The following is a 115,343-nucleotide window of genomic DNA, read 5'->3' on the forward strand; positions in this document are numbered from 1 at the left end:
AAACCCGACAGGTTTTTAAAACCTGTCGGGTTTGTTAAACGTTATAATTATGATTTTAGAAGCCGCTTTTCTTTATGTAAAACCAAATTTAGCAACTCAATTCGAGGCTGATTTTGCAAATGCAAGTCAATACATCGCATCGATTGATGGATATTTAGGTCATCGTTTAGAGAAATGTCTCGAAGTCGAAAACAAATATCTTTTGTTGGTTGATTGGAATACGCTCGAAGATCATACTGTGGGTTTTAGAACTTCTGAAGCTTACTTAGAATGGAAAAAGATGTTGCATCATTATTACGAACCGTTTCCTATTGTAGAACATTTTGAAACTGTTTTTGAGAATAAAAAATAGGGATTATTTTGCCAAAGATTAAAGAATTAAAAAGGATTATTTCTTTAATTCGCTTTAAATTAATCTGTGAAAATCATTTTAATCTGTGGCAAAAAATAAAAATAAAAAATGAATATCAAACTTATCGCCATTGGCAAAACCGACAATAAAGCACTTCAAACTTTGATTGATGACTATACCAAACGTTTGTCGTTTTACATCAAATTTGATTTGGAGATTATTCCCGATATCAAAAACGTAAAGAATTTATCCGAAAGTCAGCAAAAGGAGAAAGAAGGCGAATTGATTTTGTCGAAACTTTCACCAACAGATCAATTGATTTTATTGGATGAAAACGGGAAAAACTTTTCAAGCGTAGGTTTCTCTGAAGAATTACAAAAGAAAATGAATTCCGGAATCAAAACTCTTGTTTTTGTAATTGGTGGTCCTTATGGATTCTCTGATACGGTTTACAGCAAAGCACAAGGTAAAATTTCGCTTTCGTTAATGACATTTTCACACCAAATGGTACGTTTGTTTTTTATCGAACAATTGTATAGAGGATTTACTATTTTAAGAAATGAACCTTATCATCATCAATAAAATTAGTATTCAGTTGCAGTTTTTAGTGTTCAGTTTTAGAAAACAAACTCTTCTTCTTCATTTATAAAAACATACGGAATCTTTTTATCTATTATAGTTTGTACCAGAATTTTGCATTGAATATAATCTTCAAAATGCATGTTTTTATCATACGAAAATGTAATTTGAGCTTTCGGATTTATAACCAAACTATCTAAAAATGGCTTTAAATTACTTTTAGGAAAATCATATGTTTTTCTTCCACTATATTTGATCATTCCATTCTTTTTAAAATAAAGCTGGCTTCTATTATTGGCAATTTCCATCTTATAATACACTTTCGTGAAAGGTAAAAAAGCCATATTCTTTCCAATAGAATCTGCATACGAATAATAATTTTCGGCATTTTCGTTTTTATGAGCACTGTCATCCCTCTTTTTTTTCTGTAATTTCATCACTTCCGGAATTACAAGTTTAAGAGGTAAACGTTTATCGACATTCAAAATCCAATTGGTCGAGATAATACTGTTTTTTCTATTAACATCTGCAATTGTATCTTTTCCTACCGTTTTAAAAAAGATATAGATTGGCGAATGATCTTGAACATCTTTTACAATTGTAACGTTTGATTTTGGAAGTAGAACATCTTTTTTTTCTTCGCATGAAAAAAGAAGGAAAGCTAAAATTAGAGTAAAGTATTTCATAAATTTTAAAGTTTTAAACACATAGAAACATAGATTTGTAAACTTAAAAAAAGCGTTTCACTTGTTTAAACAAACATAGCTGTGCGACTAAGCTTATTTCATTTTTTTTCAAAACAGTTTGTCATTCCGAGGAACGAGGAATCTCCGCAAGAAACTCCGTAAAGAAAATCGTAAATCTTTGTCGAGCAACTCATGGAGATTCCTCGTTCCTCGGAATGACAATATTGCGGTTACGTTGTGAATGATGGATTAAAATCCATCATAACAATATATTTATTCCTACGGAGCTCCTCAAAAAAATTCCCGAGGAATGATTTATATTGTAGCAACGTCCCGAAGCTTCGGGATTAATCCGTTGAAACGAATAAAAATTACTTTTTATCATAGAAATCGGAATGACAAATCTGTCGTTTATATAGTATTCAAATTCATTTTACCAAACAAAGTGACACATTCCACCGCTTCTTTCACATCATGAACACGCAAAATTTTTGCGCCTTTTGTCAAAGCAATCGTATTCAAAAAAGTTGTTCCGTTTAAAGCTTCTTGTGGTGTAATATCAAGCGTTTTATAAATCATCGATTTTCTTGAAATCCCAGCTAAAACAGGTAATTCTAAAAGATTAAAAAGCTCCATTTTTTGCATCACTTCATAATTTTGATCTGTTGTTTTGGCAAAACCAAAACCCGGATCAAGAATCAAATCGTTAATCCCTAAAGCTCTCGCTTTTTTTACTTTTTCAGAAAAATAAAACATCATTTCTTTTACGATGTCGTCATATTGCGTTAAACTCTGCATGGTTTGCGGATTTCCACGCATGTGCATCATAATGTATGGAACATTGTATTGTGCAATAACCTCAAACATTTTATCGTCAAGTTCTCCTGCTGCAATGTCATTTATAATCGCCGCACCACTTTCTATACTAGCTTTTGCAACTTCGGCTCTAAAAGTATCAATCGATAAAAGAGCGTTTGGAAAATGCTTTAAAATCAATTCTATTGCAGGAACAATTCGGTCGATTTCTTCTTGTTCCGTAACAAACTCGGCACTTGGTTTGCTTGAATACGCACCAATGTCAATAAATGTTGCGCCCTGAGATAACATTTTATCTACTTGATCGATAATTTCTTCTTCATTTTTATATTTCCCTCCATCAAAAAAAGAATTGGGAGTAACATTTAGAATTCCCATTACTTTAGGAATCGACAAATCTATAAGTTCACCTTTGCAGTTAATCAGCATTTTTATTATTTTTTGTTTCAGATTTCAAGTTTCAAGATCTTGTCATTAACACTTTGTTTAGAAAAAACTTGAAACAAAGAAAACCTTAAACTTGAAACTCTTTAATTTAATCCTTATTTTTGAAAAAATTTAAGCAAATATACAGCAATAAATGAAGAATACTTCCCTTGAATTTGATAATGTAATTACGGTTTGCAGAACCTTATTTATCAATAAAATGAAAGATTACGGCAGCGCATGGAGAATTTTAAGACTTCCATCACTAACTGACCAAATTTTCATAAAAGCACAAAGAATTAGAAGTTTACAGGAAAATGAGATCCGTAAAGTTGATGAAGATGAAAAAGGAGAATTCATAGGAATCATCAATTATTCGATTATGGCCTTAATTCAATTAGAATTGGGAGTTGCAGACCAACCTGATTTAGATGTTGAAAAAGCAACTGAATTGTATGACGCTAAAATTAAACTAACAAAAGAGTTAATGGAAGCCAAAAATCATGATTATGGCGAGGCTTGGCGTGATATGCGTGTAAGTTCATTGACAGATTTGATTTTACAAAAAATACTTCGCGTAAAACAAATCGAAGACAATAAAGGAAAAACTTTAGTTTCTGAAGGTATCGACGCCAATTATCAAGATATGATTAATTATTCAGTTTTTGCTTTGATTTTAGATCCTCTTACACCTAAACAATAGATTTCAACTTAAAACCCAAATTTTAAAAATGAAAAACATCATTACTCAATTCTCCCGACTATTTGTTGGCGTATTATTTATCATATCGGGATTAATAAAACTAAACGATCCAGTTGGTTTCTCTTATAAATTAGCCGAATATTTTAGCGAACCCGTTTTCAATATGCCTTTTCTAGAACCACTAGCTCTAGGATTAGCAATCTTTCTAGTAATTCTGGAAGTAGTTTTGGGCGTAATGCTATTAGTTGGCTACAAATCAAAACTTACCATTTGGGCTTTATTATTGTTAATCGTTTTCTTTACTTTCCTTACCTTCTACTCTGCTTATTTTGACGTAGTTAAAGACTGTGGATGTTTTGGAGATGCATTACACTTAACACCTTGGCAATCATTTACAAAAGATATTGTTTTACTTTTCTTTATCCTGATTTTATTCATCAATAAAAAATTAGTAAAACCTTTGTTTTCAACACCCGTTACCAATATCATTACTTATGCAAGTGTTATTTTATGCATTTTTATGGCAGTTTGGGTATTGAACCACAATCCTTTAAAAGATTTCCGTCCGTTTAAAGTAGGAACAAACATCGAGAAAGGAATGGAAATTCCAGAAGGCGCTCCAAAATCGGTGGTTGAAATGATTTTTATCTACAAAGTAAATGGTGTTGACAAAGAATTTACCGAAAAAGATTTAGCGAATATTCCTGAAGGAGCTACTTTTGTTGACCGAAAAGACAAAGTAATTACAGAAGGTTATGTACCGCCAATTCATGATTTTACTATGATGAAAGATGATTCTGATTATAAAGAAGAATTATTGAAAGAACCAAAGTTACTGCTTTATGTTACTTACGATCTTGCTTTATCTAATCCTGACGGAATGAAAAAACTTGAAACTATAACTAAAGATGCAAAAGCAAAAGGATACAAAGTAATTGCAATGACAGCTTCTGGAGCTGACGAAATTGCAAAAGCTAAGAAACAATACGGTTTAGATATTGACTTCTATTTTTGTGACGCAATTCCATTAAAAACTATCGAAAGATCAAATCCAAGCATTGTAGTTTTACACAACGGAACTGTGATTCAAAAAGTACATTACAACGATGTTGAGGATTTGAAACTGTAAAAATCTCTCATCGATATAATTATAAAGACGCCAATTTTACTATTAATTTAGTGAAATTGGCGTTTTTTTTTAAGCCAATATTACTTCGTAAGAAAAATATTAAATTAGAGCATTTGTTTTTATATATTTGTTTCAACTATACCCAAAAAACAACTTTATTCATGAAACAATCTCCTAAATTCTTATTTACTTTTTTGCTTACATTATTCTTCTCCATAATAGGTTTTAGTCAATCAAAAACGCCAAATAAAGAACAACGTTACATCTTTTTCCTGCACAATGCATTTGTAGAGCAAAATGACCTCAGCGTTGCGCATCCTGAATATGGAAAAGCCGAATACAACGAAATTTTAGCCTCATTTAGAAAAGATAACTTTATTGTTTTTAGCGAAAAAAGAAGCAAAAACACTAACGCAGCAAAATATGCCGAAAAGATTGTTAAGCAAATTAAAAAATTGATTAAAGAAGGTATTTCTGCAAATAGAATAACCGTAATTGGCACATCAAAAGGGGGTTATATTGCACAATATGTATCGACTTATTTAGCAAATCCTGATGTAAATTTTGTTTTTATTGGATGTTTTAGAGATAGCGATATTCAGGAAATACCAGATATTAATTTCTGCGGAAACATTTTAACGATTTACGAAAAATCAGATGTTTATGGTGTTGATGCTATCAAACGAAAAGAAACTTCAAAGCTTAAAATAAATCATTTCAAACAAATAGAATTAAACACCAATCTAAAACATGGCTTTTTATACAAAGCCTCTGATGATTGGATTGCTCCAAGCAAAAAATGGGCAAATGGTAATTATGATTTGAAATAATATTTCTAAAAAAAATAATCAAAAGGTCTTCAATAAATCCTAATTCAGAATATTTATTGAAGACCTTTTTTCATCTCAATCTGACGTTTTTTTGCTTTGAAAATTACTTCTTCAACTTCAAAAACAGATCTTTTTTTTCTGCATTAAAAAATCCACATTAAAAATACCCGTTTTTTGAGTCAACTATTACGATTTCATTCCGCTTTTTCTAACCTAAAATTCAACTTTTGTGATAAAATAAAGCGCTCTTCAAATTTTGTTAATGATGATTTCTCATTCAATTTGTTTGTTTAACTTTGTTCGGAATCATAATTATATGAAATCGCTATTATTCTAAATCAGATACAGGAATGAAGAAAAGCGATACCATAATTCATTTTAAAAGCAAATATTATCTACTTATGAAACAGTTAGTCCTAGTCGTTATTGCATTTATTACTTTTTCATGTTCACAAGCACAAAAAACCGCTTTTTCGAAAGAGGCCTTGTCTGAAAAATTATTAGCAACAGATGGAAGTCAAGTTGAATTTAAAAACATTTTAAAAAAATACAAAGGTAAAACTTTGGTTATTGAGGTTTGGGCTTCTTGGTGCGGTGATTGTGTAAAAGCAATGCCAAAAGTAAAAGATCTACAAGCTAACAATCCTGATGTTTCTTACTTATTTATTTCGGCAGATAAAACAGCTGATAAATGGAAAGCAGGAATCGAAAAACACGAGTTAAAAGGCGATCACTTTATGATGAACGACGGAATGAAAGGTGTTTTTGGAAAAACAATCGATCTAGATTGGATTCCAAGATATATTATAGTTGACAAAAAAGGAAAAATCGTATTGTATCGTGCTATCGAAACAGATTTTGATAAAATCAATGAAACGCTAAAAAGCTTGAAGTAAAATCTAGGATCGATGATCATTTTATTGTCGAAATAAACTTCAAATTAATAAAAGAATAAAAAACAAAAAAAAAGAATATTAAAAACTACCAAAATGAGAAAAAAAATTGTTGCAGGAAACTGGAAAATGCATAAAAACGCTGAACAAACTGAAGAATTATTAAGCGAATTAATTGCTAAAATACCAGCTCAAACTACTGCTCAAGTAATTGTTGCTCCAACATTTGTAAATTTACAAGCAGCGGTTGCAAAACTTAAAAATACAACTATTGGAGTTTCTGCTCAAAACGTTCACCAAGCTGAAGGTGGTGCTTTTACAGGAGAAATTTCTGCTGATATGTTAACAAGCATTGGTGTAAACACTGTTATTCTTGGACACTCTGAGCGTAGAGCGATTTTTCATGAATCAGATGCTTTAATCGCTAGTAAAGTTGATACTGCATTGAAACATGACATGACAGTTATTTTCTGTTTTGGAGAAGAATTAAAAGATCGTCAATCAGGAAATCATTTCAATATTGTTGAAAACCAATTACGTGATGGTTTATTCCATATTTCAAAAGAATCTTGGGCTAATGTTGTTTTAGCTTACGAGCCAGTTTGGGCTATTGGAACTGGAGAAACTGCTTCGCCAGAACAAGCGCAAGAAATGCACGAATTTATTAGAGAAGTTGTACGTAAAGCTTTTGGAGCTGACATCGCTGACGAAGTTTCAATTTTATATGGTGGTTCTGTAAAACCAGACAACGCTAAAGAAATTTTTGGTAAACCAGACGTAGATGGTGGTTTAATTGGAGGTGCTGCTTTAAAAGCAGATGATTTCTTAGCTATTGTAACTGCAATCTAAATTATATTTTAGTACAGATTTGCACAACATTTATTGTCTGTGTTACCGTCACGAATTCGCGAATTGTGATTAAAAAAAATCGTGAATTCGTGCCAAAAAAAACTTTTAAATCTGTAGTAAAAAACAAACATGAAGCGATACTTAACGGTGTCGCTTTTTTTATGTTTTAAATAATTCTTAAAATAGCAATGTTCTTTTATATTTATAATCGACTTCTGCTTTCTATTCTTACCTTTGCAAAAAAAATTATTTATGTCAAATATATATTTAGGATATCATTTTACGATTGAGCCAAAAGAACCAGGATCTGAAATTTTAATTGCCGAATTGGGCGAAAAAGCGTTTGAGACTTTTACTGAAACAGAAAACGGAATTTCGGCTTATGTAAAGAAAGATTTGTGGGATGAGAATATTCTGGATGACATTTATATTTTGCAGTCTGAAGAATTTAAAATTGAATATACTGTTGAAGAAATCGATCAGGTAAACTGGAATGAAGAGTGGGAAAAGAATTTTGAGGCAATTGACGTAGATGGCAAATGCCACGTTCGCGCTCCTTTTCATCCAAAAACTGATGCCGAATTTGATATTGTAATTGAACCAAAAATGAGTTTTGGAACTGGTCACCATGAAACGACTCACATGATGATTCAGCATTTACTTGAAATGGATGTTAAAGGTCTTAAAACTTTAGACATGGGTTGTGGAACTGCAATTTTAGCTATTCTTGCCGAAATGAAAGGTGCTGAACCTATTGATGCCATTGATATTGACAACTGGTGCTATTTAAACTCTATCGAAAATGCTGAACGCAATAATTGTAAACACATTACCGTTTATGAAGGCGATGCTGCATTATTAGCTGGTAAAAGCTATGATTTAATTATTGCTAATATCAACAGAAATATTTTGTTGAATGATATGCAAGCTTATGTAGATTGTTTAAATAAAGGTGGAATTATATTATTTAGCGGTTTTTATGAAGAAGACATTCCTTTTATTGATGCTTCTTGCACAGAAAAAGGCTTAACATATGTTAAAAAATTTCAAAGAAACAACTGGGTTTCATTAAAATACGTAAATTAGATAATAGTAATTACAACAGTACAAAAACCTAAAAGAAAATGAGTACTAAAGAAAAAGTAAGAGAAAGAGTTCGCGAAAAAGAAGCGACAAGTTTCAATAACGAAATCATAGTTTACAACGACGATGTAAATACTTTTGATCACGTAATTGATACTTTAATGCGTGTTTGTAGTCACACGCCTGAGCAAGCAGAACAATGTTCCTTAATTGTACATTACAACGGAAAATGCACTGTAAAAACAGGGCCAATGGATAAGTTAAAACCACAATGTACACAACTTTTGGAAGCTGGACTAAGCGCCGAAATTGTTTAATTGCAAATAATTCAAAAACGCATTCTATTTTGTTTATAGCAAAATAGAATGCGTTTTCATTTTAACAAACTTCAAATTATGAGAATTATTGCATTTTTTTCATTGGTTTTATTCCCTTTTATTTCGAAAGGACAGTCAGAATTTGAACCTCTTCGAAAACAATTAATCGAAAATAAAATATACGAATATGTATATCAGTTCGAAAATAATTATGCCGTATTTCGAACTTTCAACAATAAAATGGGATTGATTGATAGTTTGGGAAACGTAATTATCAAACCCAATTATCAATATATTGACAATAAAAAAGATCTTAAAAATTTATTTGAAGCGGCAATCATCGTAAATAAAAAGTATAAAAGAGGATTTATCGACCTGCAAAACAAAATTAAAATTCCTTTTGATTATGATGATATATTTTATCTTGGAAATGGTCTAATAAGAGTTTCAAAAAATAACAAAACCGGTGTTGTAGATACAGAAAACAAGATTGTTATTCCTGTAAAATACGATTACATACAAAACCAAAATGGTATTCTATTTGTTCAAACTAATAATGCAATCGATTTGTTTGATGCCAAAGGAAAGCAGCTTACTAATTTTAAAGCCGCGGATATTGACTATTTTAAAAGCAGAAAATCTATTGTAACACTTTCAAACAAGAACACTTTTATCATTGACGATCAAGGAAATATTATTTTAAATTCAATTAAAAATCATCAATTCGAAACCGTTTTTGACTCAGATGCTTATCTTATTAAAAATACAATTACAAAGAAAAAAGGCATCCTAAATTCATCAGGCCAGTATAAAATTGAATGCAAATACGATGAAATCTCTCCATCAAATTCAATTTACATTGTTAGAAACAATGAAAAAAGCGGTATCGTCGACAAAAAAGATTCTGTTTTAAAACCTTTAATCTACGATCACATTTTTTCTGCTTTCTATAAAGATAGTATCCAGTTTCAAAATCAATATTTTGCTGACAAAGGCAATTTAAAAGGCATAATAAATCCATTTTTAGAAAAAGAGATAATTCCCATTTCTTATAAAAACGTAGAGCAGCTTTCTAAATATTACATTACGGTTAATTTTGATAATAAAAATGGAGTGTTTTCATCAAACAGTGCGATTTTAATTCCCGAAGATTATGAGTTTTATAATGTATCTCAAAATAAAATTTTTGCTGTAAAAAACTCCAAAAAATACCTTCTTACAATTGCCGACAACGGTTATAATGAAATAGAAATATTCGCTGGTGAATTTGTTAAGGATAAATTTAACTTTGGAGAGTTTTCAAAAAGTAACTATCAAATTTTCAAAAATGAAAACAAGCTTGGCGTGATTAGTAATGAAAATAAAATCGTGATTCCATCTGAATTTGATTCTATCAATGAAATTTATTCTACAGGAGAATTTATTGTTCAAAAAAATAAAAAATACGGAATTGTAAATGCCAGCAATCAAGTTCTTTTAGAACTAAAGTATGATTCTTTTAAAATAATTAAAGAAGTTGTTAAATTCGAAATTAAGAATCAAAAAACAGCAAAATTCTATCCGGTCGACTTTTCAAAAGAAATTAAATAATTACTTTTTTTTCCTCACTTAAATTATACCCTTCTCACCAAACATAAAGCTTAACTTTTATTTAATTGTTTAATTGCAAATAATTTAAAAAACATTCTATTTTATTCTATATTTGAATAAAATAGAATGTTTTTTTTATGGAAGAATATGGAAAAATACTAATCATCGCCACTCCTATTTTTTTAGTATTAATTATAATCGAAAAAATATACGGCATCTATACCAAAAACGACACTGCGCCTTTGATTGATAGCGTATCGAGTATTAGCTCAGGAATAACCAATTCTGTAAAGGATGTTTTAGGACTGAGTTTAACTTTCATTTCATATGAATGGTTGGTTTCTAAAATTGCTATTTTTCATCAAGAAGCTAACGTTCTCTCCTACTTCATTGCTTTTTTTGTAATTGATTTTTATGGTTATTGGAGTCATCGCTGGGCACATCAAATTAATTTTCTTTGGAACAAACATGCTATTCATCACAGTAGTGAAGAGTTTAATCTCGCCTGTGCGCTAAGACAGCCAATTGCAAGTTTAGTTAACCTATTTACTTTTTTATTAATTCCTGCGGCATTATTGGGCGTTCCGGCTACCGTAATCGCTATTACTTTACCATTACACCTATTTTTACAATTTTGGTATCATACTAAACACATAAAAAAAATGGGAGTTCTGGAACATATTTTAGTTACTCCATCACATCATCGTGTTCATCATGCGATAAATCCTGAGTATTTAGACAAAAATCATTCACAAATTTTTATTTTCTGGGATAAACTATTTGGTACTTTTCAAGCAGAATTAGATGATGTCCCACCAGTTTTTGGCATAACCAGACCTGCAAATACCTGGAATCCTATCCGGATTAATTTTCAGCATTTAGGTTTATTGATCAAAGATGCATGGAGAACTGACAACTGGAAAGATAAACTCACCATTTGGTTTAAACCAACTGGATGGCGACCGGAAAACTTTGACGAAAAATATCCTGTCAACAAAATCGATAATGTTTTTGATTTTGATAAATACGGAACTCAAAATTCTCAAAAACTAATTTATTGGTCTGTTGCACAAGTTCTAATTACCCTCTTGTTTGTAACTTATTTATTTGATAATATTGCTAAAATTGGCCTACCCAATATATTTATTTACGGTTTCTTTGTTCTGATAACCATTTATAGTTATTCCGAATTAATGGACAAAAGTAAATATGCCATTTTTTGGGAAGGTTTACGCCTTTTAATTGCAATAGGAATTATAATGTACTACGGAGATTGGTTTGGTCTAAATCATGCTTTTTCTATGAGTAATTACATCATTTTGGGTTATTTATGTTTATCGTTTTTAATAACTATTTACTTTGTAACTGTCGATTTTAAAACCAACCAAAACCAATTCATAAATTCATAAACCGCTTATGAGAAACGCTACTTATTTTAAAATATTTGTTGCCTTTAGCATCATATATCTTATTGCATTATTTATAGGATATCAAAATTTAGATCTATTTTTAAAACCGGTTCTAATACCTTTATTAGGCTTTGGCGTTTATTTTTATAGACCGTTTCCTTCTAAAAGAGTCCTTTTGACAGCTTTACTGTTTTCCTGGATTGGAGACGTTGTTTTGCTTTTTGCAGATATAGGCGAAATTTATTTTATTTTAGGATTAGTTGCATTCCTCATTGCACACATTGCCTATTGTGTACTTTTTAACAAACAAAATACAGGAGAAATCCAAATCAATAAAGTCTTTTTTGGAATAGGAAGCCTTCTTATTGCATTCTACTTAATTGGAATGGTACTTTTTTTAATGCCCAATTTAGGCGATTTAAAAATACCTGTAATTGTTTATGCTGCAGTAATTTCGACAATGCTTCTATTTGCTTTTAATGGATATCTAATCTGGAAAAAACCTGAAAGTATATATGTTTTTTTAGGTGCAATTGTATTTGTTATTTCAGATAGTATATTGGCTTTCAATAAATTTCATACTCAAATCGAAAAAAGTTCTTTTTTTATTATGCTAACTTATCTTGTGGCACAATATCTGATTGTTGTTGGTATACTAAAATTGAACCCGAGAAAGGTGGAGTAAAAGAGACTGGAATCGTTGTTTTTTCATAGATTAACTAGATTAATTTTGATCTTTTTAAAACTGAAATTTACAGCGAAAACCATTTTTACTTTTACATTTGTATGACCAATATTTTAAACCATGAAAAAAATAACGCTATTTATTATTTTACTTATCACTGCTACTTCTTGCGTGAGCACAAAATCGACGCTAAAAAATGTAGATGATAATGCTCCGGATTTGGTTTTAAACAAAAACAATACCTTCACAATAACTTTATTTAGCAGTGATAAAAAATATGGTTACGATCCAGACTATCCTGTTAATATTTTTTATCAAAATACGAGAAATGAAGCTTTAAACGAATCTCGTTTTTTAAATGCTTTAGCTGGACCAAATGGCGAAAAAATTACTTTTACTCGCTTAGAAACTTGTTGCCCTTTTCCAACTAAAAGAAGCGACATGGGTGCCGGATTCCTAAATGTTTATGAATTAAAATGGGAAGGGCAAAAAAAACCTATAAAACTATATTTGAACGTTTACGAAAAAGGAATTTTGATGGTTCCGATGGGATTGAGTTTAAAGAAGGAGTAATTTTTTAGATAATTTTCATAATCGATTATGTACGGTATAACTCCTTTAATTCTTATCATTTTACCCTTTCTTTTTCAATTAATTTACGGACAAAAAGCAATTGGCGAAACAATTCAGTTGAAATTTAGAACTGTAGTTTTGATTAGCATACTAATGCAAATCGTTTTATCTATCATTTCCTTTAATCTAGCCATTTACAATTTTACAGAAAGTCTTCAAGGAGAACTTCCTGGATGTGGAATGTGGATGATAGGAATTTACTTTGTTAATTTACTATCTATTATAATCCTTTTGGTAATTATAATTGTACAGTATTTTATAAAAAGATCCTACGAAAAAAATAAGTAGAATAAATTCTTATGATTAAAACCAGATCTGCATATATAATTTTTATCATTCTATTGATATTTATATTTCCCTACTATACACTTGTTCTTTCTATTAATTCTGATTTTTTATATTCGATAATTCCAGGTTGGAATACTACTATAATTCCAGCAAGATTAATTTTGAATCTAATTAAGTTAGTTATTCTTGTTGTGGTTGGCTTTTATTATTCGAAACTATCTAAAACTAATACTGAAATAAACTTAAAGTATTTTACAATTCATCTGGCATTGACAATTCCAGCAGTTGTAATTACAAAGCTAAATTTATACCATTTTATTCCTCTTAATTTATCCGACCCTGATTTTTTTCTGTCTCAAATTCGAACAGTCGTTTACATTAATATGTTTAGTAACATTTTATTTCTTACTGGAAAGGTTTTGTTTTGGATTTTTTATATAAAACTTCAAAAAACTAAAATTACTATAAAACAATAATAACGAGATTATTGCACAGGTTTTGAAAAGAAAAAATACTTTAAAATCTTCAAACACGGCACAAAACCTGATAAATATCATGGCTGAGCTTTTTGTAATATCTTAATATTGTACTTTCTTAAAAGATATGGAACCTACAAAATTGCCCAACAAATCCCATAATTCCACTACAGTGCTAGCCCCGATCGTAGCGGAAATCTTTTTTTGAGAAAGCCTATTTTTTCTGGCTTTTGCAGAGCGACCAAAGGAGACTCCTGCAAAGGCTAAGAAAAAAAGGTTTAGAGAAAAATATTGTAGCGAATAGCCTTGCCTTGATAGCGATCGGGATTCTTAAAAAAAACTTAAATCTTAATCCGCTATTCATAAATCATAACTACCTTTGCACAGTCAAAAAATCATATTATGAACATACAACATATTCCACAAATTAAGCATACTGAAAGCGGAAACTTCTTTTTATTGGCGGGACCTTGCGCTATTGAAGGAGAAGAAATGGCTCTAAGAATTGCTGAAAAATTAGTTGGTATTACCGACAAACTTCAAATTCCTTATGTTTTTAAGGGATCATTTAAAAAAGCCAACCGTTCTAGAATCGATAGTTTCTCTGGAATTGGTGACGAAAAAGCACTAAAAATTTTAAGAAAAGTTTCAGAAACTTTTCACGTTCCAACTGTTACAGATATTCATACGAATGAAGATGCTGAAATGGCTGCGCAATACGTAGACGTTTTGCAAATTCCAGCATTCTTAGTTCGTCAAACTGATTTGGTTGTTGCTGCGGCTAACACTGGAAAAGTGGTGAACTTGAAAAAAGGACAATTTATGAGTCCTGAAAGTATGAAACATGCTGTACAAAAGGTATTAGATTGCCAAAACGAAAATGTTATGGTTACAGATCGTGGTACTATGTTTGGCTACCAGGACATGATTGTTGATTTTAGAGGAATTCCTACTATGCAACAATATGCGTCTACGGTTTTGGATGTTACGCACTCATTGCAACAGCCTAACCAAACTGCAGGTGTTACAGGCGGAAGACCTGATATGATCGAAACTGTTGCTAAAGCAGGTATTGCTGTAGGTGTTGACGGTATTTTTATCGAAACGCATTTTGACCCTGCTAATGCAAAAAGCGATGGTGCTAACATGTTGCATTTAGACTATTTTGAAGGTTTAATGACTAAGTTGGTTGCTATTAGAAAAACAGTTAACTCATTTTAAATTTTATAATACAATTTCATTGAAAACAAATATTTTATTTTTCTTCCTTTTGTGTTTTTCACTAAACACTTTTGCGCAGGAAGAAATCACAGTACAAAGATATACAGCTCACAATAAAGGAAAATTCTTCGTTTCATGGGGTGGTAACAGAGATAGTTATACTAAATCTGATGTAAACTTTAGAGGTAAAGATTACAATTTTACGGTTGCTGATATGAAAGCGCATGATAAACCAAAAGGATGGCATATTGATTATGTTAATCCGGCAAACATGACGATTCCTCAAACTAACTTTAGAATGGGGTATTTCATAAACGATCACTATAGTGTTTCGATTGGTTGGGATCATATGAAATATGTGATGACACAAAATCAAACAGCTAATGTTACCGGTTATATTAATTTACCTGCTGATGAGGCTGGATCTTACTACAACGGAGTTTATAATAATACACCTGTAGATATGTCGCAAAATGGCGCTATAGAAGGTGGTTATGATAAAGGTGTTGCTCAAGGAAATCCTCCTGCTTTTTTAATGTACGAACATACAGACGGTTTGAACTATATTAATACTGAGGTTTCAAGACATGATGATATTTCAAAATGGTTTGGTTTACCAAATACTGATAAAGTTCAGATTAACTTAACTGAAGGTTTAGGTATGGGAGTTTTATATCCTAAAACAAATACATCACTTTTAGGAAAAGAACGTCACGATGATTTTCACGTTTCTGGTTACGGTTTATCTGCAAAAGCTGGAATTAACTTTACATTCTTCAAATATTTCTATATTCAAGGTGAGTTAAAAGGTGGTTACATCAACATGCAGGATATTAGAACTACAACAAGTAGCGAAGATAAAGCTTCGCAAGACTTCTTCTTTTTTCAAAGAATTATCGCTGTGGGTGGAATTTTCAGAATCTAATATTTCTTAAAAAATATTTAAAAATAGCTATCATTTTGGTAGCTATTTTTTTTTGCCCTTATATTTGCCTAGATTAAACAAAAAAAATATTGCAAAGCCACAGATTAGCAAAGCGATGCTCTACAAGAGATTGTTCAAAATCTTTAAATCACTGCCAGAATAACCTAAACTAAGATATGAAAAAACCAAAATATCTCTTTCCCTTACTTACATTTCTACTCAGCTTTTGTTGTGCATTGTTTGTTGCAATGAAAGTTTTTCCGAATAATCCATTTTCAGGAAAAAAAACAGCACAAAATAGTTTGACTGATAAAATTCAGGATGCTGATATTATTTTCCAAACTTCAGAATCAAGCCAATGCGAGGCAGTACGAATTGCTACTAACTCAAAATTTTCGCATTGTGGAATTATCTATAAAATTAACGGAGATTTATTTGTTTTTGAAGCTGTTCAGCCTGTAAAACTTACTCCATTAAGCGACTGGATTAATCACGGAAAAGATCACAAATTTGTGATTAAGAGATTAAAAAATGCTGATAAAGTGTTAAGCGAAGCTACACTGCAAAAAATGAAAGATTATAGTCAAAAATTTATGGGAAAGGAATATGATGCTTACTTTGACTGGACTGATACCAGAATTTATTGCTCAGAGTTGGTTTGGAAAATTTATAAAAACGGTGCCAATATCGAATTATCAAAACTAAAGGAATTGAAAGATTTTAACCTAACAGATAAAAGAGTGCAAAAGATTCTAAAAGAGAGATATGGAAATAACATTCCTCTTGAAGAGAAAGTTGTTGCGCCATCAGATTTAGTCGATTCGGATTTATTAAAAACTATAATCGATACGTATTAACGTTAGGCTTTTAAATTATTTCTAAAATTGTATCAAATCAAGAAAAAGAGCATAACTTCAAATAGTGCAGAGGTTATGCTCTTTTTTTTGTTATTCAACGAATTTAAAAGCATTTGGACGAAGAACTATTAAAAACGCTAAAACTTTTATTAATTTCAGTAAAGAAATGATGGTATTTTACTGATGTTAAACTAAACGCCCCCTGGGTTTCATCTATGAATAACACAACTACAGACTTATCAGAACATCCTGTTGATTTTTTTACCAATTTTGAGGACTTTTTTAATACTTCTCCTGACTTATTATGTGTCGCGGGTTTTGATGGTTATTTTAAAAGAATAAATCCATCAGTATCAAAATTATTAGGGTATAGTAATGAAGAATTATTCTCTAAACCTATTAATGATTTTGTATTTGATGATGACAAGAAAAATACCAAAAATGCGCGAAAAGATCTGACTCAAAAAATTGGTTTGTACAATTTTGAAAACCGATATGTTACCAAAAGCGGCAATATTGTTTGGCTTTTATGGACTTCTTTTCCTGTTGCTAAAGACAAATTAGTATATGCTATCGCAAAAAACATTACTTTTAAAAAAGAACTTGAGCAAGAAAGAAATGCTCATTTAACTGAACTTACCAAGGTAAATAAAGAGCTCAAACAACTTACTTACACTACTGCACACGATTTAAGATCGCCTGTAAATAATTTATTAGCTGTTTTTGATCTGCTGGATAAATCGACGATTACAAATCCTGAAACGCTAGAATTAATCTCAATAATCGAAGCTTCTACTCAAACTTTGAAGAAAACACTGATTGATCATGTCGCAATTTTGGATAAAAAAAATGAAGAAGATAATCAGCTTGAAATCTTAGATTTTAATATCATTTTACAAGAAGTTTTATCTTCTATAAATTCTTTAATTCAGAACTCAAAAGCTAAAATTACCATTGATTTTTCGGAGGCAGACACTATCATTTTTAATAGAAATTCTTTAAAAAGTATATTCTTGAATCTCATTACAAATTCAATCAAGTATTCTAAGCCCGGCGCTTTGCCAATCATTAACTTCAATTCGCTTCGTTTTAATGGAAGTACACAACTCATTATTACGGATAACGGAATTGGTTTTGATATGGAAAAGGTTAAAGACAGAATTTTTGGATTACATCAGAAATTTAATTCGCATAAGGATAGTAATGGTATTGGCCTTTACTTAGTATACAATCATGTTACTAATCTTGGCGGACATATTTCTCTGGAAAGTAATTTGAATGAAGGCGCTAAATTTACAATTACTTTTTAAGACCAATTCCTTCTAATAAAAAAAGCTACAAGTAAAACTTATAGCTTTTTAGAAATTTTTATGTATAGATTATTAATTTGATGCCGCCGGAAGAACGATTCCGTTTTGGTCCATTAAATACATTAATGTTGTCATTGTTGCAGCACCAAGTTCTAGTTCTCTTTTGTTTATTGCGTCAAATTTATCGTTTGCTGCATGGTGATAATCAAAGTAACGCTGAGAGTCTGGCTTTAAACCTGCTTTAACGATCGCCTTAGACGTTAAATGACCAATATCTGAACCTGCATGACCAATTGTAAAACTATGCACTAAATAAGGCTCAAAAAGATCTTTGTACTCTTTTATCTTTTTATAATTAGCATCATCAGCTTCTATAGAGAATCCTCTTGGAGAAAATCCTCCTGAATCACTTTCTAAAGCAAAAATGTGGTTTTCGTTCTTTTGTTTTGAAACTTCTTCATATTTGGCTCCGCCTTTTCCGCCGTTTTCCTCATTCATAAACAAAACTACACGAATAGTATTTTTAGGTTTGTAGTTTAAGTTTTTCAAAATACGAAGTACTTCCATACTTTGTACTACTCCTGCCCCATCATCATGAGAACCATCGGCCAAATCCCAAGAATCTAAATGTCCTCCAACAATCATTATGTTTGATGGATTTACTGTTCCTGTCAATTCGCCAATTACGTTATAAGACAATACATCTGGTAATGTTTCGCAAGATTGTTTGAAATAAAATTTTAAAGTTGGATTTGCTTTTAATGATTTACTCAACAATTCAGCCCCATTTGTACTAATTGCCGCAGTTGGAATATATTCTTCTTTTGGAAGGCTACCATAACTTTGAACTCCTGTATGTGGAAAATCGTCTAAACGCAAATTCATAGAACGAACAATTGTTCCTACAGCTCCAAATTTTGCTGCTTCTTGTGCACCGGCATATCTTTGATCTACGCATGCTCCATACGAAGTAAATGTTTCGATGTTTTCAGGATTCATTGGTCTGTTATAAAACACAATTTTACCTTTTACTTTATCGCCTAATTGTTTAAGTTCATCAATTCCTTGCACTTCTACAATTTCGGCAGTAAGTCCTGCTTTTGGAGTTGCTACTGATCCTCCTAGAGCACAAATTGGCACAGCTGTTTTTAATTTTCCGTCTAAGATAAAAGCGGTTTCTTTTTGACCACGAACCCAATGTGGCACCATAACTTCTTGCAAATAGACTTTATCAAGTCCTAAAGATTCTAATTGTGTCTTGGTATATTTAACTGCTTTTTCTGCATTTTCAGATCCAGACAAACGACTTCCAATGTCGTTAGACAAATATTCTAACCAAGTATAACATTTTGCTTCGGTTAAAGCTTTTTTATAGAATAATTTAATATTTTTTTCATCATTTGATTGTGCAAAAGATGTCAATCCGTTTAAAACTAAAACAGTTAAAAGAATCGTTTTTTTCATAGGTTAATGGCATTTTTGGATTAATTAATCTTTTGAATCCGTTAATTTCTCAATAAATTCAAAGTTAAACAAAGAAACAAAATTATTTATAGCTACTTGATTTTTTAGCACTGGTTTTCAAAAAAAATAAAAACCCACTAACACCAAATTTTTCATTTGAATATTAGTGGGTTTTCAGGTTTTAAACATAAGTGTCACACTGACTTTACATTTTTATTCTTGAAAAAAACTAAGGATGGATTAAAATCCGTTGAAAAGAATCGTAATGTTGAGTAGCCAAAGAGTTTTTCTTTATTTCACTTCGATCAATTTGTTTTTAACTCCAATTCCGTTTTCATTAAAAGCTTCAATCGTAAAATAATACTTTGTGCCTTTGTCCAAACCTCTAAAGTCGTATGAGTTTTCGCCATAAACCATAATGCTATTGTATAATTTATCCGGAGTAATTCCGTAATAAATATTATATCCAATTGCATCGGCTTGTTTTTTCCAAGAAATCATAGCATTACGCGAATCTTTAGCGTTTCTGTTTACTTTAAATTCTGAAACTCCTTTTGGTTTTTCTAGTAATCCGTTTCCAAAAACTCTGAAATCTGAAATGGCAAATAAACCAGATGCATTATGAATGTTTTCCATTTTTACATAACGCGCATTAATTGGCTTCGTTAACTCCACATAATCATGAGGAACGTCTTTATCATTATTCGATTTATCAATAACTAAAGTCCAGTTTACCGCATCATCAGACATATAGATTTTGTACTGATAATAAATATCCATTGCTTTGTTGTATTGTGTCGCTTTATGATCTGCATAATTGATTTGTAACGCATTTATTTGCATTTTTCGACCTAAATCTAGTTGCAACCACTCGCCCGGATTAGCTGTTTTTGCAGACCAATAGGTTTGAATGTCTTCATCGGTTAAATTATTCGCTCCATAACAAAACTTTTCGAATACTTTTTTTCCTCCAGTATCTACTCTGTGTGTCTGAACTTCCATGCAATCTTCAAAAGAAGAAACGGTTACCGGTTTTTTATACGAAAGCAACATCCAACCGGAAGAAGCACCTTTTGTTTGATCGCGTTCGCCTGTTGGAAGCACTATTGGAAAATCTCCATAAGAGGTAATAGAATACATTACATCGTCTTTATCAAATCCTGCAGGAAACATATCTATACGACGCTCAAAACGGTCTTTTATAGAAATTTTGCATGTTCCGGTATTCCAGTAATTACCAAAATTATCTGCAAAAGTATTTCCGTGTCCCGCTCCAATTACAAAACCTCCCGGTTTATATGACATTGGATTGTGTTTTTGATATGTAAATGGTCCTAAAGGACTATTTCCTACATGAACACCATTTGCGTAACCTTTAAACTCGGTTGCTGGTGCTCCGTATTGCATATAATATTTTCCGTTGTGTTTGGTCATCCAAGCGCCTTCGATAAAATCTCCCCAAGGAGCAGGTTCCATGTCATTATTAGGCCCAAAGCGTTCCCATCCGTGATTTTTAGGATCTAGGCCTACCACTTCTTTTATTTGCCCGTACGGACGCTGAATATCTTCTACTTCGGTTGCTGCATAAAGTTTTGCATAATCTGCCTGATTTCCTACTGGCAACCACGTTTTATAATCTACTTCGGTTCCTACTAGAGGTAATTTTCCGCTTGAACCGTAATACATATATACTTTTTTATCATCATCCTGAAAAATAGCAGGATCCCACGTTGGCAACATTGCTTTATCTACATGTCGTAACCAACGTCCTGATTTTGGATCAGCAGTTTTCCAAACCGGATGATCTTTTTTCCAAGTAGACCCCACATAAAACAATGTATCATTTACAACCCAAGCCGCTGGTGCACATTGATCGTCATCGCCCGGTTGTCGTTGAAAACTTCCGTAAACGAATTTCCAGTCTGACATGTCTTTACTCCAAAAGAAACCTGCCTGATTGGTAGCAAATAAATAATATTCTCCTTTGTAGGTAATAATTACCGGATCTGCGCTTGAACGACGCGACTCAGGAATTCCGTTGTGATTGTGTGTTGTGTAATTGTATCCTATATTTATTGGATTACAATATGTTGATTGTGGTTTGTTTGGATCGAACCACTCCGTTTTTCCGGGAATGGTATTTTTTTGCGCAAATGTATTGGAACTGAATCCTGTAAAAAGCAACAAAAACGAAATTAGATAGGGATTTCTCATTTTTATTTTGTGTTTTTAATTCTTTGATTTAATAATTCTGGTTCATTGGTCGTTATGTAATCAAATTTGTTTTTGATTATCCAATCCATAACTTCAGCATCATTTACAGTCCATACATTTAAAGTAATATGATTGTCTTTTGCTTCTTTGATCCATTCAGGATGTTTTTGAAAAACGGAATAATGAAAATCAACTCCAGTAATTTTATCTGATTTTACTGCTGCGGGAGATTTATTTCCTTCCAGATATTGTAAAGTAGTTATGGGATCAACTTCTCGAATTTGTTTCAAAATTTCATAATCAAAACTGATGTATGAAGTTATTTTATCAGCTTTAAGTTTTTTGATTGTTTCAACTGCTTTCAATGCAGTTTCTCTTCCTCTTTCTTTACTAATTTCAGATGGTTTAATTTCACAAACTAAAATGGTGTGTTTATTATTCTTTTTGCCTTCGGTAATATACTCGTGTAAAGTGGGGAGCTTCTCGCCGTTTGAAAGTTTAAACTTTATTAGATCTTCGTAATTTGTTTTTTCGATTAGCAATTTATTATAATGTGCATCATGATTAATTACAAGCGAATCATCTGCAGTTCGCCAAACGTCAAATTCTGAACCTGCCAATTTTAAATCGATCGCATGTCGAAGTGAAGCTATTGAGTTTTCGGGAAGGTTGTTCTTTTTCCAGGCTCCACGATGCGCTACTATAGCATTCTTTTTTGAGCTACAAGAAGAGAAAACAGTTATAGCAATCACAAAAACAGATGCATAAAATATTTTAATTGTATTCATTTTATAGAAATTAAGATTTATATTTCTTTAATTTTAAAGATTGAATTTACTTACAAAACAGAAGTTTTAAAGCTAAAAAAAGCCCTCCGAACTAACTACGAAGGGCCAATCAATAATAAATAAACCAACTATTTAGTTAACTCAAAACTAACTTTCTTATCTGCATTTGAATTTCCTCCAACGAAAACATCAAACTGCCCAGGTTCTGCTACAAATTGTAAATCAGAATTATAAAATTTTAGATCTTCAACTGTGATATCAAAAGTCACGGTTTGTTTCTCTCCTTTTTTAAGTGTAATTTTTTGAAAATTTTTCAATTCTCTAACTGGTCTTGTTACTGAACCAACTAAATCTCTAATGTACAATTGAACAGTTTCTTTTCCGTCATAGTTTCCTGTATTTGCAACGTCTACTGTTACTTTTAGTTTTCCTGCAGGATTCATTTTATCAGATGAAATTTTCACGTTTGAATACTCAAATGATGCATAACTTAATCCGTAACCAAATGGGAATAATGGTTCGTTTCTTTCGTCGATATAATTAGATCTGAATTTTTCGAATTTACCTTCTGTGTTAGAAAGTGGTCTTCCTGTATTTTTGTGTGCGTAATAAATTGGCAATTGTCCAACGCTTCTTGGGAATGTTGATGTTAGTTTTCCTGAAGGGTTAACATCTCCAAATAATACATCAGCAATAGCGTAACCTGCTTCTGAACCTGCGAACCATACATTTAAAATTGCCGGAACTGTTTCGTTTTCTTCTTTTATTACTAACGGACGACCATCAAATAAAACTAAAACTACTGGTTTTCCTGTTTTTAATAATGCATTTAATAAATCTTTTTGTGCTTGTGGAATTTCTAAATTAGTACGGCTACTAGATTCTCCACTCATTTCTGCAGATTCTCCAAGTGCAGCAACAATTACATCAGATTGATTAGCAACTTTTAAAGCTTCTGCTAATAATTCTTCTTTAGAACGACCGTCACGGTTTAATGTTTTTCCAAACATTGTAGCATTAGTTTCAAAAGTTTCGTCGTAATCTAAATTACTTCCTTTTGCATATAAAACTTTTGTAGATTTTCCTGCTACTTCTTTGATTCCTGCTAATAATGAAATAGCATTTTCCATTTTTGTAGCTACACTCCAAGTTCCTGGCATGTTTTCTTTAGCATCTGCCAATGGCCCGATTAAAGCAATTGTTCCAGATTTTTTAAGAGGTAATACTTGGTTTTGATTTTTTAATAAAACCAAAGATTGTGCAGATATTGATCGTGCTTCTTTTCTGCTGCTTGCTGTAAAGATTTCTGTTTTTGCTCTGTTAACATCGCAATATTTGTACGGATCCTGGAACAATCCTAAATCGTATTTTGCTTCAAGAATAAGTTTAACAGCGTTGTCGATTGTTGCCATTGTAACTTTTTTCTCGTCTAAAGATTTTTTCAAAGTTGTTAAGAAACCTTCTCCAACCATATCCATTTCTACACCTGCATTTAAAGACTGAGCAGATACTGCTTGTAAGTCTCCCATACCGTGCTCGATCATTTCAGGAATTCCAGTAAAATCTGTTACTACAAAACCTTTAAAACCCCATTGTTTTCTTAAAACATCAGTCATTAACCATTTGTTTCCTGTTGCAGGAATTCCGTCAACTTCGTTAAAAGAAGCCATAACTGAACCTACACCGGCATCAACTGCTGCTTTGTAAGGAGGGAAATAATCGTTGAACATTCTGATATGACTCATGTCAACTGTATTGTAATCACGACCACCTTCTGGCGCACCATATAAAGCGAAGTGTTTTACACATGCCATGATCGAATTATTTTTTGAAAGATCGTGTTGTTGGTAACCGTTTACCATTGCAGTTGCAATACGGCTTCCTAAGTAAGGATCTTCTCCTGAACCTTCAGAAACTCTTCCCCAACGTGGGTCACGAGAAACATCTACCATTGGCGAGAATGTCCAGTTGATACCATCTGCACTCGCTTCTTGTGCTGCAATTTGCGCACTTCTTTCGATTAAGCCCATATCCCAAGTACAAGATAATCCTAGCGGAATTGGGAATGTTGTTTCGTAACCGTGAATTACATCCATACCAAAAATCAACGGAATTTTCAATCGACTTTCTTCGACTGCAATTCTTTGTACTTCTTTAATTTTTTGAACAGATTTTATATTGAATAATCCTCCAACTTTACCTTCAGCAATTTTTTTAGCCACGTCAGAACTGTTTGCTTGTCCTGTTGTAATATCTCCAGAAGTTGGTAAATTAAGCTGACCTAATTTTTCGTCTAATGTCATTTTTGACAATAGTTCAGCTACAAACTCTGACCTTGGTTTAATTTTTACTGTATTTTTAGTGTTCTTTTTTTGAGCGTAACCCAAAACAGCACAGCCTAAAAATAGTAAGACTAATTTGTTTTTCATTCTAATATATTTATTTGTTTGTATTCGTTTTAATCTGTTTAAACATCCAGTCATAAATTTCAGGATTGTCATAAACTCTTGTCCAGCTGTCGTGACCTGCATCATCAAAAATGGTCAGTTGCACGTCTGGAGCATTGCACTTTTTTAACTCTTTGTAAATGCTTATAGCATAATCTACTTTTACTACATCATCTAATAATCCGTGAAAGATTCGAGTTGGAATATTTGCAATTTTACAGGCACTTTCTAACTCAATTAGATCGACAAAACCTGAAATTGGCACTATTGCAGCGAATTTATCTGGATATGATAGCGCTAAATTCCATGCTGCCCAACCGCCAGAACTTAGACCTGTAACATATATTCTGTTGACATCTATTTTGTTCTCTTTCTGAATTTTTAAAATCAACTCGTTAATGGACTCAATATTCCAATTTTCATCTTCTTTACATTGAGGTGCCAAAACGTAAGCGTCTAATTCATGCGTTTTTAAATATTTTAAAGGGCCGTGAATTTTTACTTTTTCAAGGTCGGTTCCCTTTTCTCCGTCACCGGAAATAAAAACTATTAATGGCTTTTTCTCTTTTAGATTGGCCGGGCGATGTAATACGTAACCCAATTCGTTTTTTACAACTACTACTGTTTTTATTGTTCCTGTAATTTCGGTTTGTGCAAAACCTAATACTGAAAACAATACCATTATAGATGCTAGTTTCAGCTTCATTTTAGATTCCGTATTTTCCAGATTTGAAACCCAGTTTTCCTAAACCTTGTTTTACTTCTGGAGCATTCATAAACAATTTCCATAATAAACCTGTACGATAGTTTTCGATCATAACTACTTCTGGCCCTTGATCAATCGCTAAATAGCGTTTTGCAACCCAGTTATTTGGTAAGCTTAAAGCATCATAAAAACCTGCTTCGCCCCATGTTTCTTTATTATGGTTGTCATATAAATTTCTAATTAAAGCCATTGATTCTTTTGGAGTATACACGATAGAACTAATTGCCGCTGTTGGAGAAACTACACCTTGATCGTTACTTGGCATGTGCGCATTGTATCCTATTGATCCATCAGGATTTCTAGAATAAGAGGCTGTTAATCCCCAATAATCTGCGCTATATCCTTTTTTAGGATTTTGTACACAATACTCATAATTGATTTTGGTCTGATTTACATTTAAATCCCAATAATTGGCGTATTTATCTGTTAATTGATTTGGATCAAGTCCTACATAAGAATAGTGTGCCCAGAATAATGGTCCACCAAATTCTTCTGCTCCGTTGTGTTTTAAAATAAGTGGAATATTGTATTTTGTTTTAGCCGAAACTATTCCGCCACTTCTCGCCCATCCTTCATGATAAACTTTTGGGTCTATTGTATGTGTTGGTGACGATGCTGCCAAAACGTATGTAATTAAACATTCATTATACCCTTCTAACGGGAAATTCATTTGCCACGCATATGAAGGTGACCAATGCCAATACAATACATTTTTATTGTTGGTATACCATTGCCAGTCTACTCCTTTCCAAAGTGCGTCATATTTTTGAGCTACAGCTTTTTCATTTTCAGAACCATCTTTAAGATATTCACGAACTGTAATCATTCCCGCAACCAAAAATGAAGTTTCGACTAAGTCTCCACCATTATCCTTGGTTCCAAAAGGCTTTACTTTTCCTGTATTTCCATCGATCCAGTGCGACCATGCTCCGTGAAAACGATCTGCTTTGCCTAAAAAATCGGCGATTTTGTTTAGTCTTTCAACTCCTTCTTTTTTGGTAATATATCCTTGAGAAATTCCAGAAACTATTGCCATTAATCCAAAACCTGAACCTCCTGTTGTAACAATGTTAGCATCATTTTCTGGGTAATTTCCATCTGGATGATAACGTTCTCTGGCTAATCCTGAATTTGGTTCAGCATAATCCCAGAAGTATTTAAAGGTTTGTTTTTGAACTGTAGCTAAAAGTTGTTCATCTGTTAATTTTACAGCAACTGCATTTTCTACTTCATTTTTTTTTGATTTATCTGCATTTGATCCGCAACCAAAAAATGTAAAAACTAATAATAAAACTGAAATTCTAACCATTATAAAAAATTTTAAGCAATTATTAAAAATCACTCCTTTCATGCGAAAGGAGTGATTTTAGTATTATAAATTAATATCCAGGGTTTTGTTGAGACATACCGTTGGCTTGTATTATGAATGTTGCCGGAATTGGGAACAATTCATTTTTACCTTCTGTAAAGGTTCTTCCGTTAGGGAAAAATTCACTTTTATCAGCTGCAAAAGCGGCTTTGGCTTGACCTGTTCTAACTAAATCAAAGAATCTGTCAAATTCGAAAGCTAATTCTACTCTTCTTTCTTTCCAGATTGCAGTTCTTACAGCAGCCTGAGAAGTTGCAGGAGTATCTCCTAAACCAGCTCTGTGTCTGATTTCATTTAATAATGGAATAGCATTTGAAGTTTGTCCTAATTCGTTAAGAGCTTCTGCTTTCATTAATTTTACTTCTCCGTATCTTAAATATTTGATGTTTGCATCAGTTTCCCATGCATCAGTAAATGATGAAGAATAAGCTTTGAAGTTATACATTGGGTTTTCTACTGTTGCAGGAACTACTCTACCATCGTATAAAGTTGTGTTTCTGAAAATAATAGTAGCATCTTTTCTAACATCACCAGCTTCATAAGCGTTAAGTAAACTTAGTGATGGAGTATTGAATCCCCATCCCCATCCACCAGCACCACGAGCACCTTGAACGTTAGAGTATCCTTGAATTCCTTTAGTTGGTACGGCACCATGTCCGTTAATTTCGAACATAGATTCAATATCATTTTCACCTTCTAATCTAAACATTTTAGCATAGCTTGGGTTTAATGAATATCCTGTAATCAAATTACAGTTGTCAACTACTTGTTGCCATTTCTTTTGGTACAAACTTACTTTAGCTAATAAAGCATAAGCAGCACCTTTTGAAGCTCTCTCTTTTTCATCAGCTGAATAAGCTGATTTTAATGGTAAAACAGCAATTGCATCTGCTAAATCTTTCTCGATAAAAGCATATACTTCAGCAACTGGTTTACGAGTAAGCAACATTTTTTTATCTTCCTCAGAAGTTGGATTTTGCAAACGATCTACAATTGGAACTCCTCCGTAACATTTTACTAAAGTAAAATACATGAAAGCTCTTAAAAATTTAGCTTCTCCCATTAATCTTTCTCTTAAAGCTGGATCAGCTTTATCTAATTTTGGGATAATGGCTAAAGCCTGATTACATCTGTTGATACCATCGTATTGTGCAATAAAAGTACTTTCTGCAGATGGGTTTGATGAGTTATAGCTTAATGCATCTAAAACGTCTTTATCTGTACCTCCATCTCCAGGTGATGAACCTTTATCAGCATCATCAGAAGTAATACTTGCTAAACCAATCCAACCAAATGAACTCATGTCCCAATCAAGAAACTTAGCATAAATTGAAGTTACAAATGTTTTTGCTCCATTGTCAGTATTATACAATTCAACATCTGTAGTTGGTATTGCTTGTGTTGGATTAACATCTAAAAAGTCTTCCTGACAAGCGGTAAAAAACAATGCCGACAAAGCAAACATTGATATATATATCTTTTTCATAATATTAAAATTTTAAATTAGCACCAACAACGAAAGATCTTAAAGTAGGATAAGCATCAAGCTCAATTCCTTGAGTTCCGTAAGGATTACCATCACCATTTAACTCAGGAGAAAATCCAGAGAATTTTTGAGTAATAAATGGGTTAATTGCATTTACATAGATTCTACAGTAGTTAATAAAACTTGTTTCGTTTAAAGGAAGTTTGTATCCTACAGTAATGTTATTGATTCTAAAGAAATCTCCCGATTCTAAATAGTATGTAGATGCGTAAGGCACTTCATTAAATGGTTTAGGATTTGCAGCATTAGCATTACCAGGAGTCCAGAAATTGTTTGTTAAAGATGCCTCAACATTCTCACCAGAGAAACGTTGTGCTTTTTTACCGTTATAAACTTTAGCTCCACCTGTTCCATATCCGTCTACAGAGAAATCAATGTTTTTGTAGTTTAATCCTAAGGTTACACCATAATTAGTTTTTGGTAAAATTGAACCAACATACTTTTTATCTTTAGTAGCATCTAAAGCAGTTTGAACTACTTTTTCTCCAGCAGCATTGTAATACAACATTTTACCACTTGCAGCGTCTATTCCAGCATACTCGTATAAATAAAAACTACCTAATGGTTGCCCTACAGAAGTTTTGTTAAGCATTTTAGTATCTTGACCATTTCCTAAGTTACCTCCAATTACTGGCGAAATATCAAAATCTTTTAAAGCAGATAATTTATTTGTGTTTTGAGAAAAGTTTCCACCAACCCAGTAACTTAAATTATCAGAAATTTTATCATCCCAACGTAAAGAAAGCTCGTAACCTTTGTTTGATACTTCACCAACGTGTGCAGGAGTTGCAATTGTCAATCCTGAAGACATATAAGGTTTTGTATTTAAAATTACGTTACTTGTATTTTTGTCATAATAATCAACCGATCCTTTTAATCTGCTGTTTAATAACTCGAAATCAAGACCAACAGAAGTTTGTTCTGTAGTTTCCCATGATAAACTTGGGTCAATTTGTGAGTTAATTGTTGTACCAGGATATAAAATTGAACCTCCTAAGTATCCATCTAATCCTGAAGCATATGCTTGACTGTTTAAAGGCACGTTTTGGTTACCTAATTTACCCCAGCTACCTCTTAATTTGATTAAATCAACACCTTTAATATCAGATAAGAAACTTTCTTTTGTCATAATCCATCCAAGACCTACAGATGGGAAAGTTCCCCAACGGTAATCTTTAGCAAAATTTGAAGATCCATCACGTCTAAGAGTTCCAGTTACTAAATATCTGTCCATTAATTTGTATTGGAAACGACCAAAATAAGATGCTAATCTGCTTTCGTTATATGTTACATCATATACACTTGTAATATCACCTACATATTCTACTCCATGTGAGTCTTTTGCATTATATAAAGACCAGTAGTTAGAATTTGTACTAACATTTTTTCTTGCAATAGTTAACGTTTCTCTTGGTCCTTTTACAGAAGCCTCCATACCGGCAGTTAATTCAAGATCATGAATACCACCAAAAACTTTATTGTAAGTAAAATAGTTCGATAAGTTCCAGTTAAAATACTGCTCTCTACCTCTAGTCAATAAATTTACAGGATCTGCTTTATGAGAATCTACATAATCAGCAGCTGTTGTGTTTGGATTTGCAGCCATCCAGATACCTTGTTTATCCTCATAATTGTATTGTTTCCAAGAATAGTATTCTCCATTAAATTGAGAAGTAAACTTTAATCCTTTAATGATTTCGTAGTCTAATTTTAAACCACCTTGTAATGTTATACTTCTTTGTTGCTCATTATAAAAATCTAATTGAGCTACCGGGTTACCAACATTATTAAATGCTGATCCAATTTGATTTGCAACACCAGCTGCATTAACACGTGGTACACCATATTGTCCGTCAGAAAAACGTACCGGAACTAAAGGAGATTGTTTGTAAGCATTTGTAAAAGCTGATAATGGCTTTGGAGCTGAATTAGCCGATGTAAAACTTAAATTTTGAGTTAAAGTAACTTTTTTAGAAATTTTAAATTCGTTGTTGTTTCTAAAAGTTGTACGACCATAATTTAAGCCATTTAGGATAGCTTGCTCTTCGTAGTTTCCAACACTGAAAAAATATTTAATATTTTCTGAAGCTCCAGAAATAGAAATATTGTTTTGAGTGTATGAACCTGTTCTTGTAATTTCGTCAAGCCAATTTGTATTAATTGGTTGATTTGCAGCAAATGTATTTGTACCCAAAGCTGCATTTGTATATGCTGCATATTGGTTTGAATCTGCCATTTTAACCTTTTTTAGAGGAGTTCTAAAACCGGCAAAACTTTCGATTTCTACAGATACTTTATCACCTTTACCTTTTTTAGTAGTAATAATGATAACTCCGTTAGCAGCTCTTGTACCGTAAATTGCTAAAGATGAAGCATCTTTAAGAATCTCATACGAAGTAATATCATTTGTATTGATATTATTGATATTCTCCGTTGGCATTCCGTCAACAATATACAGAGGAGATCTTCCTCCTAATGCTGTACCTAAACCTCTAATAACAACAGAAGGTGTGCTTCCTGGTAAATCAGATGAAATCACTTGAACACCAGCCGCTTTACCCTGAATTGCCTGTGATGCGTTCAGTACTTTTGTTTTTGTAATTTCTTCAGCTTTAATAGAAGTAATTGCTGAAGTATTATCAATTTTCTTTCTTGTTCCGTATCCAATTACTACAACATCTTTTAAAACAGTATCACCTGCTTCTTTTAATGTAATTGTCATTGGTGCGGTTGTCGCTGTTACAGAAACAGCTTCAAAACCCAACATTGAGACTTTTAAAGTCTCACCCTCTTTGGCGTTAATAGTAAAATTTCCGTCAAAATCAGCATCAGCAGAAGCTTTAGAATTTGCAGCAGAAATAATTGCTCCAGGAATTCCCATTCCACTACTGTCTACTATTTTTCCTTTAATTGCTTGTCCAGACATGTAAGCCGGCAATAGCAAAAGCGCTAAAAAGCTAAAAATAAAATTTTTCATACAGTTTGTAATCGTTTAAGTTAGTAGAGCCAAATTAAACAATTACAACGTTGTAGTACATCAAATAGCACTACAACATAGCTACATCATTATGTTAAAATACTATCGCAAACTATTGGTTTACAACAACCTAAATGTTAATTTTATTTCATTAACATAACGTTATGATGTAGTAATGATGTATTAGAATTATATAAAAAAAGAAGTGTAAAAATATAATATCTTTAAAAATCTAATACCAATCTTACAGACTTAATAAAAATTTTGAGAGATTTTCTTCTTGAGAGAGGTTAAGTTTCTTTCTTAAGCGATATCTATGTAATTCTACACCCCTAAATGAGATGTTCATCATAGGAGCAATTTCCTTCGATGAAAGATTCATTTTAAGATAAACACACAGTTTTACATCTTTTGGAGTTAGATGTGGGAACTTTTTAGAAAGATTAATAATAAACTCGTTGTGAATTTGATTTAGATTCGTTTCAAAAATCTCCCATTCATGTTTATTCACTTCGTTTATTTTAATTGCTTTTCTAATTTCGCTTTTTAGCTTATTAAAATCTTTTTCAGAATCTAAAATACTTTGAATATTATCGATCATCTCGCTTTGCTTTGCAATCGAAAGAGATTTACCCGCAACTTCAGATGATTTTGTTTGTAATTCTAATTCTAGAATATGTTTTTCATATTCTTGCGAGTTTAGTTCGTTTTCTGCTTTTAATTCCATTTCAAGAATCTCACGCTGATGTTTTAATTCTTCGGCTTGTAGTTTTAATTTTTGTGTATAGCGAAACTTATTCCATTTATAATAGAAAAATAACACTGCTCCTATTATCAATAGATATAGTAAAATCATCCAAAACGAGAAATACCAAGGTTCTGAAACTTTAAATTCAAAATCTGAAACTTTCTCATAACTAGCACCATCATGCTTGTAGACTACTACAGAATGATAACCGCTACTTAAGTTGTTTAATATTATTTGACCATTTGAAATCTGCGTATACTCTTTACTTTTATCAAGCTTATAAAACAAATTCGGTCTACTAGCTCCATAAATTCCAGATATTACATTTACTTTTAACTCAGTATTATATTTAATTTTAGTATCGTTAAGAACCAAATTTCCTTCATTAAAAGCCTCTATTCTAGCATTCGAATTTTGTTTGTTCTCATACTTTCGTTGAAGCGAAATAAATCCATCGTCTAGATTTAATAAATAGTGATTATCAGTTTTAAAAATTCTTAAATTATCATTGATTAATGTTCCTTTATAATATTTCTCCTGAATGATGTTCCATATAAACTTATTTCCCTTGGCATAAATATGATATAAAATTCCGTCTTGAAGCACCACAAAATGATCTTCATCTATAGAAACAACATCGGTTATGTTTTTAAAATTTGAATTAAACAATTCATTTTCAACAAGCGTATTTGTGATCGAATTGTAGGTATACCACAAATTATTGATTAGAAAGAGGATTTCATTTCTGAATTCGAAAATCTTAACTCCAAAATCGTTTTTAATTTTACTTTGCTGCGTAATATTCTCGACTTTTTTGGTTTTATAATTATCATCGTATACTACACGATATAATCCGCGATAATTATCTGCTGCCCAAATTTCATTCTTTTTATTCTGAGCAACATATTTAATTGGTTTAGAAAGATCACCAATAATTTTGTTTTGAGTTAATTTCGTAATATCATCATAAACTAATACTCCACTATAAGTCGATTGAAAATAGGTGTTATTGATGATACTCTTAGACAGATTCCATCCTCCGCTTATATTATTGATTTTAGTTAGTGCTCCATTTTCATAACAAAATGTTCCATCATTATGACCAATAATATATTTAGTACCAATTTTACTAATATTCCACGCTTGTCCCTGAGTATTTGGCAACATATTAAACTTACCCGAAACGAACTCAAAAATACCGTGATTTGAAGCTATTAAATACCCTTTATCAATAGCTGCAACAGAATAAACGGAACCTAGAATACCGGAATTATCGTAAAAAAAAGATATTGGAGAATTTATCTCTACATGCGTAATACCGTTGTCTAATCCTAACCACAAATCATTTTCTTTGTCAAAACCAATACTTAGAACCGAGTTATTCATTAACACATTGTTCCTGTCAATGTTTTTATAAGTATCAGTTGTAAAATCATAAATAAAAACGCCTTTATTTCCTGTACCAATTACCAGTTTATGATCCTTAGTAAATTTAGCAACGTTAATAGTAGCAGCTTTAAGGATTTCATTTAATGGATTATTCCAAGCCCTTAAACCCTCTTTTTCGACAATAAAAATCCCTCTCTTCTGACTGAAAATGTAATTCTTGCCTTCGTATTTTTCAATGGCATGAACAACAGTCTTTTTTAGAACATTCCAGCCTTTTGGGTTTGCAATTCTTGAACCTGACATTTTAAAAAGCCCTTTCTCAACCGAAGCAACATAAACATTATTGTCGACAACGAAACAATAGGAGATTAAAAACGGAAATTTAATTTTTTGAATGTGTTTTCCATTATAAATAAAAACATCATTAAAGGATTGAAAATATATAGATCCGTTAAACTTGAATATTTTCCAAATTTCTTCATTGTCTTTTTCATCAAACAAACGTAGATTTTTGGTTATCGACACATAATGCATCTTTCCCTCTTTTCTGTACCAATATCCAAATTCTTTATAAGAGCCGCTATAAATCTTATCGCCTTCGATCATAATCGATCGAATAATAGTTTTATTTGGCAATGCATATTTTTCCCACATGACACCATCATATCTCAACAAATAGTGATTATTGGCAAAATACATGGCATCATCTTTTCCCTGAACGACATTCCAAATTTGATTGTCGCCCTGGTAATCTGATTTATTATAATTTTCTACGAAAGGAAGTAATTCTTGTGCTTGTATTTGAGAAGCAATGAAAAAGAAGAAAAGTGCTTTTAAAAGTATCGATTTCAAAATATTCGGATTTATAGTCAAAGATACAGACAAATATTTAAAAACATAAAAAAGCTCCTCGATTGAGGAGCTTTTTTATAGATCTATAGAACTTAATTTTTAATTACAAAACACAACCAATAATGTCAATACTCCAATTAGCAAACATAAAGGAGAATAATATTTGGTATCCTTTAAAGCAAATTCCGAGTTTCTGTGTTTTTTAAAAAACCCAACATAGTTAAAATCTCCAATAGCTCTTAGGATAAATATAAAAATTATGATCCAAAATCCGTATTTATCAAACCATTCAGGCAAACTTATCCCTATAAATCCATATTTTATTAAATAAGAAAGACCAAAACACATTAAACCAATAGCAACAATAAGGGTCGAAATTACTCTTGGAATAAAAAGCGGTTCTCCATAACTATTTGTTGGCACAACTGCTCGACTTGCCCATTTACCTCCAAAAGCCCAATAAAAATGAATTACTGAAAGTGCTGCAAAAACCAAAAATAATACTAATGCTATAATGATCATTTGAAGTAATTTAAGGGATAAAAAATCAATTAATTCTCCAGCAATTGATATACTTGATTGGCAATTTCATACTCTTCATCTGTTGGTACAACCAAAACTTTTGCTCTTGAATTTGAGGCATTAATTTCTCTAATTTCTTTTGATCGAATTTGATTTTTTTCCTGATCTAACTCAATTCCAAAAAAGTCCATATCCGTACAAACCAGGTTGCGTATATATGATGAATTTTCGCCAATTCCTGCTGTAAAAACAATCGCATCCAAACCATTTAAGGCAGCAGAATATGAACCAATATATTTTTTAATTCTGTAAGCATTCATTATTAGAGCCAATTGACAATCTTTGTTTCCTTTTTCGGCTTCTGATTCAATGTCGCGTAAATCACTATAACCTGTAAGTCCTAACATTCCGCTTTGTTTCAATAAAATTGAATTTACTTCATCTGCCGAATATCCAAGATTCTTAATCATATAAAAAATCACCGATTGATCGATATCTCCCGCACGCGTTCCCATTATTAAGCCATTTGCCGGCGAAAAACCCATTGTGGTATCAATACATTTTCCGTCCTTAATAGCTGCCATACTGCAACCATTTCCTAAGTGAATTGTAATTATTTTAGAACTTTTTTCTAAATAATCAATCGCTTTTTCAGATACATATTTGTGGCTTGTTCCATGAAAACCATAAACACGAACTTTATTTTCTGTTAATAGATAATTTGGAATTGCATATTTATAAGCTTCAACAGGAATTGTTTGATGAAAAGCGGTATCAAAAACAGCAACTTGCTTTGCGCCTGAGAAAATTTCCTCAGCAACATTTATTCCAACTAAATGCGCAGGATTGTGTAATGGAGCTAACTCTGCAAGCTCTTTTATTTTTTCTTTAACTTCAGTTGTAATAACTGTAGTATTCGAAAAATAACTTCCGCCATGCACCACACGATGACCAACTGCGGTAATTTCTGAAGTCGATTTAATTACTCCTTTTTCAGGATCTAAAAGTAATTCGGCAACTTTTTGTAAACCTACTTTATGGGTTGGAATTGGTAATGCTTCTTCGATTGAATTTGAAGAAGTTTTAAACGTTACATTTGAAGTTTCAAGACCAATTCTATCAATCATACCAGTACAAATTACTTCGTTTGTTGGCATAACCATTAATTGATATTTAATTGATGAACTTCCTGAATTTATAATTAATATTTTCATGTTATTTTGTTTTTGCCACGAAGGCGCTAAGTCGCTAATTTTTTAAGTTTCTTTTGCTGTAATTTTTGACGCTGATAAAACGGATTCACTATCGCGAAGACACGGATAAAAACGGATTTTTTAAAGTATAAATCATAACGCAAAACTCATAATTTATAATTCACAATTTATAATTATCTAAAGTCCCTGCGCTTGTATCGCTGTAATTACTACGGTATTGATAATATCATCGACTGTACAACCACGGCTTAAATCGTTTACAGGCTTGTTTAAACCTTGCAACATTGGGCCAATGGCTAATGCTCCTGTTTCTCTTTGTACGGCTTTGTACGTATTATTTCCGGTATTTAGATCCGGAAAAATAAGTACGCTCGCTTGTCCTGCCACTTCAGAATCTGGCATTTTACTTTTCCCTACAGCACGGTCAACTGCGGCATCATACTGAATTGGACCTTCTATTTTTAATTCAGGTCGTTTTTTCTTTACAATTTCGGTTGCAGCTCTTACTTTATCAACTTCATCTCCTTTTCCTGAAGCTCCCGAAGAATAAGAAAGCATTGCAATTTTTGGTTCGATTCCGAAAGCTGAACTTGATTCTGCCGATGAAATGGCGATTTCTGCCAATTGTTCTGCTGTTGGATTTGGATTAATAGCACAATCGCCAAAAACAGAAACTCTATCCTCTAAACACATAAAAAATACCGATGAAACTACAGATGAGTTTGGTTTTGTTTTAATGAATTGTAATGCAGGCAAAATAGTATGTTGTGTGGTATGTGCAGCACCAGAAACCATTCCGTCAGCGTGGCCTTTGTATACCATCATGGTTCCAAAATACGAAACATCTTCCATTAAATCTCGCGCCATTGTAATGGTTACATTTTTGGCCTTTCGAAGTTCGTAATACGTATTTGCGTAATCCTCATAGTTTTTAGATTCTTTAGGATTAATGATATCTACTTTCGAAAAATCGAATGTAATTCCTAATTCCGTAATCTTACTTTCGATTTGTTTTTTATCTCCAATTATCGAAATATCAACTACATCCATAGCTAACAGTCTTGATGCGGCAATAATAATTCTCTCATCATTTCCTTCTGGCAAAACTATGTGTTTACGATGTTGTTTGGCTCTTTTCACCATATTGTATTGAAACATTTTTGGTGTCATTCCTTCGGCCTCAAAAGTGATTAATCGCTCTGATAAATCATCTACAACAACATATTTTTCAAAAGTACTAATCGAGGTTTCAATTTTGTGTGTATTGTTGGCGTAAATTTCTGACTTGATGGAACCTATTTTATTTGTAATCGTATAAGTTCCGCCATCTACAGCAATTATAGGCACAACAGGAGAAAGTCCTTCTATGAGCTTTAAAATGCTTTCCTCAGGAACAATATTTCCAGTTAAAATTATTCCAGAAATCGTTGGATAATTTGCAGATTCATTGGCTTGTAAAGCTCCTAAAATAATATCTGATCGATCACCTGGTGTAATTACCAATGCATTGTCGTGTAAGTGAACTAAGTAATTATGAAGTTGCATTGCACCTACACTAAAATGCCCTATTTCGTTGTTTAAATGAGCATTTCCAAACAACACTTTTGCATCCAGTTGGTTGACAATTTCCTGCATGGTTGGATTATTCAAACTTGAAATTAACGGTATTGTATTAACCAGAACGTTGGCTGGTAAACTTTTTTGTAATCCTTGTGTAACTAAGTCTATGTTCTCCAGCTGAACTTTATTGGCAACAACAGATAAAACTTCAACTTCTTTAACTTTAAACGAATCGTAAACCAAATAAAGACTATCAACCAATTCTTCTAAAGTTTTCCCAACTCCAGAACCTATAATAATCGTTGGAATTCCAAGATTTTTGGCAATTAAAACATTCAAATCTAATTCGATAGAAGTTCCTTCGCCTGTAAAGCTTGTTCCCTCGACCAAAACAAAATCAAAACGTTCTTCGAGTTTTTTATATTTCTCGATAATTAAGTCCAGAACCTCTCCTATTTTTCCTTTATTCTTTTTCTTGATTAATTTGCTTTTTGTAATGGCAAATGCATCTTCAAACTTAATATCAAGATTGAAATAGGAAAGAACTGTTTCAATATGATTATCTAATTCTCCATCAACAAAATCCTCCACTATAGGTCTAAAATAACCAACTTTAGCCGTTTTACCAATCAAAATACTCATCAAACCGAGCGTAATTATCGATTTTCCACTATTGTGATCGCTTGTAGCTATATATACTGCTTTACTCATAATTTCTGTTTTGAATCTAAACAAATGTACTGTAACTCGTAATTTTTAATATCGAAAGAAACGTTAAAACCAACGTCGTTTTTTAAAATAAATAATCAATGCAATAACCAAGAAAAACATGGCAATCATGACGCTATGATACCCATATTTATATCGAAGTTCCGGCATGTTTTCAAAATTCATTCCGTAAACCCCAACAATGAAAGTAAGTGGTATAAATATGGCCGATATAATGGTCAAAGTTTTCATAATTTCATTCATTTTTCGGCTTTGTTCCGAAAAATAAAAGTTAGATGCGCTTTCTAATGAACTCATATCTGAATCAATTTGTTCTAAAAGTTCCAAACTTTTTTGATGTAATCTTATAAAAAAACTAAAAGTCTCTTTTTGAATTCCATTATAAGTATCATCGTCTTTAATGGTTTTTAAATAATATAAGGAATCACGCAATGGAATTATTGAACGTTTTAAAAAATTAAAATTATCGCGGTGATTTTCAATCTTTTCTAAAATAACAGGATCTGCTCCTTTTTTAGTCAAATTAATCAATTCTTCTATTTTATCTTCTTCATCTTCTATCGTTATATAAAAGTTTTCCATTACGGCATCTAATAACAAATAGAGTAAATAATCTACTTTTTTAGTTCTTACGATTCCCGCGTGTGTACGCAGACGTTCGCGAATGTGGGTAAAAAAATCGCTTCTCTTTTCTTGAAACGAAATCAATATCCCATCTTTTAAAATAAAACTAATTTGCTCTACACTAATATTATCTGAGTATTCAGAAGGTAAAAGCGATTTTATATTAAAAAATAAAACATCTCGCTGTTCTTCCAGCTTTGTTCTTTTGGTTGTATTTAAAATATCGGCCAACAAAAAATCATCCAACTTAAAATGCGCTCCAATCGTTTTAAGCAAATTAATATCATTTAAGCCATGAATATTCAGCCAGTTATTTTTAGTATAATCAATGCAAGTATTTAGAGCCAAAACATTAAACTTATCATATTCAATAACATCTGCGTCATCATATACAAAAAGCTGCATCTCTGTTTCGTGCTCTTTATGCGAACCTGTATACTCTAAAGTTATATGTTGAAGCTTTCGCCCTTTCTTGTATTTTATCTTTCTCATTCAAAAATATTTACAATAGTAATATTACGAAAAAGAATCTGAATGGGAAATGACAATTATCATTTTGGCAGGAATCTATTGTCGCGGAATTTAAAATAATCATTACTTTTATATGCAGCAATTTGTTTTAGAATACATTTAGACCACATAAAATAAAATGACGAACAAAATAAAAATCTCAATTCCAGAACCTTGTCACGAAAACTGGCATGAAATGTCTCCAACAGAAAAAGGTAAGTTTTGTAGCAGCTGTCAAAAAAATGTAATTGATTTTACAAAATCTTCAGATAGGGAAATTATTTTAGCCTTTAAAAAAGAGGAAAAACTGTGTGGCCGATTTAGAATATCGCAATTAGATCGTGAAATGATTATTCCTAAAGAAAAAAAATCAATATGGATAGTTGCAGCGGCTTCACTGATTGCGTTTCTTGGTTTAGGAAATCAAACCGCAAAAGCACAAGGTAAAATAAAAATAGAGCAAACAGAAAATAAGCAAATTAACGATTCTAAATCAAGTAATAAAAAATTAAAAATATATACAGGAATTGTTTACGATGAGCAAAATTTTCCTTTACCTAGCGTAAATGTGAACAATAAAAGAAAGAATAGCACAACATATACTAATTTTGATGGGACTTTTTCTATAATGGCTAAAAAAGGAGATGTACTTACATTCACATTTTTAGATTACGATCAAGTTAAATTTAAAGTTATGGATGAAACCAATATTCAAATTATTCTCAAATCTAACGACAATTCTAATATTACAGATGTAGTCGTGGGCTATCCTAGTATTATAAAGCCTGCCAAGAAATAAAATTAGCCAGTAATAAGCATAAAAAAACCGAGTCATTTCTGACTCGGTTTTTCATTATTGTGAAAGAAGAATTATTTTACTTCTTCGAATTCAACGTCTTCAACATTGTCACCTTGCGATTGCTCTTGTTGTGGAGCTGCTTGTTGACCTTGTTCACCTTGAGCATACATAGCTTCTGTAGCTGTTTTCCAAGCTGCATTGATGTTGTCAAGAGCAGTTTGAATAGCTGGAATGTCTTGAGATTGGTGAGCCATTCTCAATTCAGTTAAAGCGTACTCAACAGCAACTTTGTGATCGTCAGCTAATTTGCTTCCTAGCTCTTTCAATTGACTTTCTGTTTGGAAAATCATGCTGTCAGCTTCGTTTAATTTCTCAGCTCTTTCTTTTGCTATTTTGTCAGCGTCAGCGTTAGCTTCAGCATCTTTTTTCATTTTTTCGATTTCTTCAGCTGTTAAACCAGAAGAAGCTTCGATACGGATATCGTGAGATTTTCCAGTTCCTTTGTCAGTTGCAGAAACTTTGATGATACCATTAGCATCGATATCAAAAGTAACCTCGATTTGAGGAACTCCTCTTGGTGCTGGTGGAATACCATCTAAGTGGAAACGACCGATAGTTTTGTTATCAGCAGCCATCGCTCTTTCTCCTTGCAATACGTGAATTTCAACAGATGGTTGAGAATCAGCAGCAGTAGAGAATACTTGCGATTTTTTAGTTGGGATAGTTGTGTTAGACTCAATTAATTTAGTCAATACACCACCCATAGTTTCGATACCTAAAGATAAAGGTGTAACGTCAAGTAACAATACATCTTTTACATCTCCAGATAAAACTCCACCTTGAATAGCTGCTCCAATTGCAACAACTTCATCAGGGTTAACACCTTTAGATGCTTTTTTACCAAAGAATTTTTCAACTTCGTCAGCGATTCTTGGCATACGAGTAGAACCTCCAACAAGAATAACTTCGTCAATATCAGATGTAGATAAACCTGCATCTTTTAATGCTTTAGCAACTGGCTCCATAGAACGTTTAACTAATGAATCAGTTAATTGCTCAAATTTAGCTCTAGATAATTTTTTAACTAAGTGTTTAGGTCCTGAAGCCGTAGCTGTAACGTATGGCAAGTTGATTTCAGTTTCTGAAGAAGAAGACAATTCAATTTTTGCTTTCTCTGCAGCTTCTTTCAAACGTTGCAATGACATTGGATCTAAACGTAAATCAATACCTTCTTCAGCTAAAAATTCATTAGCTAACCAGTCAATAATTTCGTGGTCAAAATCATCTCCACCTAAGTGAGTATCACCGTTTGTAGACAATACTTCAAATACACCGTCTCCTAATTCAAGAACAGAGATATCAAAAGTACCTCCACCTAAATCGTAAACAGCAATTTTTTGATCTGTTCCTTTTTTATCTAATCCATAAGCTAAAGCTGCTGCTGTAGGCTCATTGATGATACGCATAACTTTAAGACCTGCAATTTCTCCAGCTTCTTTAGTAGCTTGACGTTGTGCATCGTTAAAGTAAGCAGGAACAGTAATAACTGCTTCAGTTACAGTTTGACCTAAATAGTCTTCAGCAGTTTTTTTCATTTTTTGAAGAGTCATTGCTGACAATTCTTGAGCAGTATATAAACGTCCATCAATATCCACACGTGGAGTATTGTTGTCACCTTTTACTACTTTGTATGAAACTCTTTTTGCTTCGTTAGTAGTCTCAGCAAAAGTGTGTCCCATAAAACGTTTAATAGAAGCAATCGTTTTTGTAGGATTCGTTACTGCTTGTCTTTTTGCAGGATCACCTACTTTAATTTCGCCACCTTCAACAAAAGCGATGATAGATGGAGTTGTTCTTTTTCCTTCTGCGTTAGGAATAACAACTGCTTCGTTACCTTCCATTACAGAAACACAAGAGTTCGTCGTACCTAAGTCAATTCCGATTATTTTACCCATTTTTTATATATTTAATTTTGATATACTAATTTAATAACTCAGGTGGCATAAGTCAATCTTTATGCCAATATAAAAAACCAAATAAAATTGTCAGTTTTACTGTCGAGACATTTAAAACTATCTGACAACATGACATTTTTAAAACCTGACATTCGTGGCATATCAACACTTTAGCTGTCACTTTTAAGGACTATGTCTTATTATCTGACTCAAAAATGAATCGCCTAAACTTTTACTTAAATACTAAATTACTTACATTAGCTTTTTTTTAAATTATAAAAATGGAGAATTACAGCATCATTATATTTATACTCGCCATTGTCATAGGATTATCTGCCTTTGCTGACAAAGCAAAACTCCCATACCCTATTCTACTTGTCATTGCCGGAATTGCTATTGGATTTATTCCAACAATGACCGAAATCGAAATTAATCCCGAAATAATTTTTCTGTTATTTCTGCCTCCATTATTATATGACGCTTCCTTTAATATTTCGCCAAAAGAGTTCAAAACCAATATCAATACAATTGGTACACTAGCCGTAACTTTAGTTTTCCTTACTACTTTTTGGATTGCCGTTGTGGCTCATTATATGATACCTAATATATCATGGCCACTTGCCTTTGTGCTTGGTGCAATTCTTTCTGCTACAGATGCTGTTGCTGCCGTAAGTATCACCAAAGGACTGGGCATTTCTAAAAAAACCATTACCATTCTCGAAGGAGAAAGTTTAATAAACGATGCCTCAGCACTAGTTGCTTATCGATTTGCTGTTGCCGCCGTAATGGGATCTGCATTTATAATTTGGCAAGCAACACTACAATTTATTCTATTATTAGGAGGAGGTTTTCTAGTAGGTTTTGTAATGTCCAAAATTCTTGCTTTTATCTTAAAAAGAGTGCAGAAAAACCCAAATGTTACTATTAGCTTTATGCTCTTAATGCCTTTTGTAACTTATTTAATTGCCGAACATTTACATGTTTCAGGCGTAATTGCGGTCGTTGTTTCCGGATTGGCTATTGCTCGTTTTAGTAAAAAATTATTTCCCGAAAGCTTAAAAAACAATTCCAGAGGCCTATGGGATATCATTACCTTTTTACTAAACGGATTAATCTTTATCCTGATTGGACTCAATTTTAGATATGTATTAAAAGATATCGATGATAACATGTTATTACCATACATTGGATATGCTTTTATCATTACCATTGTAGCTTTATTAATTAGAATGGTGAGAATATTTCTTCAGAAAATCAACCTTCAAAAATCATTTAAAAACAATAAAAGAAAAAGAAAAATTAGCGAAGATGCACTTTTAGATTTCAATAACAGTATAATCTTGAGTTGGTCAGGAATGCGTGGTATTGTCTCTCTTGCCATTGCCATGGGATTACCAAGATTTCTGGAAGATGGCAGTCCGTTTCCGGAAAGAAACGCTATTATATTCATTTCTGTCGCCGTTGTACTTTTTACCCTTATTGGTCAAGGACTTACATTGCCATGGATTGTTAAAAAATTAAACACTAGAAAAGAAGAAAATACATCTACAGTCTAAATAAACAATTACTTACGAGAAATTTAAAATCAAATTGAATCTCCTTTTTTTCTATATTCGTTAAAAAAACATATGGAAGAAAAATACCCGTTTATGATCGAAAGAATTCAGTCGATATTAATTGACTCCATCCTGGTAATTGCCTGCATGATTCTTTTTTCTGATGTTCTATCCAATTTCAAAGACGTGCCAAACTGGTTAAGAGCACTTTTGCTTATCGCTTTATTTTTGTACGAACCAATTGCGACAACTTTTGGCGGAACTATAGGCAATAATATAAAAGGAATCAGAGTCAGAAAAAATGACGATGAAGTCCAATCTATTAATTTCTTTCAAGCTTTAATTCGGTATTTTTTCAAACTTCTATTAGGTTGGTTATCTTTTATTACCATTTTCTCAAGCGATAAAAAAAGAGCCATTCACGATATTGTCAGTGGAACAGTAATGGTAAAAGTTTAATAAAATTAGCAAACAATGAAACATAAATTTTACTTCTTTTTATTTCTAATAGCAACAAATTTTTTGAACGCACACACATGTTCAAATGAAACCGTAAATTGTCCAATTGATAATACCAAAGTTGATTTTTGCGTAACAATGAGTATGTCAACATTTGGCTCTTTGAAAGATTTTCAGAAAAAAGGAGCTATTGGAAGTTTTTATGAAGAATCCATAAATTCTTGCCCTAAATGTCATTTTTCAGGATATATAGATGACTTCAAAAAAACCTTAAATGATGACGACAAAATAAAGCTGAAGCAATTTTTACTTCAATACAAAAATGCAAAAATGTTTGATTCAATGGAATGCAAAATTGCCGGAGATATAAAGGAATTTCAAGCAAGACCAAATAAAGAAATTTCTAATTGCTATTTAATTGGCAGTTATTTAGCTAAAGATAAAGACAAGTTTATTGATCTAAGAAAAGAACTTCAAATTAAAACGAAATCTTTTTTGATTTTAGCATTAGAAAAAAATGAATATGAAGACAAATCCTCTATTCCAAACATTCAATATTTAATAGCAGAAATGGACAGAAGAACAGGAAATTTCGACGAAGCAATAAAATATTATGATCTAGCTATAAATGATCCGAATAAACAGGATTGGATTCTGGAAGTTGGAAAAGCCCAAAAAGATCTTGCTCTAAAAAAAGATGACAATAATAAAATTTAAGACAAATATTAAGCAATTTCCTTTATAATAATAGCCTGAAAATTTATGTTTTCATTTTTTTAGAGTAAACCGTTTCGGTTTTTATTTGTAATTTCGATTTCTAATAAAATTACACATAAAAATGGCTTCATTTATTAAAGAAATATCTTTTCGTTGGTCAGATCTTGACCCAAATTTTCACGTTCGTCATAGCGCTTATTACGATTTTGGCGCACAACATCGTATCGAAATCCTTGAAGAATTAGGCTTGACTTTAAGAGTAATGCAAACACAAGGTTTTGGACCCGTTTTGTTTAGAGAAGAATGCGTTTTTAGAAAAGAATTAAAACTTTCCGATAAAATATTCCTTCACACCAAAACATCTAAAATGAAAGCCGATGCTTCGCGTTGGTCAATCATTCACGAATTTAGAAGAGAAGATGATACACTTTGTGCTGTTATTACTGTTGATGGCGCATGGATGGATACAAAACTACGTAAACTAGCCTCTCCAACACCCGAAATTGCAATCGAAGCATTAAGCATATTCCCAAAAAGCGACGACTTTATTGGACTTTAAACAAAATATGATTTGACATCTATTTATAAAATCCAAAAAACACATTTTACAAGAATTGTTTTTTGGATTTTTTAAAACTCAAACTTATGGTAGATTTTTTAAAAGACTTTAGAATAGGGATTATTATCGCTATTATAGGAATTGTAACCGTTATTCTTGGTGCTATTACAGACAAAGTGCTTCGTACACTTCTTTATCACAAACAAATCGATAAAGATTATGACGCAACAGGATTTAAGTTTTTAAAACATCTAATAATAACGGTAATTTATATTTTAGGAATAGCCTTTGCGCTAATACAAATTCCAGAATTCAAAATCATTGGACATTCCTTTTTAGCTGGCGCCGGAGTAATTTCTATAGTTGCAGGTTTAGCTTCGCAACAAGCTTTGAGTAATATTATAAGTGGACTTTTTCTGATTATTTTTAAACCTTTCAAGATCAATGACAAAATTACAATAAACAACTTTGTAGGTACAGTTGAAGATATTAATTTAAGACAAGTAGTTTTAAAAGATGCCGAAAACAACCGAATCATTATTCCAAATTCAGTTATTAGTGCTCAGATCATTGTCAACACCAATATGAACGATACAAAATGCTGTAAAATAATCGAAATTGGAATTGGTTACGAATCTAATATCGAGCAAGCATTAGAAATAATGCAAGAAGAAATTGCCAAACATCCGTTTTTTATTGACACACGTACTGACCAAAATACACCTTTGGTTATTGCTCGTGTTGTTGCATTGGCAGATTCAAGTGTAAACTTAAAAGCTTGGGCTTGGGCAAAAAATTCGACCGAAGGATTTGTAATGTATTGCGATTTACTACAAAGTATCAAAAAGCGTTTTGACGAGGCTAAAATTGACATTCCATATCCACAACAAGTTATAACAATAAAAAATCAAATTACTGAAACTTCAATCCAAAGTTTACCTTCTCAAAAGTAGTACTGCAAGAAACGGCAAAACGTCCTACATTAACAGTTCCAAAAATACCGCCCACTCCATGTCCGGAAAAAAATCCACCGGCCGAAAAACGCTCGATTTGATATTTCAGTGCAATGTCATTAACCCTGCTGCTTAATTGTCCGAAAACAATAATTTTTGGAATAATTTCGTAACTCGCAAAAATCTTTGGAACCAGTTTTTTATAATAATCAAAACTTTCATCTGTTTCATAATCAATACTTGTCGAATGTAAATTCTCTAGACTTCCACCAACAAAAGTATTTTCGCCAAAATGATACGAAACACTAAATCCCGTAAAAGTTCCTTGATAATCACTTCGCGAGTCAACATAACCAACTGCAATTGTTGCTCTGAATTTTTCGCATATTTTACCAATGTAACCAATATAAGTACGATCAATTTCGGACTTGTCAATTCCGGCACCAAAAATAATATCCTCGTCACACATATCTAAAGCATACTGAAAATAAGTCGAATATTGATCCTTATTTGCAGCAACAACACTTCGTCCTTTATCAAGGTCAATATTTGGAGAAATTAAAGTAGAATTTATAACTGCAAAATCAAAAGTATTGATTTCTTGGGCAAATACAGGAAAGGCGAATAAGAGTAAAAGTATAGTTTTTTTCATAATAACGGTTTTAAAGAATAACTTTATATCTCGAATTTACAGACAAATTTCTTGTTAATAAGAGAAGTTCTTTGAAGTACCGCATTACTCGTTAAAATGCAATATTTTCATAATCAAAGACTTAAAAACAACAATATTTCAGGGAAACCATAAAAGACCATTTCTAAAATCAATAAAACCTAATAGAAGATTTCATATCTTAGACATCGGTTTTATTTTCTGATAACTTTAGGCCCTTAATTTTTGTATTTCAGAAACCTTAACGGTAATTTTATACCTCTTATTTTTAAAAAACTTAAAACAAAATATATGTTTACAATCGATCAAATAAAAGAGGCTCATGCCAAAGTACAAACAGGTTCTGATTTTCCTAATTATATACAGGACTTAATTATTTTGGGAGTAAAGGGTTACGACACCTTTGTAAGCAATGGAAATGTCGAATACTTTGGCGTAAATAATTACAAAGTTTCATCTGACGAAAAATATCCTGAAATTCAAATAGCTCCAGTTGCCAACAAAGAGCGTTTTATCGAGTTTCTAGTTATGCATCAAGATGGTCAAACCGATTATTTGACCTTTTGCAACCATGCAGCACAATGTGGAATCGCAAAATGGAGAGTTGATATTATCGAAATGACTTGCACTTATTTTGACAAAGACGACAACGAAATATTGATCGAGAAAATTCCGAGCTAATTTTTTTTTTGTAAAATAATTTCAAAAAAAACAAACAAAATTACTTGATTCAAAAAATATCAATTGTGAAGAAAATATTCATTTTATTCGTTTGTACCTTATTATTTGCCTGTAACCAAAAACAAAAAGAGAATCAAATAAACCAATCAGAACCCGAACAAAAAGAACTATCGCCTGTAATTACAAATCAAAATAGTGAAACTGATACCACAAATTATCAGATCTCTACATTTTATAATACCGAAGAAGCTGATCGTATAAAAAGACAAAAAGAAAGCCTAAAACAACTTTCAGAGAAAAAGGTGTTCTTAGACATTCATAATAAATTGATTCAAAAAATAAACGCAAAACAACAATCTTTTTTCAAAAAAAATCCTAATTACAAATTACTTTCGGTTGCCCAAGGAAATCTATTTCAGGAAAACAGCAATGACTTTGCTTTTATAGTTTATGATACAAAAAATATCAAAACTTCGATTTTGCTTTATAACGGAAAAACTTCAACTTACGCTGAATTATTTAAAGACATAAAAGTTATAAACGGTCTAAAAAATGCAAATTGTAGTTTCTACTCTTTTGGAACATTAGATTATCAATTTGCAAATGAATTTTTAGTTAGTAATGAAGATTATCTCTTAAAAAGCATAGAATCTTTTTTAGAATATCCGAGTATTAAAATTACTGATATTTCAAAAGATGAGAACTTTATATTAAAAGACGGATGCTTTGCTAAAAATGTGTCAAAAACAAATTTAGCAAATACACTTTGCATTCCTACCAGTTCCATTTACAATAATTGGGAATGCTTGCGATATAATAAAACAAGCAATAGTTTTTTAATTTTTTATGGTCAGGCTTTTGCCGATTAACGATCTTTAAAACTAAATTCAATATGTCAAATAAACTTTCACCACTTATAAATCTAAATGAATTATTAACGCTAAAAAAAGCAGAAGAAATCATTTTGATAGATGCAAGAGCAGGAATCAATGCCGAAGAAAACTACAATAAAGAACATCTCAAAAATGCTCGTTATGTCGATTTGAATCGCGATTTAGCCACAGTTGAAACCAATCCTGCAAATGGCGGAAGACATCCTTTACCTTCGCTTGAAAAATTTTCTGAAGTACTTTCAAAACTTGGAATTTCACCATCAAGTCACGTTATTATTTACGATGATAAAAACGGATCAAACGCAGCCGCCAGATTCTGGTGGATGCTAAAAGCTATCGAACATGAAAAAGTTCAGGTTTTAAACGGAGGTTTGCAAGAAGCAATAAAACTTGGTTTTCCAACAAGTTCAGAAGTCGAAAAAATTGAAACAGTAGAAAAATATCTAATATCAGAATGGAAATTAGCTACCGCAAATATCGACGAAGTCGAACAAGCCAGAAATAACGACCAAAATATTGTGATTGATGTACGAGATAAAAACCGTTTTGATGGATTAACTGAACCGCTGGATTTAATTGCGGGACATATTCCCGGAGCCATAAATGTTCCGTTTTCTGAAAATTTAAATGAAGATGGATTTTACAAATCGGCAGAAGATTTAAAACAAAAATATTCAGAAATTATAGGAGATAAAAAACCTGAAAATGTAATCGTGCATTGTGGCTCGGGTGTTACAGCTTGTCATACTTTATTAGCAATGGATTATGCCGGAATTAAAATTCCAAAACTATACGTCGGATCTTGGAGCGAATGGTCGCGCAACGACTGCGAAATGGCAACAAAATTAAATAGTTAAGTAAAACAACAGCAAAGTCTTTCATTTTGCCACAGATTAAAGAATTAAAAAGATTAATCATTCTAATCTGTGAAATCTGTGGCAGAAAAAAATCTAAATATATTTAAAATGCAGCATTGGGATATACTTTTATCAAATCAGGTAAATAAAAAAGCTTTTATAGACACATTACTTTCGGGAGAAGCAAAAGGAGAATTAGTCGTTTTTAACAACCAAAAAGGAATTCTGTTTTCAGACATTGCCATCGAGAAATTCATCGAAAAAGAATACCAATATGACATTGTAGAAGCTTCTCCGGAATCTCACAGACAGTTGCGAACTTTTTCATCAGGCGAACGCAAAAAAGAATTTTTAAAATATTGCATCAATCAAAATCCCGATTTTATCATTTTTGATAATCCGTTCGATCATTTAGATCAAGCTTCTAGAGTTGTTTTAGCAAATTCATTAGAAAAATTGACAGACAATATTGCAATCATTCAATTAGTAAACCGCGTTGTTGATGTTTTAGATTTTGTACCAAATAAAGCCCAAATCAAAGATAATTCGTTCGAACTACATCCAATTTCAAAAACCGAAAATCACTTTAAAACTTTAAACACATCCAATATTCCAAAAGCAATTGAACCGCATTCCTTCCACGAAAGTGTATTAATCAAAATGGATAACGTATCTGTAAGTTACGACGAAAGAAAAATTATAGACAATATTTCATGGACGATAAAACAAGGGGAATTTTGGCAGCTTATTGGACCAAACGGTTCCGGAAAAAGCACCATTTTATCTTTAATTACAGGAGATAATCCAAAAGGATTTGGTCAGGATTTATATTTATTTGGAAGAAAAAAAGGCAGTGGCGAAAGCGTTTGGGACATCAAAAAACAAATTGGAATCTTCACTACTTCTATGACAGATTTATTCCAGAAAGGACACACCTTAGAAGAAATGATTCTTTCCGGATTTTTTGATTCCATTGGGTTATATATCGAACCAACTACTTTGCAAAAACAAACCGTAACCCAATGGCTTGAAGTTATTGAAATGACTCATTTGCGCAAAAAGCGTTTTATCGATCTATCTATTGGTCAACAAAGAGTGGCGCTAATTGTTCGTGCCGTTTTAAAACATCCGCCATTATTAATTTTAGATGAACCTGTAGAGGGGTTAGACGACGAAAATGTCGATTTGGTAATTCAGCTAATCAATACCATAAAGCAAGAAACCAATGTCTCTATTTTATACGTTTCACACCGCATAGAATCTGGCCTCGCTCCTACTTCGGTATTTGAGCTTTTACCAAATCCAACAGGCTCAATTGGTAATATTAAATACCACTCCGAGTTAAATTAAAACACAAAATGAGAATTAAATTTATCCCATTAATACTTATAACAATTGTACTGTTTTCGTGTTCAAACACCATTTCAACCACCAAAAAAACGTATAAAGTATCGCAAACAACACCATTAAAAAAAGAATGGCATTTTACCGCTAACGAATGGCATTTGCAACAAGACACCTTAACAGGAAATGGAGGTCCAATGCATTGGGGTGTAATCGAATCTAAAAAGCAATTACCCAAAAACTACGAAATCAATTTTAAAGTAAATATGACCAAAGAGTCTTTGTTTGAGGTAATGCTAAACATTGACAAAAAAAACTACATTAGAACATACCTCTATCAAATAGATCAAAATATTGTAATTGGCAGAGGTGTTTACAATAAAAACAGTGACGAATACGGAAAACGTGGAGGATTAACCGTATTCAGAAAGCCAATGAAATTAGAAAACAACAAATGGTATTCTGTTAAAATTAAAGTTTCAAACAATCAATTATACTTTTCTGTAGACGACAAAACAACATTAGAATGTTCTCTCGAAAAAAGCGATTTAAGTCAAAAAGGAAAACTAGGATTCATAACCAACGGCGAAGCAAAAATAACCGACTTATCGATTCAATCGATTCAATAATAAATAAGTACAACACAATAGACTATAAACAAAAAAAGCTCCATCAGGAGCTTTTATTATATTTCAAAAATTATCTAATTGTCTCATTGACAAATTATCTAATTATTTTTCATCTTCTTCAAGAGTATGTGTCTTTCCATAATTACGCCATTTCTCGATACAGTCCTTAAAATCTTGAGGAAGTTCTGTATCAAAACGCATCATTTCACCAGTTGTTGGATGCACAAAACCAAGTGTTTTAGCATGCAAAGCCTGACGTGGCAATGCTTTAAAACAATTCTCGATAAACTGCTTGTATTTTGTAAACGTAGTACCTTTCAAAATCAAATGTCCACCATAACGTTCATCGTTAAACAACGGATGACCAATATGTTTCATATGTGCACGAATTTGGTGTGTTCTTCCCGTTTCTAATCTACAAGAAATCAAAGTAACATATCCAAAACGTTCTAATACCTTATAATGAGTAATTGCAGGTTTCCCAATTTCAGGATCAGCAAAAACCGCCATTTGCATGCGATCTTTTAAATGTCTCGCAAGATTTCCTTCAATTGTACCTTCCTCTTCAGTAACATTTCCCCAAACAAGAGCAATATACTCACGTTCAGAAGTTTTAGCTTCAAATTGTTTAGCCAAATGCGTCATTGCCGCTTCGGTTTTAGCCACTACCAAAAGTCCTGAGGTATCCTTATCAATTCTATGAACCAAACCTGGGCGCTCGCTGCTGTTCATTGGCAAATTATCAAAATGATGCGCCAAAGCATTTACAAGAGTTCCAGTATAATTTCCGTGACCTGGGTGCACAACCATTCCTGGCTCTTTGTTAATTAATAACAAAGCATCATCTTCGTAAACAATATTAAGCGGAAGATCTTCCGGCAGAATATGATTTTCAAACGGCGGATGCGTTAACATAACCGTTACAACATCAAACGGTTTTACTTTATAATTTGATTTTACAGGAATATCATTTACAAAAATATTTCCTTCAGTAGCTGCGTTCTGAATTTTATTTCGGGTCGCATTCTGAATCAAATTCATTAAATACTTGTCAATACGTAAAAACGCTTGACCTTTAGGGACTTCAAATCTAAAATGTTCGAATAATTCGTCTTCCAGATCTAAATTTTCAATATTATTGTTCATCTTTTGGGGTTTCAGTAGTTGGCGCAGCTGTACTATCTGTAGCTTGCCCTTCATCTTCATAAGTTGCTTTTCCGTCTCCTAAAACCAAATCGATTTTAGAACCTTTCAGCACGCGATCTCCTGCTTTTAAGTTTCTACCTTTAAAACGTATTTCCAAAACCATATCTTTTCCAAGATTCGGAATATAAGTAATAGTTCCTGCCTCAAGTCCTAAAGCTTTTAAAGTAGGAACCGCCTCGCGATAAGTTTTCTCAATTAAATCAGGAATTTTAACCGACGAAAATCCTGAAGCATTAATTTTAATATATATTTTTCGCCCTACTTTAACCATCGTTCCCGGCAACGGATCTTGCTCAACAACGCTGTATTTTGGGAATTCACTTCTATAATCAACACTATCCAAGAGCACGTAATCAAGATCTAATTCATCCAACTTTGCCTCAACTTGTTCCTCTGTTAATTTAGATAAATTTGGAACAGCAATTTCATGACCGTGATCAGTTGTAAAAGTCAACCAATGCATAAACAAATAACCTAAAACGGCAATGATAGCAGCCGCACTTAATACTTGCAGAAAAAATACTCGGCTCGTTAAATACTTACGTAAACTCATAAATTTATTTTTATTAGTGGCAAAGATAAAGCTATTTCGTTTCAAAAAAAATGATAATTTTGTTTTAAAGAAGAAAGTCGCATGATTGTCATCCTGAGCGAAGTCGAAGGATAATTTTCAGGAGCTATTTCCCGCTTTCGCCTATATCTTTTTGCCCGCAGAAAAAGCGGTCAAAAAGGATACCGGCTCTATCGGGGCTAGGGCTTTAGGATTTAAAAGAACATTATAGGTATTATAGGTCAGACTGAGCGGAGTCGAAGTCACATCTGCTGAATCACTTTGCGGGACTTCGACTCCGCTCAGTCTGACAAAAACAAGAAAAATTCGAGGAAATTAGCACAATTCGTGGCAAAAACTCAAAAAACAAAGAAAACCTAAAACAATTAAACAATAAACGGTTAAACAAATAAACATTATAAAATGAAAAACATAGCCATTATCATGGGCGGATATTCAAGCGAATACAAAATTTCGCTTATCTCAGGAAACGTCGTTCATCAATATCTTGACAAAACAAAATACAACGGATTCCGTATTCATATTTTTAAAGAAAAATGGGTCTATGTAGACGAAAACAACGCCGAATATACAATTGACAAAAATGATTTCTCGGTAACCGTTAACGATCAAAAAATCACTTTCGACTGTGTTTTCAATGCCATTCATGGAACACCGGGAGAAGATGGATTAATGCAGGCTTATTTTGAATTACTTGGAATTCCACAATCGTCTTGCGATTATTATCAAGCAGCTCTTACCTTTAATAAACGTGATTTATTATCGGTTTTAAAACCATACGGAATCAAAACGGCAATTTCGTATTACCTAAATAAAGGTGATAAAATCAACACTGCCGAAATCGTAAAAAAAGTAGGTTTACCTTGTTTCGTAAAACCAAACAAAGCCGGTTCAAGTTTTGGAATCTCAAAAGTAAAATCTGAAGCCGAACTTCCTATTGCAATTGAAGTAGCGTATAAAGAAGACAACGAAATTATCATCGAAAGTTTCCTTGATGGAACCGAAGTTTCTGTTGGAGTTATCAATTACCAAGGAGAAATTAAAGTGCTGCCCATTACAGAAATTGTATCTGACAATGATTTCTTTGACTATGAAGCCAAATACGAAGGAAAATCGCAAGAAATTACACCAGCCAGAATCTCAGACGAATTAACACAAAAAGTGAGCGAAGTAGCAAAACGTGCCTACGAAGTCTTAAAAATGAAAGGTTTCTCTAGAAGCGAATTTATCATTGTAGACAACGAACCATATATGCTCGAAATGAATACAATTCCAGGTTTAACAACCGAAAGTCTGATTCCGCAACAAGCACACGCAGCAGGAATTTCTCTTGAAGATTTATTCACAAATGCAATTGAGTTAGCGCTTTCATAAAAGACTCTAAGGTTCTGAGATTCTAAGTCACTAAGATCTCAGAACTTTATTTTTTGAACCCAATATTGTCAGACTGAGCGAAGTCGAAGTCCGCAAAAAAAATTTGCTCCTTTGCCTCTCTGAATCTTTGAACCTCAAATAAAAAAATATGTTATTTCTTGTTGGAACTCGGGATTCAAATATAAAAAACGGAACAATTCTAAATGAAAGCTGTCCTAAATGTGAAGAAAAAAACACATTACATTTTAGCATTTATAGAAAATATGTTTACATCACTTTAATTCCTTTGTTTCCAGTTGGAAAATCAGTTTATATAAAATGCAACCATTGCCAAGAAAGCTTTGACTACGAAGATTTATCTGAAAATGCTCAATTGCAATTAAGAAACGAAAAACTAGATCGTAAAATTTGGATGTTTTCTGGTTCTATTTTAATACTTTTAGCAATCATTTATAATATAAACAGTTGTGCTAACAATCAAAATGAGACCGATATCTTTATAAAAACACCAACCGTTGGCGATATATATAATTTAAAATTTTCAAACGGCTATTATTCAAACATGAAGATTGACAGAGTTACCAAAGATAGTATTTACACAACTCACAATGATTTTAATGCATATTTACCTCATGAAGTTGATGATCTTGATAAAGCTGAAAATTACTCCAATCGAAAAGTTTCATATTCAAAAAAAGGATTAATTGAACTTTATAAAAACGATGAAATTATAAAAATCAGACGAAGTAAATATCCAATAGAAACAAAAGAATCAGAATATAAAATTCCGCTCACAAAATAAAAAAACTTAGAAACTCAGTTCCTCCAAAAAAAACTTAGAACCTCCAAGAAAATGAAAAAAGCAATATTTCCCGGATCATTTGACCCAATTACATTAGGTCACGAAGATATCATCAAAAGAGGAATTCCTTTATTTGATGAAATTGTAATTGCCATAGGTGTTAATGCCGAAAAAAAATACATGTTTTCACTCGAAGAAAGAAAGCGTTTTATTGAAGAGACTTTCAAAAACGAGCCTAAAATTTCGGTTATCACTTACGAGGGATTAACTATAGATCTGGCAAAAAAACAAAAAGCTCATTTCATTTTAAGAGGTTTGCGTAACCCTGCCGATTTCGAATTTGAAAAAGCCATTGCACACACCAACAGAAAACTTTCTAAAATTGAAACTGTATTTCTGCTAACAGCAGCAAGTACCTCATTTATTAGTTCAAGCATTGTTCGTGATGTATTGCGTCATGGCGGCGAATACGAAATGCTGGTTCCGGATGCCGTTAGAGTAAAGAAATAATTTATTTTAAAGCATCTGAAAAACTACCAAATTAGACTTAAATGATAAAACAATACCTTTCACTTTTTTTTACTCTTTTATTTATAAATAGCTCACATTCTCAAGATGTTAGAGCAGAAACTTCAATAAGTACATCGCAAAGTAAAGTTTCCATAAGTAAAAAAGGAAAAACATTTCAATTAACAGATGAAGATGGAAAAATAGTAATTTCAGATATTGACACTCTTTATCAGCAAAAAAGATCTGATTTTATTTTTGTCCAAAAAAAAGGACTTTGGGGAGTTGTTTCCAGTTATGGCAATATATTAATTCCAATTAATTTTAATAAAACAGAAAGATTATACAATGAATTCTGGACGGTTACCAAAAATCAAAAAAAAGGTATTTATAGTATAACCAAAGGAGAAATTCTTCCTGTTGAATTTGACGATATCGAATTCTCTCAATCCTATAACGAAGAATTTATTGTAATAAAAGACCACAAAAAAGGAGTCTTTAATTATTTGGGAAAGGAAATAATTCCAATTAATTATGATCAAATAAAAAAGAAAAAAGATTTACTAATTCTTTCTAAAAACAGCAAAACAAATTATTTTTTAAATAATAAAATAATTTCAGATTCATTAGACTTAGATAAAAGTTTTGAAATCTACGGAGACTATATTTCAGACACAAAAACTTTTTATGTTTTCTATAAGGACAAAAAATTTGGCATAATTGACAACAAAAGCACTGTTATTATCCAACCAAAATATGATAATATTGAATATAGACGTGTGATTGAAAATTCTAAAAATGAAAACTTTTTAGTCGTTAAAAAAGAAAATCTTTGCGGCATGATTGATTTAAATGAAAAAGAAATCATACCATTTAAATATCAAAATATCGAGATCATAACTCCAAATTTTGCAGTTTTAACAATCAATAATTTAAAACATTTTTATAATTTCAGAACGAAAAAATTAAATAACAATTTCGATTTTGAAAAATTCGACATGTATAGCGGGCAATTCACAAGACTAAAAAAAGGCGATAAAGAAACATTAGTTTCAAATAATGATTTCTCTACTCTATTGTTTCCATTTATGTACGAAGACATTTCTGAAAATAATAATCTATTTGTGGTCAAATTAAATTCTAAATATGGGCTTGTCGATAAAAATAATAAAGTACTAATTCCTATTATTTATGAACAATTGTACATTTCGTGTAACACAGTGATTGCACAAATAAATAATAAATATGGCATCTTATCATTAGAAAATAAAATATTAATGCCATTCGAATATCCAAGCATCGTTGGCTATTCTGAAAAAACAGAAGTAACCCAGAAAGATTATAAAACAAAAACATACGATTGCAACTTAATATGTATTGAAAATTGCAATTAGTTTGCGATCAAAACCTAACTCAATATAAACTTGCAAGCCAATACAATTATAAGTAATTTCGCATTTTTAAATAAAATATCAAACAATGAGCATCGAAAGAGAATTAAACAAACGTAGCGGATCTAAATGCGAACTTTGTGGAGCTGAGGAAAACCTAAAAGTATATCAAGTATTACCAACTCAAAAAGGCGGACTGGACGAAAGTATCATGGCATGCACTACTTGTATTGACCAAATTGAAAATCCAGACAACGTCGATTTAAACCATTGGAGATGCCTAAATGATAGTATGTGGAATGAAAACGTTGCTGTACAAGTTGTAGCTTGGAGAATGTTAAGCCGTATGCGCGCCGCAGGTTGGCCACAAGAATTGCTTGACATGATGTATTTAGACGAAGATACTCTGGCATGGGCACAAGCAACTGGCGAAAGCGAAGACGATGAAAACAAAATCGTACACCGCGATAGTAACGGAGTAATCTTAGAACACGGAGATTCTGTAGTTTTAATTAAAGACTTAAAGGTAAAAGGATCTAGTATGGTTGCCAAACAAGGAACTGCTGTACGTAACATTCGCCTAGACCACGAAAACGCTGAATATATTGAAGGAAAAGTAGACGGTCAACAAATTGTAATTATCACGCAATACGTTAAGAAAATATAATTCTTATAAAGTTCAAAGGCTCAAAGAGGCAAAGGGACAAAGTTAGTTTTAGCTAAAAGAAACCTTTGAGCCTTTGAGCCTTTGAGCCATAAAAAAAAAGAGGCTGTTCAGTTATTGAACAGCCTCTCTTTTTTATAATGAATTAAATTACTTTTGAAATAATTTATTGATCTGATCTTTTACAAATGGCTCAGAAACGCTACTTGTTGCAGAAGAAGCATCTTTTGATGAAACCATAAACTGAACTGTAGCTTTATCCGGAACAGCACTTCCTGTATAGTGCAACCAAATATAATTGTTTGGTAATTCTAATTTAATATCATACAAAGGACTTGCAGTAAATCCGTTTACAATAATATTGTAAAGGCTTGTATAATCGTCATTAACGTTTTTAAATGTGAACTTTCTTAAAGAAGAAGATTCATCATCATTCTGAATACTTGTGTAATAAACGGTATATTCATCGCCAACTTTTTGAATATAATTGTTATTTACTTTTCCTAGTTTTTCAACTGGTACAGTTTCAAGAACCTTAATTTGTGCAAAAGACACAAAACTAAACAACAAAATAGCAATCGTAAAAATTCTTTTCATAATTAATTTGGGGTTTATTATTTACTAGCACAAGAAACGCAGAAAATATGATAAATTAAAACCTTATTCGTTAATTTATTAACAATAAATTAAGATTGCAGTTCAAAATCCATCCAAACCCAAAACAATTATCAATTAAAATATTGCAATTCAATAAATTAACATTCGTTTTAACTACAAAAACCACATTAAAATCTAATCTGATTTTATAAATTTAAAAACCTTTAAACAGATTAAAACGCTACTTCTCTTCTTCTTTCTTAACGACCTTGCGGGCAACTTCGATTTTAAATTTTTTGCCTTTCATTTTCTCGTCTTTAATATTATGAAGTAAATCTTTTACTTTATTATATTTTACAGCCGCAAACGAAATAAAATCTTTAACCTCAATTAATCCTAAGTCGCCTTTTTCTAGTTTACCTTTTTGAGAAAAGAAACCAACAATATCAATTTTATTCAATTTTGTTTTCTTTCCACCACTAATATAAATCGTTTGATATTCTGGTGGTTTTGGTAAAGTCGTTGCGTTATCTACTTTTAGAACTTCCATTCCGTAGTCGATATAATCAAGTTTCTTTTCGCTTTCGTGAACAATAATATATGCCGTTCCAGTTGCTTGCATACGTGCCGTACGACCATTACGATGTGTAAACTCGTCTTCTTTTAAAGGTAAATGATAATGAATTACGTGTTTCATTTCAGGAATATCCAAGCCACGAGCCGCCAAATCGGTTGTGATTAAATAACTCATACTTCCATTTCTAAACTGAATTAAAGCACGTTCACGTTCTTCCTGATCCATTCCGCCATGATAATATGTAGCGTAGATTCCTTTTTCATTTAAAGTATCACTAATTCTTTCGGCAGCATCACGATGATTACAGAATATAATAGCCGATTGTGATTTTAAAGAACAAATTAAATTGAATAAACTTACTAATTTGTCTTTAGATGGCGAAACCACCATTTTCATCGAAAGATTTGCTTTTTCCTCTTCTTCAGGAATAAAATCCAAAACAGTAGGATTTACAACTCTTGTATATCTAGGAATCTCAATATCTGATGTTGCCGAAACCAAAACACGTTTGTTTAATTTCGTTAATTTTCCAATGATATAAGACATTTGCTCATGGAATCCCAATTGCAACGATTTGTCAAATTCATCCAGAATCAAAGTCTGAATTTTATCTGTGCGAAATGTATCTCTGTCAATATGATCGGCGATTCGTCCGGGAGTTCCAATTAAAACTGCTGGCGGATTACTTAAATTCTTGATTTCAGTATCAATCGAGTGACCTCCGTAACAAATATTTACTTTGTATTGCGTTCCCATTTTTTTCCAAACCTGCTCGATCTGCAAACCTAATTCGCGCGAAGGCACTAAAATTAAACATTGAACCGAAAGAATTTCAGGCTGCAATAACTCTAAAACCGGCAATAAGAAAGCCAATGTTTTTCCTGATCCAGTTGGAGAAAGTAACAAAACATTGTTATCGTTTAAAATCGCGTCTTGCGCTACTTCTTGCATTTCGTTTAGGCTCTCTATACCTAAGTTCGAAAGTATATTGTTGGAATGGTGTTTTTTATTCATTTTGCAAAAGTAGTCAAAAAAAGTTGTTTCAAGTTTTATGTTTCAAGTTGAAATGAGAATAAAGCAACTTTGACATTTTACCGCAAAGAACGCTAAGTATTTTTATTTGTAAGGTTTTATAGAAAATACAAAGTTCGCAAAGCTTTATGTATTACTTTGCGAACTTTGCGTCTTTGCGGTTAAAAAAACTTATTCTAATTCTTCTAAAATCAACTTAAAATCATGTATTTCAGACTCTTTTAGCGGTTTTAACGGGCTTCTTAAAAAACCACCTTCGATTCCCTGAATTTCTAAACCTGCTTTTATCGCTCTTGGCAATCCTTTGTTTACAATAAATTTTAAAAGATTCAATTGTTTATAAAACACTTTTTGCGCTTCCTGTAAATCATTTTTCTGAATGGCATTGTACAAAGCAATATTCAACTCTGGAATTAAATTGGGTGCTGCTGTACACCAACCTGTCGCTCCGGCAGAAAATGCAGCCAACGCCAACGGGTTTGAACCATTAAAAAAAGCAACATCGTCGCCCAATTCCCGCTTTAAATAATGCATTCTTTGTACATCTCCACTGCTTTCTTTTATCATCGTTACATTTGGAATTTCAAGAAGCCTTTTTAATAAAGCAGGCGACATATCTACACCTCCTGTTGCAGGATTATTGTATGCCATAATTGGAACCGAGATTTGTTTGGCAACAGCATCATAATGCCCTACAATTTCGTCATCGGTCAATTTCCAGTAACTCATCGGGATAATCATTACAGCGTCTGCTCCTGCTTTTTCGGCAAACTTAGCATGATAAATTGTTTTATCGGTTGTTAAGTTCGAAACTCCAACCAAAACAGGAACTCTGCCATTAACTTGTTGCAAAGTAGCCTCCGTAATAGCTTCCTTTTCTTCATCTGTCAAATACGGCATAACACCAGTACTTCCAAGCGGAGCCACAGCATGAGAACCAGAAACAATCAACCTTTCTAATAAAGTTTTGTATAACCGAATATCGACTTTTTCCTCTTTGTCAAACGGTGTAATAGGATAAGCAATAATCCCCTTAAACGATGTGTTTTTCATATTACTCTGTTTTTTGATTAAAGATCTCTACCCTCTTCTTCTCGCAATGCAACTCCTAAATTTTGTAGTTGTGGCGCATTCTCACAAGCGATATATTTAGCCGATACTTCACTGCTTAAATTTTTGTGTCTATGCCAAGCCCAACTCGGGATATAAACAGCATCGCCCGCTTTCCATTCTATTTTTTGATCCTCAACTTCAGTATAACCATGTCCCTCGATTACGTACAAAACCGTTTCATAAGTATGTCTGTGTCTGTTTGTCAATTGGTCTGGTAATAAACCACCAATCGTCATGCTTACATTTTTACTTGGAAGATCAATAAAGAAAACAGGGTGTTTACGTTCTGTCGAAAATTGATTATGAACTCCAGCTTGCTCTACATTTCTGTGAATTAATTTTTCGGGCATCACAAAAGTTGGTCGGGCGAATGTTTCGTGAAAATCTTTTGATGAAAATTGTTTCTTAGTTTCCATATTCTTAATTAATTATAATCTTTTGCATTATTGCGTCACAAAATTATTTTAACTTTGGACTACCCAACTAACACAGTTTTAATTTAAATAACTAGACCAGATGTTAAGACCTTGGCAATTAGAGATTCAATTGAATACCAGTTCTGACAAAGCGATTTATTTACAAATTGCCGATGCCGTTATCGAAGCTATAAAAACTGGAAACTTAAACAGCGGGAATGCTTTGCCCGGAAGTAGGCAACTTGCAGCACTTTTAAAAGTGAACAGAAACACCGTTATCGAAGCCCTTGATGTACTTATTGCCGAAGGCTGGCTGATTACCATAGAAAGAAAAGGAACTTTTGTTGCCGATGTTTTGCCTCTTGAAGCCAAAATGGCAACACAAAATCCAACTCAAAAACTAGAAACCGAAGAAATACAACCGCTCATTATTTTTGACGATGGTATTCCGGATAGCAGAATTGCCCCAATGAATGAGCTCGCCCGAACCTATCGACAGATTTTTAACCGAAAATCGCGCTGGCAAATTATGGGATATAGTACCGAATTTGGAAATTTAGATTTTAGAAAAGCTATTGTCCAAATGCTCAATTTTAAAAGAGGAATGAACATTACGCCAAATGAAATTTGCATAACACGAGGAAGTCAAATGGCGATGTACTTGACCTCGAAGTGTCTTTTTGAAAAAGATGATTATGTAATGGTCGAAAATCCTGGTTACAAACCTGCATGGGAAACATTTGAAAATGCAGGCGCAAAATTACTTCCTGTAAATGTTGACAAAGATGGTTTGATTGTCGATGATGTTGAGGCTTATTTAAAAAAATATAACAACATAAAAGCTATTTATGTAACACCGCACCATCAATTTCCTACTACAGTTACGTTGAGCCTTAAACGACGATTAAAACTTATTGAATTATCCAATCAATATGGTTTTACGATTATCGAAGACGATTACGATCACGAATTTCATTTTGGACAAAGACCTATTTTACCTATTTCGAGTTATAGCAATGCCCGAAATACAGTTTACATTGGTACTTTAAGTAAAATTGTCGCACCCGCATTGCGAATTGGTTATTTGGTAAGTAAGCACGAAACTATTTTAAAAGTTGGAAAACATCGAAAAATGATTGATGTACAAGGCGATAATATTATGGAAGAAGCCGTTTTGCAACTCATTAATGAAGGCGAAATAAAACGACATCTTAAACGAACAACACTTATTTACAAAGCCAAACGCGATTATTTTGAAGCGATTTGCAACCAATATCTCAAAGACAAAACCACATTTATAAAACCCGAAGGCGGTTTGGCATTCTGGATTGTTCCAAACTCGGACGTTGATATATTTGAAATTGCAGAAAAATTACTGCAAAAAGGAATAAAAATCATGACTCCCGAGAAATTCAGTTTTGATAAACCTATATCTGGATTCAGACTTGGTTATGCATCTTTAACCGAAAAACAACTAGAAGAAGGCATAATTGAACTTGCAAAATATCTATAGAATTACAAATAAACTGGGCGTCGATTTAACCGCAAAGAGCGCGAAGGTTTACGCAAAGTTCGCAAAGTTTATTCGCAAAGCTTTGCGAACTTTGCATTTTTATAAAACCTTAGAATAAAAAAAACTTTGCGCACTTTGCGGTTAAATCTCAATACAATCTCATATCAACTTGAAACTAAATTTAATTATATTTGATTCTTGCTTTAAACCCAAAACCATGAAACTTTTTACATTTCCCTTTTTACTTTTCACAATCGCAATCTTCGCTCAAAACACTAAAAAATACGATACATTTTTCGAAAAAGGAAATGGAAATCAATCGGCAACTTATCAAGAAACTATTGCGTATTATAAGCTTTTGGCAAATGACTTTGCTACGATTCAAGTTAAGGAAATGGGTTTAACAGATTCTGGTGAACCTTTGCATATGGTGGTTTATAATCCTGACAAAGAATTTGATTTTGATAAAATCAATAAAAACAAAGCCGTTCTTTTTATCAATAATGGCATTCATGCCGGCGAACCTGATGGAATCGACGCCACTATGCAATTTTACAGAGATCTGGCAATTGGAAAACTAAAAGCACCAAAAAACACCGTTTTGGTTACCATTCCCGTTTATAATATTGGCGGTGCTTTAAATAGAAATTCGACTACAAGAGCCAATCAGGATGGGCCGGAGATTTATGGTTTTAGAGGAAATGCAAGAAACTACGATTTAAACCGAGATTTAATGAAATCTGACACTCGAAATACAAAGAGTTTTGTTGAGATTTTCCAGAAAATAAATCCTGATGTTTTTATAGACAATCATGTAAGCAACGGATCTGATTATCAATACAAACTAACTTATATTATGACACAACATAATAAGTTAGGAACCGTTTTGGGCGATTTTATGAATACCGAAATGATGCCCGCTTTGGTTAAAGATCTTCAAAAAAAGAAAATAGAAACAACACCTTATGTAGATTCTTTTAAAGATACTCCAGACAAAGGTTTCGGGCAGTTTGTAGATAGTCCAAGATATACAACGGGTTATACTTCGTTGTTTAATACAATTGGTTTTGTGGTTGAAACGCACATGCTGAAAAAATATGCCGAACGCGTAAAAATGACGTACGAATATACCAAATCGACTTTGGATTTTACCGATGCCAATTACCAAAAGATAAAAGATTTACGAGTAAAAAATCTGGAACAATATCAGCCTAAAAAATCATACACTTTAAAATGGGAATTAGACAGCACAAAAGCAACCACATTTTCGTTTTTAGGATATGAAGCAGGTTACAAAAAAAGCGAAGCCACAACAGGAAATCGTTTGTATTACGATAGAAACAAACCGTATAAAAAAGATGTTCCGTATATAAAAGAATTTAAATCGGTGAAAGAAGTCGTAATTCCTACGGCTTATATAATTCCGCGTGGATATTGGAATATTATTGATCTCTTGAAGAATAACAATATCTCGTATTCTCAGCTTAAAAACGATACCATTATAGAAGTTGAAAGTTACAGAATTGCCGATTTTAAAACGGTTCCAAATGCTTACGAAGGTCATTATTTGCATTATAACACAACCATAAATGCTAAAGTTGTAAAACAGGCTTTCGCCAAAGGAGATTACGTAGTTTCAACAAACCAAAAAGGTGTAAAATATCTCGTAGAAGCTTTTGAACCCGAAGGTGTTGATTCGTTCTTTAACTGGAATTTCTTCGACCCTATTTTGCAACAAAAAGAACATTACTCTGAATATATTTTTGAAGATACAGCCGCAAAACTCCTAAAAGAAAACCCAACTCTAAAAACTGAATTAGAAGGTAAAAAACAAACCGATGCCGAATTTGCTAAAAATCCTGATGCACAATTAAACTGGATTTACAAACATTCTGTTTACTATGAAAAGGCACATTTGCAATATCCTGTTTATAGATTACTTTGAATTTTTTAACCTCAAAGTTCGCAAGGTTTTTTTGATTTTGATTGAGTTGAAAAATGCAGAGATAGCAAAGCTTTATGTTTAAAATATCTTCTTCGACTTATTTATTTGTAAGATTCGCTGAATATCTTATGAAGCCTTGTGAGTTTGTAATTTTTCCAATGATCAAAAAAGAGAAAAACAGAAAATGAAAAAATTTTTAATAATAATATTTATAGTAATTTTTAACTCATGTAACTTATATTTAGACAGAGGAAAAAGTGTACGTACAAATTTTTTAGATTTCAATTATTTAGATAATTTCAATGAATTTATATACAAATCCAAAGTAAATGCTTCAGCAGATAATGAAATATATCAAAGTACAAATTTTAGTGTGAATCTCCCAAAAAAAATAATAAATTGGAAGATTGCCAGCAATGAGTTTTATTTTGAATTTGATAAGAAGGAAATCATTTATATAAAAAATGAGTTTAATGATGAGTCTAAAACTAATAATTGGCATCTCCAAGAAATTAATAATCACGAAATACGTAATAAACTAATCTCTTACTGGAACATTAGAGGTTACAATGAAGTCTTATTTGATGTATCTAAAAAAGATAGGGTTTCAAAAATTTACACTAATGGAAAAACTTATATTTTGCTGTATAACATTAGACAAAAAAATTACGAACATTATTTAGATTTAATCAAGAGTTTTAAGTACTTAAAAAATTAATATAGTATACGATTTTATACTTTTATCTCCTGTTAGCGCGAGTGTATTGCTCGTGAACACTCAGATCACTTCGTGTGCCGATCAGTAAATTTTGCAAATGAAAACTTCATCGAGTTTCATCTTTTCTATCTTTGTCGAGTTTCGTGTGTGATTCCTCGTTCCTCGGAATGACAAATGAGACGCAAAAAAACATTAGATTTGTCATTTCGACTGAAAGGAGAAATCACACTAGAAACTATGCCTTTCGTAAACGCAATCAAAATAGAATTAAACAAAAAAAACTCACGAGCGGAACGATCGTAATAGCTAAGACATTTTTCTCCAGAAATTTAATATTCCGTCGCAGGCAGAATATTCTAAATCAAAACTTTCGGGTATTTCTTCCCACGTACTCCAAAAGGTAACGAGTCTCGTATATTTGGGCGTTTTGGCGAGTTGATCTCTAACGTAATTAGAATAAGACAGAAATAATTCACTTTTTGGAACTATAATTTTATCTATTGGGCAGGATGTGTCGATGTTCTCGAAAAAAGAATTGTAAAAATAAAACGCATCATAATCTGAAAAAGAAATATCGGTGATATTAGAATGTATAAATTCGACATTTTCGACATGGTGCTTTTCGGCAATTTTTTTGGACAGTTTAGTAAGCGATGCTCTTTGTTCGACTCCATAAAAAATGCCTTTTGTAGAGGCCGCACCTACGAAACAAAATTTACCTACACCCGCACCAATATCTAATACTTTTTTATTGGGTTTATTGACCAAATAATCTGCTGCTATTTTTGCAATGGCAACTGGTGTCCAATGTCGTTCTGATAGTCTTCTGATGCGCGTAGAGTACAACATATTAAAAGTACTGTCGTCTATATCTTCGTCGTTCCTTAAAGCTTTAAAAATCATTTGCGAGGTATTTGTATTCCAGATTACAAAAAAAATAATTTTGCTTTTTATGCTGTTATTTTAAAATTTACAGTATTTTCCTGCAATATAATATTATTTGCTATAAGTTCGCAATCTTAAAGTGTAAATTAAGATTGATTTTTTGTTATGCTTGGAATGTCAACAACTTAAGCCTTGATTTGAAGTATTGGTAGGCTTTGGTTTTAGAGTAATTTTTATCCTTATACTGTAACTTTATTTTCTTCTTCGAATAATAATTTAATGTTTTCGTAGGAATTTTTTAGTGCTTCTTTAATTTGTTCCGGGTTTAACCATGCTACTTTTTCGATTCCTTCTTCGATTTGTCCGTGTGGAGTTCCTTCAAAATCTGAATACATTTCGAACCAATGTGTGATTTTGAGTTTGTATTTTCCGTTGCGTTTAAAGATATGGTAAGTTTTTTGTAACTTTTTTGTAATGCGTAGTTGGTTTACACCGGTTTCTTCTTCGACTTCGCGCATGGCTGTGGCTTCAATTTCTTCGCCTTTCTCGATTCCGCCTTTTGGTAAGTCCCATTTTCCGTTTCTGAAAATAAATAATACTTCGCCTTTTTTATTGTAAACAAAGCCTCCTCCAGCCTTATTAACAGGAATTTTGGCTTTAAGCGTTTTCATAATTTCCTTTTCGTCAGGATGATATAAATAAGCTTTTTGAATTTTATTTTGAAAAATTTTCACTATAAGTTGCTCTATATCAATACTCTCTAACAAGAATAATTGAAAATTAGTCTCCTTTGAGATTTCATTTGTCAAAAAAAGTGGTTTGTCGTTCACAAAAACTTTATACATTTGTACTATGATTTTTAATAAAGATACTGCCGAAAAAACAGCCGAATTGCTTTTGCAAATAAATGCAATTAAATTGAATCCCGAAAATCCTTTTACATGGGCTTCTGGATGGAAATCGCCTATTTATTGTGATAATAGGTTAATTCTTTCATTTCCTAGCATCCGAAATTATGTTCGTGATGAATTTGCGAAAAATATTGAAAAACAATTTGGGAAACCAGATGTCATTGCCGGTGTTGCCACTGGAGCCATTGGAATTGGAATTCTTGTTGCTGAAAGCCTTGGATTGCCATTTGTATATGTGCGCCCGGAAGCAAAAAAACATGGAAGACAAAACCAAGTAGAAGGTTTTTTACAAAAAGGCCAAAATGTGGTTGTTGTTGAAGATTTAATTAGTACCGGAAACAGTAGTTTACTTGCTGTAGAAGCGTTACGCAACGAAGGCGCAAATATTAAAGGTATGGCGGCGATTTTTACTTACGGGTTTAATGTTGCCGAAGAAAACTTTAAAAATGCCAATATCGATTTGTATACGCTAAGTAATTATGAAAACTTATTGGATCTTGCGGTTCAAAAACAATATATTACCGAAGAGCAACAATCGACTTTGCTAGAATGGAACGAAAGTCCATCGACTTGGGGAAAAGAGGAGGAGTAATTTTAGATTTCTGAATTTAGATTTCAGATTTTAAAAAAATCGCTTTGCTCTTTTTTGGAATTTGGTCCCGAGACTTCGGGATAAAAATTGAAATTTATTTTTATACAGCTTTGCGTCCCGAGGCTTCGGGATTACGTTTATAAAGCTAAACTTTAGAAAAAAACTTTGCGCACTTTGCGGTTAAAAACTTACGATATTTAAATAAAAACAAAATATGAACTTAGAAAGTCCAAAAGTTACTGTTCAGAAATCAGCTCAAGATTTATTTGATTTATTGACTGATGTTAAGAATTTTGAAAAATTAATGCCTGATAATATCGCTAAATTTGAAGTGATTGGTGAAGATGCTTTTATTTTTGGACTGAAAGGTATGCCGGAAATAAAATTAAAAATGAAGGAAAAAGTAGCGCCAAACAAAATTGTTTTGGGAGCTGCAAGCGATAAACTTCCTTTTACTTTGGTTTCGAATATTGATAGTGTTTCGGCTTCAGAAAGTGCTGTTCAACTTCAATTTGAAGGCGAATTTAATGCTATGATGGCAATGATGATTAAAGGCCCAATTAGTAAATTTATTGAGACTTTGGCAACTAATATGACGAAGCTTTAATTAATAATGGTGAATTATAAATTGTAAATTATAAATTAAAAGTCCGATTTTATCGGGCTTTTTTTTGTCACAGATTTTACAGATTTATTTCTCGCAAAGTCGCTAAGACGCTAATAAAACTGAACTTTACGACTCTGCGACTTTGCGAGATTATTTTAAAAAACCTTAAAACCTTAGGACCTTTGCCCCTCTGAACCTTAAAAAAAAACATTTCATCCCTAAAAAACAACAGTTCAGAACTATAAATTATCGTAAAATAAATGATTAATCTAAGTTTGATCCATAAACTAACAAACATCAAAATGGAACCAGCTATTAAGATTTTAATTTACATTCATGCTTTTTTTGGAGGAATTGGATTAATGACCGGAATTGGAAGTATTCTTGTCAAAAAAGGAAATGCATTGCACAAACGATTAGGGAAACTTTTTTCTATTGGCATGCTAACGAGCTGCATTATTTCGCTCTTTATTTGCTGGATGCCAAACCACCAAAATATATTTTTGTTTCTAATTGGTTTATTTACAATTTATCTTGTGATTTCGGGCAACAGAGCCACAGCATTTAAACATAAAACAAAAGCTAATTTTACAGACAAATTAATATCCGGAAGTACTTTGTTTTTCTCTGCAATAATGATTGCTATTGGATTCTACTGCCAATTAAAAAACATTCAAAACGGTATTTTATTTCTGTTTTTTGGCGGATTTGGACTTTATATGTCGATTAAAGACTTTATGTTCTTTAAAAATGTTTCGGAAATGAAGAAAAAATGGCTTTTTAAACACATCGGAAAAATGACTGGAGCATTAATCGCTTCTGTAACTGCCTTTATCGTTGCCGGAATTGGACTTGGAAATTTAATTGCCTGGATAACGCCTTCTATTTTTGGAACTTTATATATTGTTTACTGGAACAGAAAAACAACGCCCAAAGCGGATAAAATGGTAAAAGCATAAAAAAATTGTTTCTTGCAGATTTTGCAGATTGAGCAGAAAAATTTAATTCACTAAATATGTCGCAAAAGACGGTGATAGATTACTTTAAAAAAATATTATAAACCAAAATCCTAAATATCTTTGAACCTCTGAACCTTTGAAAATTTGCACCTCGTTAGTAAAGCATCTGAATCTCCTTTATATCAAATTCCGACACAGAATCGTCTTCTAATAAAACCTGCAATTTTCCAATTGTAGAAACGCCTTGAATGATTCCCATAAAATTTTGTCTTGCATTGTTTGTATTCAGGCTTTTAAACGGCATTGGTATTCCTTTACGAAACAATGAATTAAAATATTCGTTCCAGAAAACTGTAGAATTTGTTTCCCATAATTTGATTTTTTCTTTCATCTTTTCGACGATTAAAACAGGTAGAGCGTCTTTATCAAAACTGCGTCCCGCAATAACTGCCAGCGAAGATGCATTAGGTAATTCGTCATAATTTGTTTGGTTAACATTTAAGCCTAATCCAACAACTGACACGATCCTGCCATCACTTTTTAGGGTATTTTCGATTAGTATGCCACCAATCTTTTTATTATATGACATAATGTCGTTTGGCCATTTTATACTTAAATCAGAAATATCCAACGATTTTAAGACATCAATTACACTTAACGAAACAATAATACTAAGGTTAAAAACCTGTTCGTTACTAAATACAAAATCCTTAACCAAAGCACTCATAATTAAGTTTTTACCCGACTCAGACAACCACTTTGCCCCCATCTGCCCCTTCCCTTTTGTTTGGGTTTCGGCTGTAATAACCGTAAAATTATCCAGTTCATCTTGGCTCGCCAATGATTTAAGGAAATCATTTGTTGAATCTATGGCATCGAGTTTGATTAGTTTCATTCAAGTAATTTAAATAACTTAATTTAATATTTTGTTTAAGGTTCAAAATTAAACACAAAATTTGGTAACTTTACAAATTCATATAAAATAATTCATGGCGAAAAAGACTATTAATAATGATGTTCTATTGGCGAACATAATCAAAGGAATTGAAGAAGTAAAAGGTAATGATATCAGTATCCTTGACTTAAGAGAAATAGACACGGCTGTTTGTGACTATTTTGTTGTTTGCAACGGAAATTCTAACACTCAAGTTAACGCCATTGTAGGTTCAATTCAAAAAACAGTTTCTAAAGATTTAAAAGACAAACCTTGGCACGTAGAGGGAACCGATAACGCGGAATGGGTTCTTATGGATTATGTGCATATTGTTGTACACGTTTTTCAAAAACACATTCGTGAATACTATAATATCGAAAGCCTTTGGGGTGACGCCAAAATAACTACAATCGAAAACAAATACTAAAGAAAATTTTTTCTAATGGCTAAAGATAATAATCCAAACCCGAGTAAATTTAAAATAAGTCCTTGGTTAATATATACCGCAATACTTCTAGTTTTTTTATTTATAAGTTTTGCAACCGGTGGATCTAACTTAAGCGAACCTGCTCAATTAACTTCTTCTAAATTCAATGTATTATTAGAAAAAGGACAAATTGAAAAAGTAATCGTTTATAATAAAGCTGAAGCTGAAGTATACTTAACGCAAGCTGCTCTTAAAGATGCAGCGAATAAAAAGGTGGCTAAAGATATTTTTGAAAGACCAAACAAAGGTCCTCACTATACTTTAGAAATTGGTAACGACCAAATTTTTCAAACTAAATTAGAAAAAGCAGTTGGCGAAGGCAAACTGAAAGATTTTAATTTCTTGCAAAAAAACAACTGGAGCGATATCTTAATTAGTCTACTTCCAATTATCATTATTATTGGTGTATGGATTTTCATTATGCGTAAAATGTCAGGTGGCGCAGGTGGTGGTGGCGGACAAATCTTTAACATTGGAAAATCTAAAGCTAAATTGTTTGACGAAAAAACAGACATTAAAACTACTTTTAAAGATGTAGCAGGTTTAGAAGGTGCTAAAGAAGAAATACAAGAAATTGTAGAATTCTTGAAAAACCCAGAAAAATATACCAATCTAGGAGGTAAAATTCCAAAAGGAGCATTACTTGTAGGCCCTCCGGGAACTGGTAAAACTTTACTTGCAAAAGCTGTTGCCGGCGAAGCTCAAGTACCTTTCTTCTCTTTATCAGGTTCTGATTTCGTAGAGATGTTTGTAGGTGTTGGAGCATCACGTGTACGTGATTTGTTTAAACAAGCTAAAGAAAAATCTCCCGCTATTATTTTCATCGACGAGATTGATGCTGTTGGTAGAGCTAGAGGAAAAAGTAATATGTCTGGCGGAAACGACGAGAGAGAAAATACTCTAAACCAATTATTGACAGAAATGGATGGTTTTGGTACAAACTCTAACGTAATCGTTTTGGCTGCAACTAATAGAGCTGACGTTCTTGACAAAGCTTTAATGCGTGCAGGACGTTTTGACAGACAAATTTTTGTTGACTTACCAGACATTCGCGAAAGAGCTGAAATATTTGCAGTTCACTTAGCACCTATCAAAAAAGTTGAAGGTCTTGACCTTGATTTCTTAGCAAAACAAACTCCGGGATTCTCTGGTGCCGATATTGCAAATGTTTGTAACGAAGCGGCTCTAATTGCTGCTCGTAACAACAAAACTGCTGTAGACAGACAAGATTTCTTGGATGCTGTTGATAGAATTATTGGTGGTCTTGAAAAGAAAAATAAAATCATTACTCCAGACGAGAAAAGAGCAATTGCTATTCACGAAGCTGGTCACGCAACTGTAAGCTGGATGCTTGAGCATGCTGCACCACTTATTAAAGTAACTATTGTACCTCGTGGACAAAGTTTAGGAGCTGCTTGGTATTTACCAGAAGAAAGACAAATCGTAAGAACAGATCAAATGTTAGACGAAATGTGTGCTACTATGGGAGGAAGAGCTGCTGAAAAAGTAACTTTCGACAGAATTTCGACTGGTGCACTAAGCGATTTAGAAAAAGTTACACGTCAGGCTCGCGCAATGGTAACAATTTATGGTTTGAATGAAAAAATTGGAAATGTTACTTATTACGACTCAACTGGTCAAAGTGAATACAATTTCTCTAAACCATATTCTGACGAAACAGCAAAAATCATTGATAAAGAAATCTCTGAATTAATTGAGGGTCAATACAAAAGAGCCATCGAAATTCTAGAAGAAAACAAAGACAAACTAAATCAACTTGCTGATATATTAATAGAAAAAGAAGTTATTTTTAAAGATGACTTAGAAAATATTTTCGGAAAACGCTCTTTTGATAAAAATTTAGAAGAAGTGGTTTCGTAAAGTATTCAATAAATATGCAATATTTTTTAAAATCTTAATTCAAAATAGCCTTTTGAATTAAGATTTTTTTATCTTTGAACGTTTTCAATTAACATGTAAAGTATTTCATATAAAATGAATTTTTTCAAAAAAATATTTGGTTCGAGCGATGCCTCTTCTGATGAAGAAAATGAAAGCGAATATGGAGGAAGTCCAATTCAGGATAGCCATCTTTCTATCGATGAAAGATTCATTTTCAATTTCAAGAAAAATGGCGGTAAATTTTTGTATTGCGAAAACAAACAAGAAGTTGCAGAACAATTTGAAAACATTTTAGAAGAAAACGACTGGTTCGAAAAAGAAGTTCTTTGTTACGAACCTGCCCTATTTAATTTATTAGAAGAAAATAAATTACTTTATATTTCTCCTAGAAGTCCTAAGTTTTTACTTGCTACTTGCGAAAACTTAATTGCCGATGAAGGCTCTATTCTATTTTCATCAAAACAGATTAGACAAGACAAACCAAACGAATTACCGGCAAACATTGTAATTATTGCAACGACAAGCCAAATTCTTTCTATTAAAAGCGATGGCTTAAGTGCGATCAAGCGTAAATACGAAAGAGACTATCCAACCAATATCACCACAATAAAATATTTCGAAAAAGCAAAAGAAGAAGATTTTACACAATACGGTAGTGTTGCCAAGAATTTATATTTATTGCTTTTAGAAGACCTTTAAGATGAACGAAACACTCAAGAGAACCATTTCTGGTGCTGTTTATATCGCTTTACTACTAACATCTATTCTGTTTTCAACCGAAAGCTTTATTGTTCTTTTTGGAGTCTTCCTAATTATTACAATTTATGAATTTTCTAATTTAGTAAGTTTAAATAAAGTATTCTCAATTTTATTTGGGGCTTTATTTTATTCTACAATTATATTAATTAGTCATTACAATAAACAAACTACTGCCTTTTTAAATAATTTATTTAAATCAAATTTTGATTTAGAGATAAATATCCAGCAATTAGATCTAATACTTCTTGCGGTTACGATTGTAATATCGATTAAATGCATTTTATTCTTATTTTACGACTCTATTCAAAGCATAAGCATCTCTTCTAAGTATTTGTATTTATTAGGTTACATCACGCTTCCTTTTATCTTTATTGTAAAAATTTCATTTGGAACTAATAATTACAATCCAAAAATCATTCTTGGATTATTTATCTTAATCTGGACAAACGATACTTTTGCTTATTTAGTTGGAAAATCTATGGGAAAGCACAAATTATTTGAACGTGTCTCTCCTAAAAAAACAATAGAAGGATTTCTTGGCGGAGCTGTTTTTGCTGCTTTCGCAGGTTTCTTGATTTCAAAATTATACATTCAGCCCAATCCGGACTTTAGTAGTAAATCAATTTTAATATGGACCATCATTGCTGTAATTGTCAGTATTTTTGGAACTATTGGAGATTTGATTGAATCAAAATTCAAGAGAATTGCCGGAGTAAAAGACAGTGGCTCTATAATGCCTGGTCATGGAGGTATACTAGATCGATTAGATAGTGTTATATTTGTAGCACCAATTATATTTTTATTTTATCAAATTTTATATTATGTTTCATAAAGAGGGAGGCCCATCCATTTTATTAGGTACTGTTTTTACAGTTGCCGTACTTTTAATTGCTGAGAAATTCATTGATATTAATTGGCTAAGAATACTTGTACAGCTTGCGGGCGTATTGGTATTAATCATTATTTTGCAATTTTTTAGAAACCCAAAAAGAATTGCGATTAGAAACAGTGATCAAATCCTAGCTCCAGTTGATGGAAAAGTTGTGGTTATTGAAGAAGTTTATGAAGGTGAGTTTTTTAAAGACAAACGTTTACAAGTTTCAATCTTTATGTCTCCAATAAACGTACATGTTACGCGTTACGCAATGGACGGAATCATAAAATTCAGTAAATATCACCCTGGTAAATTTTTGGTTGCATGGCACCCAAAAGCTAGTGAAGAAAATGAAAGAACTACTGTTGTAATCGAAAATGATACTTTCGGACAAATTTTATACAGACAAATTGCAGGTGCTCTAGCACGCAGAATTGTAAACTATGCTCAAGAAGGAATGCAAGTTATTCAAGGAACTGATGCTGGTTTTATAAAATTTGGATCAAGAGTAGATTTATTTTTACCTTTAGGTACTCCTATCAATGTTGTATTGAACCAAAAAGCTATTGGTGGTAAAACCATCATTGCTACAAAAGCTTAATGACTGAAAAAGATTTAGATACTCGTTTTTCTGAGGCTGTTGAAAAAGCTCTAAAAATGACACAAGCCTCACTGCCGCAAGATGTGCAGCTAAGACTTTATGCTTATTACAAACAAGCCACTTTTGGTACAGCAATTTACAATCAATCTGAAAATTTTGATTTAAGAAATGCTTTTAAAACAAATGCCTGGATGCAGATTAGTCATATATCGATTGACGAGGCTAAAGAAAATTATATTGAGATCATTAATTCACTAACATTAAAATAAATACATTATGAAGAAGAACATTACTCGTTTTGGCATTTTTGCTTCATTTTTACTATTATTTTCTTGTAATGACAAAAACAAGCTAACTGAAGTTGTAGAGGTTCCATTGCCTTCAAAAGAAGAAAAAATAACAATAGGTTCTCCGAACGATGTAAAAGCAGATCCGGGACCTTTTGAGTTAACAAAACTTGCTTTTTCTTATGACGCATTAGCGCCGGCAATAAGAACTCTTACTTTAGAAACGCATTACTCTAAACATTATTTAACGTATACCAACAATTTAAATAAAGAAATTGTAAATACTGAATTGGAGAATTTACCAATTGAAGATATTCTAAAAAAACTAGATCTTAGTAACGCAAAACTTCGTCAGAATGCAGGTGGTTATTACAATCATACCCTATATTTTAATGTTTTAACACCTAAAGAACAAACTCCAAAAGATACCTTGTCTGGTTCTATTAATAAAGAATTTGGGTCTTTCTCTAATCTTACAACTCAATTTAAAGGACAATCAGAAAAGCAATTTGGTTCAGGATGGGTTTGGTTAGTGGTTGACAGATATGGTAAACTACAAATTACAACTACCGAAAATCAAGATAATCCGTTGATGAAAAATGCATTGATTCCGGGAACTCCTATTCTAGGAATTGATTTATGGGAACATGCTTACTATCTTGATTATCAAAATAAAAAAGGAAGTTATATCGACGCCTTTTACGAACATATTAATTGGGAAAAAGTAAACGAAAATTATATCGCGGCTTTAAAGAAAGTCAAAAGAGTTTAAAATCAAAAAGCTGATACAAATAAGTATCAGCTTTTTTTTTGCTCTTTACTAAACATTATTAGCAAATAACAGCGCAATTTTAATCTTTCAAAAGAAATTTATGTTATCTTTTATATTCTAATCACTTAGAAATAAAAGACATGAAAGATATAGCAAATCGTTTTAAAGAAAACCCGTTATTATCACCAAATGACTTAGTTGCAAGTACTGACGGATTAGAAATCACTTGTTTACTGAATCCTGGAGTATTTTGGTACCAAAACAAAACTTGGTTAATTGTTAGAGTAGCCGAAAGGCCTGAACAAAAAGAAAACTCAATCTCATTTCCAATATTAACCAAAACAGGAACTATAAAAATTATCGAAATACCCAAAAATGATCCAGATTTAATTGCAAATGATGCACGAGTAATCAATTATAAAGGAAATGATTATTTAACAACATTATCGCATTTGCGCTTATTATGCAGCGAAAATGGACGTGATTTTTACGAACCTGAAAACTATCCTTTTTTAGTGGGCGAAGGACCTTTAGAAACATTTGGAATAGAAGACTGTCGTGTTGCATTGATTGATAAAACTTACTACCTAACCTTTACTTCAGTTTCAGATAATGGTGTTGGTGTTAGCTTACGCACCACAACCGACTGGAAAAACTTTACCAAACATGGTATGATATTACCTGCACATAATAAAGATTGTGCCATTTTTGAAATGAAGATAAATGGTTTATTCTATGCCTTACATCGTCCAAGCAGTGTAGATATTGGTGGCAATTATATTTGGATTACTTCATCTCCTGATGGTATTCATTGGGGAAATCATCATTGTATTATAAAAACAAGAAAAGGATTCTGGGACAGTAAAAGGGTTGGTGCGGGTGCATCGCCTATTAAAACTAAAAATGGCTGGCTGGAAATTTATCATGGAGCCAATGAGAATCATCAATATTGTTTGGGTGCATTTTTAATGGACTTAAAAGACCCAACAATAGTAATTTCACGAACGGACGAACCAATTATGATTCCGACAACAAATTATGAATTGAGCGGCTTTTTTGGAAATGTAGTATTTACAAATGGACATATTGTCGAACCAGACGGAGACACACTCACGATATACTACGGTGCTTCTGATGAATTTGTTTGCGGTGCACAATTGTCGATAAAAAATATTCTTCAACTACTAAAATAGACAAACTCATAAAAATTAAAAAACCTTGTGTTGAAAATTTCAACTTCCAAAACAAGGCTTTCTTATTATGTATTCCCTCGCTATTTTAACTCATAAATAAATGATTCTGAAGGCGCAATTTTCACTCTTGCAGTTCCTGCTCCATTTATAACTTTTAACAAAACTGAGCTCTTTTTATACAATTGATCTATGAGAGTATACTCTCCATCCTTCAAATTCCACTTTTCAATAATACCAGAAGGAATCTTCAAATCAAACTCACTTGTTTTATCTGAAGAAAAATTAGCAACAATAACCAATTTTTGATTTTCTGACCAACGTACAAACGAATAAATCAATTCATCGTAACCAGCATTATTCTGACGATTTACCGTTTGAATTTCCTCAAAACTTCCCATTAAAGCAGGACTTTTTATAGAGAAATTTAATAATCGTTTATAAAAGTCACGCAGGCTTTTCTCTGATTCTGAAAGTTGTCCACCATCAAATTTTCCTTCATTCATCCATCGTTGGTGATTTGGAACTCCGATATAATCAAAAATTGAAGTTCTCGAACGAGTTCCAAAACCTGCATTTTCATTTCCAGCCTCTCCTACTTCCTGTCCAAAATAAACCATAGTTGGCGAAGTACTAATAGTTGTAGAAACCACCATTAACGGTTTCCCTCGTTCCGGTGTTCCTGCAAATTCAGGACTTGCTAAACGTTGTTCATCATGATTGTCTAAAAAATGAAGCATATTATGTTCAATATCTATCATTCCTTTTTGAATATCCGTTAATCCATCCGGAGACGATTTTCCGCGAATAACATCTTTTAGTTTATCATACGTTTCGACCTTATCATACAAATAATCCATTTTTCCTAAACGGATATAATTGCGGTATTCTTTAGGATTATAAACTTCTGCTAATAAAAAAGCATCTGGATTTTTCATTTTAATGGCTGAATTCATATAGCTCCAAAATTCGTACGGAACCATTTCGGCCATATCGTAACGAAAGCCATCAACACCTTTTGCAGTCCAATACAAAGCAATATCTTTAAATTTCTTCCAGGAATCCGGAACATCTTTATCTTGCCAAAAAGCAAAATGTTCTTTATAAGATTTTTGATCAAAACCCACAGGAAGCTCAGAAAAATCTTTAGAACCATCTGGGCGAATCCCGTAATTTACCTTTACAGTTTCGTACCAGTCATTCTGGTCTGGTTTTACTTTTCGCGAACCATTACCTGTCCATTTTGCAGGATTTTCATCAAATACACCATCAACAAGCGCATTTTTTTCTCCGTTTAAAGGAATATCATTGTCAGGAATTTCAAAATGCATTTTCGGGATATAATAGAAATTATTATCTCTTTTGTATTCAACCGTTACATCGTCGTCAGCACCAAAGTCCTTTACACCTTCAGGATTATTCTTCCCCTCATATTTTCGAGCGATATGATTGGGTACAATATCAATAATCAGTTTTAGTCCTGCTCTATGCGTACGAGAAATTAAATCTTCAAATTCTTGTAATCTATTGGCAGGATTTACTGCTAAATCAGGATTTACATTATAATAATCTTTTACCGCATAGGGCGATCCTGCACGTCCTTTTACCACCTCAGGATCATCATTAGAAATTCCGTAAGCCGCATAATCTCTTACCAAAGCATGATGCGGAACTCCAGTGTACCAAATATAAGTAACACCTAAGTCTTTGATTTCATGAAGTGCTTTGTCTGTAAAATCATTAAATTTCCCAACACCATTCTCTTCAATTGTTCCCCAAGGTTTGTTTGTTGTATTTTTATTCCCAAACAAACGTGTAAAAACCTGATAAACTACAACCTTCTTATTCTTAGAATCTTCCTCTTTAGTTACATCCATTTTTAAATCTTTGGTTTTACATGCCGAAAACAACATGGTTGCAGCCAATCCTGCAACAAAAACTCTTTTATTTATCATATTTTTTATAATCTAATTCATTTTTAAACTAAAAAAACAACCTCCTAGCTCAAAAACCATTTCCTAAATTTAGACTAAATTTTAAACTCAGAAAAAACTAAAATCACTTTTGCTTTAATTTCAGCTCAAAAAATTAAACTACAACGAGAGAGTGCCCAATTTTGTTAATAAATCGAATACATCAGCATCTCTATTTTCATCAGTCATTTTTGATTTATAAATTAATCTTAATATCAAGAAAGGTTGTAACCTTTTTCATAAATTTGACAAAAATTTAATAAATTGAAGAAATCATTCTTTATCATATCTTATTGTTTGCTTTTGTTAAGCGTACAATCCATTTTTGCGCAGGCACCAAAACCAAAAACTATTAATATCGAGAATTCAGATTTAGTAGAAATTAATCAAGTATTAGTACCTGATGGGGTTTTACTTACCGGAAATGTAAAAGTAAATCATGATGGTGTTGTATTAACCTGTAATAAAGCTTACTTTTTTCAAAAAGAAAATTACCTTAAAGCTTTTGGAAATGTACAACTAGTTCAAGGTGATACTTTATTCCTGAACAGTAAATATGCCGAATATAGCGGAAACTTAAAAAAAGCTTTTGCAACTGGAGATGCCGTTATGAGTTCACCAGATGCAACCTTACGAACCGATACTATTAATTTTGATCGAAATGTTCAACAGGTTTTTTATAATACTAAAGGTACGATTGTAAATAAAGACAATACTTTGGTAAGTAAATCCGGAAGGTATTATGTAGAAGAAAAAAAGTTCCAGTTTTTGACTGAAGTTACAATTACTAATCCAAAATATGTTATAAAATCAAATCATTTAGATTACTATAGCAACTCAGGGCATACCTATTTATTTGGACCTTCGACCATTACCAGTCAGTCTAATTATATCTATACAGAAAAAGGTTTTTATGACACTAAGAAAAACTTAGCACATTTTTTACGAAGGTCATACATTAAATACGATGATCGACTTATTGAAGGCGATAGTTTATACTATAATCGGAATATCGAATTTGCATCAGCAACCAGAAATGTAAAAATCACTGACTCTATAAATCGTGGAATTGTAAAAGGTCATTATGCCGAAATTTACAAACTTAAAGATTCGATGTTTGTAACAAAAAGAGCCGTAGCCATTAATCTTGTCGAAAAAGATTCCGTTTATATTCATGGACAAAAGTTGATGGTTACAGGAAAAGAAGGCGAACGAATTTTGAGAGCATACAAAAACGTTCGTTTTTACAAAATTGACATGAGCGGAAAATGCGATTCAATACATTCGAACTCTAAAACTGCATTAACCAAACTTATTGGTAATCCAATTTTATGGAATGGAGAAAGTCAAATTACCGGCGATATAATGCACTTAATTGGCGATAACAATACCAAAAAACTAGATTCTTTAAAAGTCCTCAATAACACCTTTATAGTCTCGCGGGATACCCTCGGAACGGGTTATAATCAGGTAAAAGGAATTAATTTGTTTGGAAAATTTAAAGATGGAAAACTACACGATGTTGATGTCATTAAAAATACCGAAGTGGTCTATTATATGCGGAATGATGACGATCATGAACTTATTGGAATTAATAAAAATGTGAGTAGTAAAATCAATCTTATTTTAGAAAACAATGATATTCAAACTATTACATTTTTCAACAAAGTTGATGGAGATCTTTGGCCTGAAGCCGATTTGCCCGAAAATGCACGTAAGTTAAAAGGGCTTCGTTGGCGTGGTGATGAACGAATAAAATCGAAAGATGATATTTTCACCGAAGAAGACAATGAAATGAATGACAAATTAGTTAAAGAAGGAAAAGACGAAGCAACCAAGAACAAAAACGTCCCGATGAAAGTCAGGAAAGAAACGCGAGATTACGATAAAAAGAAGCCCGCAGTAAAACCCGTACCAGCGAAGTCTAAAAAGTAGTTTTCAGTTTTCAGTCGCAGTTTACAGAACCTGAAACAAAAAAACTAAGAACCTTAGTACCTTTGCCTTTTTGAACCTTTGAAAAAAATGAATACAGATTTTATAAAATACCAAGCTCAAACTTCCCCTTATCCTTTAGGAATGGAAGTTTCGCACGCTATTGGCTCTTATATTTACGATACTAACGACAAAAAATATTTAGATTTTGTAGCCGGAGTTTCGGCTTGTACACTAGGACACCAACACCCAAGAGTTAATCAAGCAATAAAAGATCAATTGGATAAATACTCGCACGTAATGGTTTATGGCGAATATTCGCAAAGTCCAGCCGTTCAATATTGTAAATTACTAGCCTCACTCCTACCGGAATCTCTAAATAAAACCTATTTGGTTAATTCAGGAACCGAAGCAATAGAAGGCGCACTAAAATTAGCCAAACGAACAACAGGTCGCAGTCAGCTTATTTCTTGCCACAATGCTTATCATGGTAACACAATGGGATCAATGAGTGTTATGGGATTTGAAGAACGCAAAAGAGCCTTTCGTCCTTTGCTTCCAGATGTCGATTTTATAACTTTTAACAACGAAGAAGATTTACAAAAAATAACTACAAGAACAGCGGCAATACTTTTAGAAACTATTCAAGGAGGTGCTGGATTTATTCAACCCGAAAACAACTTTCTGCAAAAAGTTCGCAAACGTTGTGACGAAGTTGGCGCCATGATGATCGTCGACGAAATTCAGCCAGGTTTTGGTAGAACCGGAAAACTATTTGGTTTTCAGAATTACGATGTCGTTCCGGATATTGTGGTGATGGGAAAAGGAATGGGAGGCGGAATGCCTGTTGGTGCTTTTACAGCACAAGCAGAAAAAATGGACCTTTTAACAGAAAACCCTAAATTAGGTCATATTACGACTTTTGGTGGTCATCCTGTCATTGCGTCAGCCTGTTTAGCTACTTTGCAAGAATTAACTGAAACTAATCTAATGCAAGAAGCTTTAGAGAAAGAAAAACTCTTTAGATCGCTTTTGGTACATCCTTTGATAAAGGAAGTTAGAGGAAAAGGATTAATGCTTGCCGCTATGACTGAAACTGCCGAAATAACAAATGAGGTAATTTTGAAATGTCAGGACAAAGGGCTCATTTTATTCTGGTTGCTGTTTGAAGGATGCGCTATCAGAATAACACCACCGTTAACCATTTCTGATGAAGAAATAAAAGAAGGTTGTGCCATAATTTTGGACGTTATGGATGACATTTTGAAAAAAGAATAAAAAACTTAATTTGGAGCTACTTACCGCGTCAGTTTACTATCGTTCATGTCCTGCTATCAACTTTATCTTTGTATTAAAAAAAGATATCGCCACTATAAGGACTAAAGCTCTCCGTTAAAAAACAACTATAATAATAACTAATAGTCTTTTTAAAAATAAGAAGATTATGACTAAAAACAGAATGGAATTCTGTCCATATTGTTAATTAAATTGTTCACAACAATTAATTTCCTTTCCCCACAACAATAATATGGTTGCCTAAATTTATAACAGGCTAATTTCAAATAAACAAAGTATGCAATTAAGCAACGAAGAAGAAGATTATAACCTATCCCTATCCAAATTTGAGTCTATGTTAAAAACTAACAAGGTACTCTTTTTTGATTCTGAAGAATTTGAAGAAATTATACTTCATTATTTAGATATAGGTAAGGCTAATTTAGCAAAAAAGGCCTTGAAACTTGCATTAGACCAACACCCAAAATCTACGGGCTTAAAATTAGTACAAGTAGAAATGTTGGTTTACGACGACAAACTAGAAATCGCCGAAAAACTCTTGAATGAGTTGTATGCAATTGAACCCAACAACGAGGAAATTTACATCCAGAAAGCAAATATTTGTTCTAAAAGAGATCAACACGAAAAAGCGGTAGAATTACTTAAAATTGCTTTGCAATATACTGACGATTACGCTGACGTGTACAATTTAATTGGAATGGAATATCTATTTATGGATAACCTTGAGATGGCAAAAGACAGTTTTATTAAATGTCTGGAAGAAGATTTAGAAGATCAATCTGCTTTATACAATGTCGTTTATTGTTTTGAATTTTTAGATCAAAACCAAGAAGCCATTGTATATCTTAACGATTATATCAACAAAAACCCATATAGCGAAATCGCTTGGCATCAGTTGGGACGTTTACATTATGGTGTAAAAGAATACGAAAATGCGATTCGCGCTTTTGACTATGCAACTCTTATCGACGATGAGTTTTTGGGAGCTTTTATGGAAAAAGCAAAAGCTTACGAACGCCTAAAAAAATACAGTGAAGCTATAGAAAGCTATAACAGAACGATCGAATTAGACGATGCAACTTCGTATGCTTTATTGCGTATTGGAAAATGCCACGAAAAACTTGGTAATACTGCAAAAGCATTACAATATTACAACCAGACTGTACACGAAGATCCGCTTTTAGATAAAGGCTGGATTGCTATTACGGACTTTTATGTTCGTCAAAAAAACTTTCAAAAAGCCTTGTTCTTTGTCAACAAAGCATTAGCTATTGACAATCAAAATCGTTTATATTGGAAACGTTATGCGACGATCAATAAACAAATGAACTTTTTTGAGGAAGCTGAGTTTGGTTATAGAAAAGCAGTAGAATTTGGAGATTACGCCTTAGATACCTGGTTATTTTGGGTTGATATTCTACAATTTTTAGGTGAATTCGAAAGCGCTATTCAAACCTTGTTACAAGCTTCAGAATATTTTCCTGAAGAAAACGAAATCGAATACCGTTTGGCCGGATTGTACTTTATGATTCAGGACAATACAAAAGCAAAATTTCATTTAAGCAATGGTTTGCGTTTAAACTTTGATAATTATATCTTAATCGAAGATTTATTTCCAGTAGTCTGGTCAAAAAAAATGGTTAAAAATTACATTGAAAAACACAGAAAACAATAATGATTGATACTTTAAGAAGACGTTTTGGCTTGTTGGGCCGTAATATTAGTTATTCATTTTCGAAAGGATATTTTACAGAAAAATTTAGTGATGAAGTTTTTGCCGGCAACAGCTACGAAAATTTCGATATTTCTGAAATTAATTATTTTACCGAATTGGTAAAAAACAATCCTGATTTAAAAGGTTTAAATGTTACAATTCCGTATAAAGAACAAGTCATACCCTTTTTAGATAAACTATCAAAAAAAGCCGCTTTAATTGGAGCAGTTAACACAATTAAATTCACTAAAAGCGGAAAATTAAAAGGATACAACACTGATTATTATGGTTTCAAAAAATCATTAGAACCATTATTAGAACCACATCATAAAAAAGCACTTATTCTAGGCACAGGCGGAGCATCAAAAGGTGTCGCTTTTGCTCTTGATGAACTAGGTATTCCTTACACTTTTGTTTCGAGAGAAGCCAAAGAAAACATTATTGACTACAACTTAATTAACGCTACAACTTTTGATAACTATAAAATTATTATCAATTGTACTCCAGTTGGTACAAGCCCAAATATAGAAGCTTGCCCTGATCTTCCATACGAGTTTTTTACAGATAAACATATTGCTTACGATTTAATATACAATCCGGCAGAAACTCAGTTTTTAAAAAATGCGAAAGAAAAAGGAGCAGTAATAAAGAATGGTTACGATATGCTTATTTTTCAAGCCGAAAAAGCCTGGAAAATCTGGAATAAATAAAAATTCAGTTACAAATAAAACATTAACGTAATTTTCATAAATTAGACTACTCATTTATAAGTAGTTATGAATAAATTACAAACATTATTCTTGTTTCATCTTCTAATCACATTTTCTGTCCTGGCACAAGAAAAGAGTCAAGACTTAAATGAAAACTCTCAAAATATTTATACTGAGGCTCGGTATCATTATTACTTAAAAACTATTTTACTCTTTAATGAGTATTTAGATACTGAGACAGGTTCTTTTAATACAACAGAAATTCGATTCTTACATCCTATTGCAAATAAAGCTTGGAATTTAAGAGTCGACCTTCCGTTAGTTTCTACAAATACTTCTTCGATTAATAAAACTGGAATTGGAGACATTGGATTTGGCATTAGCTACATTCCTTACTTGAAACATGAGAATGGCGGAATCGCCTTTCGAGCAAGAATTATTTCTAATTCTGCCGCAGATCCCGCTCTGGGAAGTGGAAAATGGGTGGTTGCACCCGCCGTATTCTATGGAAAATATCTTGTCCTAAATAAATTACTATGGATAACTTCGCTTGAAAATCAAAGTAGCTTCGCAGGATCAGACAATCGGAATGCCATAAATCTAACCGCTTTCGAAAATTACTTCATGTATATCTTTGGCAAAAACTGGGTTGCTGCAGATGTAGCTTTTAGATACAATGCCACTAATAAAGGCTACCCAAATAATACTTTTATTGAATTTGGTCGAAAAATTACCAAAAACGATATGGCTTACATTCATCCTAGCATAGGATTTGGAGGTCATAAAACTTATAATTACGGTATCGAAGTAGGAATGTTGATTTTATTTTAATTTAAAGTAAAATTAAAATTTCAGGCAAATGATATTAATTTAATTTCAATTTTCTAAAATTTCTATTAAATCAGAATTTAAATTTACTTCAAAAAAAAGAGTAAAAAAACCGATATGATATTCGTAAAATACTGCAATAAATAAGAATTTCATCGGAAAATAGCGTATAAACAAACGATTTATTTTGTATTTAGAAACACCTTTACTATCTTTCGCTCTGTTTAAATAAAAACCTTATACATTAAATAATGTTAGAAGAAAAGAATGATAACCTGCAAGAAGCAGACGGAAAATTAGAAATCGAAATTAGCGATTCTGCACAAGATAATGCAATTGAAACATCAGAGCCTGAAACTGCTGCTGAAATCTCAACTTCTGAAATTGAATCTGAAGTAGAAAATACAGCCGAAGAAACAGAAACTGCACATCAAACTGCATTAGATGCTATAACAAATTCGAATGCCGAAGAAAGTGAAGATGAAACGCTAAAAGAGCGTCATGAAATTCCTATGCAGGATTATGATACTTTTTCTTTGGATGCACTTGTTGATGAACTAAAAAAATTGATTAATACAGATAAAGTAATGTCTGTAAAAGATCATATCGAAGAAATTAAAAAGTCATTTTTACTACAATACAACCACCTTATCGAGGAAAAAAAGGAAGAATTTAATGCTTCTAATCAAGACCCGAACGAGGAATTTGAATATCACTCTCCGCTAAAATCTAAATTCGATGAATACTATAATGTATTTAGAGAAAAAAGAAATGAGCATTTCAAGCATTTGCAAACCAACCTAAAATCAAATTTAGAGAATCGACTTGCAATTGTTGAAGAGCTTAAAGAGCTTATTAATCCACAGGAAAACATCAAAGACACACTTAAACATTTTAATGATTTAAGAGAAAGATGGAAAAATGCCGGTTCAATCCCAAAAGATAAATACAATCACGTTTGGAACAACTATCATTTTCATGTAGAAAATTTTTATGATTATCTGCATTTAGATCGTGAAGCCAGAGATTTAGATTTTAAATACAATCTAGAGCAAAAGCAAAAAATAATTGCTCGTGTTGAAGAATTAGTTAATGAAACGGACATCAGCAAAGCATTCCGTGAATTACAGGATTTACATAGAATTTGGAAAGAAGATATTGGCCCCGTTTCTAAAGAACACCGTGATGTAATCTGGAACAAGTTTAGCGAATTGACTAAAAAAATCCACGATAAAAGAGAAATTTTGTTTGAAAGCCAAAGAGCAAACGAGCAAAAAAATCTTGAAGTTAAAAAAGAAATCATTGGTAAAATTGAAGTTTTAGGAACTGAAAAAGTTAACTCGCACTCACAATGGTTAGTACAAATTCAGAAAGTAGAAGCACTTAGAAATGAGTTTTTTGCTGCCGGAAAAGTTCCATCTGAAGTAAATGAAGAAACTTGGGCTGCATTTAAAACTGCCGTTAGAAACTTTAATTCTTTTAAAAACTCTTTTTATAAAGACATTAAAAAAGATCAAAACGACAATTTAAACAAAAAAATGGCTCTTGTTGCCAAAGCAAAAGAACTACAAGAAAGTACTGATTTTAGCGCAACAACTCCAATCATGAAGCAAATTCAGGAGGAGTGGAAACAAATTGGTCACGTTCCTAAAAAATATTCTGATAAAATCTGGAAAGAATTTAAAGATGCTTGTAACCATTATTTTGATAAATTAAAAGAACATAAATCAGAAGAAAATGTTGATGAAGTAGCTGCTTTTGATAACAAAAAAGCATATTTAGACATCTTAAGAGCTTATCAACTTACTGGTGATCACAAAACTGATTTAGACGCCATTAAAGCGCATATCGAAATCTGGAAGGGCTACGGAAAAGTTCCTTTTTCAAGACGTCATATCGAAGGAAAATTTAACAAAATCCTGGATGCTCTTTTTGAAAAATTAAGTTTGAGTAAAAAAGAAACTGAAATGTTACGTTTTTCTAATCGTATTGACTCATTATCTGACAGTAATGACACACGTAAACTGGATAATGAGAAGATTTTCCTGATGCGTAAAATTGAAGAAGTTCGAAATGAAATTTTCCAATTAGAGAATAACATTCAGTTTTTTGCTAATACAAAAAATGCTAAAAAAGAAAACTCAATTGTTCTTGAAGTTCGCAAAAACATCGCTATTCACAAAGAAAGCCTTGAAGTTTGGAAAGACAAATTGAAACAATTAAGAAACTTAGGTCAAGAGTAAAATTTAAGTTGAAATAAATTATAAAAGGTGTAGTGAAAATTCATTACACCTTTTTTTTGTTGTAACGTTTTTTTTAACCTCAAAGAGCGCAAAGTTTCTTATAATAGATTGTTTTGAAAACACAAAGTAGACCTGACAGGTTTTAAAAACCTGTCAGGTCTAACTCAGTTCGCAATTCTACAAAATAAAGCTTTACGTACTTTGCGGTAAAATTCACTCCAATATTTATCTCATTTCAACCTGAAACATGAAACCCTAAACTTAACATTCTCATTAAATTTCACAAAACAGTTCTACAAAATATTGATTATATTTGATAATCTCATTATCTATTGATAATCAGAAAAATAAACAGATTCAATTATTAATCCTAATAACAACGAAAATGAAATTTACAAGAAAAGCAAATGCCAACTGGCAAGGAACCGGCATGGAAGGAAAAGGAACCATTAGTACGCAAAGCACAACGCTAGACAAAGCACAGCTATCCTTTAAAACAAGATTTGCGGATGGTGTTGGAACAAACCCAGAAGAACTTGTTGCTGCAGCACATTCTGGCTGTTTTACGATGCAATTAAGTTTTCTATTAAACGAAGGGGGTTTTACCGCAGATGATTTAAATACAGAAGCCACAGTAACTTTTGAAGATGGCACAATTACTTTGATTCATTTGGATTTAAAAGGAAAAGTACCAAACATCTCAGCCGAGGAATTCGCTACAACCGCCGCAAAAGCCAAAGAAATATGTCCTATTTCTAAACTTTTAAACACAACTATTACACTTACTGCAACTTTACTATAATGAAGTAATTTTTAGGCATAAAAAAACCATTCGCCGGGCGAATGGTTTTTTTTATTTTAAATCTGTTTACAATTACATTGTAGCTTTTAAAGCTTTTGCTTCAGCAGTCATTTCTAACGCTTTGTAAACCCCTAATAATGTTTTAGAAACATCTTCGTTTTTAGGATCTAATTCGTTTGCTTTTTTAAGGTATGGAATAACTCCTCTAAAAACATTCTCTCTTTGTGCTTTTAACACATTGTAACGTTTTGTGTCTTTATCAGAAGTTCCCAACTTGTTCATTTCATCAATGATAGGTTTCTCAGCTTCCAACTTCAATGCTGCCAAGTTAAGGTAAGCATTTGTATAGTTTGGATTGATTTCGATCGCTTTCAAATAATACTTTTCAGCATCAGCAGTATTTTTTGCATTTCCACTAAGAACTCCTAGATTAAATACTAAATCAGCGTTGTTTGGTTCTTTTTGCAAAGCCTCACCTACTAATTTTTTGTAAGTTTCATAATCTTTAGTTTCTAAGTATAAGTTAGCTTCAGTAAGAATTAAAGAACTATCGTCCGGATTTGTTTTTCTTGCATCTGCAACAGCTTTTTTAGCATCTTCAGTACGTCCTTTTTGAACTAAAATCAACGCTAAGTTTTTGTAAATCTCACCTCTTTTAGAAGGAATTGGTTCAGTTTTAGGTTTTTCGTGTGTTCCTAATTTTACAGCTAAATCTCTTTCGTTAGCAGTATTAAAACCATCTTCGTTACCAGAAGCTTTATTTACAGCAGTATAGCTAGTTCCTTTTCCAGAAAAATTGATTTTTTTCAATTCTTCATACATTGGTAAAGCAAGATCGAAATCCTGTGCATTTACAGCAGTCGAAGCTGCATAGTATAAATTGATTGTATCTTTTTTATCTAATAAATAAGCGTCATACAATTTTTTAGCACCCTCAGCATTCTTGTTTACTTTTGAATCTGCAATCGCTGAATTGATTAATTTTCCTTTAATATCAGTAATAGAAGCTGCAGCTTGAGTAGAATATTTAAGCTTTCCACTTGTTTTTTCAACTTCAATTAACTTTTTATAAGCTTCAGCAGCAAGTGACAAGTTTTTACTTTCTTCAACTTTTTTATTTGCTAAATCCAAATAAGCGTTACCTGTTACAAAATAGTACTGAGCTTGTTCAACATCTTTGGCATTTACTACCAAGTTTTCAGCATCTTTCAGGATTGTAAGAGCTCCTTGAGCATCTCCTCCTTTTAATGCTTTCTCAGCGCTTTTAATTTGATCTTTTTGAGCAAAAGTAGCTACTGAAATCAATAATGCTGATGCAAGTATTACATATTTACCTTTCATAGTATTCAATTTGTATATTTAATTATAAGTGGTTACTTTTTATTCCTCAGACTCTTCTTCTTCCTCAGAATCATCTTCGTCTTCAACTTCTTCATCAGTATCATCATCTTCATCGTCATCACCAGTTCCATCATCTTCAAGAACTTCTAAATCCGGCTTAACTCTTTCGATCACTGATTCAATAACATTTCCATCTTCGTCAACAACAACTTCGGCAACATCGTCTTTCATTACTTTCGTTACAGCAGCGATAGAATCTTTACCTTTTAAGTTAATCAATCGAACTCCTTGCGTTGCACGACCCATTACACGTAAATCTTCAATAGCCATTCTAATTGTTAATCCAGACTTGTTGATAATCATCAAATCATCAGCATCAGTCACGTTACTAATAGAAATTAATTTTCCTGTTTTTTCCGTTATGTTAAGCGTTTTCACACCTTTTCCACCACGATTTGTAATTCTGTAAACATCTTCACCATCGTCATCAACTAATTTAGTACGTTTACCGTATCCGTTTTCAGTTACAACTAAAATTTGTGTATCGTTTACATTCTCTTTATCAACTGTCACCATACCAATTACTTCATCAGTTTCATCTTTTAAAGTAATTCCACGAACTCCTGAAGCTGTTCTTCCCATCGGACGTGTTTTGGTTTCCTCAAAACGAACCAATTTACCAGATTTAACTGCCAGGATAATTTGACTTTCTCCATTAGTTAATTTAGCTTCAAGTAATTCGTCACCTTCTTTAATCGTAATAGCAGCAACACCATTTACTCTAGGCTTAGAATATTTCTCTAAAGAAGTTTTCTTGACCTGACCTTGTTTAGTTACCATTACAAGATTATGACTGTTGATATAATCTTTGTCTTTTAAGTCTTGTGTACAAATGAAAGCTTTTACTTTATCATCGCTTTCAATATTTACTAAGTTCTGAATTGCTCTACCTTTTGCCGTTTTGCTTCCTTCAGGAATTTCGTAAACACGCATCCAGAAACATTTCCCTTTTTGCGTAAAGAACATCATATATTGGTGGTTGGTTGCAACGAACATATGCTCAAGGAAATCCTGATCTCTTGTTCCTGCGCTTTTTTGTCCAACTCCTCCTCTATTTTGAGTTTTATATTCTGTTAAATTAGTACGTTTGATATAACCTGCATGAGAAATTGTAATTACTACATTTTCATCTGCAATTAAATCTTCGATACTTACATCTCCACCAGAATATTCAATTTGAGAACGACGAGCATCTCCGTATTTCTCACGAATTTCTTCAAGCTCTTCTTTAATTAATTTAGTTCTTAAATCAACATCTGCTAATAAAGCTTTTAAGTGCTCGATTAATTTCATCAATTCTTCAAACTCAGCTCTTAATTTATCTTGCTCCAGACCTGTTAACTGACGTAAACGCATCTCAACAATAGCACGAGCCTGAATATCTGATAATTTAAATCTTTCGATTAATTTCTCACGAGCTTCTTCTGTATTCTTAGAACCTCTAATAATTGCAATTACTTCATCAATATTATCAGAAGCAATAATTAATCCTTCTAAAATATGCGCTCTTTCTTCGGCTTTACGTAATTCAAATTGTGTTCTACGAACTACTACATCATGACGGTGCTCAATAAAATAGTGAATCATATCTTTTAGATTCAGCATTTGTGGGCGACCTTTTACAAGTGCAATATTGTTTACACTAAAAGAAGATTGTAATGAAGTATATTTATATAAGGTATTCAATACTACGTTTGGCGTAGCATCACGTTTCAGGATATAAACGATACGCATACCGTTTCTATCAGATTCGTCACGAATATTGGCAATACCTTCAATTTTTTTATCGTTAACTAAATCAGCCGTACGCTTGATCATTTCGGCTTTGTTAACCTGATATGGAATCTCAGTAACAATAATACATTCTCTTCCGTCAACTTCTTCAAAACCAACTTTAGCACGCATTACAATACGCCCTCTACCAGTTTTAAAAGCTTCACGAACTCCTTCATAACCATATATTACACCACCGGTTGGAAAATCCGGAGCTTTAATATGTGTCATTAATTCGTCAATTTCAATATCGTTATTATCAAGGTACGCAAGTGTTCCGTTGATAACTTCAGTTAAATTGTGTGGAGGCATATTTGTAGCCATACCAACTGCAATACCTGTTGCTCCATTTACTAATAAAGTAGGTACTCTTGTTGGCATTACTTTTGGCTCATATAATGTATCATCAAAGTTCAATTGAAAATCAACTGTTTCTTTTTCGATATCTGCCATAATATCTTCAGATATTTTACGCATTCTGGCCTCAGTATAACGCATTGCTGCAGGACTATCACCATCAACAGAACCAAAGTTACCCTGACCATCCACTAATAAATATCGCATACTCCATTCTTGAGCCATACGCACCATTGCATCATAAACCGAAGTATCTCCGTGTGGGTGATACTTACCCAGAACCTCTCCTACGATTCTTGCAGATTTTTTGTGGGCAGATCTTGAAGTTACACCTAAATCATACATTCCGTAAAGAACTCTTCGATGTACAGGTTTCAAGCCATCTCTAACATCAGGAAGCGCTCTCGATACAATTACTGACATCGAATAATCGATGTAAGCAGATTTCATTTCATCTTCTATGTTAATAGGAATTAACTTTTCTCCGTCAGACATAAGTTGTTATGTTTAAAAAATTATATTAGTTTCAAAGCGTGCCAAGATACGTTTTTTTGGAATTTTTTCAGCTATTTCCTTACACTTATTTCAATGATTTATTAACAACTTTATTTCTACTTTTAGTTAATAAATTAAGCGTTTTTTAACGCTTTTATTGTTATTTTTTTTGTCAATTAGCTGTCAGGAGTTCTTGAAGGGTACGGTTTTTGTTTTTCAAACTGTAATTCACTAAATTTACAATACCAATTATATATTATGGATGATAATTTTTCACCAAGAGTAAAAGATGTTATTACCTACAGTAAAGAGGAAGCCTTACGTTTGGGCCACGACTTTATTGGTACTGAACATCTAATGCTAGGCATTTTAAGGGATGGAAACGGAAAAGCTATTCATATACTTAATAACCTTGCAGTCGATCTAGATCATTTACGCAGGAAGGTAGAAATACTGAGTCCAGCCAATCAAAGCGTTGAAGTAAATGCTGAAAAGAAAAATCTTCATCTTACCCGTCAAGCGGAAAGAGCACTGAAGACAACCTTTCTGGAAGCAAAAGTATTTCAAAGCTCGTCAATTAGCACAGCTCACTTGCTTTTATGTATCTTACGAAACGAAAACGATCCAACAACCAAGCTGTTGAATAAGCTAAAAATAGATTATGACATAGCTAAAGAACAATATTTAAACATGACTCCAAACGAAGAAGAATTCTTAGAAAACTTGCCAAGAAACGAATCATATAATGATGATTCAGGACAAGATGACAGTCTTAAAGAAAGTAGTTTCAATAATCCCGCCAATAAGTCAAACAAAAAATCTAAAACTCCGGTTCTAGATAATTTTGGGAGAGATTTAACAGAAATGGCCGAGGAAGGAAAACTAGATCCGGTTGTAGGACGCGAAAAAGAAATTGAACGTGTTTCGCAAATCTTAAGCCGTAGAAAAAAGAACAACCCGCTACTTATTGGAGAGCCTGGAGTTGGTAAATCTGCTATTGCAGAAGGACTTGCGCTACGTATTATCCAAAAGAAAGTATCTCGTATTCTTTTCAACAAACGTGTTGTAACTCTAGATTTAGCCAGCTTAGTTGCAGGAACTAAATATAGAGGACAGTTTGAAGAAAGAATGAAAGCTGTAATGAACGAACTAGAGAAAAATGACGATATCATTCTTTTCATTGATGAAATTCATACTATTGTAGGTGCTGGTGGAGCAACTGGTTCTCTAGATGCTTCAAACATGTTTAAACCTGCTTTAGCGAGAGGCGAAATTCAATGTATTGGTGCTACTACTCTTGATGAGTACAGACAATATATTGAGAAAGACGGAGCTCTTGAAAGACGTTTCCAGAAAGTAATTGTAGAACCAACTTCTGTTGAAGAAACAATTGCTATTTTGAACAACGTAAAAGACAAATACGAAGATCACCACAATGTAACGTATACTCAAGAAGCAATTGAAGCTTGTGTAAAATTAACCAACAGATATATGTCTGAGCGTTTTTTACCAGACAAAGCTATTGATGCTCTTGACGAAGCAGGATCTCGCGTGCACATTACTAACATTGATGTTCCTAAACAAATTCTTGATTTAGAACGTCAGTTAGAAGAAGTTCGCGAAATGAAAAACTTGGTGGTTAAAAAACAGAAATACGAAGAAGCTGCCAAACTTCGCGATGACGAAAAACGTATCGAAAAAGATCTTGCTGTTGCACAAGAACAATGGGAAGAAGACTCTAAAAACAATAGAATTGAAGTTACAGAAGATAATGTAGCCGATGTTGTTTCGATGATGACCGGAATTCCTGTAAACAGAATTGCACAGACAGAAAGCAACAAATTAGCCAAATTACCTGAATTGATTCAGAACAAAGTAATTGGTCAAAATGAAGCCGTTCTTAAAATCGCACGTTCTATTCAGCGTAACAGAGCCGGACTTAAAGATCCGAACAAACCAATTGGTTCGTTTATTTTCTTAGGTCAGACTGGAGTTGGTAAAACACAATTAGCAAAAGTTCTTGCAAAAGAATTATTCGATTCTGAAGATGCGTTAATCCGTATTGACATGAGCGAGTACATGGAAAAATTTGCAATCTCTCGTTTAGTTGGAGCGCCTCCAGGATACGTAGGATACGAAGAAGGTGGTCAATTGACCGAAAAAGTTCGCAGAAAACCATATTGTGTTGTGTTATTAGATGAGATCGAAAAAGCACATCCAGATGTGTTCAATATGATGCTTCAAGTTCTTGATGATGGATATTTGACAGATAGTTTAGGTCGCAAAATTGACTTTAAAAACACAATCATTATCATGACATCTAACGTTGGTGCACGTCAGTTAAAAGATTTTGGACAAGGTGTAGGATTCGGAACTGCTGCTAAAGTGGCTCAAGCCGATGAAAACTCAAAAAGCATAATCGAAAATGCATTGAAAAAAACCTTCGCTCCTGAATTCTTAAACAGAATTGATGACGTAATCGTATTTAACGCATTAGAAAAACACGATATTGATTTGATTATCGAAATTGAACTTGCGAAACTATATACTCGTGTTTCTGAATTAGGTTACAAATTGAATCTTACAGATAAAGCGAAAGCATTTATCGCAGAGAAAGGTTTTGACAGACAATTTGGTGCAAGACCTCTAAAAAGAGCCATTCAGAAATATGTTGAAGATTTGTTAGCAGAAGAAATCATCACTTCAAAAATACACTCAGGTGATGAGATTTTAATGGATCTAAAAGATGACTCTCAGGAACTTTCTGTAGAAATTCATAAAGCCGAAGAGCCAACGAATCAATAAAAAGTTTAACTTTATAACAGAAATAACAAACCCGTTACGTTTTCATAACATAACGGGTTTATTCTTTAGTTCAAATTCTATATTTATCAAAAGTAAATAGTTATTTTTGAATATTAAATTCTATAATAAAAACTACGTATGCTTCAAAACAAAGTCATTTTAGGTAGCGAAGAATGGTGTTCATTTCCAGAACTAGGAATCCCGACCATTAAGGCTCGTGTAGATTCTGGCGCCAAAACTTCGGCAATGCACGCGATAAACATAGCTCCTTTCATAAAAAATGATGCCAATTGGGTAAAATTCGATATCAATCCAATTCAGAATAATATAAAAACCATCATTCATTGCGAAGCTCCTTTGGTTGATAAAAGAATTGTAAAAAGTTCAAGTGGCTTTAGAGAACACCGTTACGTAATTCAGACTCATCTAAAAATTGGCGATATAAAATGGCCAATAGAAATGACCTTAACCAATCGTGACTCTATGGGTTTCAGAATGCTTTTAGGACGTGAAGCCATGAGTGGACGTGTCTTGGTAGATCCTGAAGAAAAGTATTTATTAGGACAACCTACTCCCGAAGCTTTAAAAGAATTATACCAAAACTCTGAGAAAGCAACTTCTGGTTTACGTATTGGTCTTTTAGCCAGTAACCCAGAACTATATAGCAATAAACGAATCATGGAAGCAGGCGAAATGCGCGGTCATGAAATGCATTTTTTAAACATTAAAGAATGCTACATGAAGCTTGACGCTAAAACCCCTGAAATTCATTACAGAGGCGGAAAAATATTAAATCAGTTTGATGCTATTATTCCCAGAATCAGACCGAGCATTACATTTTACGGTTGTGCCTTAACGCGTCAGTTTGAAGCTTTAAAAGTTTTTGTTTTAAATTCGGCTACAGCCATAACACAATCACGTGATAAACTATACTCACTTCAATTGCTTTTAAATAGCGGAATCGATATTCCAACAACTGGTTTTGCCAACTCCCCTCTTGATACTGACAATTTAATTAAAATGGTTGGAGGTTCACCCTTAATCGTAAAATTATTAGAAGGAACACAAGGAAAAGGTGTTGTTTTGGCTGAAACTAAAAAAGCGGCAGAAAGTGTTATTAATGCTTTCAAAAGCTTAAATGCTAATATTTTGGTTCAGGAATTCATTAAAGAAGCAAACGGAAAAGACATTCGTTGTTTTGTAATCGACGGAAAAGTGGTTGCAGCCATTCAGCGTGAAGCAATGCCGGGAGAATTTAGGGCAAATATTCACCTTGGAGGAACAGCTTCAGTTATAAAAGTTACTGCCGAAGAAAAAAAGATCGCCATAAAAGCCGCAAAAGCAATGGACTTAAAAGTAGCCGGAGTTGATATTATTCGTTCATCAAAAGGACCATTATTACTAGAGGTCAACTCTTCTCCAGGTCTTGAAGGAATCGAAGGCGCAACCAATAAGGATGTTGCCGGAGAAATGATTAAAGCAATCGAAAAGAATTTTAAACTGATATAAGCAAAGTTCATTTAAACTTAATTACACATAAATAATTTAGCAGCTTTGTCGAAGTTTTAAGCCAAGACTTAAAAAAAAAAATTAACAAAATACGATCATACACAATCTTGTCATTCCGAGGAACGAGGAATCTTCGCAAGTAACTCCGCAAACAAAATCGATTATCTTTGTCGAGCTTCTTGCGAAGATTCCTCGTTCCTCGGAATGACAAAACTCAACGCAAAGCTTTGTCGAAGTTTAAAACTTTGACAAAGCTTTTTTATTTAACTTTAATAAAACAAAAGAATCAAAATGATACAATTTCCTTATTTAGATATTATTTTTAGAAGCGTTGCGGTTTATTTTTTTATGACAATTGCCTTAAGAGTTTTTGGAAAAAAAGAACTTTCGCAATTAAATACTGCCGACATTATTCTGATTTTATTAATTAGTAACTCCGTTCAAAATGCAATGGTTGGTCCTGACACAAGTCTTTCCGGAGGTTTAGTTGCCGCTCTTGTTTTATTTGTAATTAACTTCATCATTAAAAAACTAACCCACAAATACAAAATAGTTAGTGATTTATTATTGGATAAACCACAAGTCCTAATTCACAACGGAAAACTAGACTTTACTATATTAAGCAAATTAGACATTTCTGACGACGAATTAAAAGAAGCAATGCGTGAACACGGAATCGAACATTTCTCTGATGTAAAGCTTGCTATGCTAGAAATTGATGGCACTATAAGTATCATCTCTGGAGATAAAAAGAATCTCAAACAAACGCATTATAAACGAAAACACAATCACAAGAATCTACAGAAGTTTTAACCCAAAAGAAAAAGCCGATTTCTAAACGAAATCGGCTTTTTTTATATGAATAAAATATGATTTTTAGTTCTCACATTTTATAGAAATCATTTTATTATGAGATAAAAACACTCAAAATATAGTATACCAAACCTGCTAATAAAGCTGAGATTGGAATAGTCAAAATCCAAGCCCAAATTAAACTAACTGTAACTCCCCAACGAACTGCAGATACACGTTTTGTTAATCCAACACCAATAATAGAACCAGTAATAGTATGCGTTGTACTTACCGGAATTTTTAAATGCTCTGTAAAATAAAGCGTTAAAGCTCCAGCTGTTTCAGCAGCAACACCTTCAAACGAAGTTACTTTCGTGATCTTAGAACCCATTGTTTTTACAATTTTCCATCCACCACTTAAAGTTCCCGCAGCAATAGCAGAATAACACGCTAACGGAATCCATCCAGGCATTACTCCTTTTACACCTAAATCATCATTTGGCAAAACAACATCTAACCAAGCATCCATGTGCACACCCGGATTTGTATTGATATAAACCGCTACAGCAGCAGCAATAATACCCATAACTTTTTGAGAATCGTTTCCTCCGTGACCTAAACTAAATGCAGCAGAAGAAAGTAATTGCATTTTTTTCAAAGCAGCATCTGCCTGATGTAAGTTTAAACTACTAAATATCAAACAAAAAGCACTAACCGTTAGGATGATAAAAGCAACTAAAAACCATTTAATATTATGTGGATCAAAAGCAACACTCCAAAAATGAGAATCGAACCTAGGTTTTTCAATCTCAGAATAAGGAACCATTAAACTACTAACCACCCAAACCGTTACAATCATTAAAGCAACTGTAAATATCTTAGGACCAATACTTTTACGAGAAGCATTTAGTAACCAAATCGAAATTAAATAAGAAGCTAAAGCTCCCAATAGTGGCGCTAAAACAATAAATGCAATAATAATAAGAACTCCCGAAGGCATTCCACCATCTTTTCCTACTTTATACCAACTTACGATTTGATACCAATAATGTGTAGTTCCATCTGCATCAACATAACCAGAAAAACCATGTACTGCGATAGCGTGAGCAACTGCTGCTCCAGCAAAACCACCAATCAAAGTATGTGAAGAACTTGAAGGAATTCCTAACCACCAAGTCAATAAATTCCAACAAATTGCTGCAATAACACCGGCTAAAATTACAACCAAATTAATCTCCATGGTGTGCGCTGTCTTTGCAACAGTATCTGCAACACCAAATCCGAAAACCCAGTAAGCCAAAAAGTTAAAAAATGCTGCCCAAAGAACTGCCTGAAAAGGCGTTAGAACCTTTGTGGCAACAACTGTTGCAATAGCATTTGCCGCATCATGAAAACCATTGATGTAATCAAAAATTAAGGCTAATACTATAATAATTATAAGTAGCGTCATAAATTATAACTTCAGAATGAAATAAATTGAATTTAAGAATGTTTTACAGAAATAGATTCTAGTATGTTTGCAACACTCTTACATTTATCTGTTGCAGATTCTAAAACAGATAACACCTCTTTATATTTAATAATATTTTTGGCATCTGTTTCGTTTTCAAAAATTTCAAAAACTGCTTTATTATAAACGTTATCAGACTTGTTCTCTAGTTTATTAATTCTAGCACAAGCATCTTTTATGACTTTGAAATTCTTTAAATTTCTTAATTCTTTTACCGCACTATCAATGTTTTGACAAGCTTCAAGATTGATTTCAGTCATTTTTCTGATAGATTTTGTAATCTTATCAACCTGATACAATCTCATTCTACTTGCAGCACCATGCAAATAATCTGCTACGTTATCAATCGAAGTAATCAATGTGTGAATATCCTCTCTATCAAATGGAGTAATAAAATTTCTACTCAATTCAAGATTGGTTTGACGCGTAATGTCTTCTCCTTTTTGCTCTAATTCATCAATTTTTTGAAAAAGAACTTCTCTTTCTTTCAATGGAAGGTTTACAGCTTCGTGTAAATTAGAAGCTAATTCAATTAAATTGCTTGAAGCCTCTTCAAAAAGTGGAAAGAATTTCTTGTCTTTCGGCACTAAAAATTGGAAAATACTGTTTATTGACATTGTTTTATTTTTGATAGTGCAAAATTACTTCAATAATATTCTACAATGTTAAGCCATTGTTAACAAATCGTTTTCAATTTGGAAACTATCCAGGAATGCAACGGTTTTTTCGATGTCGTAATGTAAGATTCTATCCTCTTTTACCAAAGGCACAACCTCTCTATAACTACTTAAAAACATCTCGATAAAATCGCTTGATTTCAACGGTTCTCTGTACGCAATTGCCTGTGAAGCATTTAATAATTCAATTGCCAAAATGCGCTCTAAATTATCCATAACGCGCAATGCTTTTGTCGCTCCATTTGCCCCCATACTTACATGATCTTCTTGTCCGTTGCTCGAAACAATACTATCAATACTTGATGGAGTTGCCAATTGTTTATTTTGGCTTGCAATACTTGCAGCTGTATATTGCGGAATCATAAATCCTGAATTTAATCCCGGATTATCTACTAAAAATGCAGGAAGATTACGCAATCCCGAAATTAACTGATACGTTCTTCTTTCAGAAATACTTCCCAATTCGGCCAAAGCAATTGCCATAAAATCTAATGCCAAAGCCAAAGGTTGTCCGTGAAAGTTTCCACCCGAAATAATCTGATCAGCTTCAATAAATATATTTGGATTATCGGTTACCGAATTGATTTCGGTTTTGAATACTTTTCTAACATAATCAATCGCATCTTTTGAAGCGCCGTGAACCTGTGGCATACAACGGAAAGAATACGGATCTTGCACGTGTTTTTTCTCTTGCGCAATAATTTCGCTTCCCTCAAGGAATTCATTTATACGTTGTGCCGTAATTATTTGACCCTTGTGAGGACGAATAAAATGAATCAATTCGTTAAATGGCTCAATTCTTCCATCAAAACCTTCTAATGAAATAGTTCCAATTAAATCTGCCAAATAAGAATACTTGTAAGCTTTTAATAAAATATGCGCTCCATAAGCACTCATAAACTGAGTTCCGTTTAATAAAGCCAAACCTTCTTTTGATTGCAAAATAATAGGTTCCCAACCAAAATGTTTTAAAACTTCGGCAGAAGCAACTTTTTTTCCTTCAAACAAAACTTCACCTTCTCCTAATAATGGTAAAGATAAATGTGCCAAAGGCGCCAAGTCTCCAGAAGCCCCTAAAGAACCCTGAGTATAAATAATAGGCAGAATATCATTATTGTAAAAATCGACCAAACGACTAACGGTTTGCAATTGAATTCCTGAATGACCGTAACTCAAAGATTGAATTTTAAGCAACAACATTAGTTTTACAATTTCGGCAGGAACTTCTTCTCCGGTTCCGCAAGCGTGAGATTTTACCAGGTTTTCCTGAAGTTTAGATAAATTTTCATTCGAAATTTTCACATTACAAAGTGACCCAAAACCAGTATTGATACCATAAATAGGTTCAGAATGTGATGCCATTTTTTTATCTAAATAGTCACGACATTTTTGAACATTTACTTTTGCTTCTTCTGATAATTCAAGTGTCTTTTGATTGACAATTATTTCTTGTAAAGCTTCTAAACTTAAAGTTTCAGTACTTATATAATGGATTTCTCTCATGATGTTTGTATTTTAAGACATCAAAAATCAGCAAATCAATATTAAAAAGCAACATTTGTTCATAATAATTAAAATTTGATCAATTCCTATTCCTCACTTTTACTTATTTCACAATCCATATTCCACAAAAAACCAGCTCTTTATTTGACTGAAACAATTCTAAATTTCATTTTTAAAAACCGAAAAAATCATTTTCCTACTAATCATATAGGCTAAAATCACTAAAATTTTAGTTCCATTTTAGAAAAATCAATGAAATAAGCTTCCGGAAACTTCACAAATGCAAAGCCAAATATGTGAATACGCCAATTTTACAACTCTAATTTTAACAAATGCTCAATATTAAAATTCTTCTATTTGAATTATTAAAATATTCGCAAAAAGAACTTTACGTTTTTTAACTTTTATAAAAAACTGTACTTTTGACACATCAAATGAAAAGTAACAGCGCAAAATATCAATCTACAATGACAACTCCAACTAGAGTTGCAATTGCTGCTACAACAATTTCTACTACAACTACTACTACCCCTTAGGGGTATACATTTTACATATAAACCTAGGTTATCTATACTTTTTTCTTGAAAGAAGAGAGTTATTGGATACATAAAAAACATTTACAAAGAAAAAAAAGTCGCAGTTTTTAGTTTCAGTTCACAGTTGATAAAATTTGAACCTTTGTTACTCAAAATCTTTGCACCTTATTAAAAAACATCAAAATGAAAGTATTAAAATTTGGCGGAACTTCGGTTGCCAATGCTCAAAATATAAAACTCGTTCTCGAAATAGTAAATCAAAAATCTAAACAAGATAAATTAGTTGTAGTAGTTTCTGCTCTAAGCAAAGTGACCGATTTATTGCAATTAGCAGCAGCAAAAGCAGCAGCAAACGACGAAAGCTTTAGAGAAATTGTAGCCGAAATCGAGAAAAAACATCTTGACACTTTAAAAGAATTAATTCCGGTAAGCGAACAAAGTAGTTTATTAAGCCACGTAAAAAGAATCATCAATCATTTAGAAACATTATTGGATGGTTGTTTTTTATTGGGTGAATTATCTCCACGAACTGCCGATACTATTTTGAGTTTTGGAGAATTACTTTCGTCTTATATTATTGCGCAGGCTTATCAGCAAATCGACAAAAATGTTGTTTATAAAGACAGTCGCGAATTAATTAAAACAGATCATAATTTTGGTAAAGCCGTTGTAAACTTTGAAGTTTCGAACCAATTGATTCAAGGTTATTTTGCCGAAAATCAATCGCAAATTAATATTTTACCCGGATTTATCTCTCAGACTCTTGACGGAATCACTACAACTCTAGGTCGTGGCGGTTCTGATTATACTGCAGCTATTATTGTCGGAGCTCTTGAAGCAGAGCAGTTGGAAATCTGGACAGATGTAAACGGTATGTTTACAGCAAACCCAAAAATTGTAAAACAAGCAAGACCAATTGCAACAATTTCGTATCAGGAAGCGATGGAATTATCGCATTTTGGTGCAAAAGTGTTGTATCCGCCAACAATTCAGCCCGTTTTAAGAAAAAACATTCCAATTTTAATCAAAAATACTTTTGAACCGGAAGCCGAAGGAACTTTAATTTCGAATCACGTTTCATCAAAAGACACCGTTGTAAAAGGAATCAGTCATATTGATCATATTTCGTTGGTAACTCTTGAAGGTCCGGGAATGATTGGAGTTGCGGGTTCATCAAGACGTTTATTCGAAGTATTGTCTCAGGAAAAAATCAATGTTATTTTTATTACTCAGGCATCTTCTGAGCATTCTATTTGTATCGGAATTTTAAATTCTGATGCAGAAAATGCCGAAATCGCAATCAATAAAGCTTTTGAAGTAGAAATTCTTCAAAATAAAATTGATCCTGCGATTGTAGAAAAAGACCTTTGCATTATTGCTTTGGTAGGTGAAAACATGAAAAATCACCAAGGTTTAAGCGGAAGAATGTTTAGTACTTTGGGAAAAAATAACGTAAACATTCGTGCCATTGCGCAAGGTGCTTCTGAACGTAATATTTCGACTGTAATTAACGAAAGAGACGTTAAAAAAGCATTGAACACTTTACACGAAAATTTCTTTGAAGAAAACACTAAACAGCTCAACTTATTCGTGATGGGCGTTGGAAATGTGGGCGAAAAATTCATCGAACAAATTCACTCTCAAAAGAAATTCTTAAAAGATAATTTAAAGATCAATGTTCGCGTAATTGCTTTGTCGAACTCTAGAAAAATGCTTTTCGACGAAGACGGAATTTCTCTAAAAGAATGGCAAGCCAATTTAGACAAAGGCGAACCTGCAAACAAAGAAGAGTTTATCGAACGTGCCAAAGATTTGAATTTACGTAATAGTATTTTTGTTGATATTACAGCAAATGCAAGCGTTTCTGAAACTTACGAAAACTTCTTAAAACAAAGTATTGCGGTTGTAACTTGTAATAAAATTGCCTGTTCATCTGCTTACGACAATTATAAAAAATTAAAAAACCTATCACGTCAGTACAACGCTCCGTTTTTGTTTGAAACTAATGTTGGTGCAGGTTTACCAATTATTGATACTGTAAAAAACTTAATTGCTTCTGGCGATAAAGTGCATAAAATCCAGGCGGTTTTATCAGGAAGTTTAAACTTCATTTTCAATAATTTCGACAAAAATAATTCTTTTCACGATGTTGTAAAAGAAGCCGGAGTTCAAGGTTTTACAGAACCTGACCCAAAAATTGACTTGAGCGGAATTGACGTTGCACGTAAAATCCTAATTCTTATTCGCGAAAGCGGTTACGAAATGGATATTGATGCCATTGCAAACGAATCGTTCTTGCCTGCCGAATGTTTAGCAACAGCAAACAACGATGACTTTTTTGCTTCGCTAACCAAACATGCTACACATTTTGAAGGTATTTATAACGAAGCTTTAGCAAAAGATTCAAGATTGAAATACGTTGCTCAATTCGAAAACGGAAAAGCAAGTGTTGGTCTTCAATTCATTCCAAAAGATCATCCTTTTTATAATCTAGAAGGAAAAGACAATATCGTTCTTTTCTACACAGATCGTTACGTAGATCAGCCTTTATTGATAAAAGGCGCCGGTGCCGGAGCAGCTGTTACGGCTTCAGGAATTTTTGCGGATGTAATTCGTATTGGAAACGTTTAGTAGAGGTACAAAGGCTCAAAGGTGCAAAGGGACAAAGTTAGAAACCTTTGAACCTATGAACCTTTGCCGCTTTGAACCTTAAAATAAAAAATATTGAGTGGCAAGACCTCTGAACCTTTGAACCTTTGCCACTTTGAACCTATAACAAATGACACAAATAAAACTATTTTGCCCGGCAACTATTGCAAATCTCTCATGCGGATTTGACGTACTTGGACTTTGCTTAGACAATGCGGGCGATGAAATGATTGTTCGAAAAGTAGATCAAAAAGGAGTTCGAATCACAAAAATTGTGGGTGCCGATTTGCCTTTGGAAACTGAGAAAAACGTTTCGGGAGTTGCGGCTCTTGCAATGTTAGAAGCTTATGAAAGCCATTTTAAAGTGATCGATTTTGGATTTGAAATCGAAATCTACAAACATATTAAAGCCGGAAGCGGAATTGGAAGCAGCGCTGCAAGTTCGGCTGGAGCAGTTTTTGGAATTAATGAATTATTAGGACAACCCTATTCTCGTAAGGATTTGGTGCAATTTGCCATGCAGGGCGAAAAATTAGCCAGCGGAAACGCACACGCAGACAACGTTGCTCCTGCCCTTTTAGGCGGATTTACTTTGGTAAGAAGTTATGCTCCGCTTGATATTATCAGGATTGATAGTCCCGAAGAATTGTTTGCAACGGTGGTTCACCCTCAAATTGAATTGAAAACTTCGGATGCGCGTTCGGTACTAAAGCAAAATGTTTCCTTAAAAAGCGCCATTATGCAATGGGGAAATGTGGGCGGATTAATCGCAGGTTTATACACCAAAGATTATGATTTAATTGGAAGATCGCTTCACGACGAAATTGTTGAACCTCTGCGAAGCGTTTTGATTCCGGGATTCGATCAAATCAAACAAACGGCTCTTGAAAATGGTGCTTTAGGTTCTGGAATTTCGGGTTCTGGTCCCTCGATTTTTGCGCTAAGCCGAGGAAAAAACACCGCCGATCAAATTGCCAAAGCCATGAGCGAAGTTTACGAAAACATGAATTTACCATATGAAATTCACGTTTCGAAAATTAATCCTGATGGTGTGCGCATTTTGTAAAAAGTATTAAGTACGAAGAATTAAGTATTAAGAGTTGTACATAACGTTTGTCAGGCTGAGCGGAGTCGAAGCCCACGCAAAGTACAGACACAAAGTATAACCATACCGTTTGTCATTCCGAGGAACGAGGAATCTCCACAAGTAACTCCATAACGTGAGTCCAATCTTTGTCGAGCTTCTCGCGGAGATTCCTCGTTCCTCGGAATGACAAAAAAAACGAATATAACTATTGGAATTTGGAATTTTAAAATTGGAACTTATTTATCCCATTTCTAAAATCTAAAGTCTAAAATCTAAAATTAGAAATGAAATACTATAGTTTAAACCATAATGCCCCAAAAGTTTCCTTCAAAGAAGCTGTTATACAAGGATTAGCGAGTGATAAAGGATTATATTTCCCTGAGAATATAACGGCTTTAGATGCGTCATTTTTTGATAAAATCGAAAGTTTAAGCAACGAAGAAATCGCTTTTGAAGCCATAAAACAATTTGTTGGAGACGAAATTCCAGCTGAGAAACTAAAAGAAATTATTGCCGAAACTTTATGTTTTGATTTTCCTGTTGTGAAAGTCGAAAACGGAATTTACTCTTTGGAGTTGTTTCACGGACCTACAATGGCTTTTAAAGATGTTGGAGCGCGTTTTATGTCGCGTTGTTTGGCATATTTTAATAAAGACAAAAAAGACAGTAAAAACACGGTTTTAGTTGCTACATCTGGAGATACGGGCGGTGCTGTTGCAAGCGGATTTCTGAGCGTTGACGGTGTTGATGTTGTGATATTATATCCGTCAGGAAAAGTGAGCGACATACAGGAAAAACAATTAACGACTTTAGGACAAAACATAAAAGCGCTGGAAGTTGATGGTGTTTTTGATGATTGCCAGGATATGGTAAAAAAAGCGTTTTTGGATGAAACTTTAGCGCACAAAAACCTAACCTCAGCAAATTCTATAAATATTGCGCGTTGGTTGCCGCAAATGTTTTATTTCTTCTTTGCTTACAAAGCCTTGAAAAGCCAAAACAAACATTTGGTTTTCTCTTGCCCAAGCGGAAACTTTGGAAATATCTGCGCCGGAATTATGGCAAAAAAATTAGGTTTACCAATTGAGCATTTTGTTGCGTCTACAAACGTAAACGATACCGTACCAAGATTTTTAGAAAACGGAAAATACGACCCGAAACCTTCTAAAGCGACAATTTCTAACGCAATGGATGTTGGAAACCCAAGTAACTTTATTAGAATTCAAGAATTATACAATAACGACTTAAAAGCTTTCGAAAAAGACTTTTCATCGTACAGTTATACTGATGAAGAAACACTAGTTGCTTTAAAACAAATCTATAATACTGATGGTTACATCGCAGAACCACACGGCGCTGTTGGTTATTTAGGTTTGAAAAAAGAATTGGAGAAACACCCTAACGCCATTGGTATTTTCTTAGAAACAGCGCATCCTATTAAATTTCTAGATGTCGTTGAACCAGCTTTAGGAATTACGCTTCCTATTCCTGCTCAAATTGAAAGTGTTATTAATGAGGAGAAAGTTAGTGTGAAGATTTCTAGTTATGAGGAATTGAAAGCTTTCTTAGGGTAAAAAACATATACAAAGATGATCAAAGCGAGTATAAAAAAATACTCGCTTTTTTTATTGCATTACCATTAATTATTTTGAATTAATATATAAAATATCAAGTACGGAAATCCGTAAAAATTGGCAATAAAAAACACATATATTTGAAAAGTAAGAAACCGAAATAAAGTTTCGCCTATAAACAAGTTGGCGGCAAGCAGAAACAAACATCCGTACCAATAAGAAACAAATGAAAATACGAAAAATAGAACTAAATGACATTAAGAATTTATCCGAGCTTTTTAATGACTACCGAATTTTCTATGAAATGGAATCTGACTTGGAAGGGGCAAAGAAATTCCTGCTTGAAAGAATTAAAAACAAGGAATCCGAGATTTTTGTAGCAGAGAATCCAGAAAATAACTTAATTGGTTTTGTTCAAATGTATCCAATTTTCTCATCGACAAGGATGAAAAGACTTTGGCTTTTGAATGATTTATTTGTTGCTGAAAATCACAGAGGACTTGGAGTTTCGGTTTTGTTAATCAATAAAGCAAAAGAACTTTGCATAGAAACCAATTCTTGTGCAATAGTTTTAGAAACTGCAAAATCAAACGATGTTGGAAACAAACTATATCCAAAAGCTGGATTTTCAATAGACTTAGATCATAATTATTATTCGTGGAATAACAAATAAAAAAACAATGTTAGAAATTAGACCTATTTGCGAACATTGCGCAAAATCTTTACCAAACGAAAGTGAAGAAGCAATGATTTGTACTTTTGAATGTACTTACTGTAAGGATTGTGTAGACAATCTCTTAGAAAATGTTTGCCCAAATTGCGGAGGTGGATTTGAGAAAAGGCCAATTAGACCGAAAGAATTGCTACTGAAATATCCATCCAAAATAGAACCTCTACTAAAGCCAGTTAATTTAATTGAGTTTGAAGTTTTGAAGAGTAAAAACAAGGATTTAGAACCCAACAAACGATAATGCCAGCCGCCAACAGCAGTTTGGGTAGATTAGGGCCCGATCGCGCAGATTTATTTATACAACGATACCTCAAAGTTAGCGCGGATTTGCAATCCGTGCCCGCAACAGTAAGACACAAAAACAAATCATTTAAACAAAAGTTACACAAATTAATGCGCTTTTATATTTAGAAAAAGAAGAAACCAATCTTTGCGGGCACGGATTGCAAATCCGCGCTAACGTTGCTGAGATAAATCTGCGCGATCGGGGTAATATCAATAACGATATGAGCCAATTACAGATAGACTACAATAATTATAAATATCTAAAAAAATAAATTAAAATTATTCGCAAATAAAAGGTGCTATTTCCTGAAAATATTGATCAAACAGATTACCTCCACGATCTTTAAATGCTTTTATACTGGGATGACAACATTTGATAGAATTATCTATGTAAAGGTTTAAAAAAATTGTTTCTTTACTGACAACTAAAGTTGTCAGGTCATTACGAAAACACTCAAGAATATATAAATTCAAATTTTTACTTACATCAAGAATAATTATATGGTTAAAGGAACAATAAAGTCTTTTCAATTCTCTATTGTTACTTACATCAAGCTTGATAAGTTGGTTCCTATCAAAATTAAGCCATTCCAAATTTAGATTCTTACTTAAATCAATTGAACTAATTTTGTTATTGTAACATTCAAGTCTCTTTAAATTTACGTTTTTACTTAAGTCAAGTTTTGTAAGTTTATTATAACTGCAATCAAGTTTTGTCAAAGCTACATTTTTACTAAGATCAATTGTTACAAGTTTATTGTCACTACAATGAACTCCTGTTAAAGAAGTAAAATATTGTATCCCCGACAATGAAATAATATCTTTTCTATTAATACTCATCAATTCATTGTAGGAAACAACAGAAGAATGATTTGAAATAAATTTACCATCAGGAGTAAAAGCCAATGGCACTATTGTCTTTAAATAAGCTTTAAAGTTTGCATCTGGTATTTCAGCATACACCGGAGATGGGTCATTTTTTTTAAAACAACTATAACTTATATTTGTAATTATAAGCATTACAAAAAAGATTATTATCCTCATCAAAACTTTCTTCTTCTTTTGCGCTGTAAATATATTTTTTACCATTACTATTTTTAAAATGTCTTATTGTATGCAAGTTTATAAATTAAATCATTTTAGAGCAATATATTTGTAAGTTTTTTTCTAAATAAAAAGTAAATTACCCGATCGCGCAGATTTAGCTCCGCAACGATAGCGCGAATTTGTAATCCGTGCCCGCAAAGATTGGTGAGTATTCTTTGAAAAAATGTCCGCATAGATTTGTTTAAGCAACGATAGCGCAGATTTGTAACCCGATCGCACAGATATATCTCAGCAACGATAGCGCGGATTTGCAACTAGCGCTAGCAACTAAGAACTAAAAACAACTGAGAACTATTATGAAGTTTTACACATTAGTTTTTTCAATATACCTACTTTGCATATTTCATGAAATAAGAGAAAAGAAAAATGAAAATCCTATCTTAGGGACTTGGAAGGTTTCTGGAATGTTCTGTTCTGAAAAAGAAGAAGTGCCTAAAGGTTTTTCATTTACTTTTTTTAAAAATGGAAAAGGTTATTTAGAGCACGAAAAAGTAATAGAAAAAGAACCTTTCATATGGCAGATAAATTCAGACACACTACAACTAAAATTCGAACGTGAAAGTGAAGTTAAAAACGTGCTTTTTAAAAAGGATAAATTTCTTTTTAGAAGGTTACCTTATAATAAAAAACATATTGAATTAAGATATTTAGATTTTAAAGAATGTGGTATTGAGTTAGAATTTATGGAATAAAACCAATTGAAACCTGCACGAGTGTGGCACTCGCGCCAACAATTGAACATAAAAAAAGAGATCTTAATTAAGATCTCTTTTTTTATTTACTATATGTTCAAAAACGTTTATTCCAGCTCTGCGAAGTGTTGCGATCGCTGTGCGAAGTCTCCCGACTTCGTACCCGTTCCAATTAACTACAAAGCAAATTACAAGAAATTGGAGCGGGATATAGGAGTGTGGGTACGAAGTCGGGAGACTTCGCACAGCATAAAAGAAGCTCGCGCCAGCAATTGAGCATAAAAAAAAGAGATCTTAAGATCTCTTTTTTTATTTAATATATATTTAAAAACGTTTATTTCCCGTTTAATAATTTCTCCAAATACTCAACTTTATCTTTTTCAGCTTGCACCAAACGTTCGTAAAGTTCTACAACTTTATCTAAAGGGTTAAAAGTACAATTGTAATTAAGTCCTGCATTTACAATACCATTATCGTGATACGTATTACCAATAATATTTAAAACCGCTTCTTCTGAAAAGTTTTTAATTGCTTCAACAGAAACCCCAAGAGCTTTTGCAATTTCCGAAAGTCTTTCTTCTTCAACTGTTTCGCTGTTTTCGATTGCAGAAACAGTTTGCTGGCTTACTCCTAAAGCATAAGCAAGAGCTTCCTGCTTCATATCTTTAAGCTCTCTAATACGGCTAATATTTCTGCCGATATGTTTTGGTTTTGTTGCTGTACTCATAATTCAAAGATATTTAAAAAATTTAAACGAAAATAAATTTCGGTAAAAAACAGGCTTTATTTATAAGATAACCAGTTGGGTGTAATTCAAAAAAAAAAAAATTAACACATAGAATCATAGATTTATTGTTTTTAAAAAAGGAGTACAAAAAAGAAACTAGTTTCTTAGCACATAGTCCCGATCCCGATCCGTCGGGACGGGATTTGTTTATCCTAGTCAAACGCCTTTTACAAGTTTACAATCCCGACGCTTCGGGACTATGATTCTATGTGTTAAAATAATTACATCCAACGGGTTATAAGATACTCTTTTTAATAATTTATGTAAATTATTTTTCCTCGCTTGTTTCTTTTCTGGACTTGTAGTGTTTTAAAAATTCACCTTTGGGAGTTCCGTCGTCAAAAGAACTAAATTTTATTATTGTTCCCGTTTGTTCGCGTGCTTCTTCGCCTGTAAAACCTTCATATTCTATTCGATATAATGCCGAGAACAATTGTGCTCTACCAATTCCGTGGTAACAATGAATTAAAACTGGGTAATTATCCTTGTTGTCCATTATTTTAAAAAACGACTGCAAGGTTTTTTCACTCGGAATTTGATCTGATCCGTTGTTAAAGTAATGAACTCCTTTTATTTTTTCAATTGCTACCTTTTCGGCCACAAGTTCTTCTGGAATTTCGGGATTATTTATAGAGTCCATAGTACCCGGAAAGCGTAAATCGATTACAGATTTAATATGATATTTCTTGATGTAATCTTCGAGTTCATCAGGCGGGATTACACCAGATTTATATACTTTTCCTTCGGTTATGGTTTTAAAATTATGGTTGATATGCAAATCATAAACATATTTCCCTACACCTACAAGCACAAGTGCAACAACCGCAATAGCGATTATCATTTTTTTCTTTTTCATTTTATATTTATTTGTGAGTTTATTTTTCTTTGTAATACAATTTCTGATCGATTACTCTATCGTAATAATCTTCTATAAAGGCTTTGCAGTTAAGTTCTATTTCCTGCATTTCGGCATTTCTACTGCTTATCAAATTGTTTTTTAATTCTTTGTCATTCTTATCATAAAAGCCGAGTGCTTTTTTCCCGTCAAACGTGCAGATGTAGTTTCCTTTAGAAAATTGATAAATTGTACCTGTAGAATTAATTACAAATGGTTGCGAAGATTTTTTATCGAACAAACTTCTGCCCCAACTTCTAAATGGTTTAGGATATCCTACCATATCTAATATTGTGGGGTAAATATCTATTTGTTGTGCCAAGTCTGTATCAACACCAACATACTTACTATTGGGCTGATAAATTAAAATAGGAATTGCATATCGATTTATGGCTTTTTCATATTCTTCGTAATAAATCTGGTTGCAGTGATCGGCTACCATAACAAATATTGTATTCGAAAACCAGGGTTTCTTTTTGGCTTCGTCAAAAAATCTTTTTAGGGCGTAATCTGTATATTCTACACATTTATGTATGGGAACTCCTCCTTCGCGAAATCTGTTTTTATATTTTTCGGGAACAACATAAGGTTCATGCGACGAAACGGTAAAGACACTGGCAAAAAATGGTGTGGCTTTTTTATCCAGCGTTTTTTCCATGAATTGTAAAAAAGGCTCGTCCCAAATTCCCCAATAACCATCAAATTGAGAATCATCATTAAACTCTGTTCTTCCGTAATAATTTTCAATTCCCAAAATATTAGAGAATCCTAAAAATCCCATCGAACCATTTGCAGCGCCATGAAAAAAAGAAGTATTATATCCTTGACTTTTTAAGGTTGAAGCCAATGATTCTATTTTTTGCTTTGGATATGGCGATGATGTAAAAGCATCTTTAAAAGAAGGAATTCCTGCTAATACGGATGACATGCCATGAATAGATTGACGCCCGTTTGCATAAGCGTTTGTAAAAATCATACTCTGTTGCGACAAAGAGTCTATAAATGGCGTATGACTTTTGTAATTGGGTATTTTAGTGTCTTTATTAAATGCGCCAATATATTCCTTGCCAAAGCTTTCTAGTATAAAAACAACAACATTTGGTTTTGTTTGTGGATTGTTGTTGTATTGTTTTATGGGTTGTACTTTTTCTAAAATTACTTGTTCGTTTACATCTTGATAGCTTACTTTTTTAAAGCTTTCTGTAAACATGGTTCTAATAATTGCAAATGGAGTGTTTAGCACAATATCCGAATGGACAATATTGGTTACATGGCGACTAGCGTCTAATAAGTTTATTGGTCTGGTAGCTTTATTAAAATCGCCTCCTCTTATTCCGCCAATGGTAAGTAAAACAATAATTAAAAAGCTAACTGTCGAAAATCCAAAATAATACACTTTGTTTGCAGGAACCTCAACTTTAACGGTGACTTTTTTATACAGAAATACCCAAAATGCCGAAAAAATCAGGAATAAAACGGGAACATACCAATAATCAATAATAAAGCTAAAGAGCAGTGTCATTTTATTAGTTTCGTGTTCTAAAACATTTAAAACCGCAACTGTGGTTCTGGCAAAAGTGTATTTGTAGTAAATAAAATCTACAAAATTGGTTGCATAGGCAATTAAATTGGTCGTAAAATAAACGTAGAAAACTACTTTTTGATAACCGGCATTTGTGTTTCTATATAAGGGAATTACGGACAGTAGTATAAAAAGCAAATTGACATACAAAATGGCAGTAGTATCAAATGCCAATCCATAATAACAAAGCGAAATAAACTCAGAAAATGAATCTACTTTTAAGATGCTTTTATTAAAGAGATAAAATAAAACTCTGGCGAAAAAATAAAAAAGATAGACTAATGAAAGTCTGTAAAAAAAAACTTTAAACTCGTTTAAACGTAAGTGCTTGAACATTTTAGATAAATTATTTTAATGTAATCTGCATAACTTACCACGTAGCGATTATAAATAAACTATTTGGTGGTAATGAAAATCTAAAATCAAAAACAATAAAAATTATTTTCTGATTTCAGATTTTACAAATGTAAGAAAATACTACAAACAAATACTTGTAGTGAATTATATTTATAACATATTTCTTACTTTAAAATAAATCTAAACGAAAAAAAACATCATAATAGCTACAAAACCCGAAGACTTTGTACCTATTATGATGTTCCTACAATAAGAAATGGTATTATTTTACCTTGAATGATTAATTTGTAATCGAAAAAGTTACCAAAACTCCTTTATGATCTGTTGGCCATATACCATTTGGTTTTAAAAACGTGTCCTGATCGTGGGTCTCCTCTCCTTTCCCTCTTACAATACTACCCGTTGGCCCTACAATTAAGGCATCTGTAAGTGACAATTTTTTGTTGGGATAAAAATAGATAAAATCAATACGATCTCTTTCGTCGGCATCTTTCGCCCATAAAAGTTTAGATAACTCCACATCGGTATTATAAGCTGGCCAAGTAAATCCTGGGTATTTAACCGGATCAGGATATTTTACTCTATACGAATCCAGAAAACCATTATTTTGAAGCGTTAAACTATTGTGCCACGGTACAACAACTCCGTTATGATCAAATAAATCTTTGGTTGCCGCTGTCCAATCTAAATGCGATGGCTCATTAAAAT

At 32.7% G+C, this 115,343-nt stretch carries 101 protein-coding genes (1 of these 101 running past the window's edge); 64 read left to right on the forward strand and 37 right to left on the reverse strand.

The genetic code is table 11. The annotated features are described in order from the left end of the window. Positions 1 to 49 precede the first annotated feature (49 nt). Both IW18_RS11240 and rlmH read left to right on the forward strand, forming a co-directional pair. Entirely contained in the window at positions 50 to 352 is a 303-nt protein-coding gene (locus IW18_RS11240) for an antibiotic biosynthesis monooxygenase family protein (RefSeq protein ID WP_041517769.1), read from the forward strand. Positions 353 to 460: 108 nt separating this feature from the next. Continuing rightward, complete coding sequence (rlmH, locus tag IW18_RS11245) at positions 461 to 934, forward strand: 23S rRNA (pseudouridine(1915)-N(3))-methyltransferase RlmH (RefSeq protein ID WP_041517771.1); 474 nt, start codon at positions 461 to 463, stop codon at positions 932 to 934. 35 nt (positions 935 to 969) lie between these two features. Here the strand turns inward: rlmH and IW18_RS11250 are convergent, their stop codons facing one another. Together IW18_RS11250 and folP are read right to left on the reverse strand one after the other, a co-directional pair. Beyond that, the gene (locus IW18_RS11250; protein WP_041517773.1) at positions 970 to 1,617 is read right to left on the reverse strand and encodes a hypothetical protein; all 648 of its coding nucleotides are present in this window, start codon (positions 1,615 to 1,617) and stop codon (positions 970 to 972) included. Between the two features lie 411 nt (positions 1,618 to 2,028). After that, positions 2,029 to 2,862 carry a dihydropteroate synthase gene (gene folP / locus IW18_RS11255; protein WP_041517775.1) on the reverse strand — a complete coding sequence of 278 codons (834 nt, stop codon included), beginning with the start codon at positions 2,860 to 2,862 and terminating at the stop codon, positions 2,029 to 2,031. A gap of 151 nt (positions 2,863 to 3,013) precedes the next feature. Between folP and IW18_RS11260 the strand changes: the two genes are divergently transcribed. From IW18_RS11260 to IW18_RS11340, 16 genes are all read left to right on the forward strand, one after another. Further along, positions 3,014 to 3,562, forward strand: a complete 549-nt coding sequence (locus tag IW18_RS11260) for a DUF1599 domain-containing protein (protein WP_041517776.1) — start codon at positions 3,014 to 3,016, stop codon at positions 3,560 to 3,562. A gap of 28 nt (positions 3,563 to 3,590) precedes the next feature. Further along, positions 3,591 to 4,691: a BT_3928 family protein gene (locus IW18_RS11265; protein WP_041517779.1), complete on the forward strand. Its 1,101-nt coding sequence runs from the start codon at positions 3,591 to 3,593 to the stop codon at positions 4,689 to 4,691. A gap of 161 nt (positions 4,692 to 4,852) precedes the next feature. Beyond that, positions 4,853 to 5,521: a YqiA/YcfP family alpha/beta fold hydrolase gene (locus IW18_RS11270; protein WP_041517780.1), complete on the forward strand. Its 669-nt coding sequence runs from the start codon at positions 4,853 to 4,855 to the stop codon at positions 5,519 to 5,521. A 401-nt stretch (positions 5,522 to 5,922) separates the two neighbouring features. Continuing rightward, positions 5,923 to 6,417, forward strand: coding sequence for a TlpA family protein disulfide reductase (locus IW18_RS11275; RefSeq protein WP_041517782.1), 495 nt, complete (start codon positions 5,923 to 5,925; stop codon positions 6,415 to 6,417). A gap of 93 nt (positions 6,418 to 6,510) precedes the next feature. After that, positions 6,511 to 7,263, forward strand: coding sequence for a triose-phosphate isomerase (gene tpiA / locus IW18_RS11280; protein WP_041517783.1), 753 nt, complete (start codon positions 6,511 to 6,513; stop codon positions 7,261 to 7,263). A 252-nt stretch (positions 7,264 to 7,515) separates the two neighbouring features. Further along, positions 7,516 to 8,349: a 50S ribosomal protein L11 methyltransferase gene (gene prmA / locus IW18_RS11285; protein ID WP_041517784.1), complete on the forward strand. Its 834-nt coding sequence runs from the start codon at positions 7,516 to 7,518 to the stop codon at positions 8,347 to 8,349. Positions 8,350 to 8,387: 38 nt separating this feature from the next. Further along, on the forward strand, positions 8,388 to 8,663 hold the full coding sequence (locus IW18_RS11290; protein ID WP_041517785.1) for an ATP-dependent Clp protease adaptor ClpS: 276 nt from the start codon (positions 8,388 to 8,390) through the stop codon (positions 8,661 to 8,663). Positions 8,664 to 8,741: 78 nt separating this feature from the next. Beyond that, entirely contained in the window at positions 8,742 to 10,253 is a 1,512-nt protein-coding gene (locus IW18_RS11295) for a WG repeat-containing protein (RefSeq protein WP_160113192.1), read from the forward strand. Between the two features lie 137 nt (positions 10,254 to 10,390). After that, positions 10,391 to 11,662: a sterol desaturase family protein gene (locus IW18_RS11300; RefSeq protein ID WP_041517788.1), complete on the forward strand. Its 1,272-nt coding sequence runs from the start codon at positions 10,391 to 10,393 to the stop codon at positions 11,660 to 11,662. A gap of 7 nt (positions 11,663 to 11,669) precedes the next feature. After that, positions 11,670 to 12,347: a lysoplasmalogenase gene (locus IW18_RS11305; RefSeq protein WP_041517790.1), complete on the forward strand. Its 678-nt coding sequence runs from the start codon at positions 11,670 to 11,672 to the stop codon at positions 12,345 to 12,347. A gap of 120 nt (positions 12,348 to 12,467) precedes the next feature. After that, positions 12,468 to 12,920, forward strand: coding sequence for a hypothetical protein (locus IW18_RS11310; RefSeq protein WP_041517791.1), 453 nt, complete (start codon positions 12,468 to 12,470; stop codon positions 12,918 to 12,920). A 27-nt stretch (positions 12,921 to 12,947) separates the two neighbouring features. After that, positions 12,948 to 13,268 (forward strand): hypothetical protein, encoded by a 321-nt coding sequence (locus tag IW18_RS11315; RefSeq protein ID WP_041517792.1) that lies wholly within the window; start codon positions 12,948 to 12,950, stop codon positions 13,266 to 13,268. Positions 13,269 to 14,146: 878 nt separating this feature from the next. Continuing rightward, on the forward strand, positions 14,147 to 14,965 hold the full coding sequence (kdsA, locus tag IW18_RS11325; protein ID WP_041517795.1) for a 3-deoxy-8-phosphooctulonate synthase: 819 nt from the start codon (positions 14,147 to 14,149) through the stop codon (positions 14,963 to 14,965). A 19-nt stretch (positions 14,966 to 14,984) separates the two neighbouring features. Further along, positions 14,985 to 15,890, forward strand: a complete 906-nt coding sequence (locus tag IW18_RS11330) for a hypothetical protein (RefSeq protein ID WP_041518074.1) — start codon at positions 14,985 to 14,987, stop codon at positions 15,888 to 15,890. A 176-nt stretch (positions 15,891 to 16,066) separates the two neighbouring features. Beyond that, complete coding sequence (locus IW18_RS11335; protein WP_041517797.1) at positions 16,067 to 16,747, forward strand: YiiX family permuted papain-like enzyme; 681 nt, start codon at positions 16,067 to 16,069, stop codon at positions 16,745 to 16,747. Between the two features lie 215 nt (positions 16,748 to 16,962). After that, positions 16,963 to 18,057 carry a PAS domain-containing sensor histidine kinase gene (locus IW18_RS11340; RefSeq protein WP_041517799.1) on the forward strand — a complete coding sequence of 365 codons (1,095 nt, stop codon included), beginning with the start codon at positions 16,963 to 16,965 and terminating at the stop codon, positions 18,055 to 18,057. A 72-nt stretch (positions 18,058 to 18,129) separates the two neighbouring features. Here IW18_RS11340 and IW18_RS11345 read toward each other — a convergent pair whose 3' ends face one another. From IW18_RS11345 to corA, 13 genes are all read right to left on the reverse strand, one after another. After that, positions 18,130 to 19,521 carry a M20/M25/M40 family metallo-hydrolase gene (locus tag IW18_RS11345; protein WP_041517800.1) on the reverse strand — a complete coding sequence of 464 codons (1,392 nt, stop codon included), beginning with the start codon at positions 19,519 to 19,521 and terminating at the stop codon, positions 18,130 to 18,132. A gap of 291 nt (positions 19,522 to 19,812) precedes the next feature. Continuing rightward, entirely contained in the window at positions 19,813 to 21,735 is a 1,923-nt protein-coding gene (locus tag IW18_RS11350; RefSeq protein ID WP_041517802.1) for a discoidin domain-containing protein, read from the reverse strand. A gap of 2 nt (positions 21,736 to 21,737) precedes the next feature. After that, entirely contained in the window at positions 21,738 to 22,523 is a 786-nt protein-coding gene (locus IW18_RS11355) for a glycerophosphodiester phosphodiesterase family protein (RefSeq protein WP_041517803.1), read from the reverse strand. A 128-nt stretch (positions 22,524 to 22,651) separates the two neighbouring features. Further along, positions 22,652 to 24,952 (reverse strand): beta-glucosidase BglX, encoded by a 2,301-nt coding sequence (bglX, locus tag IW18_RS11360; protein ID WP_041518076.1) that lies wholly within the window; start codon positions 24,950 to 24,952, stop codon positions 22,652 to 22,654. A gap of 10 nt (positions 24,953 to 24,962) precedes the next feature. Further along, positions 24,963 to 25,676, reverse strand: a complete 714-nt coding sequence (locus IW18_RS11365) for a carboxylesterase family protein (RefSeq protein WP_041517804.1) — start codon at positions 25,674 to 25,676, stop codon at positions 24,963 to 24,965. A gap of 1 nt (position 25,677) precedes the next feature. Continuing rightward, entirely contained in the window at positions 25,678 to 27,045 is a 1,368-nt protein-coding gene (locus IW18_RS11370) for a glucoamylase family protein (protein ID WP_041518078.1), read from the reverse strand. Between the two features lie 70 nt (positions 27,046 to 27,115). Next, positions 27,116 to 28,591, reverse strand: coding sequence for a RagB/SusD family nutrient uptake outer membrane protein (locus IW18_RS11375; RefSeq protein ID WP_052480143.1), 1,476 nt, complete (start codon positions 28,589 to 28,591; stop codon positions 27,116 to 27,118). Between the two features lie 4 nt (positions 28,592 to 28,595). Further along, positions 28,596 to 31,628: a SusC/RagA family TonB-linked outer membrane protein gene (locus IW18_RS11380; RefSeq protein ID WP_041517808.1), complete on the reverse strand. Its 3,033-nt coding sequence runs from the start codon at positions 31,626 to 31,628 to the stop codon at positions 28,596 to 28,598. Positions 31,629 to 31,872: 244 nt separating this feature from the next. Next, a complete protein-coding gene (locus IW18_RS11385; protein ID WP_041518079.1) occupies positions 31,873 to 34,617 on the reverse strand; it encodes a helix-turn-helix and ligand-binding sensor domain-containing protein in 2,745 nt (914 codons plus the stop codon). Between the two features lie 99 nt (positions 34,618 to 34,716). Continuing rightward, the gene (locus tag IW18_RS11390) at positions 34,717 to 35,139 is read right to left on the reverse strand and encodes a DUF3995 domain-containing protein (RefSeq protein WP_041517809.1); all 423 of its coding nucleotides are present in this window, start codon (positions 35,137 to 35,139) and stop codon (positions 34,717 to 34,719) included. A gap of 29 nt (positions 35,140 to 35,168) precedes the next feature. Further along, a complete protein-coding gene (locus IW18_RS11395) occupies positions 35,169 to 36,353 on the reverse strand; it encodes an acetate/propionate family kinase (RefSeq protein WP_041517810.1) in 1,185 nt (394 codons plus the stop codon). A 177-nt stretch (positions 36,354 to 36,530) separates the two neighbouring features. Then, complete coding sequence (gene pta, locus IW18_RS11400; protein WP_041517812.1) at positions 36,531 to 38,624, reverse strand: phosphate acetyltransferase; 2,094 nt, start codon at positions 38,622 to 38,624, stop codon at positions 36,531 to 36,533. Positions 38,625 to 38,687: 63 nt separating this feature from the next. Next, positions 38,688 to 39,758 carry a magnesium/cobalt transporter CorA gene (gene corA / locus IW18_RS11405; RefSeq protein WP_041517814.1) on the reverse strand — a complete coding sequence of 357 codons (1,071 nt, stop codon included), beginning with the start codon at positions 39,756 to 39,758 and terminating at the stop codon, positions 38,688 to 38,690. A gap of 214 nt (positions 39,759 to 39,972) precedes the next feature. Here corA and IW18_RS22685 point away from each other — a divergent pair, with 214 nt between their 5' ends. Next, positions 39,973 to 40,575 carry a carboxypeptidase-like regulatory domain-containing protein gene (locus tag IW18_RS22685; protein WP_160113228.1) on the forward strand — a complete coding sequence of 201 codons (603 nt, stop codon included), beginning with the start codon at positions 39,973 to 39,975 and terminating at the stop codon, positions 40,573 to 40,575. 71 nt (positions 40,576 to 40,646) lie between these two features. Here IW18_RS22685 and dnaK read toward each other — a convergent pair whose 3' ends face one another. Then, a complete protein-coding gene (dnaK, locus tag IW18_RS11415; protein ID WP_041517816.1) occupies positions 40,647 to 42,530 on the reverse strand; it encodes a molecular chaperone DnaK in 1,884 nt (627 codons plus the stop codon). Between the two features lie 281 nt (positions 42,531 to 42,811). Here dnaK and IW18_RS11420 point away from each other — a divergent pair, with 281 nt between their 5' ends. The 5 genes from IW18_RS11420 (at position 42,812) to IW18_RS11440 (ending at position 46,774) form a co-directional block, all read left to right on the forward strand. Beyond that, positions 42,812 to 44,086, forward strand: a complete 1,275-nt coding sequence (locus IW18_RS11420) for a Na+/H+ antiporter (RefSeq protein ID WP_041517818.1) — start codon at positions 42,812 to 42,814, stop codon at positions 44,084 to 44,086. A gap of 72 nt (positions 44,087 to 44,158) precedes the next feature. Next, the gene (locus IW18_RS11425; protein ID WP_041517819.1) at positions 44,159 to 44,545 is read left to right on the forward strand and encodes an RDD family protein; all 387 of its coding nucleotides are present in this window, start codon (positions 44,159 to 44,161) and stop codon (positions 44,543 to 44,545) included. A gap of 15 nt (positions 44,546 to 44,560) precedes the next feature. Further along, entirely contained in the window at positions 44,561 to 45,262 is a 702-nt protein-coding gene (locus IW18_RS11430) for a DUF2225 domain-containing protein (protein WP_041517821.1), read from the forward strand. A gap of 121 nt (positions 45,263 to 45,383) precedes the next feature. Next, positions 45,384 to 45,821: an acyl-CoA thioesterase gene (locus IW18_RS11435; protein WP_041517822.1), complete on the forward strand. Its 438-nt coding sequence runs from the start codon at positions 45,384 to 45,386 to the stop codon at positions 45,819 to 45,821. Positions 45,822 to 45,907: 86 nt separating this feature from the next. Further along, the gene (locus tag IW18_RS11440) at positions 45,908 to 46,774 is read left to right on the forward strand and encodes a mechanosensitive ion channel family protein (RefSeq protein ID WP_041517824.1); all 867 of its coding nucleotides are present in this window, start codon (positions 45,908 to 45,910) and stop codon (positions 46,772 to 46,774) included. On the opposite strand, the gene IW18_RS11445 is transcribed toward IW18_RS11440, so the two are convergent. Next, a complete protein-coding gene (locus IW18_RS11445; RefSeq protein WP_041517825.1) occupies positions 46,734 to 47,426 on the reverse strand; it encodes a hypothetical protein in 693 nt (230 codons plus the stop codon). The two genes, IW18_RS11440 and IW18_RS11445, sit on opposite strands and share 41 nt — an antisense overlap. A gap of 309 nt (positions 47,427 to 47,735) precedes the next feature. On the opposite strand from IW18_RS11445, the gene IW18_RS11450 reads away from it, so the two are divergent. From IW18_RS11450 to IW18_RS11470, 5 genes are all read left to right on the forward strand, one after another. Further along, complete coding sequence (locus IW18_RS11450) at positions 47,736 to 48,125, forward strand: DUF1398 domain-containing protein (RefSeq protein ID WP_041517827.1); 390 nt, start codon at positions 47,736 to 47,738, stop codon at positions 48,123 to 48,125. 65 nt (positions 48,126 to 48,190) lie between these two features. Next, positions 48,191 to 48,994 (forward strand): hypothetical protein, encoded by an 804-nt coding sequence (locus tag IW18_RS11455; RefSeq protein WP_123902511.1) that lies wholly within the window; start codon positions 48,191 to 48,193, stop codon positions 48,992 to 48,994. 23 nt (positions 48,995 to 49,017) lie between these two features. Next, entirely contained in the window at positions 49,018 to 49,875 is an 858-nt protein-coding gene (locus IW18_RS11460) for a sulfurtransferase (protein ID WP_041517830.1), read from the forward strand. Positions 49,876 to 49,983: 108 nt separating this feature from the next. After that, positions 49,984 to 51,225 carry an ATP-binding cassette domain-containing protein gene (locus IW18_RS11465; RefSeq protein ID WP_041517832.1) on the forward strand — a complete coding sequence of 414 codons (1,242 nt, stop codon included), beginning with the start codon at positions 49,984 to 49,986 and terminating at the stop codon, positions 51,223 to 51,225. A gap of 8 nt (positions 51,226 to 51,233) precedes the next feature. Further along, positions 51,234 to 51,848, forward strand: a complete 615-nt coding sequence (locus IW18_RS11470) for a hypothetical protein (protein WP_041517833.1) — start codon at positions 51,234 to 51,236, stop codon at positions 51,846 to 51,848. 102 nt (positions 51,849 to 51,950) lie between these two features. Here the strand turns inward: IW18_RS11470 and IW18_RS11475 are convergent, their stop codons facing one another. Next, positions 51,951 to 52,994 carry an RluA family pseudouridine synthase gene (locus tag IW18_RS11475; RefSeq protein WP_041517835.1) on the reverse strand — a complete coding sequence of 348 codons (1,044 nt, stop codon included), beginning with the start codon at positions 52,992 to 52,994 and terminating at the stop codon, positions 51,951 to 51,953. Next, positions 52,984 to 53,607, reverse strand: a complete 624-nt coding sequence (locus tag IW18_RS11480) for a PASTA domain-containing protein (protein ID WP_041517837.1) — start codon at positions 53,605 to 53,607, stop codon at positions 52,984 to 52,986. The genes IW18_RS11475 and IW18_RS11480 overlap by 11 nt, the downstream gene beginning before the upstream one ends. A 420-nt stretch (positions 53,608 to 54,027) precedes the next feature. On the opposite strand from IW18_RS11480, the gene IW18_RS11485 reads away from it, so the two are divergent. The 5 genes from IW18_RS11485 to IW18_RS11505 all read left to right on the forward strand — a co-directional run bounded on the left by IW18_RS11485 (position 54,028) and on the right by IW18_RS11505 (position 58,366). Then, on the forward strand, positions 54,028 to 54,999 hold the full coding sequence (locus IW18_RS11485) for a D-alanine--D-alanine ligase (protein ID WP_041517838.1): 972 nt from the start codon (positions 54,028 to 54,030) through the stop codon (positions 54,997 to 54,999). 148 nt (positions 55,000 to 55,147) lie between these two features. Continuing rightward, a complete protein-coding gene (locus IW18_RS11490; protein WP_041517840.1) occupies positions 55,148 to 55,801 on the forward strand; it encodes a zinc-ribbon domain-containing protein in 654 nt (217 codons plus the stop codon). A 51-nt stretch (positions 55,802 to 55,852) separates the two neighbouring features. Continuing rightward, on the forward strand, positions 55,853 to 56,311 hold the full coding sequence (gene coaD / locus IW18_RS11495; RefSeq protein ID WP_041517841.1) for a pantetheine-phosphate adenylyltransferase: 459 nt from the start codon (positions 55,853 to 55,855) through the stop codon (positions 56,309 to 56,311). 41 nt (positions 56,312 to 56,352) lie between these two features. Beyond that, the gene (locus tag IW18_RS11500; protein ID WP_041517843.1) at positions 56,353 to 57,702 is read left to right on the forward strand and encodes a WG repeat-containing protein; all 1,350 of its coding nucleotides are present in this window, start codon (positions 56,353 to 56,355) and stop codon (positions 57,700 to 57,702) included. Positions 57,703 to 57,787: 85 nt separating this feature from the next. After that, complete coding sequence (locus IW18_RS11505) at positions 57,788 to 58,366, forward strand: PhnA domain-containing protein (RefSeq protein ID WP_041517844.1); 579 nt, start codon at positions 57,788 to 57,790, stop codon at positions 58,364 to 58,366. Between the two features lie 147 nt (positions 58,367 to 58,513). Here IW18_RS11505 and IW18_RS11510 read toward each other — a convergent pair whose 3' ends face one another. The 4 genes from IW18_RS11510 to IW18_RS11525 all read right to left on the reverse strand — a co-directional run bounded on the left by IW18_RS11510 (position 58,514) and on the right by IW18_RS11525 (position 62,098). Next, entirely contained in the window at positions 58,514 to 58,960 is a 447-nt protein-coding gene (locus IW18_RS11510) for a hypothetical protein (RefSeq protein WP_041517846.1), read from the reverse strand. 241 nt (positions 58,961 to 59,201) lie between these two features. Then, a complete protein-coding gene (locus IW18_RS11515) occupies positions 59,202 to 60,551 on the reverse strand; it encodes a DEAD/DEAH box helicase (protein ID WP_041517848.1) in 1,350 nt (449 codons plus the stop codon). Positions 60,552 to 60,740: 189 nt separating this feature from the next. Further along, positions 60,741 to 61,622 carry a dihydrodipicolinate synthase family protein gene (locus tag IW18_RS11520; RefSeq protein WP_041517849.1) on the reverse strand — a complete coding sequence of 294 codons (882 nt, stop codon included), beginning with the start codon at positions 61,620 to 61,622 and terminating at the stop codon, positions 60,741 to 60,743. A gap of 17 nt (positions 61,623 to 61,639) precedes the next feature. Further along, entirely contained in the window at positions 61,640 to 62,098 is a 459-nt protein-coding gene (locus IW18_RS11525) for a cupin domain-containing protein (protein WP_052480145.1), read from the reverse strand. A gap of 100 nt (positions 62,099 to 62,198) precedes the next feature. On the opposite strand from IW18_RS11525, the gene pdxR reads away from it, so the two are divergent. The 3 genes from pdxR (at position 62,199) to IW18_RS11540 (ending at position 66,274) form a co-directional block, all read left to right on the forward strand. Beyond that, positions 62,199 to 63,611, forward strand: coding sequence for a MocR-like pyridoxine biosynthesis transcription factor PdxR (gene pdxR, locus IW18_RS11530; RefSeq protein WP_041517854.1), 1,413 nt, complete (start codon positions 62,199 to 62,201; stop codon positions 63,609 to 63,611). A 217-nt stretch (positions 63,612 to 63,828) separates the two neighbouring features. Beyond that, the gene (locus IW18_RS11535; RefSeq protein ID WP_041517855.1) at positions 63,829 to 65,556 is read left to right on the forward strand and encodes a M14 family metallopeptidase; all 1,728 of its coding nucleotides are present in this window, start codon (positions 63,829 to 63,831) and stop codon (positions 65,554 to 65,556) included. 184 nt (positions 65,557 to 65,740) lie between these two features. Beyond that, positions 65,741 to 66,274 carry a hypothetical protein gene (locus IW18_RS11540; protein ID WP_041517857.1) on the forward strand — a complete coding sequence of 178 codons (534 nt, stop codon included), beginning with the start codon at positions 65,741 to 65,743 and terminating at the stop codon, positions 66,272 to 66,274. 306 nt (positions 66,275 to 66,580) lie between these two features. Here the strand turns inward: IW18_RS11540 and IW18_RS11545 are convergent, their stop codons facing one another. Together IW18_RS11545 and IW18_RS11550 are read right to left on the reverse strand one after the other, a co-directional pair. Further along, on the reverse strand, positions 66,581 to 67,177 hold the full coding sequence (locus IW18_RS11545) for a methyltransferase domain-containing protein (protein ID WP_041517859.1): 597 nt from the start codon (positions 67,175 to 67,177) through the stop codon (positions 66,581 to 66,583). Between the two features lie 221 nt (positions 67,178 to 67,398). After that, on the reverse strand, positions 67,399 to 68,004 hold the full coding sequence (locus tag IW18_RS11550) for an NUDIX hydrolase (RefSeq protein WP_041517860.1): 606 nt from the start codon (positions 68,002 to 68,004) through the stop codon (positions 67,399 to 67,401). Between the two features lie 7 nt (positions 68,005 to 68,011). Between IW18_RS11550 and pyrE the strand changes: the two genes are divergently transcribed. The 3 genes from pyrE (at position 68,012) to IW18_RS11565 (ending at position 70,228) form a co-directional block, all read left to right on the forward strand. Continuing rightward, positions 68,012 to 68,662, forward strand: coding sequence for an orotate phosphoribosyltransferase (pyrE, locus tag IW18_RS11555; RefSeq protein WP_041517862.1), 651 nt, complete (start codon positions 68,012 to 68,014; stop codon positions 68,660 to 68,662). 214 nt (positions 68,663 to 68,876) lie between these two features. Continuing rightward, the gene (locus IW18_RS11560) at positions 68,877 to 69,269 is read left to right on the forward strand and encodes a hypothetical protein (RefSeq protein WP_041517864.1); all 393 of its coding nucleotides are present in this window, start codon (positions 68,877 to 68,879) and stop codon (positions 69,267 to 69,269) included. Positions 69,270 to 69,571: 302 nt separating this feature from the next. Next, on the forward strand, positions 69,572 to 70,228 hold the full coding sequence (locus IW18_RS11565) for a DUF2306 domain-containing protein (protein ID WP_041517866.1): 657 nt from the start codon (positions 69,572 to 69,574) through the stop codon (positions 70,226 to 70,228). A gap of 154 nt (positions 70,229 to 70,382) precedes the next feature. Here the strand turns inward: IW18_RS11565 and IW18_RS11570 are convergent, their stop codons facing one another. Continuing rightward, a complete protein-coding gene (locus IW18_RS11570) occupies positions 70,383 to 71,123 on the reverse strand; it encodes a biotin--[acetyl-CoA-carboxylase] ligase (protein WP_041517867.1) in 741 nt (246 codons plus the stop codon). Between the two features lie 94 nt (positions 71,124 to 71,217). On the opposite strand from IW18_RS11570, the gene rsfS reads away from it, so the two are divergent. The 8 genes from rsfS (at position 71,218) to IW18_RS11610 (ending at position 78,037) form a co-directional block, all read left to right on the forward strand. Beyond that, positions 71,218 to 71,589 (forward strand): ribosome silencing factor, encoded by a 372-nt coding sequence (rsfS, locus tag IW18_RS11575; RefSeq protein WP_041517869.1) that lies wholly within the window; start codon positions 71,218 to 71,220, stop codon positions 71,587 to 71,589. Between the two features lie 15 nt (positions 71,590 to 71,604). Further along, entirely contained in the window at positions 71,605 to 73,530 is a 1,926-nt protein-coding gene (gene ftsH / locus IW18_RS11580) for an ATP-dependent zinc metalloprotease FtsH (RefSeq protein WP_041517871.1), read from the forward strand. Positions 73,531 to 73,644: 114 nt separating this feature from the next. Continuing rightward, on the forward strand, positions 73,645 to 74,250 hold the full coding sequence (locus IW18_RS11585) for a lactate utilization protein B/C (RefSeq protein WP_041517872.1): 606 nt from the start codon (positions 73,645 to 73,647) through the stop codon (positions 74,248 to 74,250). A gap of 1 nt (position 74,251) precedes the next feature. Beyond that, positions 74,252 to 75,142: a phosphatidate cytidylyltransferase gene (locus tag IW18_RS11590; protein WP_041517873.1), complete on the forward strand. Its 891-nt coding sequence runs from the start codon at positions 74,252 to 74,254 to the stop codon at positions 75,140 to 75,142. After that, positions 75,132 to 75,785 (forward strand): phosphatidylserine decarboxylase family protein, encoded by a 654-nt coding sequence (locus IW18_RS11595; protein ID WP_041517874.1) that lies wholly within the window; start codon positions 75,132 to 75,134, stop codon positions 75,783 to 75,785. Before IW18_RS11590 ends, IW18_RS11595 begins: the two co-directional genes overlap by 11 nt. Then, positions 75,785 to 76,054, forward strand: a complete 270-nt coding sequence (locus IW18_RS11600; RefSeq protein ID WP_041517875.1) for an acyl-CoA-binding protein — start codon at positions 75,785 to 75,787, stop codon at positions 76,052 to 76,054. The genes IW18_RS11595 and IW18_RS11600 overlap by 1 nt, the downstream gene beginning before the upstream one ends. Before the next feature lie 7 nt (positions 76,055 to 76,061). Next, complete coding sequence (locus tag IW18_RS11605) at positions 76,062 to 76,844, forward strand: superoxide dismutase (protein WP_041517876.1); 783 nt, start codon at positions 76,062 to 76,064, stop codon at positions 76,842 to 76,844. 140 nt (positions 76,845 to 76,984) lie between these two features. Continuing rightward, positions 76,985 to 78,037, forward strand: coding sequence for a glycoside hydrolase family 130 protein (locus tag IW18_RS11610; RefSeq protein ID WP_041517878.1), 1,053 nt, complete (start codon positions 76,985 to 76,987; stop codon positions 78,035 to 78,037). 80 nt (positions 78,038 to 78,117) lie between these two features. Here IW18_RS11610 and IW18_RS11615 read toward each other — a convergent pair whose 3' ends face one another. After that, entirely contained in the window at positions 78,118 to 79,989 is a 1,872-nt protein-coding gene (locus tag IW18_RS11615; RefSeq protein WP_041517880.1) for an alpha-amylase family glycosyl hydrolase, read from the reverse strand. A gap of 282 nt (positions 79,990 to 80,271) precedes the next feature. Here IW18_RS11615 and IW18_RS11620 point away from each other — a divergent pair, with 282 nt between their 5' ends. From IW18_RS11620 to IW18_RS11650, 7 genes are all read left to right on the forward strand, one after another. Next, complete coding sequence (locus tag IW18_RS11620) at positions 80,272 to 81,942, forward strand: OstA-like protein (RefSeq protein WP_041517881.1); 1,671 nt, start codon at positions 80,272 to 80,274, stop codon at positions 81,940 to 81,942. An 87-nt stretch (positions 81,943 to 82,029) separates the two neighbouring features. Continuing rightward, complete coding sequence (locus tag IW18_RS11625; protein ID WP_041517883.1) at positions 82,030 to 83,217, forward strand: aspartate aminotransferase family protein; 1,188 nt, start codon at positions 82,030 to 82,032, stop codon at positions 83,215 to 83,217. Positions 83,218 to 83,512: 295 nt separating this feature from the next. Then, complete coding sequence (locus IW18_RS11630; RefSeq protein WP_041517885.1) at positions 83,513 to 84,910, forward strand: tetratricopeptide repeat protein; 1,398 nt, start codon at positions 83,513 to 83,515, stop codon at positions 84,908 to 84,910. Continuing rightward, on the forward strand, positions 84,910 to 85,659 hold the full coding sequence (locus tag IW18_RS11635; protein WP_041517887.1) for a shikimate dehydrogenase family protein: 750 nt from the start codon (positions 84,910 to 84,912) through the stop codon (positions 85,657 to 85,659). Before IW18_RS11630 ends, IW18_RS11635 begins: the two co-directional genes overlap by 1 nt. A 66-nt stretch (positions 85,660 to 85,725) precedes the next feature. Continuing rightward, positions 85,726 to 86,490 (forward strand): hypothetical protein, encoded by a 765-nt coding sequence (locus tag IW18_RS11640; protein ID WP_052480147.1) that lies wholly within the window; start codon positions 85,726 to 85,728, stop codon positions 86,488 to 86,490. Positions 86,491 to 86,738: 248 nt separating this feature from the next. Beyond that, positions 86,739 to 88,730, forward strand: a complete 1,992-nt coding sequence (locus IW18_RS11645; RefSeq protein WP_041517889.1) for a DUF349 domain-containing protein — start codon at positions 86,739 to 86,741, stop codon at positions 88,728 to 88,730. A gap of 385 nt (positions 88,731 to 89,115) precedes the next feature. Beyond that, positions 89,116 to 89,532: an OsmC family peroxiredoxin gene (locus tag IW18_RS11650; protein WP_041517890.1), complete on the forward strand. Its 417-nt coding sequence runs from the start codon at positions 89,116 to 89,118 to the stop codon at positions 89,530 to 89,532. Positions 89,533 to 89,604: 72 nt separating this feature from the next. Here IW18_RS11650 and IW18_RS11655 read toward each other — a convergent pair whose 3' ends face one another. Together IW18_RS11655 and gyrA are read right to left on the reverse strand one after the other, a co-directional pair. Next, positions 89,605 to 90,873 (reverse strand): tetratricopeptide repeat protein, encoded by a 1,269-nt coding sequence (locus tag IW18_RS11655; protein ID WP_041517892.1) that lies wholly within the window; start codon positions 90,871 to 90,873, stop codon positions 89,605 to 89,607. A 39-nt stretch (positions 90,874 to 90,912) separates the two neighbouring features. After that, positions 90,913 to 93,558 (reverse strand): DNA gyrase subunit A, encoded by a 2,646-nt coding sequence (gene gyrA, locus IW18_RS11660; protein ID WP_041517893.1) that lies wholly within the window; start codon positions 93,556 to 93,558, stop codon positions 90,913 to 90,915. Between the two features lie 258 nt (positions 93,559 to 93,816). Here gyrA and IW18_RS11665 point away from each other — a divergent pair, with 258 nt between their 5' ends. The 3 genes from IW18_RS11665 (at position 93,817) to IW18_RS11675 (ending at position 98,685) form a co-directional block, all read left to right on the forward strand. Further along, positions 93,817 to 96,363, forward strand: a complete 2,547-nt coding sequence (locus tag IW18_RS11665; RefSeq protein WP_041517895.1) for an ATP-dependent Clp protease ATP-binding subunit — start codon at positions 93,817 to 93,819, stop codon at positions 96,361 to 96,363. A gap of 138 nt (positions 96,364 to 96,501) precedes the next feature. Continuing rightward, positions 96,502 to 97,872 (forward strand): 30S ribosomal protein S6--L-glutamate ligase, encoded by a 1,371-nt coding sequence (gene rimK / locus IW18_RS11670; RefSeq protein WP_041517897.1) that lies wholly within the window; start codon positions 96,502 to 96,504, stop codon positions 97,870 to 97,872. 291 nt (positions 97,873 to 98,163) lie between these two features. Further along, a complete protein-coding gene (locus tag IW18_RS11675; RefSeq protein WP_041517898.1) occupies positions 98,164 to 98,685 on the forward strand; it encodes a DUF421 domain-containing protein in 522 nt (173 codons plus the stop codon). Between the two features lie 94 nt (positions 98,686 to 98,779). Here the strand turns inward: IW18_RS11675 and IW18_RS11680 are convergent, their stop codons facing one another. From IW18_RS11680 to hutH, 3 genes are read right to left on the reverse strand one after another with little or no spacing between them, the layout of a single operon-like run. Continuing rightward, entirely contained in the window at positions 98,780 to 100,114 is a 1,335-nt protein-coding gene (locus IW18_RS11680; RefSeq protein ID WP_041517900.1) for an inorganic phosphate transporter, read from the reverse strand. Positions 100,115 to 100,146: 32 nt separating this feature from the next. Continuing rightward, on the reverse strand, positions 100,147 to 100,791 hold the full coding sequence (locus IW18_RS11685) for a DUF47 domain-containing protein (protein WP_007810732.1): 645 nt from the start codon (positions 100,789 to 100,791) through the stop codon (positions 100,147 to 100,149). A 48-nt stretch (positions 100,792 to 100,839) separates the two neighbouring features. Next, positions 100,840 to 102,354, reverse strand: a complete 1,515-nt coding sequence (gene hutH, locus IW18_RS11690; RefSeq protein WP_041517902.1) for a histidine ammonia-lyase — start codon at positions 102,352 to 102,354, stop codon at positions 100,840 to 100,842. A 719-nt stretch (positions 102,355 to 103,073) separates the two neighbouring features. On the opposite strand from hutH, the gene thrA reads away from it, so the two are divergent. The 5 genes from thrA to IW18_RS11715 all read left to right on the forward strand — a co-directional run bounded on the left by thrA (position 103,074) and on the right by IW18_RS11715 (position 109,171). Then, positions 103,074 to 105,521, forward strand: coding sequence for a bifunctional aspartate kinase/homoserine dehydrogenase I (gene thrA / locus IW18_RS11695; protein WP_041517903.1), 2,448 nt, complete (start codon positions 103,074 to 103,076; stop codon positions 105,519 to 105,521). A 148-nt stretch (positions 105,522 to 105,669) separates the two neighbouring features. After that, the gene (locus IW18_RS11700) at positions 105,670 to 106,605 is read left to right on the forward strand and encodes a homoserine kinase (protein ID WP_041517904.1); all 936 of its coding nucleotides are present in this window, start codon (positions 105,670 to 105,672) and stop codon (positions 106,603 to 106,605) included. Positions 106,606 to 106,910: 305 nt separating this feature from the next. Then, on the forward strand, positions 106,911 to 108,200 hold the full coding sequence (gene thrC / locus IW18_RS11705) for a threonine synthase (protein ID WP_041517906.1): 1,290 nt from the start codon (positions 106,911 to 106,913) through the stop codon (positions 108,198 to 108,200). Positions 108,201 to 108,426: 226 nt separating this feature from the next. After that, positions 108,427 to 108,873, forward strand: coding sequence for a GNAT family N-acetyltransferase (locus tag IW18_RS11710; protein ID WP_041517907.1), 447 nt, complete (start codon positions 108,427 to 108,429; stop codon positions 108,871 to 108,873). A gap of 7 nt (positions 108,874 to 108,880) precedes the next feature. After that, positions 108,881 to 109,171 carry a DUF1272 domain-containing protein gene (locus tag IW18_RS11715; protein WP_035627646.1) on the forward strand — a complete coding sequence of 97 codons (291 nt, stop codon included), beginning with the start codon at positions 108,881 to 108,883 and terminating at the stop codon, positions 109,169 to 109,171. Between the two features lie 323 nt (positions 109,172 to 109,494). Here the strand turns inward: IW18_RS11715 and IW18_RS22690 are convergent, their stop codons facing one another. Then, positions 109,495 to 110,304, reverse strand: a complete 810-nt coding sequence (locus tag IW18_RS22690; RefSeq protein WP_052480148.1) for a leucine-rich repeat domain-containing protein — start codon at positions 110,302 to 110,304, stop codon at positions 109,495 to 109,497. A gap of 314 nt (positions 110,305 to 110,618) precedes the next feature. On the opposite strand from IW18_RS22690, the gene IW18_RS11725 reads away from it, so the two are divergent. Next, complete coding sequence (locus IW18_RS11725; RefSeq protein WP_041517909.1) at positions 110,619 to 111,014, forward strand: hypothetical protein; 396 nt, start codon at positions 110,619 to 110,621, stop codon at positions 111,012 to 111,014. A 334-nt stretch (positions 111,015 to 111,348) separates the two neighbouring features. Here the strand turns inward: IW18_RS11725 and IW18_RS11730 are convergent, their stop codons facing one another. The 4 genes from IW18_RS11730 to IW18_RS11745 form a co-directional block, all read right to left on the reverse strand. Then, positions 111,349 to 111,741 (reverse strand): helix-turn-helix transcriptional regulator, encoded by a 393-nt coding sequence (locus tag IW18_RS11730; protein WP_041517910.1) that lies wholly within the window; start codon positions 111,739 to 111,741, stop codon positions 111,349 to 111,351. A 328-nt stretch (positions 111,742 to 112,069) separates the two neighbouring features. Next, entirely contained in the window at positions 112,070 to 112,657 is a 588-nt protein-coding gene (locus IW18_RS11735) for a dual specificity protein phosphatase family protein (protein WP_041517912.1), read from the reverse strand. Positions 112,658 to 112,676: 19 nt separating this feature from the next. Beyond that, the gene (locus IW18_RS11740) at positions 112,677 to 114,614 is read right to left on the reverse strand and encodes an LTA synthase family protein (RefSeq protein WP_041517917.1); all 1,938 of its coding nucleotides are present in this window, start codon (positions 114,612 to 114,614) and stop codon (positions 112,677 to 112,679) included. Positions 114,615 to 114,915: 301 nt separating this feature from the next. Next, positions 114,916 to 115,343: the 3' end of an endonuclease/exonuclease/phosphatase family protein gene (locus IW18_RS11745; protein ID WP_205625287.1), read on the reverse strand. 649 nt of this gene lie beyond the right edge of the window; only the last 428 of its 1,077 coding nucleotides appear in the window; the start codon falls outside the window, past its right edge; its stop codon occupies positions 114,916 to 114,918.

Source organism: Flavobacterium hibernum, assembly GCF_000832125.1.
GTDB lineage: Bacteria > Bacteroidota > Bacteroidia > Flavobacteriales > Flavobacteriaceae > Flavobacterium > Flavobacterium hibernum.

Bases quoted from the DNA above. Each gene is read 5' to 3' on its own strand.
- IW18_RS11240 (WP_041517769.1), top strand. From the start codon at position 50: ATGATTTTAGAAGCCGCTTTTCTTTATGTAAAACCAAATTTAGCAACT.
- rlmH (WP_041517771.1), top strand. From the start codon at position 461: ATGAATATCAAACTTATCGCCATTGGCAAAACCGACAATAAAGCACTT.
- IW18_RS11250 (WP_041517773.1), bottom strand. From the start codon at position 1,617: ATGAAATACTTTACTCTAATTTTAGCTTTCCTTCTTTTTTCATGCGAA.
- folP (WP_041517775.1), bottom strand. From the start codon at position 2,862: ATGCTGATTAACTGCAAAGGTGAACTTATAGATTTGTCGATTCCTAAA.
- IW18_RS11260 (WP_041517776.1), top strand. From the start codon at position 3,014: ATGAAGAATACTTCCCTTGAATTTGATAATGTAATTACGGTTTGCAGA.
- IW18_RS11265 (WP_041517779.1), top strand. From the start codon at position 3,591: ATGAAAAACATCATTACTCAATTCTCCCGACTATTTGTTGGCGTATTA.
- IW18_RS11270 (WP_041517780.1), top strand. From the start codon at position 4,853: ATGAAACAATCTCCTAAATTCTTATTTACTTTTTTGCTTACATTATTC.
- IW18_RS11275 (WP_041517782.1), top strand. From the start codon at position 5,923: ATGAAACAGTTAGTCCTAGTCGTTATTGCATTTATTACTTTTTCATGT.
- tpiA (WP_041517783.1), top strand. From the start codon at position 6,511: ATGAGAAAAAAAATTGTTGCAGGAAACTGGAAAATGCATAAAAACGCT.
- prmA (WP_041517784.1), top strand. From the start codon at position 7,516: ATGTCAAATATATATTTAGGATATCATTTTACGATTGAGCCAAAAGAA.
- IW18_RS11290 (WP_041517785.1), top strand. From the start codon at position 8,388: ATGAGTACTAAAGAAAAAGTAAGAGAAAGAGTTCGCGAAAAAGAAGCG.
- IW18_RS11295 (WP_160113192.1), top strand. From the start codon at position 8,742: ATGAGAATTATTGCATTTTTTTCATTGGTTTTATTCCCTTTTATTTCG.
- IW18_RS11300 (WP_041517788.1), top strand. From the start codon at position 10,391: ATGGAAGAATATGGAAAAATACTAATCATCGCCACTCCTATTTTTTTA.
- IW18_RS11305 (WP_041517790.1), top strand. From the start codon at position 11,670: ATGAGAAACGCTACTTATTTTAAAATATTTGTTGCCTTTAGCATCATA.
- IW18_RS11310 (WP_041517791.1), top strand. From the start codon at position 12,468: ATGAAAAAAATAACGCTATTTATTATTTTACTTATCACTGCTACTTCT.
- IW18_RS11315 (WP_041517792.1), top strand. From the start codon at position 12,948: ATGTACGGTATAACTCCTTTAATTCTTATCATTTTACCCTTTCTTTTT.
- kdsA (WP_041517795.1), top strand. From the start codon at position 14,147: ATGAACATACAACATATTCCACAAATTAAGCATACTGAAAGCGGAAAC.
- IW18_RS11335 (WP_041517797.1), top strand. From the start codon at position 16,067: ATGAAAAAACCAAAATATCTCTTTCCCTTACTTACATTTCTACTCAGC.
- IW18_RS11340 (WP_041517799.1), top strand. From the start codon at position 16,963: ATGAATAACACAACTACAGACTTATCAGAACATCCTGTTGATTTTTTT.
- IW18_RS11345 (WP_041517800.1), bottom strand. From the start codon at position 19,521: ATGAAAAAAACGATTCTTTTAACTGTTTTAGTTTTAAACGGATTGACA.
- IW18_RS11350 (WP_041517802.1), bottom strand. From the start codon at position 21,735: ATGAGAAATCCCTATCTAATTTCGTTTTTGTTGCTTTTTACAGGATTC.
- IW18_RS11355 (WP_041517803.1), bottom strand. From the start codon at position 22,523: ATGAATACAATTAAAATATTTTATGCATCTGTTTTTGTGATTGCTATA.
- bglX (WP_041518076.1), bottom strand. From the start codon at position 24,952: ATGAAAAACAAATTAGTCTTACTATTTTTAGGCTGTGCTGTTTTGGGT.
- IW18_RS11365 (WP_041517804.1), bottom strand. From the start codon at position 25,676: ATGAAGCTGAAACTAGCATCTATAATGGTATTGTTTTCAGTATTAGGT.
- IW18_RS11370 (WP_041518078.1), bottom strand. From the start codon at position 27,045: ATGGTTAGAATTTCAGTTTTATTATTAGTTTTTACATTTTTTGGTTGC.
- IW18_RS11375 (WP_052480143.1), bottom strand. From the start codon at position 28,591: ATGAAAAAGATATATATATCAATGTTTGCTTTGTCGGCATTGTTTTTT.
- IW18_RS11380 (WP_041517808.1), bottom strand. From the start codon at position 31,628: ATGAAAAATTTTATTTTTAGCTTTTTAGCGCTTTTGCTATTGCCGGCT.
- IW18_RS11390 (WP_041517809.1), bottom strand. From the start codon at position 35,139: ATGATCATTATAGCATTAGTATTATTTTTGGTTTTTGCAGCACTTTCA.
- IW18_RS11395 (WP_041517810.1), bottom strand. From the start codon at position 36,353: ATGAAAATATTAATTATAAATTCAGGAAGTTCATCAATTAAATATCAA.
- pta (WP_041517812.1), bottom strand. From the start codon at position 38,624: ATGAGTAAAGCAGTATATATAGCTACAAGCGATCACAATAGTGGAAAA.
- corA (WP_041517814.1), bottom strand. From the start codon at position 39,758: ATGAGAAAGATAAAATACAAGAAAGGGCGAAAGCTTCAACATATAACT.
- IW18_RS22685 (WP_160113228.1), top strand. From the start codon at position 39,973: ATGTCTCCAACAGAAAAAGGTAAGTTTTGTAGCAGCTGTCAAAAAAAT.
- dnaK (WP_041517816.1), bottom strand. From the start codon at position 42,530: ATGGGTAAAATAATCGGAATTGACTTAGGTACGACGAACTCTTGTGTT.
- IW18_RS11420 (WP_041517818.1), top strand. From the start codon at position 42,812: ATGGAGAATTACAGCATCATTATATTTATACTCGCCATTGTCATAGGA.
- IW18_RS11425 (WP_041517819.1), top strand. From the start codon at position 44,159: ATGGAAGAAAAATACCCGTTTATGATCGAAAGAATTCAGTCGATATTA.
- IW18_RS11430 (WP_041517821.1), top strand. From the start codon at position 44,561: ATGAAACATAAATTTTACTTCTTTTTATTTCTAATAGCAACAAATTTT.
- IW18_RS11435 (WP_041517822.1), top strand. From the start codon at position 45,384: ATGGCTTCATTTATTAAAGAAATATCTTTTCGTTGGTCAGATCTTGAC.
- IW18_RS11440 (WP_041517824.1), top strand. From the start codon at position 45,908: ATGGTAGATTTTTTAAAAGACTTTAGAATAGGGATTATTATCGCTATT.
- IW18_RS11445 (WP_041517825.1), bottom strand. From the start codon at position 47,426: ATGAAAAAAACTATACTTTTACTCTTATTCGCCTTTCCTGTATTTGCC.
- IW18_RS11450 (WP_041517827.1), top strand. From the start codon at position 47,736: ATGTTTACAATCGATCAAATAAAAGAGGCTCATGCCAAAGTACAAACA.
- IW18_RS11460 (WP_041517830.1), top strand. From the start codon at position 49,018: ATGTCAAATAAACTTTCACCACTTATAAATCTAAATGAATTATTAACG.
- IW18_RS11465 (WP_041517832.1), top strand. From the start codon at position 49,984: ATGCAGCATTGGGATATACTTTTATCAAATCAGGTAAATAAAAAAGCT.
- IW18_RS11470 (WP_041517833.1), top strand. From the start codon at position 51,234: ATGAGAATTAAATTTATCCCATTAATACTTATAACAATTGTACTGTTT.
- IW18_RS11475 (WP_041517835.1), bottom strand. From the start codon at position 52,994: ATGAACAATAATATTGAAAATTTAGATCTGGAAGACGAATTATTCGAA.
- IW18_RS11480 (WP_041517837.1), bottom strand. From the start codon at position 53,607: ATGAGTTTACGTAAGTATTTAACGAGCCGAGTATTTTTTCTGCAAGTA.
- IW18_RS11485 (WP_041517838.1), top strand. From the start codon at position 54,028: ATGAAAAACATAGCCATTATCATGGGCGGATATTCAAGCGAATACAAA.
- IW18_RS11490 (WP_041517840.1), top strand. From the start codon at position 55,148: ATGTTATTTCTTGTTGGAACTCGGGATTCAAATATAAAAAACGGAACA.
- coaD (WP_041517841.1), top strand. From the start codon at position 55,853: ATGAAAAAAGCAATATTTCCCGGATCATTTGACCCAATTACATTAGGT.
- IW18_RS11500 (WP_041517843.1), top strand. From the start codon at position 56,353: ATGATAAAACAATACCTTTCACTTTTTTTTACTCTTTTATTTATAAAT.
- IW18_RS11505 (WP_041517844.1), top strand. From the start codon at position 57,788: ATGAGCATCGAAAGAGAATTAAACAAACGTAGCGGATCTAAATGCGAA.
- IW18_RS11510 (WP_041517846.1), bottom strand. From the start codon at position 58,960: ATGAAAAGAATTTTTACGATTGCTATTTTGTTGTTTAGTTTTGTGTCT.
- IW18_RS11515 (WP_041517848.1), bottom strand. From the start codon at position 60,551: ATGAATAAAAAACACCATTCCAACAATATACTTTCGAACTTAGGTATA.
- IW18_RS11520 (WP_041517849.1), bottom strand. From the start codon at position 61,622: ATGAAAAACACATCGTTTAAGGGGATTATTGCTTATCCTATTACACCG.
- IW18_RS11525 (WP_052480145.1), bottom strand. From the start codon at position 62,098: ATGGAAACTAAGAAACAATTTTCATCAAAAGATTTTCACGAAACATTC.
- pdxR (WP_041517854.1), top strand. From the start codon at position 62,199: ATGTTAAGACCTTGGCAATTAGAGATTCAATTGAATACCAGTTCTGAC.
- IW18_RS11535 (WP_041517855.1), top strand. From the start codon at position 63,829: ATGAAACTTTTTACATTTCCCTTTTTACTTTTCACAATCGCAATCTTC.
- IW18_RS11540 (WP_041517857.1), top strand. From the start codon at position 65,741: ATGAAAAAATTTTTAATAATAATATTTATAGTAATTTTTAACTCATGT.
- IW18_RS11545 (WP_041517859.1), bottom strand. From the start codon at position 67,177: ATGATTTTTAAAGCTTTAAGGAACGACGAAGATATAGACGACAGTACT.
- IW18_RS11550 (WP_041517860.1), bottom strand. From the start codon at position 68,004: ATGTATAAAGTTTTTGTGAACGACAAACCACTTTTTTTGACAAATGAA.
- pyrE (WP_041517862.1), top strand. From the start codon at position 68,012: ATGATTTTTAATAAAGATACTGCCGAAAAAACAGCCGAATTGCTTTTG.
- IW18_RS11560 (WP_041517864.1), top strand. From the start codon at position 68,877: ATGAACTTAGAAAGTCCAAAAGTTACTGTTCAGAAATCAGCTCAAGAT.
- IW18_RS11565 (WP_041517866.1), top strand. From the start codon at position 69,572: ATGGAACCAGCTATTAAGATTTTAATTTACATTCATGCTTTTTTTGGA.
- IW18_RS11570 (WP_041517867.1), bottom strand. From the start codon at position 71,123: ATGAAACTAATCAAACTCGATGCCATAGATTCAACAAATGATTTCCTT.
- rsfS (WP_041517869.1), top strand. From the start codon at position 71,218: ATGGCGAAAAAGACTATTAATAATGATGTTCTATTGGCGAACATAATC.
- ftsH (WP_041517871.1), top strand. From the start codon at position 71,605: ATGGCTAAAGATAATAATCCAAACCCGAGTAAATTTAAAATAAGTCCT.
- IW18_RS11585 (WP_041517872.1), top strand. From the start codon at position 73,645: ATGAATTTTTTCAAAAAAATATTTGGTTCGAGCGATGCCTCTTCTGAT.
- IW18_RS11590 (WP_041517873.1), top strand. From the start codon at position 74,252: ATGAACGAAACACTCAAGAGAACCATTTCTGGTGCTGTTTATATCGCT.
- IW18_RS11595 (WP_041517874.1), top strand. From the start codon at position 75,132: ATGTTTCATAAAGAGGGAGGCCCATCCATTTTATTAGGTACTGTTTTT.
- IW18_RS11600 (WP_041517875.1), top strand. From the start codon at position 75,785: ATGACTGAAAAAGATTTAGATACTCGTTTTTCTGAGGCTGTTGAAAAA.
- IW18_RS11605 (WP_041517876.1), top strand. From the start codon at position 76,062: ATGAAGAAGAACATTACTCGTTTTGGCATTTTTGCTTCATTTTTACTA.
- IW18_RS11610 (WP_041517878.1), top strand. From the start codon at position 76,985: ATGAAAGATATAGCAAATCGTTTTAAAGAAAACCCGTTATTATCACCA.
- IW18_RS11615 (WP_041517880.1), bottom strand. From the start codon at position 79,989: ATGATAAATAAAAGAGTTTTTGTTGCAGGATTGGCTGCAACCATGTTG.
- IW18_RS11625 (WP_041517883.1), top strand. From the start codon at position 82,030: ATGAATACAGATTTTATAAAATACCAAGCTCAAACTTCCCCTTATCCT.
- IW18_RS11630 (WP_041517885.1), top strand. From the start codon at position 83,513: ATGCAATTAAGCAACGAAGAAGAAGATTATAACCTATCCCTATCCAAA.
- IW18_RS11635 (WP_041517887.1), top strand. From the start codon at position 84,910: ATGATTGATACTTTAAGAAGACGTTTTGGCTTGTTGGGCCGTAATATT.
- IW18_RS11640 (WP_052480147.1), top strand. From the start codon at position 85,726: ATGAATAAATTACAAACATTATTCTTGTTTCATCTTCTAATCACATTT.
- IW18_RS11645 (WP_041517889.1), top strand. From the start codon at position 86,739: ATGTTAGAAGAAAAGAATGATAACCTGCAAGAAGCAGACGGAAAATTA.
- IW18_RS11650 (WP_041517890.1), top strand. From the start codon at position 89,116: ATGAAATTTACAAGAAAAGCAAATGCCAACTGGCAAGGAACCGGCATG.
- IW18_RS11655 (WP_041517892.1), bottom strand. From the start codon at position 90,873: ATGAAAGGTAAATATGTAATACTTGCATCAGCATTATTGATTTCAGTA.
- gyrA (WP_041517893.1), bottom strand. From the start codon at position 93,558: ATGTCTGACGGAGAAAAGTTAATTCCTATTAACATAGAAGATGAAATG.
- IW18_RS11665 (WP_041517895.1), top strand. From the start codon at position 93,817: ATGGATGATAATTTTTCACCAAGAGTAAAAGATGTTATTACCTACAGT.
- rimK (WP_041517897.1), top strand. From the start codon at position 96,502: ATGCTTCAAAACAAAGTCATTTTAGGTAGCGAAGAATGGTGTTCATTT.
- IW18_RS11675 (WP_041517898.1), top strand. From the start codon at position 98,164: ATGATACAATTTCCTTATTTAGATATTATTTTTAGAAGCGTTGCGGTT.
- IW18_RS11680 (WP_041517900.1), bottom strand. From the start codon at position 100,114: ATGACGCTACTTATAATTATTATAGTATTAGCCTTAATTTTTGATTAC.
- IW18_RS11685 (WP_007810732.1), bottom strand. From the start codon at position 100,791: ATGTCAATAAACAGTATTTTCCAATTTTTAGTGCCGAAAGACAAGAAA.
- hutH (WP_041517902.1), bottom strand. From the start codon at position 102,354: ATGAGAGAAATCCATTATATAAGTACTGAAACTTTAAGTTTAGAAGCT.
- thrA (WP_041517903.1), top strand. From the start codon at position 103,074: ATGAAAGTATTAAAATTTGGCGGAACTTCGGTTGCCAATGCTCAAAAT.
- IW18_RS11700 (WP_041517904.1), top strand. From the start codon at position 105,670: ATGACACAAATAAAACTATTTTGCCCGGCAACTATTGCAAATCTCTCA.
- thrC (WP_041517906.1), top strand. From the start codon at position 106,911: ATGAAATACTATAGTTTAAACCATAATGCCCCAAAAGTTTCCTTCAAA.
- IW18_RS11710 (WP_041517907.1), top strand. From the start codon at position 108,427: ATGAAAATACGAAAAATAGAACTAAATGACATTAAGAATTTATCCGAG.
- IW18_RS11715 (WP_035627646.1), top strand. From the start codon at position 108,881: ATGTTAGAAATTAGACCTATTTGCGAACATTGCGCAAAATCTTTACCA.
- IW18_RS22690 (WP_052480148.1), bottom strand. From the start codon at position 110,304: ATGGTAAAAAATATATTTACAGCGCAAAAGAAGAAGAAAGTTTTGATG.
- IW18_RS11725 (WP_041517909.1), top strand. From the start codon at position 110,619: ATGAAGTTTTACACATTAGTTTTTTCAATATACCTACTTTGCATATTT.
- IW18_RS11730 (WP_041517910.1), bottom strand. From the start codon at position 111,741: ATGAGTACAGCAACAAAACCAAAACATATCGGCAGAAATATTAGCCGT.
- IW18_RS11735 (WP_041517912.1), bottom strand. From the start codon at position 112,657: ATGAAAAAGAAAAAAATGATAATCGCTATTGCGGTTGTTGCACTTGTG.
- IW18_RS11740 (WP_041517917.1), bottom strand. From the start codon at position 114,614: ATGTTCAAGCACTTACGTTTAAACGAGTTTAAAGTTTTTTTTTACAGA.